At 60.6% G+C, this 114,938-nt stretch carries 102 protein-coding genes, 7 tRNA genes and 8 pseudogenes (1 of these 117 running past the window's edge); 38 read left to right on the plus strand and 79 right to left on the minus strand.

All coding sequences use genetic code 11. From position 1 onward, the window contains the following. The first annotated feature begins 61 nt into the window (after positions 1–61). On the plus strand, positions 62–418 hold the full coding sequence (queD, locus tag D3M70_RS18215; RefSeq protein WP_074755358.1) for a 6-carboxytetrahydropterin synthase QueD: 357 nt from the start codon (positions 62–64) through the stop codon (positions 416–418). A gap of 331 nt (positions 419–749) precedes the next feature. Here queD and pepN read toward each other — a convergent pair whose 3' ends face one another. From pepN to D3M70_RS18245, 6 genes are read right to left on the minus strand one after another with little or no spacing between them, the layout of a single operon-like run. Next, positions 750–3,413, minus strand: a complete 2,664-nt coding sequence (gene pepN / locus D3M70_RS18220) for an aminopeptidase N (protein ID WP_120127101.1) — start codon at positions 3,411–3,413, stop codon at positions 750–752. A gap of 46 nt (positions 3,414–3,459) precedes the next feature. Next, entirely contained in the window at positions 3,460–4,290 is an 831-nt protein-coding gene (locus D3M70_RS18225; protein ID WP_165869839.1) for a DUF2797 domain-containing protein, read from the minus strand. Beyond that, a complete protein-coding gene (locus tag D3M70_RS18230) occupies positions 4,287–4,547 on the minus strand; it encodes a YeaC family protein (RefSeq protein ID WP_120127102.1) in 261 nt (86 codons plus the stop codon). Before D3M70_RS18230 ends, D3M70_RS18225 begins: the two co-directional genes overlap by 4 nt. Before the next feature lie 29 nt (positions 4,548–4,576). Beyond that, on the minus strand, positions 4,577–5,449 hold the full coding sequence (locus tag D3M70_RS18235) for a rhomboid family intramembrane serine protease (RefSeq protein WP_120127103.1): 873 nt from the start codon (positions 5,447–5,449) through the stop codon (positions 4,577–4,579). Further along, positions 5,446–6,420, minus strand: a complete 975-nt coding sequence (locus D3M70_RS18240; protein ID WP_375232999.1) for a metallophosphoesterase — start codon at positions 6,418–6,420, stop codon at positions 5,446–5,448. Before D3M70_RS18240 ends, D3M70_RS18235 begins: the two co-directional genes overlap by 4 nt. Next, positions 6,417–7,307, minus strand: a complete 891-nt coding sequence (locus tag D3M70_RS18245) for an NAD(+) kinase (protein ID WP_120127105.1) — start codon at positions 7,305–7,307, stop codon at positions 6,417–6,419. The genes D3M70_RS18240 and D3M70_RS18245 overlap by 4 nt, the downstream gene beginning before the upstream one ends. 201 nt (positions 7,308–7,508) lie before the next feature. Between D3M70_RS18245 and D3M70_RS18250 the strand changes: the two genes are divergently transcribed. Then, positions 7,509–8,495, plus strand: a complete 987-nt coding sequence (locus D3M70_RS18250; protein WP_120127106.1) for a DUF1853 family protein — start codon at positions 7,509–7,511, stop codon at positions 8,493–8,495. Between the two features lie 73 nt (positions 8,496–8,568). On the opposite strand, the gene D3M70_RS18255 is transcribed toward D3M70_RS18250, so the two are convergent. The 6 genes from D3M70_RS18255 to D3M70_RS18280 all read right to left on the minus strand — a co-directional run bounded on the left by D3M70_RS18255 (position 8,569) and on the right by D3M70_RS18280 (position 16,737). Then, positions 8,569–9,852, minus strand: coding sequence for an arsenic transporter (locus D3M70_RS18255; protein WP_120127107.1), 1,284 nt, complete (start codon positions 9,850–9,852; stop codon positions 8,569–8,571). Next, positions 9,852–11,057 carry an MFS transporter gene (locus D3M70_RS18260; RefSeq protein ID WP_120127108.1) on the minus strand — a complete coding sequence of 402 codons (1,206 nt, stop codon included), beginning with the start codon at positions 11,055–11,057 and terminating at the stop codon, positions 9,852–9,854. The genes D3M70_RS18255 and D3M70_RS18260 overlap by 1 nt, the downstream gene beginning before the upstream one ends. Positions 11,058–11,197: 140 nt before the next feature. Continuing rightward, the gene (locus D3M70_RS18265; RefSeq protein ID WP_120127109.1) at positions 11,198–12,538 is read right to left on the minus strand and encodes an MFS transporter; all 1,341 of its coding nucleotides are present in this window, start codon (positions 12,536–12,538) and stop codon (positions 11,198–11,200) included. 204 nt (positions 12,539–12,742) lie between these two features. Further along, positions 12,743–13,627 (minus strand): 1-aminocyclopropane-1-carboxylate deaminase/D-cysteine desulfhydrase, encoded by an 885-nt coding sequence (locus D3M70_RS18270; protein WP_120127110.1) that lies wholly within the window; start codon positions 13,625–13,627, stop codon positions 12,743–12,745. A gap of 112 nt (positions 13,628–13,739) precedes the next feature. Beyond that, the gene (locus D3M70_RS18275; RefSeq protein ID WP_120127111.1) at positions 13,740–15,779 is read right to left on the minus strand and encodes an NADPH-dependent 2,4-dienoyl-CoA reductase; all 2,040 of its coding nucleotides are present in this window, start codon (positions 15,777–15,779) and stop codon (positions 13,740–13,742) included. A gap of 256 nt (positions 15,780–16,035) precedes the next feature. Then, positions 16,036–16,737 carry a DUF3053 domain-containing protein gene (locus D3M70_RS18280; protein ID WP_120127112.1) on the minus strand — a complete coding sequence of 234 codons (702 nt, stop codon included), beginning with the start codon at positions 16,735–16,737 and terminating at the stop codon, positions 16,036–16,038. A 463-nt stretch (positions 16,738–17,200) separates the two neighbouring features. Between D3M70_RS18280 and D3M70_RS18285 the strand changes: the two genes are divergently transcribed. The 4 genes from D3M70_RS18285 (at position 17,201) to ilvA (ending at position 22,544) form a co-directional block, all read left to right on the plus strand. Continuing rightward, entirely contained in the window at positions 17,201–17,854 is a 654-nt protein-coding gene (locus D3M70_RS18285; protein WP_120127113.1) for a peroxiredoxin, read from the plus strand. 155 nt (positions 17,855–18,009) lie between these two features. Then, positions 18,010–19,161, plus strand: coding sequence for a nitrilase-related carbon-nitrogen hydrolase (locus tag D3M70_RS18290; protein WP_120127114.1), 1,152 nt, complete (start codon positions 18,010–18,012; stop codon positions 19,159–19,161). A 3-nt stretch (positions 19,162–19,164) separates the two neighbouring features. Next, a complete protein-coding gene (locus tag D3M70_RS18295) occupies positions 19,165–20,205 on the plus strand; it encodes an AraC family transcriptional regulator (protein ID WP_120127115.1) in 1,041 nt (346 codons plus the stop codon). 794 nt (positions 20,206–20,999) lie between these two features. Then, positions 21,000–22,544, plus strand: coding sequence for a threonine ammonia-lyase, biosynthetic (ilvA, locus tag D3M70_RS18300; protein WP_120127116.1), 1,545 nt, complete (start codon positions 21,000–21,002; stop codon positions 22,542–22,544). A 113-nt stretch (positions 22,545–22,657) separates the two neighbouring features. On the opposite strand, the pseudogene D3M70_RS33345 reads toward ilvA, so the two are convergent. The 22 genes and pseudogenes from D3M70_RS33345 to D3M70_RS18400 all read right to left on the minus strand — a co-directional run. Continuing rightward, positions 22,658–22,853 (minus strand): annotated as a pseudogene (locus tag D3M70_RS33345) (DUF2242 domain-containing protein); the annotation flags it as partial. Between the two features lies 1 nt (position 22,854). Continuing rightward, positions 22,855–23,507, minus strand: a pseudogene (locus D3M70_RS18305) (DUF2242 domain-containing protein); the annotation flags it as partial. Between the two features lie 267 nt (positions 23,508–23,774). Then, positions 23,775–24,689 (minus strand): annotated as a pseudogene (locus tag D3M70_RS18310) (3-phosphoshikimate 1-carboxyvinyltransferase); the annotation flags it as partial. 1 nt (position 24,690) lies between these two features. Further along, positions 24,691–24,990 (minus strand): annotated as a pseudogene (locus tag D3M70_RS33350) (3-phosphoshikimate 1-carboxyvinyltransferase); the annotation flags it as partial. Positions 24,991–25,101: 111 nt separating this feature from the next. Further along, positions 25,102–26,064 (minus strand): NAD-dependent epimerase/dehydratase family protein, encoded by a 963-nt coding sequence (locus tag D3M70_RS18315; RefSeq protein ID WP_120127117.1) that lies wholly within the window; start codon positions 26,062–26,064, stop codon positions 25,102–25,104. Positions 26,065–26,211: 147 nt separating this feature from the next. Beyond that, a tRNA-Asp gene (locus D3M70_RS18320) sits at positions 26,212–26,288 on the minus strand. Between the two features lie 132 nt (positions 26,289–26,420). Next, positions 26,421–26,497 (minus strand) — tRNA-Asp (locus D3M70_RS18325). Between the two features lie 89 nt (positions 26,498–26,586). Continuing rightward, a tRNA-Val gene (locus D3M70_RS18330) sits at positions 26,587–26,662 on the minus strand. Positions 26,663–26,842: 180 nt separating this feature from the next. Further along, entirely contained in the window at positions 26,843–27,622 is a 780-nt protein-coding gene (locus D3M70_RS18335) for an SDR family oxidoreductase (RefSeq protein ID WP_256659906.1), read from the minus strand. Between the two features lie 9 nt (positions 27,623–27,631). Further along, positions 27,632–28,843: an O-succinylhomoserine sulfhydrylase gene (locus D3M70_RS18340; RefSeq protein ID WP_120127119.1), complete on the minus strand. Its 1,212-nt coding sequence runs from the start codon at positions 28,841–28,843 to the stop codon at positions 27,632–27,634. A gap of 21 nt (positions 28,844–28,864) precedes the next feature. Continuing rightward, complete coding sequence (purF, locus tag D3M70_RS18345) at positions 28,865–30,373, minus strand: amidophosphoribosyltransferase (protein WP_120127120.1); 1,509 nt, start codon at positions 30,371–30,373, stop codon at positions 28,865–28,867. A 12-nt stretch (positions 30,374–30,385) separates the two neighbouring features. Next, positions 30,386–30,973 carry a CvpA family protein gene (locus D3M70_RS18350; protein WP_081567436.1) on the minus strand — a complete coding sequence of 196 codons (588 nt, stop codon included), beginning with the start codon at positions 30,971–30,973 and terminating at the stop codon, positions 30,386–30,388. A gap of 263 nt (positions 30,974–31,236) precedes the next feature. Further along, positions 31,237–31,908, minus strand: a complete 672-nt coding sequence (locus tag D3M70_RS18355) for an SPOR domain-containing protein (protein ID WP_120127121.1) — start codon at positions 31,906–31,908, stop codon at positions 31,237–31,239. Beyond that, positions 31,892–33,198: pseudogene (folC, locus tag D3M70_RS18360) on the minus strand (bifunctional tetrahydrofolate synthase/dihydrofolate synthase). Before folC ends, D3M70_RS18355 begins: the two are co-directional and overlap by 17 nt. Next, positions 33,195–34,115: an acetyl-CoA carboxylase, carboxyltransferase subunit beta gene (gene accD / locus D3M70_RS18365; RefSeq protein ID WP_120127123.1), complete on the minus strand. Its 921-nt coding sequence runs from the start codon at positions 34,113–34,115 to the stop codon at positions 33,195–33,197. The pseudogene folC and the gene accD overlap by 4 nt, the downstream one beginning before the upstream one ends. A 290-nt stretch (positions 34,116–34,405) precedes the next feature. Beyond that, on the minus strand, positions 34,406–35,026 hold the full coding sequence (locus D3M70_RS18370; RefSeq protein ID WP_120127124.1) for a phosphoribosylanthranilate isomerase: 621 nt from the start codon (positions 35,024–35,026) through the stop codon (positions 34,406–34,408). A gap of 59 nt (positions 35,027–35,085) precedes the next feature. Next, positions 35,086–35,910, minus strand: a complete 825-nt coding sequence (gene truA / locus D3M70_RS18375) for a tRNA pseudouridine(38-40) synthase TruA (protein ID WP_120127125.1) — start codon at positions 35,908–35,910, stop codon at positions 35,086–35,088. A gap of 210 nt (positions 35,911–36,120) precedes the next feature. Continuing rightward, positions 36,121–38,925 carry a FimV/HubP family polar landmark protein gene (locus tag D3M70_RS18380; protein ID WP_120127126.1) on the minus strand — a complete coding sequence of 935 codons (2,805 nt, stop codon included), beginning with the start codon at positions 38,923–38,925 and terminating at the stop codon, positions 36,121–36,123. A gap of 116 nt (positions 38,926–39,041) precedes the next feature. Continuing rightward, complete coding sequence (locus D3M70_RS18385) at positions 39,042–40,052, minus strand: aspartate-semialdehyde dehydrogenase (RefSeq protein WP_120127127.1); 1,011 nt, start codon at positions 40,050–40,052, stop codon at positions 39,042–39,044. A 100-nt stretch (positions 40,053–40,152) separates the two neighbouring features. Further along, positions 40,153–40,716: a DUF1285 domain-containing protein gene (locus D3M70_RS18390; RefSeq protein ID WP_120127128.1), complete on the minus strand. Its 564-nt coding sequence runs from the start codon at positions 40,714–40,716 to the stop codon at positions 40,153–40,155. 10 nt (positions 40,717–40,726) lie between these two features. Continuing rightward, positions 40,727–41,332: a DUF4823 domain-containing protein gene (locus D3M70_RS18395; RefSeq protein ID WP_120127129.1), complete on the minus strand. Its 606-nt coding sequence runs from the start codon at positions 41,330–41,332 to the stop codon at positions 40,727–40,729. Positions 41,333–41,462: 130 nt separating this feature from the next. Further along, positions 41,463–42,125, minus strand: coding sequence for a TetR/AcrR family transcriptional regulator (locus D3M70_RS18400; RefSeq protein WP_120127130.1), 663 nt, complete (start codon positions 42,123–42,125; stop codon positions 41,463–41,465). A 76-nt stretch (positions 42,126–42,201) separates the two neighbouring features. Here D3M70_RS18400 and D3M70_RS18405 point away from each other — a divergent pair, with 76 nt between their 5' ends. After that, complete coding sequence (locus tag D3M70_RS18405) at positions 42,202–43,335, plus strand: aminotransferase class V-fold PLP-dependent enzyme (protein ID WP_120127131.1); 1,134 nt, start codon at positions 42,202–42,204, stop codon at positions 43,333–43,335. A 227-nt stretch (positions 43,336–43,562) separates the two neighbouring features. On the opposite strand, the gene D3M70_RS18410 is transcribed toward D3M70_RS18405, so the two are convergent. The 14 genes and pseudogenes from D3M70_RS18410 to D3M70_RS18470 all read right to left on the minus strand — a co-directional run bounded on the left by D3M70_RS18410 (position 43,563) and on the right by D3M70_RS18470 (position 53,746). After that, the gene (locus D3M70_RS18410) at positions 43,563–44,354 is read right to left on the minus strand and encodes a TatD family hydrolase (protein ID WP_120127132.1); all 792 of its coding nucleotides are present in this window, start codon (positions 44,352–44,354) and stop codon (positions 43,563–43,565) included. Between the two features lie 18 nt (positions 44,355–44,372). Next, entirely contained in the window at positions 44,373–44,729 is a 357-nt protein-coding gene (locus D3M70_RS18415; protein WP_037011754.1) for a PilZ domain-containing protein, read from the minus strand. Between the two features lie 43 nt (positions 44,730–44,772). Further along, positions 44,773–45,759: a DNA polymerase III subunit delta' gene (locus D3M70_RS18420; protein WP_120127133.1), complete on the minus strand. Its 987-nt coding sequence runs from the start codon at positions 45,757–45,759 to the stop codon at positions 44,773–44,775. Then, on the minus strand, positions 45,752–46,396 hold the full coding sequence (gene tmk, locus D3M70_RS18425; RefSeq protein WP_120127134.1) for a dTMP kinase: 645 nt from the start codon (positions 46,394–46,396) through the stop codon (positions 45,752–45,754). The genes D3M70_RS18420 and tmk overlap by 8 nt, the downstream gene beginning before the upstream one ends. A 19-nt stretch (positions 46,397–46,415) precedes the next feature. Next, a complete protein-coding gene (gene mltG / locus D3M70_RS18430) occupies positions 46,416–47,645 on the minus strand; it encodes an endolytic transglycosylase MltG (RefSeq protein ID WP_120127135.1) in 1,230 nt (409 codons plus the stop codon). A gap of 3 nt (positions 47,646–47,648) precedes the next feature. Beyond that, positions 47,649–48,097, minus strand: a 449-nt coding sequence (locus tag D3M70_RS33355) for an aminotransferase class IV (RefSeq protein WP_256659910.1), incomplete at its 5' end; no start/stop codon positions are given. A gap of 1 nt (position 48,098) precedes the next feature. Next, positions 48,099–48,415: pseudogene (locus D3M70_RS33360) on the minus strand (aminotransferase class IV); the annotation flags it as partial. Next, complete coding sequence (gene fabF, locus D3M70_RS18440; RefSeq protein ID WP_120127136.1) at positions 48,415–49,659, minus strand: beta-ketoacyl-ACP synthase II; 1,245 nt, start codon at positions 49,657–49,659, stop codon at positions 48,415–48,417. The gene fabF and the pseudogene D3M70_RS33360, both read right to left, overlap by 1 nt. A 109-nt stretch (positions 49,660–49,768) precedes the next feature. Then, positions 49,769–50,005: an acyl carrier protein gene (gene acpP, locus D3M70_RS18445; protein WP_087265500.1), complete on the minus strand. Its 237-nt coding sequence runs from the start codon at positions 50,003–50,005 to the stop codon at positions 49,769–49,771. Positions 50,006–50,190: 185 nt separating this feature from the next. Further along, positions 50,191–50,928, minus strand: coding sequence for a 3-oxoacyl-ACP reductase FabG (fabG, locus tag D3M70_RS18450; protein WP_120127137.1), 738 nt, complete (start codon positions 50,926–50,928; stop codon positions 50,191–50,193). A gap of 14 nt (positions 50,929–50,942) precedes the next feature. Further along, positions 50,943–51,881 carry an ACP S-malonyltransferase gene (fabD, locus tag D3M70_RS18455; RefSeq protein ID WP_120127138.1) on the minus strand — a complete coding sequence of 313 codons (939 nt, stop codon included), beginning with the start codon at positions 51,879–51,881 and terminating at the stop codon, positions 50,943–50,945. A gap of 129 nt (positions 51,882–52,010) precedes the next feature. After that, positions 52,011–53,018, minus strand: coding sequence for a phosphate acyltransferase PlsX (gene plsX, locus D3M70_RS18460; protein WP_120127139.1), 1,008 nt, complete (start codon positions 53,016–53,018; stop codon positions 52,011–52,013). A gap of 4 nt (positions 53,019–53,022) precedes the next feature. Further along, positions 53,023–53,205, minus strand: coding sequence for a 50S ribosomal protein L32 (rpmF, locus tag D3M70_RS18465; protein WP_003179396.1), 183 nt, complete (start codon positions 53,203–53,205; stop codon positions 53,023–53,025). A gap of 13 nt (positions 53,206–53,218) precedes the next feature. Continuing rightward, on the minus strand, positions 53,219–53,746 hold the full coding sequence (locus D3M70_RS18470) for a YceD family protein (protein WP_120127140.1): 528 nt from the start codon (positions 53,744–53,746) through the stop codon (positions 53,219–53,221). A 106-nt stretch (positions 53,747–53,852) separates the two neighbouring features. Here D3M70_RS18470 and D3M70_RS18475 point away from each other — a divergent pair, with 106 nt between their 5' ends. Continuing rightward, entirely contained in the window at positions 53,853–54,431 is a 579-nt protein-coding gene (locus D3M70_RS18475) for a nucleoside triphosphate pyrophosphatase (RefSeq protein ID WP_165869840.1), read from the plus strand. 62 nt (positions 54,432–54,493) lie between these two features. On the opposite strand, the gene sppA is transcribed toward D3M70_RS18475, so the two are convergent. From sppA to rluC, 3 genes are read right to left on the minus strand one after another with little or no spacing between them, the layout of a single operon-like run. Further along, positions 54,494–55,492, minus strand: coding sequence for a signal peptide peptidase SppA (sppA, locus tag D3M70_RS18480; RefSeq protein ID WP_120127142.1), 999 nt, complete (start codon positions 55,490–55,492; stop codon positions 54,494–54,496). Positions 55,493–55,499: 7 nt separating this feature from the next. Continuing rightward, entirely contained in the window at positions 55,500–56,180 is a 681-nt protein-coding gene (locus D3M70_RS18485) for an HAD-IA family hydrolase (RefSeq protein WP_120127143.1), read from the minus strand. After that, complete coding sequence (rluC, locus tag D3M70_RS18490; protein ID WP_120127144.1) at positions 56,170–57,129, minus strand: 23S rRNA pseudouridine(955/2504/2580) synthase RluC; 960 nt, start codon at positions 57,127–57,129, stop codon at positions 56,170–56,172. Before rluC ends, D3M70_RS18485 begins: the two co-directional genes overlap by 11 nt. A 716-nt stretch (positions 57,130–57,845) precedes the next feature. Here rluC and rne point away from each other — a divergent pair. Next, complete coding sequence (gene rne, locus D3M70_RS18495; protein WP_165869841.1) at positions 57,846–61,106, plus strand: ribonuclease E; 3,261 nt, start codon at positions 57,846–57,848, stop codon at positions 61,104–61,106. Positions 61,107–61,202: 96 nt separating this feature from the next. On the opposite strand, the gene D3M70_RS18500 is transcribed toward rne, so the two are convergent. The 8 genes from D3M70_RS18500 to D3M70_RS18535 form a co-directional block, all read right to left on the minus strand. Then, on the minus strand, positions 61,203–61,793 hold the full coding sequence (locus tag D3M70_RS18500) for an NTP transferase domain-containing protein (RefSeq protein WP_120127146.1): 591 nt from the start codon (positions 61,791–61,793) through the stop codon (positions 61,203–61,205). 70 nt (positions 61,794–61,863) lie between these two features. After that, positions 61,864–62,883 (minus strand): UDP-N-acetylmuramate dehydrogenase, encoded by a 1,020-nt coding sequence (gene murB, locus D3M70_RS18505; protein WP_120127147.1) that lies wholly within the window; start codon positions 62,881–62,883, stop codon positions 61,864–61,866. Positions 62,884–62,929: 46 nt separating this feature from the next. Next, positions 62,930–63,694 (minus strand): 3-deoxy-manno-octulosonate cytidylyltransferase, encoded by a 765-nt coding sequence (kdsB, locus tag D3M70_RS18510; RefSeq protein WP_120127148.1) that lies wholly within the window; start codon positions 63,692–63,694, stop codon positions 62,930–62,932. Further along, the gene (locus D3M70_RS18515) at positions 63,691–63,876 is read right to left on the minus strand and encodes a Trm112 family protein (RefSeq protein WP_003174668.1); all 186 of its coding nucleotides are present in this window, start codon (positions 63,874–63,876) and stop codon (positions 63,691–63,693) included. The genes kdsB and D3M70_RS18515 overlap by 4 nt, the downstream gene beginning before the upstream one ends. Positions 63,877–63,893: 17 nt before the next feature. Then, positions 63,894–64,889: a tetraacyldisaccharide 4'-kinase gene (lpxK, locus tag D3M70_RS18520; RefSeq protein ID WP_120127149.1), complete on the minus strand. Its 996-nt coding sequence runs from the start codon at positions 64,887–64,889 to the stop codon at positions 63,894–63,896. Then, a complete protein-coding gene (locus tag D3M70_RS18525; protein WP_120127150.1) occupies positions 64,889–65,320 on the minus strand; it encodes a biopolymer transporter ExbD in 432 nt (143 codons plus the stop codon). The genes lpxK and D3M70_RS18525 overlap by 1 nt, the downstream gene beginning before the upstream one ends. Continuing rightward, a complete protein-coding gene (locus D3M70_RS18530) occupies positions 65,317–65,991 on the minus strand; it encodes a MotA/TolQ/ExbB proton channel family protein (RefSeq protein ID WP_120127151.1) in 675 nt (224 codons plus the stop codon). Before D3M70_RS18530 ends, D3M70_RS18525 begins: the two co-directional genes overlap by 4 nt. An 84-nt stretch (positions 65,992–66,075) precedes the next feature. After that, positions 66,076–68,292, minus strand: coding sequence for a DNA internalization-related competence protein ComEC/Rec2 (locus tag D3M70_RS18535; protein WP_120127152.1), 2,217 nt, complete (start codon positions 68,290–68,292; stop codon positions 66,076–66,078). 154 nt (positions 68,293–68,446) lie between these two features. On the opposite strand from D3M70_RS18535, the gene D3M70_RS18540 reads away from it, so the two are divergent. Continuing rightward, positions 68,447–68,962: a DUF2062 domain-containing protein gene (locus D3M70_RS18540; protein WP_120127153.1), complete on the plus strand. Its 516-nt coding sequence runs from the start codon at positions 68,447–68,449 to the stop codon at positions 68,960–68,962. An 85-nt stretch (positions 68,963–69,047) separates the two neighbouring features. Here the strand turns inward: D3M70_RS18540 and D3M70_RS18545 are convergent, their stop codons facing one another. The 3 genes from D3M70_RS18545 to D3M70_RS33365 form a co-directional block, all read right to left on the minus strand. Next, entirely contained in the window at positions 69,048–69,827 is a 780-nt protein-coding gene (locus D3M70_RS18545; protein WP_120127154.1) for an ABC transporter permease, read from the minus strand. Beyond that, complete coding sequence (locus D3M70_RS18550) at positions 69,824–70,756, minus strand: ABC transporter ATP-binding protein (RefSeq protein ID WP_120127155.1); 933 nt, start codon at positions 70,754–70,756, stop codon at positions 69,824–69,826. Before D3M70_RS18550 ends, D3M70_RS18545 begins: the two co-directional genes overlap by 4 nt. A 231-nt stretch (positions 70,757–70,987) precedes the next feature. Next, a complete protein-coding gene (locus D3M70_RS33365) occupies positions 70,988–71,116 on the minus strand; it encodes a hypothetical protein (RefSeq protein ID WP_256659914.1) in 129 nt (42 codons plus the stop codon). 12 nt (positions 71,117–71,128) lie between these two features. On the opposite strand from D3M70_RS33365, the gene D3M70_RS18555 reads away from it, so the two are divergent. The 4 genes from D3M70_RS18555 (at position 71,129) to D3M70_RS18570 (ending at position 75,803) form a co-directional block, all read left to right on the plus strand. Further along, a complete protein-coding gene (locus D3M70_RS18555; RefSeq protein ID WP_120127156.1) occupies positions 71,129–73,573 on the plus strand; it encodes an acyl-CoA dehydrogenase in 2,445 nt (814 codons plus the stop codon). A gap of 213 nt (positions 73,574–73,786) precedes the next feature. Beyond that, positions 73,787–73,990, plus strand: a complete 204-nt coding sequence (locus D3M70_RS18560) for a hypothetical protein (RefSeq protein ID WP_120127157.1) — start codon at positions 73,787–73,789, stop codon at positions 73,988–73,990. 66 nt (positions 73,991–74,056) lie between these two features. Then, positions 74,057–74,467 carry a PA2817 family protein gene (locus D3M70_RS18565; protein WP_120127158.1) on the plus strand — a complete coding sequence of 137 codons (411 nt, stop codon included), beginning with the start codon at positions 74,057–74,059 and terminating at the stop codon, positions 74,465–74,467. Positions 74,468–74,714: 247 nt separating this feature from the next. Then, on the plus strand, positions 74,715–75,803 hold the full coding sequence (locus tag D3M70_RS18570) for an LLM class flavin-dependent oxidoreductase (protein WP_120127159.1): 1,089 nt from the start codon (positions 74,715–74,717) through the stop codon (positions 75,801–75,803). Positions 75,804–75,904: 101 nt separating this feature from the next. Here D3M70_RS18570 and D3M70_RS18575 read toward each other — a convergent pair whose 3' ends face one another. Next, positions 75,905–76,810, minus strand: a complete 906-nt coding sequence (locus tag D3M70_RS18575; protein WP_120127160.1) for a LysR family transcriptional regulator — start codon at positions 76,808–76,810, stop codon at positions 75,905–75,907. Positions 76,811–77,016: 206 nt separating this feature from the next. Here D3M70_RS18575 and D3M70_RS18580 point away from each other — a divergent pair, with 206 nt between their 5' ends. From D3M70_RS18580 to D3M70_RS33370, 5 genes are all read left to right on the plus strand, one after another. Beyond that, on the plus strand, positions 77,017–77,625 hold the full coding sequence (locus D3M70_RS18580; protein WP_120127381.1) for a cysteine dioxygenase: 609 nt from the start codon (positions 77,017–77,019) through the stop codon (positions 77,623–77,625). Then, complete coding sequence (locus D3M70_RS18585) at positions 77,622–79,202, plus strand: rhodanese-related sulfurtransferase (protein WP_120127161.1); 1,581 nt, start codon at positions 77,622–77,624, stop codon at positions 79,200–79,202. The genes D3M70_RS18580 and D3M70_RS18585 overlap by 4 nt, the downstream gene beginning before the upstream one ends. Positions 79,203–79,363: 161 nt before the next feature. Further along, a complete protein-coding gene (locus D3M70_RS18590) occupies positions 79,364–80,374 on the plus strand; it encodes an ABC transporter substrate-binding protein (RefSeq protein WP_120127162.1) in 1,011 nt (336 codons plus the stop codon). Positions 80,375–80,516: 142 nt separating this feature from the next. Then, positions 80,517–83,927, plus strand: a 3,411-nt coding sequence (locus tag D3M70_RS18595) for a DEAD/DEAH box helicase (RefSeq protein ID WP_256659916.1), incomplete at its 3' end; no start/stop codon positions are given. A 7-nt stretch (positions 83,928–83,934) separates the two neighbouring features. Further along, a complete protein-coding gene (locus D3M70_RS33370; RefSeq protein WP_256659930.1) occupies positions 83,935–84,525 on the plus strand; it encodes a DEAD/DEAH box helicase in 591 nt (196 codons plus the stop codon). 229 nt (positions 84,526–84,754) lie between these two features. Here the strand turns inward: D3M70_RS33370 and D3M70_RS18600 are convergent. The 4 genes from D3M70_RS18600 to D3M70_RS18615 all read right to left on the minus strand — a co-directional run bounded on the left by D3M70_RS18600 (position 84,755) and on the right by D3M70_RS18615 (position 85,179). Continuing rightward, positions 84,755–84,830 (minus strand) — tRNA-Gly (locus tag D3M70_RS18600). Positions 84,831–84,834: 4 nt separating this feature from the next. Continuing rightward, positions 84,835–84,910, minus strand: a tRNA-Glu gene (locus tag D3M70_RS18605). Between the two features lie 113 nt (positions 84,911–85,023). Continuing rightward, positions 85,024–85,099 (minus strand) — tRNA-Gly (locus D3M70_RS18610). Between the two features lie 4 nt (positions 85,100–85,103). Then, positions 85,104–85,179: transfer RNA gene (locus tag D3M70_RS18615), tRNA-Glu, on the minus strand. Positions 85,180–85,417: 238 nt separating this feature from the next. Here D3M70_RS18615 and D3M70_RS18620 point away from each other — a divergent pair. Further along, positions 85,418–86,185 (plus strand): annotated as a pseudogene (locus D3M70_RS18620) (hypothetical protein); the annotation flags it as partial. Positions 86,186–86,352: 167 nt separating this feature from the next. On the opposite strand, the gene D3M70_RS18625 reads toward D3M70_RS18620, so the two are convergent. Next, positions 86,353–86,835 (minus strand): GAF domain-containing protein, encoded by a 483-nt coding sequence (locus D3M70_RS18625; RefSeq protein WP_120127164.1) that lies wholly within the window; start codon positions 86,833–86,835, stop codon positions 86,353–86,355. Continuing rightward, the gene (locus D3M70_RS18630; protein WP_120127165.1) at positions 86,832–87,725 is read right to left on the minus strand and encodes an ATP-binding protein; all 894 of its coding nucleotides are present in this window, start codon (positions 87,723–87,725) and stop codon (positions 86,832–86,834) included. The genes D3M70_RS18625 and D3M70_RS18630 overlap by 4 nt, the downstream gene beginning before the upstream one ends. A gap of 102 nt (positions 87,726–87,827) precedes the next feature. On the opposite strand from D3M70_RS18630, the gene D3M70_RS18635 reads away from it, so the two are divergent. After that, positions 87,828–90,152 carry a response regulator gene (locus D3M70_RS18635; RefSeq protein WP_120127166.1) on the plus strand — a complete coding sequence of 775 codons (2,325 nt, stop codon included), beginning with the start codon at positions 87,828–87,830 and terminating at the stop codon, positions 90,150–90,152. Positions 90,153–90,278: 126 nt separating this feature from the next. Here D3M70_RS18635 and D3M70_RS18640 read toward each other — a convergent pair whose 3' ends face one another. Together D3M70_RS18640 and msrB are read right to left on the minus strand one after the other, a co-directional pair. Beyond that, positions 90,279–90,764 carry a glutathione peroxidase gene (locus D3M70_RS18640; protein WP_120127167.1) on the minus strand — a complete coding sequence of 162 codons (486 nt, stop codon included), beginning with the start codon at positions 90,762–90,764 and terminating at the stop codon, positions 90,279–90,281. Positions 90,765–90,870: 106 nt separating this feature from the next. After that, positions 90,871–91,269 carry a peptide-methionine (R)-S-oxide reductase MsrB gene (msrB, locus tag D3M70_RS18645; protein WP_120127168.1) on the minus strand — a complete coding sequence of 133 codons (399 nt, stop codon included), beginning with the start codon at positions 91,267–91,269 and terminating at the stop codon, positions 90,871–90,873. A 204-nt stretch (positions 91,270–91,473) separates the two neighbouring features. Here msrB and D3M70_RS18650 point away from each other — a divergent pair, with 204 nt between their 5' ends. Further along, the gene (locus D3M70_RS18650) at positions 91,474–92,685 is read left to right on the plus strand and encodes a pyridoxal phosphate-dependent aminotransferase (protein ID WP_120127169.1); all 1,212 of its coding nucleotides are present in this window, start codon (positions 91,474–91,476) and stop codon (positions 92,683–92,685) included. 285 nt (positions 92,686–92,970) lie between these two features. Then, on the plus strand, positions 92,971–93,858 hold the full coding sequence (gene htpX / locus D3M70_RS18655) for a protease HtpX (protein ID WP_120127170.1): 888 nt from the start codon (positions 92,971–92,973) through the stop codon (positions 93,856–93,858). Between the two features lie 81 nt (positions 93,859–93,939). Here htpX and D3M70_RS34260 read toward each other — a convergent pair. Continuing rightward, a pseudogene (locus D3M70_RS34260) lies at positions 93,940–94,531 on the minus strand (thiopurine S-methyltransferase); the annotation flags it as partial. A gap of 105 nt (positions 94,532–94,636) precedes the next feature. On the opposite strand from D3M70_RS34260, the gene D3M70_RS18665 reads away from it, so the two are divergent. Continuing rightward, on the plus strand, positions 94,637–95,404 hold the full coding sequence (locus D3M70_RS18665) for a class III extradiol ring-cleavage dioxygenase (protein WP_120127172.1): 768 nt from the start codon (positions 94,637–94,639) through the stop codon (positions 95,402–95,404). A 248-nt stretch (positions 95,405–95,652) separates the two neighbouring features. On the opposite strand, the gene D3M70_RS18670 is transcribed toward D3M70_RS18665, so the two are convergent. Then, positions 95,653–97,329, minus strand: a complete 1,677-nt coding sequence (locus D3M70_RS18670) for a DEAD/DEAH box helicase (RefSeq protein WP_120127173.1) — start codon at positions 97,327–97,329, stop codon at positions 95,653–95,655. 416 nt (positions 97,330–97,745) lie between these two features. Here D3M70_RS18670 and D3M70_RS18675 point away from each other — a divergent pair, with 416 nt between their 5' ends. Further along, positions 97,746–98,537 (plus strand): crotonase/enoyl-CoA hydratase family protein, encoded by a 792-nt coding sequence (locus D3M70_RS18675; RefSeq protein WP_120127174.1) that lies wholly within the window; start codon positions 97,746–97,748, stop codon positions 98,535–98,537. A 22-nt stretch (positions 98,538–98,559) separates the two neighbouring features. On the opposite strand, the gene D3M70_RS18680 is transcribed toward D3M70_RS18675, so the two are convergent. Continuing rightward, positions 98,560–99,315, minus strand: a complete 756-nt coding sequence (locus D3M70_RS18680; protein WP_120127175.1) for a spermidine synthase — start codon at positions 99,313–99,315, stop codon at positions 98,560–98,562. A 211-nt stretch (positions 99,316–99,526) separates the two neighbouring features. On the opposite strand from D3M70_RS18680, the gene D3M70_RS18685 reads away from it, so the two are divergent. Beyond that, on the plus strand, positions 99,527–100,873 hold the full coding sequence (locus tag D3M70_RS18685) for a class II 3-deoxy-7-phosphoheptulonate synthase (protein ID WP_120127176.1): 1,347 nt from the start codon (positions 99,527–99,529) through the stop codon (positions 100,871–100,873). A 110-nt stretch (positions 100,874–100,983) separates the two neighbouring features. On the opposite strand, the gene D3M70_RS18690 is transcribed toward D3M70_RS18685, so the two are convergent. Next, a complete protein-coding gene (locus D3M70_RS18690; protein ID WP_120127177.1) occupies positions 100,984–102,231 on the minus strand; it encodes a winged helix-turn-helix domain-containing protein in 1,248 nt (415 codons plus the stop codon). 166 nt (positions 102,232–102,397) lie between these two features. Then, positions 102,398–102,631 (minus strand): DUF1127 domain-containing protein, encoded by a 234-nt coding sequence (locus D3M70_RS18695; protein ID WP_120127178.1) that lies wholly within the window; start codon positions 102,629–102,631, stop codon positions 102,398–102,400. Between the two features lie 98 nt (positions 102,632–102,729). Here D3M70_RS18695 and D3M70_RS18700 point away from each other — a divergent pair, with 98 nt between their 5' ends. After that, positions 102,730–103,584, plus strand: coding sequence for a LysR substrate-binding domain-containing protein (locus tag D3M70_RS18700; RefSeq protein ID WP_218568434.1), 855 nt, complete (start codon positions 102,730–102,732; stop codon positions 103,582–103,584). 6 nt (positions 103,585–103,590) lie between these two features. Here the strand turns inward: D3M70_RS18700 and D3M70_RS18705 are convergent, their stop codons facing one another. After that, a complete protein-coding gene (locus D3M70_RS18705) occupies positions 103,591–104,322 on the minus strand; it encodes a sulfite exporter TauE/SafE family protein (protein ID WP_120127382.1) in 732 nt (243 codons plus the stop codon). 264 nt (positions 104,323–104,586) lie between these two features. On the opposite strand from D3M70_RS18705, the gene D3M70_RS18710 reads away from it, so the two are divergent. The 3 genes from D3M70_RS18710 (at position 104,587) to D3M70_RS18720 (ending at position 106,923) form a co-directional block, all read left to right on the plus strand. Next, positions 104,587–105,060, plus strand: a complete 474-nt coding sequence (locus D3M70_RS18710; RefSeq protein WP_120127180.1) for a MarR family winged helix-turn-helix transcriptional regulator — start codon at positions 104,587–104,589, stop codon at positions 105,058–105,060. Positions 105,061–105,457: 397 nt separating this feature from the next. Further along, positions 105,458–105,877: an organic hydroperoxide resistance protein gene (locus D3M70_RS18715; protein ID WP_062380296.1), complete on the plus strand. Its 420-nt coding sequence runs from the start codon at positions 105,458–105,460 to the stop codon at positions 105,875–105,877. A 26-nt stretch (positions 105,878–105,903) separates the two neighbouring features. Next, complete coding sequence (locus D3M70_RS18720) at positions 105,904–106,923, plus strand: alpha/beta hydrolase (RefSeq protein WP_120127181.1); 1,020 nt, start codon at positions 105,904–105,906, stop codon at positions 106,921–106,923. Between the two features lie 243 nt (positions 106,924–107,166). On the opposite strand, the gene efp is transcribed toward D3M70_RS18720, so the two are convergent. After that, entirely contained in the window at positions 107,167–107,736 is a 570-nt protein-coding gene (gene efp, locus D3M70_RS18725; RefSeq protein WP_120127182.1) for an elongation factor P, read from the minus strand. 87 nt (positions 107,737–107,823) lie between these two features. After that, the gene (gene earP, locus D3M70_RS18730; RefSeq protein WP_120127183.1) at positions 107,824–108,972 is read right to left on the minus strand and encodes an elongation factor P maturation arginine rhamnosyltransferase EarP; all 1,149 of its coding nucleotides are present in this window, start codon (positions 108,970–108,972) and stop codon (positions 107,824–107,826) included. 113 nt (positions 108,973–109,085) lie between these two features. Between earP and D3M70_RS18735 the strand changes: the two genes are divergently transcribed. From D3M70_RS18735 to D3M70_RS18770, 8 genes are all read left to right on the plus strand, one after another. After that, on the plus strand, positions 109,086–109,481 hold the full coding sequence (locus D3M70_RS18735) for a hypothetical protein (protein WP_120127184.1): 396 nt from the start codon (positions 109,086–109,088) through the stop codon (positions 109,479–109,481). Between the two features lie 26 nt (positions 109,482–109,507). Next, positions 109,508–109,990, plus strand: a complete 483-nt coding sequence (locus D3M70_RS18740; RefSeq protein ID WP_120127185.1) for a transcription elongation factor GreAB — start codon at positions 109,508–109,510, stop codon at positions 109,988–109,990. Between the two features lie 122 nt (positions 109,991–110,112). Continuing rightward, positions 110,113–110,319, plus strand: a complete 207-nt coding sequence (locus D3M70_RS18745) for a hypothetical protein (RefSeq protein WP_120127186.1) — start codon at positions 110,113–110,115, stop codon at positions 110,317–110,319. 239 nt (positions 110,320–110,558) lie between these two features. Beyond that, positions 110,559–111,119, plus strand: a complete 561-nt coding sequence (locus D3M70_RS18750; RefSeq protein ID WP_120127187.1) for a DUF1003 domain-containing protein — start codon at positions 110,559–110,561, stop codon at positions 111,117–111,119. 164 nt (positions 111,120–111,283) lie between these two features. Next, positions 111,284–111,823, plus strand: coding sequence for a PaaI family thioesterase (locus D3M70_RS18755; protein WP_120127188.1), 540 nt, complete (start codon positions 111,284–111,286; stop codon positions 111,821–111,823). Between the two features lie 238 nt (positions 111,824–112,061). Next, complete coding sequence (gene dkgB / locus D3M70_RS18760; protein WP_120127189.1) at positions 112,062–112,865, plus strand: 2,5-didehydrogluconate reductase DkgB; 804 nt, start codon at positions 112,062–112,064, stop codon at positions 112,863–112,865. 509 nt (positions 112,866–113,374) lie between these two features. After that, on the plus strand, positions 113,375–114,112 hold the full coding sequence (locus D3M70_RS18765; RefSeq protein ID WP_120127190.1) for a FadR/GntR family transcriptional regulator: 738 nt from the start codon (positions 113,375–113,377) through the stop codon (positions 114,110–114,112). Continuing rightward, a protein-coding gene (locus D3M70_RS18770; RefSeq protein WP_120127191.1) for an ABC transporter ATP-binding protein crosses the window boundary here: on the plus strand, positions 114,109–114,938 show its 5' portion. 178 nt of this gene lie beyond the right edge of the window; the window shows 830 of its 1,008 coding nt (coding positions 1–830); it begins with the start codon at positions 114,109–114,111; the stop codon falls past the right edge of the window. The genes D3M70_RS18765 and D3M70_RS18770 overlap by 4 nt, the downstream gene beginning before the upstream one ends.

Genomic DNA, 114,938 nt, shown 5'->3' on the forward strand with positions numbered 1-114,938 from the left:
AGTACACTGAATACGGGGCTTTTTATGTAGGCCCCGGTTTACCAGCCATACAGGTCTTAAATTGGAAATCTTCAAAGAATTTACCTTCGAATCGGCCCATCGCCTTCCTCACGTTCCGGAAGGTCACAAATGCGGCCGTTTGCATGGCCACTCCTTCCGGGTCGCCATTTACCTACAGGGCGAACCAGATCCGCACACCGGCTGGATCCGTGACTTCTCCGAGATCAAGACCATTTTCAAGCCGCTCTACGAGCGTCTGGATCACAACTACCTCAATGACATCCCCGGTCTGGAAAACCCGACCAGTGAAGTGCTGGTCAAGTGGATCTGGAATGAACTGAAGCCGCTGCTGCCTGAGCTGTCGGCGATTCGCATTCACGAGACCTGCACCAGTGGCTGCGTTTATCGCGGTGATTGATGGGTTGCGCGGATGGACAAGAAACCACCTTCGGGTGGTTTTTTTGTGGCTGGGGTTGAGTGCTTATCCGATCTCGGCGTGGGCCTTGAGAATCATCCGGCCTAACGGCCGAACTGTTTCGCCTTCGGCGAGTTACTTGATAACCCCGCTCTTTTTTTCTACCGGCAGCCAAGGGTTTCGGCTCCCTGTCCGGCCGGACTGGTGGAGGGGGAATGGGAATCGCGCAGGAAATGCTGGCTGTTACTGCGAACCGTTTCTGGCCGAAGGCGCGGTAGGGAAAAAAGGGCCATCCGCTCTCACGGACAGCCCTTCACTCAACCGCCTGAGTGATTTACGCCAGGCTTTTGCTCACCACTTCATACACGTCCGGCGACAGCTGGCCGGAGGCGCGGATGCGCTCCAGTTCGCCTTTCATGAGCGCCTGACGCTTGTCGTCGTATTTGCGCCAGCGGGTCAGCGGTGCCAGTTGACGCGAGGCGATCTGCGGGTTGAAGCCATTCAGTTCGATCACCAGATCGGCCAGGAAGCGATAGCCCGAGCCGTCCGCCGCGTGGAAGTTGATCAGGTTCTGCCCGGCGAAGGCACCGATCAAGGCGCGAACCTTGTTCGGGTTTTTCAGGGTGAAGGCCGGATGCTGCATCAGCGCTTTCACACGTTCGAGACCGCCGGGCAAGGTGCTGCCCGCCTGAACGCTGAACCATTGATCCATGACCAGGGCGTTGTCTTTGAAGTTCTCGGCGAACACCGCCAGCGCCTTGGCTTTCTCGTCCTCGAAAGGCGAGTTGACCAACACCGCCAGCGCGGTCAGGCGCTCGGTCATGTTGTCAGCGGCATCGAACTGCTCGATGGCGGCGGCCAGCACTTCCGGCTTCTGGGTAAGCATCAGGTAGGACAATGCGATGTTCTGCAGCGCGCGACGGGCGAAGTGCTCGGACTCGGCCACGTAAGCGGTCTTCTTCGACAGCTCGCGGTTGGTCTGATAACGCTTCCACAGTGCATCGCTCAAGCTGTTCGCCAGTTGCTGACGAGCAAATTCGCGGGCTGCGTGGATGGCGTCGACGTCCGCCACTTCGCTGATCTCGGTGAGGTAAGCCTCGCCCGGCAGGGACAGCATTTCGGCGACCATGGCCTGATCCAGACTTTCGTCGCCCAGCACCGTACCCAGCGCGGTGACCAGACGTTGATCCATGACCAGTTTCTCACCCTTCTGATGCTGAGCGATCAGCTCCTGCAACACCTGAACCGACAGTTGCTGACCGGCATCCCACCGGTTGAAGCCGTCGGTGTCGTGCTGCATCAGGAACATCAGTTGATCGCGGTTGTACGGGAAGCTCAGTTTCACGGGCGCGGAGAAGCCACGCAGCAGCGAGGGCAACGGCTGTTCGGCCACATCGACGAAGGTGAAGCTGTGCGCGGCTTCGGTGACCGAAATCACGCGAGAGGTGCCGATTGCTGCGGATTCGCCTTGCAGGCGCAGAGGAATTTCCTTGCCTTGCTTGTCCAGCAGGCCCAGCGACACCGGGATCACGAACGGCTTTTTCTCTTCGCCCGGCTGACCTGGCGTGGTCGGCGCGGTCTGGCGGAAAGTCAGGGTGTAGGTTTTCGCTGCGGCGTCGTAGGACTCGGTCACCGCCAGACGTGGCGTACCCGCCTGAGAGTACCAGCGCTTGAACTGGGTCAGGTCGACACCGTTGGCATCTTCCATGGCCTTGACGAAGTCGTCGCAGGTCACGGCCTGGCCGTCATGGCGTTCGAAGTACAGGTCACTGCCCTTACGGAAACCGTCTGCGCCCAGCAGGGTGTGGATCATGCCGACGACTTCCGAGCCCTTTTCGTACACGGTGAGGGTGTAGAAGTTGGAAATCTCGATGAAGCTGTCCGGGCGTACGGCATGGGCCATGGGGCCGGCGTCTTCGGCGAACTGGTGAGTGCGCAGGTAGGCGACGTCCTGGATGCGCTTGACCGTGGCCGAGTTCATGTCCGAGGAGAAACCGGCGTCGCGGAAAACGGTGAAGCCTTCCTTGAGCGACAGCTGGAACCAGTCGCGGCAGGTTACGCGGTTGCCCGACCAGTTGTGAAAATACTCATGAGCGACGATGGCTTCAACCCGCTGGTGAGCGGCGTCGGTTGCGGTTTCGGCGCGGGCCAGTACGGCGCTGGAGTTGAAGATGTTGAGGCCCTTGTTCTCCATGGCGCCCATGTTGAAATCGTTGACCGCCACGATCATGAAGATGTCCAGGTCGTATTCGCGGCCGTAGACCTCTTCGTCCCAGCGCATGGATTTCTTCAGGCTGTCCATGGCGTGCTGGCATTTGTCGATGTTTTCCTGCTCGACATAAATGCGCAGCGTCACCTTGCGCTCGGTCATGGTGACGAAGGTGTCTTCGATGCACCACAGGTCACCGGCCACCAGCGCGAACAGGTAGGCAGGCTTCTTGAACGGGTCTTCCCAAGTGATCCAGTGGCGACCGTTTTCAGAAGGACCCGCTTCAATCGGATTGCCGTTGGACAGCAGGATCGGGAAGTCCTGCTTGCTGGCGATCACCGTGGTGGTGAACGTGCTCATCACGTCCGGGCGGTCGAGGTAATAGGTGATCTTGCGGAAGCCTTCGGCCTCGCACTGGGTGCAGAACATGCCGCTGGATTTGTACAGGCCTTCCAGCGCGGTGTTGGTTTCCGGGTGGATCTTCACGCTGGTGTCCAGGGTGAAGGTTTCGGACGTGGGTTGAACAGTGAGGCTGTCCGGGGTCAGCTCGTAATCGCTGGAGGTCAGGTCGACATCCGCCAGCTTGACCGACAACAGCTCCAGCAATTGGCCGTCGAGCACCAGCGGCGGCAATCCCGCACCGCGCGCAGGATTGCGGCGCATCACCAACTGCGCGTGGACCAGCGAGTGGTCGTCGAACAATTCGAATGTCAGGTGCGTCTCGTCGATGAGGTACTCAGGCGCCTGATAATCCTTCAGGTAAATCATTTTCGGCTGTTCGGTGCGCATGATTCTGTCCTTATTCGTTTGCTAATACATAGCTACCAATACACGGCTACTGATGCACGGCGAGCTGATACGCCGTGTATTTGCGGATGTTGATCACGCCGGTGTCGAAGATCAGATACTGACCCTTGATGCCCAACAGCGTGCCTTCGGCGATGGGGTCCTTGTCCAGATTGAAGCTGACGATCTTGGACGGGTACGCCTCGACCGGGTACTGAATCTCGATGGGCGCGACGTCGTTCAGCAACTGGACCGCCTGCAGACCGAAGCGCGCCTGCAGTCCGGCCAGACCTTCGGCGCAGGACTCGAACAATTGCTGACGAATGGCCGCCAGGTCAACCGCTGGCGCATCGCCTTTTAGCAGCGCGCGCCAGTTGGTGCGGTCGGCGACCTGGCTGCGGAACAGGTCTTCGACGAAGCCCGACTGTTGACGCGTAGCGACGCGCACGATGGGCAGCGCCTGGCTCGCACCCTGATCCAGCCAGCGCGTGGGCAACTGAGTGGCGCGTGTGATTCCGACCTTCACGCCTGACGAGTTGGCGAGATAGACAATGTGGTCGGTCATGCAGAACTGCTCGCCCCACGACGGATCGCGGCAGGTGCCGTGTTCGTGATGGCACTTTTCCGGGCTCATGATGCACAGGTCGCACTGGGCCAGCTTCTGCATGCACGGGTAGCAATAGCCCTGGCTGAAACTGGTCTTGGTCCGACGGCCGCAATGGCTGCAATGGATGGCGCCCAGGTACTCCAGGCGCACGGTCTTGCCGATCAGCGGGTTGACCGGAATTTCCGCGTCACCCAGACGAAAAGCGTATTCAACCCGCGTGGCGTCGAGCCGTGCGGACATTTTGTTGACGGAGCCGCGACCAATCTCGATCAATGGATGGCATCCGACTTGAACAGGATGTTCGGCACTGGAGCCGACTTCGAAGCACACTCCTGCGGACCCATGTAGCCAATGCGTTGGTCTTCGGGCACGTTGCGCACTTCCCAGGCGATCAGTGCCTGCAACGACAGCTCGCGTTGCTCCTGCGTCAACTTGCGGCCATCGGACCACTTGCCGATTTCCACGGCCAGTTTCAGGCTGTCGTAGATGTCCGGGGTGATGTTTTCGATCATTTCAACAAATGAGGACATGGGGCTCTCCCAGAATTAAGCGGGCAATTTTAATGTTTACGGCGCGCTAATGCACCGCCCACAAGACCTGTTGCACAACCGATGATCAGTCCGCCGACATGAGCCCCGTTGGCGATTTCGCCAAAGCCCAGCAGGCTGATCAGCCCGGACATGCACAGCACCAGCCAGACCAGCATCATCACCAGTACGCCACGCGGCAGACGATAGATGGGGTTGGGGGCCAGCATTTGAAAGATCCAGCAGTGACCGAGCAAGGCATACAGCACCCCGGACAGCCCCCCGAACAGGCTCGGACCGCTCCAGAAATACTGGCCGTAGTTGGAAAACGCGCTGAACGCCAGCGTCAGGCCCAGCAGTTGCAGGCTGCCCTGGCGCATTTCGATCCGTCGGCCGAGCTCCCAGAACCACAGGGCGTTCATGACCAGATGCAGCACACCGAAGTGAATCAGCATCGGCGAGACCACTCGCCACCACTGCCCCGCCGCCAGCGACGCCTCGACCGGGGTGAACATGACGTAATCGCCGCTGACGCGGAAATCGTTGAAGGTCAGCCAGCTCAGGGCCTCGTAGTTATCACCGAGCAAGGTCACGCCCGCGACGATCAGACACAGCAGCAAAATGATGCTGGTGACCGGACTGCTGCGCACCTGCACCAGCGGACTTGGGCGGGTCAGCGCCACCACTTCGCGGCCGGGCGGCAACTGAGCGGTGGGGTCGCCCTGGGGGTATTGCTGGTAGAGCTGGCGGATGTCGTCGGCCAGTTGCGGCGCATCCGGCACCCAGAGCACTTGCTCGCCGGCCTCTTCGCTGACCCGATGGGGCACGTTCAGGCGACGCAGCAAATCGACGAAGCCGCTCAGATCGGTGTTCAGCGGCAGGCGTAATACGGCAACCGGATTCATTGGGCAGTCTCCGGCCGCGTGACATCGACCCAGACGAACTTGCCGGGGTCTATTCGAGTTTCCTGATCCAGACGGTAGGCCACCAGCTTGCCGTACAACACAGCGCTGTAATCCAGACAGGCGAGGTTCGGGCGAATCGGCGCGGGAACGCCGCTGCGCCAGTAGTGGCCGACAAACAACAACGGCTCGTCGGCGCCATAGCGCAGCAGAGCGCTTTTCTCGCTGTCGGAGAGCGGCCGCTTGGCCACCGGCTCCGGCAATGCGTCGGGCTGGAACACCACGTCGCCGTAGGTCTGCGGGTCGTCTTCCCAGAACTTGGTGCGAAAGGACGCCCGTGTCAGGCCGTCGCCACCGGTCAGGGTCATGCCGTGGGGCAAACGCATGTCGGTGCCGCGCAGGAGACGGTCGAACACCGCGCTGGCGAAACTGCCCGGCACGGCGGAGGCCTGGACGAAATGCTGGTCGATCCGGCCATCGCCATGGGCGCTGCGCAGCGGCTCGATCAGGCTGGTGTCCCAACAGGCATGAACCAGTCGGAAACGTTCGGCGTCGATGAACAGCGGCAGTTCGTAGAACCAGTCGAGGAAGTCTTTCCAGTCGGCGGGATGCTGTTCGAACTGCGCCAGGGTCTCGCCCAGCAGGCGGGCGTGACGCGGCGTGTGTTCGCGCACGAACTGCTTGCCGCTTTCCGGGGGCGCGGGCGTGCTCCAGCCCAGGGCATTGAATTCATGGTTGCCCATGATGCAGAACGCCTGGCCGGCCACGACCATGTCGTGAACGATATGCAGCGCCTCGCGAATGCGCGGGCCGCGGTCGATGATGTCGCCCAGGAACAGAGCGATGCGTTCAGGGTGGCGCCAGACGCCCGCCTGAAAGCGATAACCAAGAGTGTCGAGCAAGTGCTCAAGAGTCTGGGCACATCCATGCACGTCACCGATCAGATCGTAGCTACGCGCGGGATCGAGCATCAGTCGCCCCCGCCGCCAAGCCGACTGCCCCAACCGAGTTTGGTCCGGCAGACTTCGTAGTAGTTGTGATCGAGCGGGTGAATGAGTCGCAGCTTCTGGGGTTTCTTTTTCACGGTCACGGTGTCACCCGGTGCGCAGGTGAAGTGGTTCTGTCCATCGCAGGAGACCTGTGGATAAATCGTCATGTCCTTTGAGACAACGATTTTCAGCTCACTGTTGCCGTCGACGACAATTGGCCGGCCAGACAGCGTGTGCGGGTACATCGGCACGATGACGATGGCGTCCAGTTTCGGGTGCATGATCGGGCCGCCCGCCGACAGCGCGTAGGCGGTGGAACCGGTCGGGGTGGCGACAATCAGGCCGTCGGCCTTCTGGCTACAGACGAACTGGCCGTCGATGTAGATTTCGAATTCGATCATGCGCGTGGACTTGCCGGGGTGCAGCACCACGTCGTTGAGGGCATCGCCCTGGCCGATGGCTTCGCCGTGACGACGGACTTCTGCCTGCAGCAGGAAGCGGTTTTCCACCAGGTAGTGGCCGTCCAGCACCTCGGCGACCTTCACTTCCAGCTCGTCCGGGCGAATGTCGGTCAGAAAGCCCAGGCTGCCGCGGTTGATGCCCAGCACCGGAACGTTGTGCTTGGCCAGTGCACGGGCCGCGCCGAGCAGGCTGCCGTCGCCGCCGACAACGATGACCATGTCGCAGACTTCGCCGAGCATCTTGCGCGAGGAAGTCTGCATGCCGTGACCGGGAAGCACCTCGGCGATGGCGTCTTCGAGGATCACATGCAGGTGCCGCGATACCAGGAATTTCTTGAGTCGGCGGACGGTCTCGAGCACTTGGGAACTGCCCAGGCGACCAATGATGCCGATATTACGAAATTGCTCCATGGGGCTCCCGCAGGGTCGATACGTGTAAAGAAGGCGATTATGGGCGAAGGGGTCGGTAGCGGCAAATGATGCCTTGGCGTGCGGGGGTGTCTGTAGCAGCAAGGCTTGCCGGCGTGGGCGTCCTTGAAAATGCCTGCGCCGGCGAGCCGGACGGTTACTGGGGATTGTGTGATGGGACGGAACTGGCGCTATTCTCCCCGGATGAACCCGTTCCCGACCCTGTCTGACCTGATTCACGACTTGCGCACGCCACACGTGCGCGATCTGGCGTGGGTCATCCTGTCGCCGCCGATGCTGGCGGTCACCAACTGGCCGCAGCGCCATCCGTTGAGTGGCAGCGACTGGGTGGAGCGTCCCGAGGCACTGGCGACTTTCCTGAGAACGCTGGACCAGGATGCGAGCGCCCTGCTCCTCTGGTTGTCGAAAAGCTCGATCCGCCGTCTGGGTCTTTATTACGAGCGCCTCTGGCAGTTCGCGATTGAGCACGCGCCGGGGGTGGAGATGATCGCCGCCAATCTGCCGATCCGCGTCGGCGGCCACACCTTGGGCGAGCTGGACATGCTGCTGCGAGACCGCCAAGGGGTCCATCACGTCGAGCTGGCAATGAAGCTGTATCTGGGACCTCAGGATGCCGATGGGCAGGATCCGTCGAGCTGGCTGGGACCTGGCAGTCACGACCGGCTGGGCTTGAAACTGGCGCATCTCAACCAGCATCAGTTACCGATGTCGGCGCGACAGGAAAGCCGTCAGGCACTGGCCGCTCTGGGCATTGAATCGTTCAGCGCAGCGCTGTGGCTGGGCGGCTACCTGTTCTATCCCTGGCCCGGTGCATCGACACCACCGAAGGGCGCTCATCGTGAACATCTGCGCGGACACTGGCTGCATCAAAAGGATTGGCCCGCGTTCGCCGCGCAACATCCGCAGGCGCGCTGGCAATCACTCCCGCGTCACGCCTGGCTCGCCCCGGCCCGCGATGACGAGGCATGGAGTATCGCGCAATTCAATGACTGGCTCAGCGCACTCGACCCAATGGCTAACGCGCAGCTGGTCGTTCGCCTGAGCGAAACGCCCGGAGGGCACTGGGAAGAAGCCGAGCGGTTGTTTCTCGTCTCGGATGTGTGGCCGGTCTCGTCCGACCCCGACGTGAGGACAGAGGCCAGGCCCTCCGGCACACCCTTACCGTTGTAGCAGTCCGGCTTGCCGGCGGTGACGCCCTCAAGATCGCAACCGCCGGCAACTACCGGGAACGGGTTGTCACGGGTTACACACTCAACCGCAGCACCAGTGCCGCCAGCGTAATCAACAACACCGGCAGGGTCAGCACGATCCCGACCCGGAAGTAATACCCCCAGCCGATACTCACGCCCTTGCGCGCCAGAACATGCAGCCAGAGCAACGTCGCCAGGCTGCCGATGGGGGTGATTTTCGGCCCCAGATCGCTGCCGATGACGTTGGCGTAGATCATCGCCTCTTGAAGCGGGCCGTGTGCCTGACTGGCGTCGATGGACAGCAACCCGATCAGCACGGTCGGCAGGTTGTTCATCACCGAAGACAGCAACGCCGTGAGCACGCCCGTCCCCATCGCCGCGCCCCACACACCGTGCTCGGCAAACCGGTTCAGCCATCCTGCCAGATACGTCGTCAGGCCCTCGTTGCGCAACCCGTAAACCACCAGGTACATGCCCAGCGAGAAAATAACGATCTGCCACGGCGCCTCTTTCATGACCTTGCGCGTGGAAATCCTGTGCCCCCTGGCAGCGATGCCCAACAGGATCGCCGCGCAGACTGCCGAGATCGCGCTGATTGGAATCCCCAGTGGTTCCAGCGCGAAGCAGCCCAGCAGCAGAATGCCCAACACCCACCAGCCAGCGATGAAGGTGGCCCGGTCGTGAATGGCCGATCCTGGCTCGGCCAGTTGCGTGGCATCGAACGTTTTCGGGATGTCACGGCGGAAGAACAGCATCAACACCGCCAGCGTCGCGGCTACGCTCACCAGATTGACCGGCACCATCACCGAGGCATAGCGATTGAAGCCGATGCCGAAATAGTCGGCGGAGACGATGTTGACCAGATTCGACACCACCAGCGGCAGGCTCGCGGTGTCGGCGATGAAGCCTGCGGCCATGACGAACGCCAGGGTGGTCGCAGGCGAGAAGCGCAGCGCCAGCAGCATCGACATGACGATAGGGGTCAGAATCAACGCTGCGCCATCGTTGGCGAACAGCGCCGATACCAGCGCCCCGAGCAGCACGATGAACGCGAACAGCCAGCGCCCCCGGCCCTTGCCCCAACGCGCAACATGCAGCGCGGCCCAGTTGAAGAACCCGGCCTCATCCAGCAACAGGCTGATGATGATCAACGCGATGAACGTGCCCGTGGCGTTCCAGATGATGTGCCACACCTGGGGAATATCGGCCAGATGCACCACGCCGAAAAGCAATGCCAGCACCGCGCCGAACGTTGCACTCCAGCCAACGCCCAGACCTTTCGGTTGCCAGATCACCAGCGTAATAGTGACCACAAATATAAGGGCGGCGGTCAGCATCAGCGGTGAGTTCTCGGGAGCAGGATGGCCAGAATGCCCAGCAAGGGCAGGAAGGAACACAGGGTGTAGACATACACGATGCCGTGAAGGTCCGCGAGGTGCCCCAACAGCGCGGCGCCGATCCCGCCGAAGCCGAACATCAGGCCGAAGAAGATCCCGGCGATCATGCCGACGTTGCCCGGCACCAGTTCTTGCGCATAGACCACGATGGCCGAGAACGCGGACGCCAGAATGAAACCGATGATCACGCTGAGCACGCTGGTCCAGAACAGATCGGCGTAAGGCAGCGCCAGCGTGAACGGTGCGGCACCGAGGATCGAGAACCAGATCACCGCCTTGCGGCCGATCTTGTCGCCGATCGGCCCACCGAAGAAGGTCCCCGCCGCCACAGCCCCGAGGAACAGGAACAGGTGCAGTTGCGAACTCGCCACCGACAGATCGAAGCGCTCGATCAGGTAAAACGTGAAGTAGCTGGTGATGCTGGTCATGTAGAAAAACTTGGAGAACACCAGAAACGCCAGCACGGACAGCGCGACGATCACCCGGGTTTTGGACAGTCCGTGGGTCGCCGCATGGCCCGCCTTGAGCTTGAACAGCGCTAGATGGCCTTTGTACCAACGGCTGATGGCGTACAACAGACCCACCGAAAACAGCGCGAACAGTCCGAACCAGGCGACGTGACCCTGACCGAACGGAATGATGATCGCGGCAGCCAGCAGCGGGCCGAACGCCGATCCGCTGTTGCCGCCCACCTGAAATGTCGATTGTGCGAGCCCGAAGCGACCACCGGAAGCCAGCCGAGCGATACGCGATGCTTCAGGGTGAAAGGTCGAGGAGCCGATGCCGATCAACGCCGACGCCAGCAGAATCATCGGAAAGCTGCCCACGGTCGAGAGCATCAACACGCCGATCAAGGTGCAGATCGAACCCACCGGCAGCACCAACGGATTGGGATGACGGTCGGTGTAATAACCCACCCACGGCTGCAGCAGCGATGCCGTGATCTGGAACGTCAGCGTGATCAGTCCGACTTGAGTGAAGGTCAGGCCGTAGTTGGCTTTGAGCATCGGATAGATCGACGGCAGCACTGACTGGATCAGGTCGTTGATCAGATGCGCCAACGCCACGGCGCCGATGATGCGCATCACCAACGGGCTGGATTGAGGGGGCGCGGCGGTCGCGGTCGAAGGGCTGGTAACGGCCATCGGAGTTCATCCATCGAACGGTTGATGTGCCGCGAGCAAATTCATTGCAAAAAATGTCGGCGGCAACAGGGGTCGCCAATGTGCCATTTTTTGGGGCAGTGGTGCCATGTTTTGTTGCGCAGGCACCACGCCCGTTCACCTCATGCCGCGGGCTGCATCGCCGAACGCCGGGCCAGGGCGCCGTCCACATCATGCAGCGACACCTTGGACGTTTCCGGCAACGCCAGGCCGCCCACCAACCCCAGCACTGCGATCACGATCAGGTAGAACGCCGGCGCCAGGTTGCTGCCGGTAAGACCGATCAGCCAGGTCGCCATCAACGGCGCAGTGCCGCCGAAGATCGTATAGGCCATGTTGTAGGTGATCGCCGAGGCGGTGTAACGGGTCCGCGTGGGAAAGGTTTCCGACAGCAGAGCCGCCGTCACCACGTTGCACAACACCGCGCCGGTGGCCAGCAACATCACGCCGATGATCGAACCTGCGAACGAGCCGGAACTGGCCATCAGGAAGGACGGATACACCATCACCGCCAGCAGGACACAGGCCGTGATCACCGTGGCCCGACGCCCTATTTTGTCCGAAAACGCGCCTGCCACCGGGCACATCGCCGCCGCGAACAGCAGCGCGATCAGCGACACCAGCAGCGCCGTCGCCCGGCTCAAGCCACCGGCCACTTGCAGATAGGTCGCGAAGTAAGTGGTGAACATGTAGAAGGACAGCGCGGTCAGGGAAATGAACGCGCCCAGTGCGCAGATCGCCCCGCCATGATTGCGAAGGGTTTCCTTGAGCGGGGAATGCGCCACCGCGTGCTCTTCGGCCACCGCCTGAAACGCGGGGGTTTCGTCCATCTTCCAGCGCAGGTACAGACCGACCAGCCCCAACGGCGCGGCGACCAGAAACGGCAAACGCCACCCCCAACCGCTCATGGCTTCAGCGGACAACGAGGCCTCCAGCGCGTAAGCGAATATCGCAGCGGCGGCGAAGGCGGCGAACGTCGACACCGGCACGAAACTGCCATACCAGGCGCGCTTGCCACGGGGTGCATGCTCCATCAGATACGCGCAGGCCCCCGCGTATTCGCCCCCGGCCGAAAAGCCTTGGGCGCAGCGGATGATCGTCAGCAGAATCGGCGCCGTCACCCCGATGGCTGCGTAAGTCGGCAACAGGCCAATGATGGTGGTGGCCCCGGCCATGAGCAGAATGGTGAACGCCAGTGTGCGTTTGCGGCCGATCCTGTCGCCCAGCATGCCGAAAAACAGCCCACCCAGAGGACGAAACGCGAAAGCCACCGCGAACACTGCGAAGGTCTTGAGCAGCGCCACACTGGCGTCGCCGCTGGGGAAGAACTGCTGAGCGATAGTGGTGGCGAGAAAGCCATAGACTGCAAAGTCGAACCATTCGACAAAATTGCCGATACCGGCCGCAACGATGACTTTTCTCAAAGTGGCAGGATCGACCTGCTCGATGGCTGGAGTCGTCATAAAAACCTCGGCGCGCGTAATAAAGATCCGATTATCGGTACAGCGCCTGAGCGGCCTCACTCCAGAAGTGTCGCCGACATACTCAGGACCGACCTGTGGAGGTGTCGGATCCGCAGGATTCGTGCCACACAGTGGACAGCGAGGTTCTTGTGAGGTCAGGAGCGCTTTTGCCCGAAGGGCTCCCAAAAGCTGAACGGCACCGGGTTAGCGCCGATTGCCCTGCAACCCGCCGGTGTGGACAAAGATCAGCCGCGATCCTTTGGCAAAGCGCCCGGCCTCGATGGCCTGGCGCAGCGCGAGCAACGCCTTGCCGGTGTACAGCGGCTCGAATGGAACGCCGCTCTGCTCCTCACACTCGGCGATGAACGCCATCAGTGCGGGATCGGTTCTGGCGAAACCACCGCGACTGGCGGCGATCAGTTCGTAGCGCTCGGGGTTCACCGAGCCGAGGATTTGCTGAATATTTTCTGCAACGCCATGCCCTTCAGGCACAGCCATCGCGCCGTACAACCTGCGCGTTTGCGACTCGGCCAACACCAGGCCGGCCAAAGTGGTTCCAGTACCGCAGGCCAGCCACCAGCCGTGGTAATCGTCCCATCCAGCCTTGCCGAGCTGACTGCGCGCCTGACTCACGATCTCGGCACAGCCCAACGCCCCGTCCAGCCCGCCACCGCCCTCGGGAACCGGATACAGCTGTGGATAACGCTCACGCCATGGCGTCCAGAAATCCGCATCGTGCCGCGCCCGATAGCCTGCGTAACCGAGCCAGTGCAGTTCCATCCCGAACGCCTGAAGATCCTTCACCGTCGCTGTTTCGATAGGATGCCCGCGCAACAGGCCGACCGTGGAAAAATGGAATCGCCTGCCCGCCGCCGCGAGGGCATGAAGATGATTGGAGTGCGCGCCGCCAAGGCTGATTACGCCTTCGGCCCCGGCGTGCTCAGCGGCCCTGAGGTGATGTTTGAGCTTGAACCACTTGTTGCCGCTGATCAGCGGATCGATAAGGTCCAGACGCAGGATGGCGACGTCGATGTCGGCTTGCTCAAGCCAGGGAAGATCGAGGCGGTGCAGCGGGGCTGAAGGCAGCATCTGGTGATTCAGAAGACGAGAAAGCGGCGAGTCTACCACTCAGCCAACGGATGAATCGGGCCTGTAGCAGCCCGGCCGGGCTGCTACAGATGAATCATCGTGGTGTCCTGGCCTACAACTCCGCTGCCAGGCGTGAGCCCTGATTGATCGCGCGTTTGGCATCCAGCTCAGCCGCGACATCCGCGCCGCCGATCAGGTGCACGCTCTGCCCCGCCGCCTGCAAACCGTCGTACAGCTCACGCAACGGATCCTGACCGGCGCAGATCACCACGTTGTCCACTGGCAGCAGTTTCTCTTCGCCCTCGGCGCCAATCCGGATATGCAGACCGGCATCGTCGATCTTCAGGTACTCGACGCTGTTGAGCATCTGCACCTGTTTGTTTTTCAACCCCGTGCGGTGAATCCAGCCTGTGGTCTTGCCCAGCCCGTCGCCCACCTTGGAGGTCTTGCGCTGCAACAGGAATACCTGACGCGCCGGCGCATGTGGGTGCGGCTTGATCCCGGCAACACCGCCACGGGCCGACAGCGCGCCATCGATGCCCCACTCTTCCCAGAATGCGTCACGGTCCAGGCTGGTCGCGACGCCTTGATGCACGAGGAATTCGGACACATCAAAACCGATGCCGCCGGCGCCGATAACCGCCACTGATTTACCCACCGGTTTGCGCCCGAGAATCACGTCAAGATAGCTCAGCACCTTGGCATTATCGACGCCCGGAATCGCCGGAGTCCGCGGCGCGATACCGGTCGCCAGAATCACTTCGTCATAACCCTTGCCTACCAGATCGTCGACCGAGACACGGGTGTTCAAACGCACATCGACGCCGGTGGTCTGCAATTTGCGACCGAAATAACGCAGCGTCTCGAAGAACTCTTCCTTGCCCGGAATGCGCTTGGCGATGTTGAACTGCCCACCAATTTCGCTCGCCGAATCGAACAGCGTCACCTCATGCCCGCGCTCTGCAGCGACCGTGGCCGCTGCCAACCCCGCAGGCCCGGCACCGATCACGGCGATCTTCTTGATCTGTTGCACAGGCAAGTAGTTGAGTTCGGTTTCATGACAGGCGCGCGGGTTGACCAGGCAACTGGTGAGCTTGCCGCCGAAGGTGTGGTCCAGGCAGGCCTGGTTGCAGCCGATGCAGGTGTTGATTTCATCGCCACGACCGGCTGCCGCCTTGTTGACGAAATCGGCGTCGGCCAGGAACGGACGCGCCATGGACACCATGTCCGCGTCGCCTTCAGCCAGGACCTGCTCGGCCACTTCCGGCGTGTTGATACGGTTGGTGGTGATCAGCGGGATCGACACCGAACCGCGCATCTTCGCCGTGACCTTGGCGAACGCTGCACGGGGAACCTTGGTGGCGATGGTCGGAATACGCGCTTCGTGCCAGCCGATCCCGGTGTTGATCAGCGTGGCACCCGCCTGTTCGATGGCCTTGGCCAGTTGCACCACTTCTTCCCAGGTGCTGCCGCCCTCGATCAGGTCGAGCATCGACAGGCGATAAATGATGATGAAGTTCGCACCCACGGCCTCGCGCACTCGCCGCACGATTTCCACCGGCAGACGCATGCGATTCTCGTAGCTGCCGCCCCAGCGGTCGGTGCGATGGTTGGTGTGGGCGACGAGGAACTGGTTAATGAAATAGCCTTCCGAGCCCATGATTTCCACGCCGTCGTATTCAGCGGTCTGGGCCAGGGTCGCGCACGTGACGAAGTCCTGAATCTGCTTCTCGATGCCCTCTTCGTCCAGCTCCTTGGGCTTGAACGGATTGATCGGCGCCTGAATCGCACTCGGCGCCACCTGCTTGGGGCTATAGGCATAACGACCGGCGTGAAGGATCTGCATGCAGATCTTGCCGCCCGCTTCGTGAACGGCCTTGGTGACAACGCGATGGTTGTCGGCTTCTTCGGCGGTGGTCAGTTTGGCAGCACCGGAATACACACCGCCTTCGGTATTGGGTGCAATCCCGCCCGTGACCATCAGGCCGACCCCGCCGCGCGCACGCTCGGCGAAATACGCGGCCATGCGTTCGAAGCCACCCGGCTTCTCCTCGAGGCCCGTGTGCATGGAACCCATCAGGGTGCGGTTGCGCAGCGTGGTGAATCCCAAATCCAGCGGGGCCAGCAAATGCGGGTAGTGAGCGGCGGCCATACGAAACTCCATCAAGCATCATCACGGGACGCGAGCACTCTGTGGCGCTCATCGATTTATCAAGGCTGGAACGATAGCCCTGTTCATGACGCAGACATTAAACAGCCCTTCAGTCACGCTCAATGACCGAAAGTGACAAGTTAATGATCATGGTGCTCAGCGGGTGACCGAATGAGAGGGGTGACACGTTGCTTTCGCCGATCAACACGCTGGCCTTGGGGCAAGGCCAGCGTCAACACTCAGCAGTGAGAAGGCATCAACGACCCAGCATCACCGTTTGCAGGCGCGCCTGCGCTTGCTGGACGGTCCGGGCCTGTGCATTCAGGTCCTGTAACAGCGCGTTCAGTTCCGCCTGCACTTTGGGGTCCTGGACCTTGACCACCGGGCCATTGATTTCAATCTGCGCCTTATGCGCGTCGAGGTAATCGGCCACCTTCAAACTGCTGTCCAGGGTGCTATTGATCTGAGGCACCACGCTCAGGAATGTATTGGCGGGGACGCTCACGGTCCGGTCATACGCGCTGTCGTAAACCGCTTTCAGGTCCTCAGGCTGCTTGAGCTGAGCATGGGCGCTGTCGGCCTTGACCTGTTGTGCCTTGAGCTGCGTGGCCATGTCGTTCAAACCGCTTTGCACCGCCTTGAGATCGTCACGGCGCGACACCACATCGCCCAACGAGCGCACGGCGCCCTTCTGGACAAGACTGCCCAAGGGTTTGACGCTGGCATCCATGCCGCTGTTGAAATCGGTGATCACCGCGTAGTGAGTCGCGTACTCGCCAAACGACTTCGATTCATCGGCGGTCAGTTTGGGCACATGAACCCCCGGCTTGTCGACGATGCGGGTCTGCAGGAATTGCTTGAATGCGGCGCGCTGGTCAGGCTCGCTACTTCCGCAAGCGGCCAGTGCGAGGGGAAGCGCGAGCGCGAGCAACCAGTGAGGGCGAAATGAGACGTTCATGTCAGTGAATCTCCAGGCAGTGAATAAGCCCGTGGCGGCCCCATGCTGCACACGAGCGCGGATGAGTGAAGCGGCGCCGTCCGGGTTGGGTTCGCTGCCTGACCGGCGCAGTAGCGTGTGGCCCACGCAGGGGCGAACCTGCTCTGAGCGTGATGCTAGATAGCTTAATGAACATTAAATTCACTCTGGATCCGTTTTTTTTGCCGTTTTGAGGACTGTCCCTCATTCAGCGACGCGAGGGTGGGGAGGTTCGCGAGCGACCGTCTCCATCGTCTTGCTGCTGTGCGGCAGGTCCTCAGCACGCAGGCGTCACACACGCTGCGGGCCGGATCAGAAGCCAGCAACGGCTCCCGAGGGCACTCTCCCCGCTATTGATCTATTCACAATGGTTATAAGACGCGCGCCGCCGATTCCAGCTAGGCTGTTGCCCACTTAACACGCACCCCAACAAGAGGACACTGTCATGGCTCTGCGCATCAACGATCTCGTTCCTGATTTCAACGCTGAAACCGATCAGGGCGCTATCTCATTTCATGACTGGATTGGATCAGACTGGGCGATTCTGTTTTCGCACCCTAAGGACTTCACCCCGGTGTGCACCACCGAATTCGGTGCCGTCGCGCAACTGGCGGCTGAATGGAAAAAGCGCGGTACCAAGGTAATCGGCGTGTCGGTCGATGGGGTCGAAGCCCACCAGAAATGGAAAGGCGACATCGAAAAGTTTTCCGGTGCCAAGGCCGGCTTCCCGATCATTGCAGACGAAAAACTGGACGTCTCCAAAGCGTTCGACATGCTGCCCGCCGAAGCTTACCTGCCGGACGGCCGCACCCCCAACGATACCGCGACCGTGCGCTCGGTCTTCATCATCGGACCAGACAAAAAGCTCAAGCTGTCCATGACCTACCCTATGTCGGTGGGTCGCAACTTCGCAGAAGTGCTGCGCGCACTCGATGCGCTGCAACTGACCTACAACGTTCCGCTCGCCACCCCCGCCAACTGGGCCGCTGGCCAGGACGTGATCGTCGCCCTGAGCCTCAACGATGAACAGGCACGTGAGAAGTACGGCGCAATCGACGTCAAACTGCCTTACCTGCGTACCGCCAAAGCGCCGAAGTAACCCATGTGTAAAACGCCTGCCCCGCCGATTCGGCCGCAGGCGTTTTTCATGCCCAGTGCCATGCTGCCGAATTATCGTTAAACCCTTGTTTTGTCGTATCCTGCCCGCCTCTTGATTCCGCATCCGCTTTTTCATCAGGCAATCATCCGTCCCCCATGCGCAAAGTTCTTGGCACGTTCATAACAGTGGTACTGGCGATCCTTCTCGTCAGTTATGCGCTGTGGACGAGCAAGCGACATGCCGGCCATTACCTCACGGACCTGCGCATTCAACTGGTGATCAACGATGGTCAACCCGGCGAGCGCGGCAACCTGCTGGGCATTCAACCCGAACTGTTTCCTTCGGATTATTCGAGCCTCAAGCGCCTGCACCGCAAACTCGCGGCGTATCTGGACCAGGCTCGGGAGCGCGGTCTGCTCAACGACAAAACCATCGTCGTACTGCCCGAACACATCGGCACCTGGCTCTTGGCAGTCGATGAAAAATCGCAGTTCTATCAGGCCACGACCATCGAAGAGGCCATGAACTGGCTGTCGTTCAGCAACCCGTTGCTGTTCCTCGATGCGCTGTTTCATACCCGTGGTGAGAGCTGGCTGGATGACGTGCACTTGCGCATGAAGTCGCGCAGCATGGCGCGCGATTATCAGACGGTCTTCGGAGGGCTGGCCAAGGAGTTCGGCGTGACACTGGTGGCCGGCTCCATCGTGTTGCCCAACCCGAAGGTGCAGGACGGGCAGTTGTTGATCGGCACAGGCGCGCTGTACAACAGCAGTCTGGTGTTCGGACGTGACGGCTTGCCGATGGGGCAGCCACAACGGCAACTGTTTCCCAACTGGTATCAGCGCGGCTACATCCGCGCCGGTAAAAAGGCGCCGCTGCACGTCGTCGAAACGCCAGCCGGCCGCCTCGCCACACTGATCGGCAGTGACAGTTGGTATCAGGATAATTACACGCGCCTGAACGAGAGCGGGGCCGAGCTGATCGCCGTCCCGGCTTTCGTTGCAGGGACTGGCAGTTGGTCGCAACCGTGGCGGGACGATAAACACGAGGCGCTCGCCGCTCATCTGCAACTCGGCGCGCAGCCCTTGAGCGAAGGCGACGCCTGGCGACGCCTGACCCTTGCTCCCATGACCCGCGCCAAAGCCGGCATCAGCGTCTTCATGCGGGGACAGTTCTGGGATCAAGGCAGTGCCGGTCACAGTTTCGCCAGTCGCGGCGGCCAGAGCATCGCCGAACAGTCCGTCAGCGCCGCGCCCAAAGGCGCCAAACCCGGTCACGGGGCGCGCCTGATCAATCTGTGGTTGTGACCGGTGAACACGCCCCGGGTCCGCCTCGGTGATCTGTCGGTCGGCTTCGTTCACAGTCTGGCCGATGCGGTTCGCAGTCATGGGCACGACCCCTTTTCCCTCCTCGAGCAATACGGCCTGGACCCTGCGCGGCTGGCCGAGGCCGGGGCGCGCTTGTCGATCCCGCGCTACATGCGTTTGGGGCACGGGGCGATTCAACTAACGGGTTCGCCTGCCCTTGGCCTGCGCATGGGGCAACTGAGCCGATTGAGTCAGGCGGGGCTGGCGGGTGTGACAGCCGCCCAGGCCCCCACCGTACGCGAAGCGGCACGTACGCTGATCCGCTTCGAGCCGTTATACGGTGCCAACTATCGCGGGCAGTCAAGCTTTCACGAAGACAGCAGCGGCGCCTGGTTGCGCTTCTATTCCATCAGCCCCTACAACGACTACAACCGTTTCGTAGTGGATTCGATTCTCGCGGGTTGGCTGCATCAACTGTCGACGCTGGCGGGGACGACGGTGTGCGCCGAGCGGGTCGAGATCGAGTTCGACGCCCCCGCGTACGCGTCTGAATACAGTGATTTGAGCGAGCATCCGGTGAGTTTTGCGGCGGGCGTCAATCAGTTGCGCCTGAGCCAGCACAGCCTCGGGCTGCGCAATCCCGGTCATGTGCCGAGCACCTGGCGCCACCTGTTGCAGTTGTGCGAGCGGGAACTGGAGCAACTCACCCGCACCCGCAGCCTGCGTGAACGCATCACTCAGTTACTGGGGCCGTTGCTCAATGGGGGGCGGGAGCCGGATCTGGAGGAAGTGGCAGCACGACTGAAGCTGCCGACCTGGACCCTGCGCCGCAGACTTGCGGAGGAAGGCACGCGCTTTCGCACGGTTCTCAATGATACGCGTCGGGATCTGGCGATGACCTATATCCGCGATACGGAACTGGCCTTTGGCGAGATCGCCTATTTACTAGGGTTCGCTTCGGCCGAGGCCTTTCAACGCGCCTTCAAACGCTGGAACGGTGAGACTCCGGGGGAGTTTCGTCGCAGCCAACGTCGTTCGGTGTGACGTGATACCGGGCGGTGTCTACAGTTCGGTAGCGTCGTCCGCAGGTTCCAGCGGATCGAGTTCGTAAGCCTGATATTCCAGTAGTTCTTCTTGGTAGTCGTCCATTACTCATGCCCTCGTGGCTGGTTTCTTTCGCATCGGTAGTCTTTTTCTGTCGTTTCAGCGACTGATTCACTGACCACGACCTTCACCCTAAAGTGCCCTCATGAACAAAACATGAAGGCTTCTTGAACAGTTGACGAGGTGAATTCCGAAAAATTTACCGGCACATCCCTGTCGAGGCTCTGGGGCGGGATCCGTAGCCAGCTGTCAGAATATTTAGCTCAAGAAAAAATATCGCGCAAGCGGTCAGGAAAATTCCTGGGGCAGCCTATCCGCGGCACGACACACAGAACCATCGCTGTAGCAGCACGGCTTCCCGGCGCTAGCGATGTCAAGAACGCGACCGCCGGCAAGCCGGACTGCTACAGGACGGTGTCGAATCGGGATTGCTGCGACACCCCCTTGACGCCACTGGCCTGCGCGCAATAGTCTTCAGGCCATGAACGTCACCCAGCATTTCTTCGGCCAGATAATTATTACCGCCATTCCAGTCATGGCGGGTTAGCCGACGTTTGCACCGAACCCGCCCTAGAGGCGGGTTTTTTCTCTCTGTCTCCCGGGCCCCGAACCTCGAACCAGGAGTCAGACATGATCATCATTCGCCCGTCCCACGCTATCCAGCCGTCCCTCGCCCCCCGTTCGCCACGACTGATCGTCGTCACCCCCAAGGCGAGGCCGACACGATGAACCAGATGCTCGAACGTGCCTCGGTCAATGGTGACCTGCTGAACCACTACGCCAAGAAAATCCTCACCTCACGCGTCTACGACGTCGCCGTGGAAACACCGCTGCAAGGCGCCCGCCAACTGTCCGAGCGGCTCGGCAACCAGGTCCTGCTCAAGCGCGAAGACCTGCAACCGGTGTTTTCCTTCAAGATCCGCGGTGCCTACAACAAGCTGGCGCAGCTGAGCGCCGAAGAACTGGCCCGTGGCGTGGTCACGGCCTCAGCGGGCAACCACGCCCAAGGGCTGGCGCTGGCGGCGAAGAAACTGGGGATCAAGGCGACCATCGTCATGCCCAAGACGACACCCGAGATCAAGGTTGAAGGTGTGCGTTCGCGGGGCGGAAAAGTGGTGCTGCACGGCGACTCGTTCCCCGAAGCGCTGGCGTATTCGCTGAAGCTGGTCGAGGAAAAAGGCTACGTCTACATTCACCCTTACGACGATCCAGACACCATTGCCGGGCAAGGCACGGTGGCCATGGAAATCCTCCGTCAGCACCCGGGCAAACTGGATGCGATCTTCGTCCCGGTGGGCGGCGGCGGGCTGATCGCGGGCATTGCGGCGTATGTGAAATACCTGCGGCCGGACATCAAGATCATCGGCGTCGAGCCGGACGACTCCAATTGTCTGCAACAGGCCATGGCTTACGGCGAGCGCGTCGTTCTGCAGCAGGTCGGGCTGTTCGCCGACGGCGTGGCGGTGGCGCAGATCGGCCAGCACACGTTCGACATCTGCAAGGATTACGTCGATGAGGTGATCACCGTCAACACCGACGAAATCTGCGCGGCGATCAAGGACATCTACGACGACACCCGCTCGATCACCGAGCCTGCGGGCGCCTTGGGTGCGGCGGGCATCAAGAAGTACGTCGAGCAGTACGAGGTCAAGGGCCAGACGTTCGTGGCCATTGAATCGGGCGCCAACGTCAACTTCGACCGCCTGCGCCATGTCGCCGAGCGCGCCGAACTGGGCGAAGGCCGCGAAGCGATCATTGCCGTGACCATTCCCGAACAGCCCGGCAGTTTCAAAGCGTTCTGCGAAGCCGTGGGCAAACGACAGATCACCGAATTCAACTACCGCTACCACACCGACCGCGAGGCGCACATCTTCGTCGGCGTGCAGACCCATCCCGAGAACGACCCGCGCAAGGCCCTGATCGCCAGCCTTACCGCGCAGGGCTTTCCGGTGCTGGACCTGACCGACAATGAACTGGCCAAGCTGCACCTGCGGCACATGGTCGGTGGGCATTCGGAACGTGTCAGCGATGAAGTGGTGTTCCGCTTCGAATTCCCCGAACGGCCGGGCGCGTTGTTCAACTTCCTCAACAAGCTGGGCGGCAAGTGGAACATTTCGATGTTCCACTACCGCAACCATGGCGCGGCGGACGGTCGAGTGGTCGCGGGGCTGGTGGTGCCCGAGGACGAACGGCATCTGGTGCCCCAGGCGTTGGCGGAGATTGGCTATCCGTATTGGGATGAGACGAATAACCCGGCGTACAAGCTGTTCCTGGGCTGAATCAGAGCTCTGGGGTTCCCCTGTAGCAGCACGGCTTGCCGGCGGTGGCGATTTTGAAAGCGCTACCGCCGGCAAGCGGAGCGCCGCCCGGCCGTACTGCTACAGATTCAAGCTTACTGAGCCGCTGGCGTCGTCTCGGAAGCGGGTGCCGGCTCTACCGCGGGAGCACTCACTTCGGGAGTCGCTGTTGGTGCAGGGCTCGGTGCCACCTCTGCAGGCACCGCAGTCTCGGCTTTCAACGGCTCAGGCTCGGCAGGCGCTGGCATCGGTTCGCTGCTTTGCTCGGCCGGCGCAGCGGGTTCGGTGGTCNGGAGCGACCGCAGGGGTCGTGGCGGGCTTCTGCTCGGACAATGCAGCAGGCTTGGCCGCCGCAACAGGTTCCGGCATGCCCATGTCAGTCTTGGGTTTCTCTTCGATGTGCGCCGCTTTCTTCACTTCAGGCGGCAGGAAGTTTTCCACGAGCGCGAAAAAACGATCATAAAACTTGGCGGACGCCACCGTTTCACTGGCGACCTTGACCATCGAGTCGTCGGTGGAGCCAATCGGCATCGACACAGAACCCAGGACACCCACCCCCAGACTCGCCGAGTTGTTCACTTTCTTCAGCGCATAACGATCCTGCAGTGCGTTGGCGAACATGGTGGCCTTGGTGTCCGAACCGCTATCCGCCGCGCAGACCACGTTGAAGCTGATCTCCATGTGGGTCTCGCCGGTCTGCTGGAAGCTCTTGTGGCCGCTGATGATCTTTGGATCGCTGCTGGTGATGATGTAACCCTGGCTCAGCAGCGCACGCCGGCCGGCTTCGCAACTGGCGGCATCGGAGACCGGATAGCTACGCGAGAACGTTCCGGCATCGTCGAAGTTTTCGTGTTCGTAGATCGCCTGCTTCTTCGACGAGCAGCCTGCTCCAGCCAGCAGGGCCAATACCCAGCATGCGGTACGAAAGCTCAGTAATTTAGACATCAAACATCCCGGGGAAAAGGTCGACAGAACAGTGGACCGAAGAAAACGCCGGTAAGTCTGCAACAAGGCTCACGCGGGATCAACGCAGAGTTTGCAAGGATGTCGATACATCGTCGATTTTCCAGGGACTTGCACCCCCGCCAGCCCCGCTGCGCGGCGGTATCGGGGCAACCGCCGCGCGCAATGGCGCTGTGGGTGAAAGTCGCTCAAAGGCCTCAGCAATCGACTGACGGTCGTGCTCTGTGCCTCAGGCAGCCGGCTGGGCGTTCAAACCTCACCGTGTTCCAGACGCACACCGAGGAATTCCAGCGCACGCCAGTAGCCCGGGTAGGTCTTGCCGACGCAATCGGGGTCCTGAATGCGGATGCCGGACACCTTCAGTCCCGCCAGAGCGAAGCACATGGCGATCCGGTGGTCGGAGTGGGTGTCGATCAGCCCGGTGCTGCTGGTACCCGCCAGACCCGGATCGGAAGCCACCAACAGATCATCGCCTTCCACCGTCGCCAGTCCCGAACGCACCTGATTCAGACCGTCGTGCAGCGCCTGTACGCGGTCACATTCCTTGACGCGAAGGTTCGCCAGATCGACGAAGCGCACTGGCGTTTCATTGAAAGCGGCCAGCACCGCCAGGGTCGGAACGGCATCCTGCATCTGCGAGCCGTTGATCACTGCGGGCATATTCGGGAATTGCGCGATCACGTCCATGGCCTTGGCGTCCGGCTGAGTGAAGGCTTCAGCGGCCACGCCCAGATCGATCTTGCCGGCGGTCAACGCTTGGGCAGCCCACAGGTAAGTGGCAGCGGACGCATCGGGTTCGATCTGGTAATCGCACGCGGTGTAGCCGGTCGGCGATACACGCCACAGCGCGTCATCCACCACTTCAACATCCGCCCCGAACGCGCGCATGCAGGCGATCGTCAGGTCGATGTAGCCGCGGGCACCGATTTCCTTGCCCGTCAGCGCCACTTCAATTGGCGCATCGCCACAGGCAGCAACCATCAGCAGTGCCGACACATACTGGCTGGACAGACCGCCGTCGATTTCAAAGCGAGTAGCCTTGATCGAGCCGGTGCCGTGAATGATCACTGGCGGGCAACCGGTGGCGCTTTCGGCGTTCAGACCGCCCTTGCACAGGGATTCGAGCAGCGGGCCGATGGGGCGCTTCTGCATGTAGTGGTCGCCNGACGGCGGTCCCGGCGTTGCCGAGAAACAGCGGGCCGTCGGGGACGTTCAGGCTGCCACTGCTGGTGACCACGAAACTGGTGTCGTCCGGCTCGTCGATGGTCACACCCATCTGCCGCAGGGCGTTGGACATATGACGGGTGTCGTCGCTTTTCAGCGCGCCGCGCAGGTGGCTGGTGCCTTTGGCCAATGCCGCCAGCAACAGCGCCCGATTGGTGATCGACTTCGAGCCAGGTGGTGCGACATGCCCCGTCAACGGTACGCCCGGCGGGATCACAGTGATGGTTTGGTTCATGCCCATGGTCCAGCTCTCCAAATTCGCAATCAGCGCTGCTTCAACAAGCCGGCAATCATGGCATTTATCGTGGCGGACTGCAGCAATCGCTTGCCACGCGGTCAACTTGCCACGCGGTCAATCTGCTCCAGGTCGGTTCCCGTGATTGAGGCGGTACTGGCGCCCTACCTCCATCAATGAACGCAAGGTGTCAGTGTCGGGTTGATAACCCAGCATCTGCCGGGCCTTTGAACAGTCAACCGCCAGCGAGCCGCATAGCTGGGTATACATGTCGCCCTTGCCCATCAGCTTGAGCGACGTCCGCAACAACGCCTGGGGTACCGGTAGCGACCATTGCCGGCGCTGCATGCCTTGAGCCAAAGCGCCGAGTATTTGATGGGTAGACACTTCGCTGCCCTCGGCCGCCAGAAACAACTGCCCGGCGGCATCAGGGTGTTGCGCTGCCAGGGAGATCAGGCTGGCGAGGTTGTCCACCGAGACGATGCTTCTGACGTTGCGCACTCCGCCGAACGGGTTGGGAATGCCCTTGTCGACCACCTTCAACAAGGTTCTGAAGTTGCCCGGCGCATCCGCTCCGTAAACCAGTGGCGGACGAACGATCACCCACTCCATGTCGGCTGTCTGGAGAAGCTCTCGCAGGCCGACCTCGGCTTCGAGCTTGGAGCGGGCATAGTCGGCATGAGGGTTGGCGGGCGAAGTTTCGGTGAAAGGGTGCCCGAAGGTCTCGTTGCCGTTGACCCCGATCGAGCTGATGAAGACCAAACGCTTCACCCCCGCGTCCATCGCCATCCGCGCCAATTGCAGGGTCGCATCGCGGTTCACGCTGCGGTACAGATCGACAGAGTCGCTCTGCTTGTTCAACACATGCGCCCTGCCCGCCAGATGCACGATGCAATCGATGCCCTCGAGGCTCCCTCTGGTCGACACCGGATCCGCGAAGTCGGCGACACGGTAGTCGACGCCCTCCACGGCGCCTGCGCCGCCTCTGGACACCCCCCTGACGGCATGCCCTTGCGTGACCAGCAATTGGCAAAGTCGAGTACCGATAAAACCGGTGGCTCCGGTGACAAGTATCCGCATGGTCCGAGACTCGATATCCGTAAAGTGTCCGAATGATAAACGCAGAAGCGTCGACATCACGCCCGGCTTTTCGCAGGCACAAAAAAAGCGACCCTAAGGTCGCTTTCTTTGTCGCTTCAAGGAGTTCAAGGGCCTTGAAGCTATGTATGGCGCAGCGGACGGGACTCGAACCCGCGACCCCCGGCGTGACAGGCCGGTATTCTAACCGACTGAACTACCGCTGCGTGTCGCACAGACTTTCATCTGTTTAACTCTGTTGAAACCGGCATCGAGTGCCTGCTTCGTGAAACGCTGATTGATCGCCTTGGCTTTCAATCTCAAACCGGATTCAAACGACAAATCCGATCTGGAAAATATGGCGCAGCGGACGGGACTCGAACCCGCGACCCCCGGCGTGACAGGCCGGTATTCTAACCGACTGAACTACCGCTGCGCAGTGGTGGACTTGCGTCCTGCTGAATCTCAGTAACCTTCAGCGTGTATTCCAAAACTTCGTAGTGTTAACTACTCAGCTCTCAACGATGGTGGGTGATGACGGGATCGAACCGCCGACATTCTGCTTGTAAGGCAGACGCTCTCCCGGCTGAGCTAATCACCCTTTGCTTCGCTGAGGCCGCGAAATTTACGCAGGTACCTAACCTAAGTCAATACCCTGCTTGAAGTTTTTTTCAAAAGCTTCAAAAACGTGACATTGCCGGTCCCGCGCAGAAAACGAAAAAGCGAGCCGTCAGGCTCGCTCTCATACGCAGTGATCAGGTGTGGCAGACCGACTGTGCATTCATTCGACGTAAATCATTTTCTTGCTCATGCCGCCGTCGACCACGAACTCCTGCCCGGTCACGAACCCGGCATTCTTCGACAACAGCCACGCCACGGTTGCCGCGACATCTTCCACCGTCCCTACCCTGCCCGCCGGATGCTGCGCATGATCGGCGTCGGACAAGGGTTCGGCACGGCGTCGGGAAGGGTCACGGGCATCGATCCAGCCCGGACTTACGGCATTGACCCGTATCTGCGGGCCAAGGCTCATCGCCAGAGCATGGGTCAACGCCAGCAGGCCGCCCTTGCTCGCCGCATACGCCTCAGTGTCGGGCTCCGACTGGCGGGCACGGGTCGAACTCAGATTGACGATACTGCCGCCATGCGCGCGCAGGTAAGGCGCGCAGTGTTTTGCCAGCAACATCGGCCCGGTGAGATTGACTGCCAGCAAACGATTCCAGTGCGCCAGGTCCAGGCTTTCCAGAACGGTATTACGCGGATCGGCAATCGCAGCGTTGCAGACCAGTGCATCGAGACGACCGAACCTGCCGAGCACCTCGGCGACCCCCTTGGCCACCTGCTCCTCGCTGGAAACATCCATTGCGATGAACGAGGCGTTGTCACCCAACACACCGGCGACGGCGTCGCCGCGCTGCCGGTCGACATCGGTCAACACGACCTGCCAGCCCTCGGTGATCAGCCAGGCAGCGATGCCCAGGCCGATGCCCCGGGCCGCACCCGTCACCAGTGCCACTCGACCGTTGTGCACACCGGCCGCTTCAACCACTAACTCATTCACAGGCATGACTCACAGTGCCGCCAGCCCACGCGCCAGATCGGCCTTGAGGTCTGCGACGTCTTCCAGGCCCACGGCAACCCGGATCAGGCTGTCGCGAATCCCCGCCGCTTCACGCTCCGCTGGCGACAGACGCCCGTGTGAGGTGGTGCTCGGGTGAGTGATCGTGGTCTTGGTGTCCCCCAGATTCGCAGTGATCGAAATCAGTCTGGTCGCATCGATGAAGCGCCAGGCGCCGTCTTTGCCACCTTTGACTTCGAAGCTGACCACAGCACCGAAGGCTTTTTGCTGACGCTTGGCCAGGTCGTGCTGCGGGTGACTTTCGAGACCGGCGTAATGCACTTTCTCGATACCATCCTGCTGCTCCAGCCACTGCGCCAGCTCAAGCGCGCTCTGGCAATGGGCACGCATGCGGATGTTCAGTGTTTCGAGGCCCTTGAGGAACAACCACGCGTTGAAAGGACTCAGACTTGGCCCGGCCGTGCGCAGGAAACCGACGACTTCCTTCATCTGTTCGCTGCGACCCACGACCACGCCGCCCATGGCACGGCCCTGACCGTCGATGAACTTGGTCGCCGAATGCACGACAACATCGGCGCCCATGCGCAACGGCTGTTGCAGTGCCGGGGTGCAGAAGCAGTTGTCGACCACGAGCATCGCGCCCTTGGCGTGAGCGATTTCAGCCAGTGCGGCGATATCGACCAACTCGGCGAGCGGGTTGGACGGCGACTCGACGAACAACAGCCTGGTGTTGGGCTTGATCGCCGCGTCCCAACCGGACAGTTCAGCCAGCGGAACGTAATCGACCTGTACGCCAAAGCGCTTGAAGTACTTCTCGAACAGGCTGATGGTCGAGCCGAAAACGCTCTTGGATACCAGCACATGATCGCCGGCACTGCACAGGCTCATCACGGTTGCCAGAATCGCCGACATGCCGGTAGACGTCGCCACGGCCTGCTCGCCACCTTCCAGCGCGGCGATGCGCTCCTCGAAGGAATGCACCGTCGGGTTGGTGTAGCGCGAATAGACGTTGCCCGGCATATCACCGGCAAACGTGGCGGCTGCATCGGCTGCCGTGCGGAACACGTAGCTGGATGTGAAGAACAATGGATCGCTGTGTTCGCTCTCCGGCGTGCGGTGCTGACCAGCGCGTACGGCGAGGGTATCGAAACCCACGCCTTCCAGATCGCTGTCCAGTCGACCGGCATCCCATTGCTGAGTCATGCCGCCTACTCCTTGTCTGAATTAATTGTTGTACAGATCGATGATCGCACTGACGGCCTGAGTCTTGACCTTGGACGCGTCGTTACGCGCCTGCTCGATCTTGTTCAGGTAATGCTCGTCGATGTCACCGGTCACGTACTTGCCGTCGAAGACCGAGCAGTCAAAGTTGTCGATCTTGATCTTCTTGCTGCCGCTCACCGCTTCGATCAGGTCGCTCAGCTCCTGATAGACCAGCCAGTCGGCACCGATGAGGTCGGCCACGTCCTGGGTGGAACGGTTGTGAGCGATCAGCTCGTGAGCACTCGGCATGTCGATGCCGTAGACGTTGGGAAAGCGCACAGCCGGTGCCGCAGAACAGAAATACACGTTCTTGGCGCCCGCTTCGCGAGCCATCTGGATGATCTGTTTGCAGGTGGTGCCGCGCACGATGGAGTCATCGACCAGCATCACGTTCTTGCCGCGGAACTCGAGTTCGATCGCGTTGAGCTTCTGGCGCACGGACTTCTTGCGTGCAGCCTGGCCCGGCATGATGAAGGTACGGCCGATGTAACGGTTCTTGACGAAGCCTTCGCGGAACTTGACGCCTAGGTGGTTCGCCAGCTCCAGCGCGGCGGTACGGCTGGTGTCGGGAATCGGGATGACCACGTCGATGTCGTGCTCAGGGCGCTCGCGCAGGATTTTGTCCGCCAGCTTCTCGCCCATGCGCAGACGCGCCTTGTACACCGAGATACCGTCGATGATCGAATCCGGACGCGCCAGATAGACGTGTTCGAAGATGCACGGAGCGTATTTCGGATTGGTCGCGCACTGGCGGGTGTGCAGCTTGCCGTCTTCGGTGATGTACACCGCTTCGCCCGGCGCCAAGTCACGGATCAGCGTGAAACCCAGTACGTCGAGCGCCACGCTTTCCGAGGCGATCATGTACTCGACGCCTTCGTCGGTGTGACGCTGGCCGAATACGATCGGGCGAATGGCGTCCGGGTCGCGGAAACCAACGATGCCGTAGCCGGTGATCATCGCCACGACGGCGTAGCCACCACGGCAGCGGTTATGCACGTCGGTCACGGCGGCGAAGATGTCTTCTTCGGTCGGCTGCAGCTTGCCGCGCACCGCCAGCTCATGGGCGAAGACGTTGAGCAGGACTTCAGAGTCGGAGTTGGTGTTGACGTGGCGCAGGTCGGATTCGTAAATCTCCTTGGCCAGTTGCTCGACGTTGGTCAGGTTGCCGTTGTGCGCCAGCGTGATGCCATACGGCGAGTTGACGTAGAACGGCTGGGCTTCGGCCGAAGTCGAGCTGCCCGCTGTTGGATAGCGTACGTGACCAATGCCCATGTGGCCGACCAGACGCTGCATATGGCGTTGGTGAAACACATCACGGACCAGACCGTTGTCCTTGCGCAGGAACAACCGGCCATCATGGCTGGTCACGATACCGGCAGCGTCCTGGCCGCGGTGCTGGAGGACGGTGAGCGCGTCATACAGCGCCTGATTGACGTTCGACTTGCCGACGATACCGACGATGCCACACATGCGACACAACCCCTACTTAGTGGAACTGGATTTACCGATCACATCCTGCGGCGTTATAGGCGGCAGGAGGTGATCCTTGAACGGAATATCAACGGGTACGCTGACTCCGCTGGCTAGCCACTTGCTGGACATCCCGAGAATCAGGTTTTTCGACCAGTCAGCGACCATGACAAATTGCGGGAGCAGTCTGGACTGCTGCCACCATTGATCCTGTTGTACCGGGCCCAGGCTCAACAGCCCTACCGCTACCACGACCAGCAGGCCCCCGCGCGCCGCGCCGAAGACCATGCCCAGAAAACGATCGGTCCCGGACAGGCCGGTGACGCGTATCAGTTCCCCGATGAGAAAATTGACCATGGCGCCGACCAGCAGGGTGGCGACAAAAAGAATGGTGCAGCCTGCAATCACGCGGGCCGAAGGTGTTTCGATGTAGTTGACCAGATACTGGGCCAGCGAACCGCCAAACATCCAGGCAACCGCACCTGCGATGATCCAGGTCAGCAAGGACAGCGCTTCTTTGACGAAGCCGCGCTTGAGACTGATCAAAGCGGAGATGGCGACAATCGCAATGATCGCCCAGTCAACCGGAGTAAATGACACGTTGCAGCCTACAGACTGATGAGGCGGCGCATTTTAGCAGAGCGCTCGCCCGGCGGTAAGCAGGGATTGTAGGTGGTTGCCAATTAAGGCGAACTATTGGACTTAGGCGTTGCCGCAAGGACGTTTTCGGCAGATACCTTTCTCGCCGAAGGCCGTGGGTCGCTGCCTGTCGGCGAAAGCGGCGTTTCAGCCACGCAAATGTGAGCATGACACCGCTTTCGCCAGCAAGCCGGCTCTCCCGAGGTTGGCGTTGAGGCCGGGCCCTACTTACGCTCGGGCACGAAACGCACGACGATGCCTTTGAGCTTCTGTTGCTTGTCCAGCTGGTCGCGCAGACGGTCAGCTTCGGCACGCTCGATCAAAGGACCGACGAATACCCGGTTCACGCCATCCGAAGTACGGATATAAGCGTTGTAGCCTTGGGTGCGCAGGGTTTTCTGCAGGTTGTCGGCGTTGGCGCGATTGGACAGGCTGGCCACTTGCACGGCCCAGGTGACCGACAGCCCGTTGGCATCGACTCGGCTCTGCTCGGCTGCCGGTGCGGCAGGTGCTGGCGCAGCGGGGGCCGGTTTTGCTGGTGCCGGAGCCGGCGCGGGCTTGGCCGCCGGCGCCGTGGCCGCAGGTTTTGCGGGTGCCGGCGCAGGCGCTATCGGCATCGACGGCGGCTGCTGACTGACCGTGGGCTGGCTGGGTTGCGCCAACTCTTCGTCGGTAGGCACGGGTTCCTGCGGCAGTGGCTGCTGCTCGGGAACCGCTACCGGCTCGACCTTGACCTGCGGAGCTACCGGCGCTTGCGGAGCGGCAGGCGCATCCACCTGCACATGGCGTGCTTCATCCTGTCGTGAGAACAACATCGGCAGGAAAATCACCGCAATCGCGATCAGCACCAGAGCGCCAACCATGCGTTGCTTGTACGCCTTATCCAGCAAAGCCATGTGTCACTTCCTCCGTGACGTGCCAGCAAGCCATTCCAGGGCCTCGGCCACGCAATAAAAAGACCCGAACAGAACGATTTCGTCGTCTGCAGTTGCGTGCGCACATTGTGCTTCAAGCGCCATCGCGACACTGGGGTAGGACGCCACCTGAGCGCCAAGGTTCTGTAGCACCTGGGCAATTTCCTGCCCGGACCGGCTGCGCGGTGTCGGCAGCGGCGCCACGGCCCAACTGCTGAAGCAGCCAGTCAGCGCCCTCAGCACGCCGTCCAGGTCCTTGTCATTGAGCAGACCGAATACCGCCAGACGCTGGCCTGTAACCGGCCGCTGACTCAGACGCTGTGCCAGAAACACTGCGGCATGGGGGTTGTGTCCCACGTCCAGCAGCAAGTGCAACGGCTTGCCCTGCCACTCGAACGAGCGGCGATCCAGACGCCCCGTTACACGGGTATCGAGCAAGGCCGCACGCACCGATGCTTCCTGCCACGGCAGATCCATCAACAGATAGGCTTGCAATGCCAGTGCCGCGTTCTGCATGGGCAGGTCGAGCAATGGCAGGTCGAGCAATTCGATGCGCTGGCCGTTGAGGTCGGTGCCAAACCAGCTCCAGCTTGCTGGGCCAACCGACAGATCGAAATCGACGCCACGCAGCGAAAGCGGGCAATTCAACGACCGGGCCTGATCGAGCATAGGCTGCGGTGGATCGATATCCCCACACAGCGCAGGACGACCTTCACGAAAAATACCGGCCTTCTCGAACGCCACCGATTCACGGGTATTTCCCAGCCATTCAGCGTGGTCGACACCAATGCTGGTGACCAGCGCCAGGTCGGCGTCGATCAGGTTCACCGCGTCCAGACGCCCGCCCAGACCGACTTCAAGCACCACAGCGTCCAGCGCCGCTTGTTCGAACAGCCAGAACGCCGCCAGCGTGCCCATTTCGAAGTAGGTCAGGGAAATCTCGCCGCGCGCCTTCTCGATGACCTCGAAGGCTTCGCAGAGCTGCTCATCGGTTGCCTCGACGCCCTGCACCTGAACGCGCTCGTTGTAGCGGACCAGATGCGGTGAGCTGTACACGCCGACTTCCAGACCTTGCGCCTGCAACAACGAGGCGACAAAGGCGCAGGTCGAGCCCTTGCCGTTGGTCCCCGTGACGGTGATCACGCGCGGCGCAGGGCGACCCAAACCGATCTGTTGCGCTACCTGTCGCGAACGTTCCAGCCCCATGTCGATGGCCGAAGGATGCAATTGCTCCAGGTAGCTGAGCCACTCGCCCAGAGAGCGTGCGGTCATACGTTCGCCGGAGCAGGCGGAACCACGATCGGCTCGAGTTTCGGCGCGACGAATTTAGGTGTCGGCAGACCCATCATCTGAGCCAGCAGGTTGCCCAGACGCTGACGCAGCTCCTGACGGTGGATGATCATGTCGATGGCGCCGTGATCCAGCAGGAACTCACTGCGCTGGAAGCCTTCGGGCAGCTTTTCACGAACGGTCTGCTCGATGACGCGAGGACCGGCGAAACCGATCAGGGCTTTTGGCTCGCCGACGATCACGTCACCCAGCATCGCCAGACTTGCGGAAACACCGCCGTAAACCGGGTCGGTCAGGACGGAGATGAACGGCAGGCCTTCTTCGCGCAGACGCGCCAGCACAGCGGAAGTCTTCGCCATCTGCATCAGGGAAATCAGCGCTTCCTGCATACGCGCACCACCCGAGGCGGCGAAGCAGACCATCGGGCAGCGGTTTTCCAGTGCGTAGTTGGCCGCCTGAACGAAGCGCTCGCCAACGATGGCGCCCATCGAACCACCCATGAAGGAGAATTCAAAGGCGCTGCACACGACCGGCATGCCCAGCAGGGTGCCGCTCATGGAGATCAGGGCGTCTTTTTCGCCGGTCTGCTTCTGGGCAGCGGTGAGGCGATCCTTGTACTTCTTGCTGTCGCGGAATTTCAGGCGATCGACCGGTTCAAGATCAGCACCGATTTCCTGACGGCCTTCAGCGTCGAGAAAAATGTTCAGACGCGCACGGGCACCAATACGCATGTGGTGGTTGCACTTTGGACAAACGTCCAGGGTTTTTTCCAGCTCTGGACGATACAGCACCGCCTCGCAGGACGGGCATTTATGCCAGAGGCCTTCTGGTACCGAGCTTTTCTTGACCTCGGAACGCATGATCGAAGGGATCAGTTTGTCTACCAACCAGTTGCTCATGCTTTCTATCTCCAGTACCGGTGGCGAGAACGCAATGGCGATAAGTGCCACGCGCATGCCCTTAAACTAATTACATGTGCAGCGCCACGAACTGTCGTACAACGATCGGCGCAAGGCCTGACCTGCTGAACCGACAACTCGTCGATCACCACCCTCAACTTCTTTTAGCGAGACGCCGGGACGTCTTCGCCTGTTCAATTTTGGCAACCCGCAAACCGGGGCCGCAGGCTAGTGGACGGCAACCACCGATCTGTCGTCACATCGACGCGCAATGCCGCCCGAAAAAACACTCATGCCCCGTGTACTGCACTCATGAACGCGCGGATCTTGTCGTGATCCTTCAGCCCCCTGGACTTCTCTACCCCGCCGCTGACATCCACCGCATAAGGGTGTACCTGCGCAATGGCTTGAGAAACGTTAGCCGAAGTGAGGCCGCCCGCCAGAATGATCGGCTTGCTCAGATGTTTTGGAATCAGGGCCCAATCGAAAGTTTCGCCGGTGCCGCCCGGTATGCCGGCGACATAGGTATCGAGCAGGATACCGCTGGCTTTTTCATACAGTGCACAGCGGGCGGCGATATCATCGCCGGCCTGCACACGCAACGCCTTGATGTACGGGCGCTGGTAGCCTTCGCACTGCTCGGGGGTTTCGTCGCCGTGAAACTGGATCATGTCCAGCGGCACGACCTCCAGCAAGGCCTTCAGCGCATCGCGCTCGGCATTGACGAACAGTCCGACCGTACTCACGAATGGCGGGAGCTGGGCAATGATCGCCTGCGCCTGCTCGATGGTCACGGCCCGCGGGCTCTTGGGGTAGAACACTAAGCCAATGGCGTCGGCACCCGCCTCGACAGCGGCCAACGCATCCTCTATGCAGGTAATCCCGCAGATCTTGCTGCGAACGGCTGACATGTAGTGAAAACCTCAAGCCTTGCGAAAGTCCCGGATGGTAGCAAATGCCGTTACGGGCGTCAGCCGCCAAGTTCCGTGAAGCCCGTGAGAAAGTGCGGACCGACGTAACGCTCCGGCAACGGAAACTCGTCGCGGTATTCGACCTGCACCAGGTACAGGCCAAACGGATGCGCGGTGACACCGCCGGTACGACGCACGCGACTCTCAAGTACCTCACTGGCCCACTCGACAGGTCGCTCCCCCGCCCCGATGGTCATCAACACACCGGCAATGTTGCGCACCATGTGATGCAGAAAGGCATTGGCCCGTATATCGATGACGATCATCTTGCCGTGGCGGGTGACGCGCAGGTGATGGATCTGTTTGATGGGCGATTTGGCCTGGCACTGACCGGCACGAAACGCGCTGAAATCATGAGTTCCGACCAGATACTCCGCCGCCAGCGCCATACGCTCGACGTCGAGCGGGCGATGGTTCCAGGTGATTTCCTGCCCCAGATGGGCCGGCCGGATCTGATCGTTGTAGATCACGTAGCGATAGCGACGGGCAATGGCCTTGAAGCGCGCGTGGAAATGCGCCGGCATCTCCTTGGCCCAGGTCACACTGATGTCATGGGGCAGATTGATATTGGCTCCCATGGTCCAGGCCTTCATGGTCCTGACGGCCCGAGTATCGAAATGCACCACCTGTCCGCAGGCATGCACGCCTGCATCGGTACGCCCGGCGCACATCAACGAAACCGGCGAATCGGCGACTCTGGACAAGGCGTTTTCCAGTGTTTCCTGAACCGTCAGCACGCCGGTGGACTGGCGCTGCCAGCCGCTGTAGCGGGAGCCTTTGTATTCCACGCCCAGTGCGATTCTGGAAAAACCTTCGGCAGCCATTTCAGCCGCAGCTGTTTCTGCCTCTGTATCTGTAGTTGCCAAGAGCTTGAAGCCTGTCGATATGCGCAAGGGCGGCCATTATACGGATGCCGGAAAAAGACGCCATTGGCAATAGACGCGCCGAGTGGTGCGGGCTGTAGCAGATCTTAGTTGGGAGCCAAAACGAAAACGACCGCCGAGGCGGTCGTTTCTGCTAATGCGTAACCCGGTTCAGACCAACCGTGACAACATCTCACGCGCTTCGCTCTTCTGCCCGTCATCACCTTCGACCACGACCTCATCGAGGATGTCGCGCGCACCGTCCGCGTCGCCCATCTCGATATAGGCCCGAGCGAGATCCAGCTTGGTCGCCGCTTCATCCGTGCCCGAGAGAAAATCGAACTCCGGCTCGTCGTCGGCCAACAACGCGTCGTCCTCGTTGAAGGTCGGTGCGCCGTCGAAGGGCTTGGCAATCGGTGGCTGCTCAAGACTCTGGGACAGACGCTCGAGCTCAGCGTTGACATCGTCGATTTCGGAGGCGAACGCGTCAGACGTCTTGTCCGTTTCCATCTCGTCGGCCAGGGACAGATCGAAGTCGGCTGGCAACTCAAGATCATCATCCGAGGCAGGCTTGCTCGCGCCCGGATCGGCAGTTTCGTCGTGAGCCGGCAAGTCGCGCAGCTCGTCTCCCATACCCAACAGGTAATCGTCTTCGGCCTTCAGGCCTGGCTGATCCTCTGCCAGGTTCAGGTCAAAGTCCGAGAGATCGGTCGGCTCGCTGCGGTTGGCTTCGGTCTGTTCGCGCAGGATCGAATCGAAATCCAGATCATCGGCAGTCGAACCGCCGAACGGTGCGTCCAGGTCCAGATCATCGAGATCCGGATCGGCAACCGGCGTGCTGTGGTCTTTCACCTCTGCCGGCGATGCAGCTTCCAGATCGTCAAGGCTGAGATCGAAAGCGGTGTCGAAGTCATCGGGTTCCTGCGCAACAGGCTCAGCGACAGGCTCCGGCTCGACCGCAGGCTCAGGCGCCGATGCGCTGTGATCCTTATCGTTCAGCAGGTCTTCCACATACCGGGCGTCCATTTCCGCCGCCAAGGCTGCAGCTGCTGCGACACCCGCAGCCGCCGCAGCGGCTGCCGCCATGGCCGGGTAACGGGATTTCAGTTGCTCGACTTCAGCGTGGTTTTTTCCCGTGGCCACCAACTGCCGCTCCTGAGCGACGAAGCCGGCCTGGTTGTCCTGCTGGGCGTAGATGTCCATAAGCTTGAGGCGCAGATCGCTACGCTGAGGCTCTTCCTTGATCGCCTCTTCCAGCAGTGCGGCGGCCTGATTGATGCGGCCATAAGCGATATGGATTTCAGCCTGAACGAGTACATCGGTGGGGCGCTCGCGGGTCGGCTCAATGATGACGGCCGCCAGCGGTGCCGGCTTTACATTGGGCGGAGGAACCTCCAGACCCTCGAAACTGCTTTCCGGCATGTCCATGTCAGCGGCGAAATCGGACTCTTCCGACAGCGCCCGTGCCATCTGCCGATGTCTTTCGGCTTCGAGGATCGCATTGCGGCGGCGCACCAACAGCAGCACCAGCAACAGCAGAACCAGCAAGGCACCGCCACCGATCAGCCCCATGAGCATCGGGCTGGCGAGGATCTTGTCCAGCGTGCTCTGATTGTCGGCGTCGCTTGCAGCTTCGGGTGGCGGCGTGACCGCCAACGGCTGGTCAGGCGTGGCCCCGGTCACTTTGGCACCATCGACCGGAAGCGCATCCTCGGGAGCGATCTCGTTCGGTGGCTTGCCCGCTGCATCGGGAGCAGCAGGTGGCGGCACGATCTCGGCAGGCATCGCCGGGTTCGCTGCATTGTTGGGATTGGTGACGCTGTTGGGGCTGACCGTGCTGTTCGGGTCCGCAGCGGGCGGCGGCACGACGGCACCGGCAGCCTGCATTTTCGCCAACTGGTCGTTTTTCAGCTGAATGAGGCGGTTGAGCTTGTCGACCTGGCTTTGCAGGTCGCCCATCCGGCTTTTTAGCTCTTCGTTATCACGACGGGTACTGTCCAGGCTTTCCTGAGCCACCGCGAGCTTGTTGTTGAGCTCTGCGTTATCACCCGCTGCCCCTTTGGCACCCGGTTTGGCGTTGGCCGCCACCAGGCTGAGGTTGTCCTTGGCGTCAATCTGCGCAGGCGCGGCGCCGGCGCGGTCACGGCGAGTCGCATCGACCTGGCGAGCGCCGGTCGGCATACGACGGCCTTCACGCCAGGCACGATTCTGTTCGGCGACTTCAGCAACGGCACGAGGTTGCGGTGTAGCACTGACTTCCTGCGGCGAAGGCAGGCGCAGCACCTGACCCTTTTTCAACAGGTTGATATTGCCACCAATGAAGGCGTCCGGATTGAGCGCCTGGATCGCCAGCATGGTTTGCTGAACCGTACCGCCATTGCGCACACGCTGGGCGATTTCCCACAAGGTGTCGTTGTTGGCAGTGGTGTATTGGGTGTATTTGGGTTCGGCGGGCGCGGCGGGTGCAGGCGGCGGTGCATCGGCTGCGGGCGGCTGTGCTGCGGGTGCCTGGGCGGGCGCCGTACCCGGCGCAGTGGAAGGTAGCTGTGCGGCTGCGGCGGCTGCCTGGGGCGAAAACTTCGGCGGATCGAGCAACAGGCTGTATTCGCGCAGTACGCGACCGTTGGGCCAGAGTACCTGCACAAGGAATTTCACGTAGGGATCGCGAATCGGCTTGGTCGATGTGATGCGCAAGACGCTCTTGCCGCCGGGGTTGACCACCGGGGTAAACGTCAGGTCTTCGAGAATGGCCATGCGCCCGACGCCGGCCTGGGCGAACTCGGCAGACGTGGCCAGGCTCGGCACCACCTGCGCAGAATTGAGGTCCTGCACCTGGGTGAGTTCGATTTCAGCCAGCAGCGGTTGATTCAGGGTCGACTTCACGGTCAATCCGCCGAGGCCGAGCGCCTGGGCCATCCCGGATGTCAGCGCCGAAGCCGCAGCGATTGCTAATACCAGTTTACGAACCTGAACCATAGCCCATCCCTTGTTTAAAATTTCCCCGGCGACCGAGAAGATAAAGCCTGCTAGGGCGTAGGGCGTTTCGACACGCCGCAGCTAGAATGATTCTTTGAATTGTGGGCAAGTATCTTTTACGAAACATCTTTTATCAACAATTCAGCCACCTGCACAGCGTTCAGCGCCGCGCCTTTGCGCACATTATCCGACGTCACCCAAAAATTGAGTTCACAGACATCATCTATTCCTGCGCGCAAACGTCCTACGTAGACAGCGTCCTGTCCTACAGCATCACCTACCGGTGTCGGGTAGTCCCCAGCCTCGACCAGATCGATCCCATCCGCCGCATCCAGCGCCGCGTTGACCGCAGCCAGGTCGACCGGCGCTGCTGTCTGCACCGACACACTCAGGCTATCGCCGAAGAAAACCGGGACTTGAAGGCAGGTCACGCCGACCTTGATTAAAGGCAGCGACAGCAACTCGCGCAACTCGGCGACCAAACGTTTTTCCAGCGGCACGTGGCCGTTTTCGTCAGGCGCCCCTACCTGTGCGAGCACGTTGAAGGCCATCTGCCGGTCAAATACGCGGGGCTCCAGTGGACGGACATTGAGCAACTCGGCGGTCTGACGGGCCAGCTCGGTGACACCTTCGCGCCCCTGACTGGAAACGGCCAGGCACGCCGTGACACTCACGCGCTGCACATTCAGTAGTGCCCGCAGAGGCCCCAGCACCATCGCCAACGCCGCGGCCGCCGGGCTTGGGCACGCCACTTGAACAGGCGCGGACAGTCCCGAAAGCAGCTCGCCATTGACCTCGGGAATCACATTCGGCGCCTGCTCCACCGGCAAGCCGCCAGACAGATCGATCACCGCGCAACCCGCTGCCGTCGCACGCATGGCATAACTGCGCGTGACCGCCGGGCCTGCCGCAAAGAACGCGATTTTCACCTTGCCGAAATCGAACGCATCGACTTCACGCACGCGCACGTTCTTGCCGCGATACGGCACCGAGCTGCCAGCGGATTCGGCACTGGCCAGCAAATGTAGCTCGCCGACCGGAAAATCGCGCTCTTCAAGAATCTGGACGATGGTTTCGCCGACAGTACCGGTGGCGCCGATCACGGCGATATCAAAGGACTGGCTCATGCAAAAACCTCAGAAAAATCGGGGGGCGGCACTTTAACCGCGAGAGGAGGACCAGGCAATTGGCCTGGCAAATCAAACGAACGCACGACCGCAGCCCCGATCAGGGTTCCAGGCCTATGGGAAAGAACTCGCCAGCGCTCCAGACACCCAGCCAACGCTCCCCATCGATTTCACGGCTCACCGCCAGGTCGACCAGCTGGTAGAACACGTTGCGATGAATCAGCGCTTCGAGGTTGGTGCGCACATGAACGTAGGGCGCAGGCTCTTGTGTCTGCGGGTCGATGGTTACGCGCAGCGGGTGTTCGGCTCCCGCCTCCACGACATCATCCACCAGAGTGGTGAAGCGCAGGACCTGAGTCTCACCCTCCCCCAGCACCTCAAGCAACACCGCCACGAAGGGCGCGTCGTCCACCTTGATGCCGACTTTTTCGACGGGAGTGATCAGGAAGTAATCGTCGCCGTCACGGCGGATGATGGTGGAAAACAGACGCACCATCGGCTTGCGCCCGATTGGCGTGCCCAGATAGAACCACGTGCCGTCGCGGGCGATACGCATATCGATATCGCCGCAGAAATCCGGATTCCACAAATGAACAGGCGGCAACTCCTTGCCGGTCTTGGGTATCTGTGCCAACAGATCATTGGCTTTGCCAGGACCACTCATACGCTACTCCTCAGCGGGCTTCGACGCCCAACAGACTGCGAGCGTAATCCTCCATTGGCGGACCTAGCAAATCCTCGGGCCGGGTATCGTGCAAGGTCAGCAAGCCGCCACGGCTGTGAATGCGTGCCGAATCGATGAGATAGCGGGTGCTGGTCTCGATCAGCATCAGTTGAATGACACCGCTGTCGATCCCGAGACGGTCCACAGCCTCTTGGTCCGACCACTCGTCGAAGTTGCCGATGCGATCGTCTGCTTTGGCAAAACGGGTGTAGAGCAAGTAATGCGCGCCGGCAGCACGGGCTTCGTTCATCGCCTCATCCAGGCCTTCCGGGGCGCGAGCACGGCGAACCATCGGGAAGTATTCGATAAAACCGTTGAAGGCTTCTTCGGCCACCACGTTCGGACGCGGATAAGCGCCACCGGGCGGAGCAAAGGCGCCTTGGGCGATATAGATGAAGGAATCCGGTTGCAGGCGGAAATTATTGATTCGACGCGTCGAACTGTGGTCCAGCAGACCGGCGTCGCTCAGCTCGTCATGAGCCCCCTGCGCCAGTTCGCTGACGTGCATGCAGCCACTCAGTGCCAAGAACGCCAGCAGTAAAACCAGGCTACGCATTATTTCCTCCAAAGTCCGGCGACGGAAAACCGGCGAATGGCCGGTTAATGCAGCTTTTGCGCCAGCTTGGGAGAAATGCTCTGGACGCGGCACGTCGCCAGGCAATGCCTGCCCCGAGCGACGCCGGAAATCAGGATCCCGGGACTTCCGGCTTGAGGTCGTGGCCGGTATCGGAGTCGCGCTTGCGCTTGTTACCCATGCGCACGCCAATGTCCATCAGGAACTGAAAGAAGCCTTCCTGATCTTCCAGCACATTGCTCCAGAACGGCGAGTGATACAGCGCCACCGCGCCGTGCACCAGCGCCCAGGCCGCGCAGTAATGGAAGTACGGCGGCACGTCTTCGAGCTTGCCTTCAGAGATGCGGCCTTTGATCAGCAGCGTCAGGTGTTCGAAGTTCGAGGCACGGATCTTGTGCAACTGCTCGACCATCTCCGGGACCTGATTGCCCTTGACCACCTTCTCTTCGAGCCGGTCGAACAGGCGATAACGCTGCGGATCACGCATGCGGAATTCGAAATAGGCGCGCGAAAGCGCTTCCTTGTCCTTGTCGACATCGGCAGAGTGCAACAGCTCGTTCAAATCACGCTCGTAGTCGAGCATCAGGCGCAGATAGATCTCCGCCTTCGACTTGAAGTGTTTGTAGATGGTGCCTTTGCCAATACCCACGGCATCAGCAATCATCTCGACGGTGACGCTGTCTTCACCCTGTTCGAGAAACAGCTTTAACGCGGTATCGAGAATTTCCTGCTCACGGCGCCGAAACTCACGGACCTTACGAGGTTCTTTCTGCATAGGAGGGGGCTGTGGGTTCAAAATCGAAGCCGCACATTATGCCTAACTTGCGGCAAATTGCACGGATCATCCGACCATGTCTACGTTTCTTGACGAATTCGCTCAAGCCCCGGATTTGCGTTATCTCAACCATGCAGCGGTAGGCCCCTGGCCAAAACGCACCGCCGTCGCGGTGCGCAAATTCGCTGAAGAGAACGTTTTACTGGGGGCGCGGGACTATCCGGACTGGATGAAGGTCGAGCAACGCCTTCGTGAACGACTTGCGCGACTGCTGAACGCACCGTCCATCGACGATATCGCACTGGTCAAAAACACCTCGGAAGCCCTGTCATTTGTCGCTTTTGGCCTCGACTGGAAAGCGGGCGACAACGTGGTCATCAGCGATGAAGAATTCCCGTCCAATCGGATCGTCTGGGAGGCGCTGAAACCACAAGGCGTAGATGTCATTCAGGTCAGCCTCAAAGGCACGGACCCGGAGGGCGCGTTGCTGGCGGCGTGCGGACCCCGAACCCGTCTGCTGTCCATCAGTTCGGTGCAGTTCGCCACCGGCACCCGCCTGGACATCGACCGCCTGGGGCACGGGTTGAGGCAGCGCAACGTATTGTTCTGTATCGACGCCATTCAACACATCGGTGCCCTGCCCTTCGACGTTCAGGCCAGCCAGTGCGATTTCGCCATGGCGGACGGCCACAAATGGATGTGCAGCCCTGAAGGCCTCGGGGTGTTTTACTGCCGCGCTGAACTGCGTCCACAGTTGAAACTGCATGAATTCGGCTGGCACATGCTGGAACACTCTGGCGACTATGGCCGTGATGAATGGCGACCGGCGTCAAGCGCCCAGCGTTTCGAATGCGGCAGCCCTAACACCCTCGGCGCCATGGCGCTGGATGCAAGCCTGTCGCTGTTGGAAGAAGTGGGCATGAAGGAAGTGGGCAGGTCAGTGCTCGAACGCGTGGGATGGCTGGAGCAGGGTCTGAGCGCCATCGGCGGAGTGACAGTGCATTCATCCCTCGAAATCCGGCGACGCTCCGGCATCCTGACGTTCAGCATCGACGACAAGCCGACACCACAGGTCTGGCAGTCACTGATGCAGAATCAGGTGGTGTGCTTGCCACGTGGGCCAGGAATAAGATTTTCGCCGCATTTCTATACAGAACCCCGCGTGATCGAGGAAACACTGTCCATAGTGCAGCGCATTGCGACGCATTGAGGTAGCAGCAGCGGTCTGATATTCCAAAACTGTTTAAAAAACGTACAGCCGGGCGCTGGACGCCTGCGGATTATGACCAATACTTAAATTCGCTGATGCGGCATCTCCCCCAAGTGCCGGCATCGGTAAAGACACCAATGGATAGCGTGTCTTTGTTTTACTCCTAATGGTCTTAACCCGGATTCACCCCCCAGAACCCGGGTTTTTTTTGCCTGAGATTCGAGCGATCAGGCGGCATCCCTGACTCGGGCCAACGGAAACAGCCGCTTGAAGTTCTCAGTGGTCTGCTCGGCGAAGCGCTCGTAGGACTCGCCCCGCAGCATCGCCAGAAACTCCGCCACTTCGCGTACGTACTGCGGCAGGTTGGGCTTGCCCCGGTAGGGTATCGGCGCCAGATACGGTGAGTCGGTCTCGACCAGCAAGCGATCGGCGGGCACTTTGCTTGCCACATCGCGCAGTGCATCGGCATTGCGGAAGGTCACGATGCCGGATAACGAGATGTAGAAGCCCAGATCCAGCGCGGCCTTGGCCATGTCCCAGTCTTCGGTGAAGCAATGGAGGACCCCGGCCTGGGGCAATGCCGCTTCGCGCAACAGCTCCAGCGTGTCGGCACGCGCGCAACGGGTGTGAACGATCACCGGTTTGCCGGTCGCGTTGGCGGCCTGCAGGTGCAAACGGAACGACGCCTGCTGCAATTCGGCCGCTTCCGGCTCGTAGTGATAATCCAGCCCGGTTTCGCCAATGGCGACGACGCGAGGGTGATTCAACTCGTTGAGCAACCAGTCCAGGGCAGGCGCTTCGCCCGGCTTGAGGTCCAACGGGTGAATGCCGACCGAGCAATCGACATCGTCGTAGCGCTCAGCCAGGGCTTTGACCGCACCCGCGTTATCGGCACTGACGCCGATACACAGGAAATGTCCAACGCCGCGCCCGCGAGCCGCTTGCAGGGCGTTGTCGAGGGAGCCCGCGTGTTCGGCGAGGTCGAGACGGTCAAGGTGGCAATGGGAATCTACAAGCATGGGAATCGCGGCAACTCATTACATCGTATGGGTAGGACGGTCGGACTTAAGCGCTCCGGCCAGATAGTTTTCGATCATGTTTCGCGCGGTATTGTCGCCGTCGTTGAACTGCACACCGACGCCCGCTGCGCGGTTGCCCTGAGCGCCCTTGGGCGTGATCCAGGTTACCTTGCCGGCGACGGGGATCTTCTCCGGCTCGTCCATCAGATTGAGCAGCATGAACACTTCATCGCCCAGCTTGTAGCTCTTGCTGGTAGGGATGAACAGCCCGCCATTCTTGATGAACGGCATGTAGGCAGCATACAGGACGGACTTGTCCTTGATGGTCAGGGACAGGATGCCGTTACGTGGACCTGGGCTCAGTGGCACGCTCATCTCAACCTCCTCGGGCAATACTGACGTCATGCAGATGGCCAGTCTAACCCTGTCCGGTCAAGGATGCCCACTGCACCAATAACGCTTCGAGCAATAAAACGCGGTTCAGGTTCGCCTTGGACAGCACTTTCTGACGCTGCAGCAGGACCCAGTCCTGCATCGCGAGCACTTTGGTCTGGGAGGATTTCTGCGCAAGGTATTGCAGTACCTTGCGCATGTCCGCCAGGCCAAGGCCGTTTTCATCGTCGGTCAACTGGTAGCGCAAAATCAGGTTCGACCAGTCGCAGAACCAGTCGAAGAGCAGCAACAGCGGGATATCTTTCCAGCCTTCCGCCAGCTGCGTCGGCGATTGCTGGCCCTTGAGCAGCTTCTTGACGCCATCCACGACCAAGGCGCGCTGTTCACGAACGCCCTGCGCCTGAAGCTTGACCGCGGCGAGCGGCGAGCCTGCCGCCAGGGTCAGCAGTTCGACACGCTCCTCTTCCGAGCATTCAGGCAAGGCGTCGGCCAGCCAGGCGACACTCATCGCCTCGCTTGGCAGCGGACAGGCCTGTTGCACGCAGCGACTCTTGATCGTCGGCAACAGGCGACTTGGCTGATGGCTGACCAACAGCAGCACGGTATCACCAGAGGGCTCTTCCAGGCTTTTCAGCAAAGCGTTGGCGGCGTTGATGTTCATCGACTCGACCGGCTCGATGAGCACGACCTTGCGCCCGCCCATCTGCGCGGTCTGGACCACGAAACTGACCAGTTCGCGGACCTGGTCGACCTTGATCGCCTTGTCCGCTTCCTCCGGCTCCAGCACATAGTTGTCGGGGTGACTGCCTGCCCCCAGTAGGGAACAGGATTTGCAGTGACCACACGCCTCGAGACCCTGCGGTTGCTGACACAGCAACAGGTACATCAAGCGCTCGGCCAGCGCCCGCTTGCCGATGCCCGCCGGCCCATGCAGCAAGTAGGCATGAGCGTGCTGCCGGCGGCCGGCCAGTTGCTGCCAGAGCGCCTGTTGCCAGGGATAGGCGTCAGCCATTCTGACGTTCTGCCAGCAGGCTCAACAGGTCCGGCAGCAACCCATCGAGAGACGCTTGCACCTGATCCAGCGGCAACGCGGCCTCGACCAGCCGATATCGCTCGGGGGCGGCGGCCGCGCGTGCGAGGTAGGTACTGCGCACCGCGTCGAAGAACGCACGGCCTTCCTGCTCGAAGCGGTCCAGGCGACCACGCGCGGTGGCACGGGCCAGACCGATTTCCACCGGCAAATCGAATACCAGAGTCAGATCTGGGCGCAGGTCGCCCTGCACGAAGTTTTCCAGGGCTGCGATGCGTTCGACCGACAGCCCGCGACCGCCACCTTGATACGCGTACGTCGCATCCGTGAACCGATCACAAAGGACCACCGCGCCACGTGCCAGCGCGGGACGAATCACCGCCGCCAGGTGCTGAGCACGCGCTGCGAACACCAGCAGCAGCTCGGTATCGGCATCCATCGCCTCATCGCTGGGTGCCAGCAACAGCTCACGGATACGCTCGGCCAACGGGGTCCCGCCGGGTTCGCGGGTCAGAACCACGTCGATGCCTTGGGCGCGCAGGCGCTCGGCGAGGTATTCGCGGTTAGTGCTCTTGCCCGCGCCTTCAGGTCCTTCCAGGGTAATAAACAAACCAGTCACAGGCCGTCCTTAATCAGATTCATTGCGGGCGCTGCTCGCCCTTCTTTTGCGCGTCGTCTTTGGCGTCGTGCGGCACATCCGCCGGCTCGGCGGGCGCCTCCTCCTGAGCCGGCGCCGCTTGTGGCGCCGCCGATTCGGGCGCAGGGGTCGGCTCGGGTTCAACCGCCGGTTTTTCTGCGGTCAGCACAGGATCGACACCAGGCGTTGGCACCACAATCGGCGCCGGGCTGGAACGGTAATCGGCGCGGCGCTTGAGCTGGAACTCTTTCACCGCTGCGTTGTGGGCGTCCAGATCGGCCGAGAACACATGACTGCCATCGCCCCGCGCCACGAAATACAGACTGTTGCCCGCCACGGGGTTCATCGCCGCGTGAATGGCTTCGCGACCCACCATGGAGATGGGCGTGGGTGGCAAACCGGAGATCACGTACGTGTTGTACGGCGTGGCTTCTTTCAGGAACGCGCGAGTGATCTTGCCGTTGTAACGCTCGCCAAGACCATAGATGACGGTCGGATCGGTCTGCAATAACATGCCCTGCTGCAGACGACGCACGAAGACTCCCGCGATCTGCCCACGCTCTTGCGGCACGCCGGTCTCCTTCTCCACCAGCGAGGCCATGATCAACGCCTGGTAAGGATCGACGTAGGGCACATCCGCCGCACGCTTGTCCCACTCGTCCTGAAGCACCTCGTCCAGACGGTTGTAAGCCTGTTTGAGCAGCTCGACATCGGTCATGCCGCGCACATAGCGATACGTATCGGGAAAGAAGCGACCCTCCGGGAAGACATCGGGATGCCCCAGTTTCGCCATCACTTCGCTGTCGCTCAGGTTCGTCAGGGTTTGCTCGAGCTTGGCCTGCTTACCCAGCGCGGCACGAACCTGACGAAAGGTCCAGCCCTCGACCAGCGTCAGGCTGTACTGCACGACATCGCCCTTTTCCCACAATGTCAGCAGAGACCGGGCATTCATGCCCGGCGTCATGCGGTACTCACCGCTGTGCAGCGACTGGCTGGACAGGTTGAAGCGCCAGTACAGGCGCAACAGAAAGGCGTCCTTGATCACCCCGTCCGCCTGCAGGCGATTGAGCACGCCGGTAGGCGACGAGCCTGACGGCACGTCGAGCAGTTGCTCCTGAGACAGATTGAGGGGTTGTTGCAACGCGTTGTTCTGTTGCCAGAAGGCCAGACCCAGTAACAGCCCTGCCAGAACCACACCTGCTTCCAGCAAGACGAATAATTTTCGGATCACGAATCAGATATCCAGAAGCCCGCGAACAAGACTTTGCAGTTTACGGGTGACAGGCCCAACCGGCCAGTTCAGTCGCTCGAATGCGCGCACGGGCCAGATGCCATAGACGCTGTTGCAGAGGAACACTTCGTCCGCCTTCTGCAGATCGGACATCTGCAGGTCCAGCGCGCGAGCGGGCATGTTCGCCTGCTCGGCGACAGACAGCAGTTCGGCGCGCATGACGCCTGCCACGCCGCATCGCGTCAGGTCCGGCGTCAGCAACACACCGCCCTTGACCATGAACAGGTTGCTGTAGACCCCTTCTACGACTCGACCCGAAGTGTCACGCATCAATCCCTCGGCATGCTCGGCATCCTGCCACTCTCCGCGCGCGATGACCTGTTCGAGACGATTGAGGTGCTTGAGACCAGCCAGAAGCGGCTGCTCGGCAAGACGGGTCTTGCAGGGAAAGANCCTTGCAGAAAACGCCGAGGCGTCGTACCCGTCGCCGGCGCATAACCGCGCAAGCCATCGCCGCGAGTGACGATCAGCTTCATCACCCCTTCAGTCATCTGCAGTGCAAACGACCGACATTCGCTTTCGATCAGCTGCAGGTCCAGCGCGATCGCCAAGCGCCGGCCACCCAGCGCGAGGCGCTGAATATGACGCTCGAACAGCAATGGCCGGCCCGCCTTGACCAGGATGGTTTCAAACAGACCATCGCCGTAGGCCAGCCCCCGATCCTTTACAGACAGAGAGTCAGCCGGCGCACCGTCGATCCAGCTCAGGATCATTCGGCGAACCGACGGAATACCAGCGAGCCGTTGGTTCCGCCGAAACCGAAGGAGTTGGACACCACGACGTCGATCGGCATGTTGCGAGGCTCATGTGGAACGAAGTCCAGATCGCAGCCTTCGCCCGGCTCATCGAGGTTGATGGTCGGCGGCGCCACCTGGCCGTTGATCGCCAGAACGCTGAAGATGGCTTCGATCGCACCTGCCGCACCCAGCAAATGGCCGGTCATGGACTTGGTGGAACTGACGGCCAGCTTGTAGGCGTGCTCGCCGAAGACCGACTTGATCGCGTTGACTTCAGCCAGATCGCCCGCCGGTGTCGAGGTGCCGTGGGCATTGATGTACTGCACTTGATCCGGGGTGATTTTCGCATCGCGCAGCGCGTTGGTGATGCAGCGTGCCGCGCCTGCGCCGTCATCCGGTGGAGAGGTCATATGGAACGCGTCGCCGCTCATGCCGAAGCCGATGAGCTCGGCATAGATAGTCGCGCCGCGAGCCCTGGCGTGTTCCAGTTCTTCGAGGACCAGTGCGCCAGCGCCGTCGGACAGCACGAAACCATCACGACCCTTGTCCCAAGGACGGCTGGCCCGGGTCGGCTCGTCGTTGCGGGTCGACAATGCACGAGAAGCGCCAAAGCCGCCCATGCCCAGACCACAGGCCGCCATCTCAGCGCCACCGGCGATCATGACATCAGCTTCGTCGTAAGCGATGTTGCGAGCCGCCATGCCGATGCAATGCGTACTCGTGGTACATGCGGTAGCGATGGCGTAGTTCGGCCCCTGTGCGCCCAGATGGATCGACAGGAAACCGGAAATCATGTTGATGATCGAACCCGGTACGAAGAACGGGGAGATCTTGCCTGGCCCCTGCTCATGCAGGAGACGGCTGGTATTCTCGATATTGGTCAGACCGCCGATACCGGAACCCATGGCCACGCCGATGCGCTCGCGATTGGCGTCGGTGATTTCAATGCCGGCATTGCGTACAGCCTGAAAGCTGGCCGCCAGACCGTACTGAATGAAGAGATCGAGACGGCGTGCCTCTTTGGGCGACAGGTAGTCTTCGACCTTGAATCCCTTGACTGAACCGCCAAAGCGGGTCGAGTAAGTCGAAAGGTCCGTGTGCTCGATAAGGCCAATGCCACTCTGGCCAGCCAGAATGCCTTGCCAGGTACTGGGCACATCGTTGCCCAATGGCGTCAGCATACCCATACCGGTGACCACGACGCGTCTACGCGACACAGGACTCTCCTTTTTCTTCTAGTGACGAAACGCTGCCCTGTTTAAAGAAAAAACCGCACGCCTGAGGCAGTGCGGTTTTTCCAGGACAGCGAGCAACGATTACAAAATCTTACGCCTGGTGGGCAGTAACGTAATCGATAGCAGCTTGAACAGTGGTGATCTTCTCGGCTTCTTCGTCAGGGATTTCGGTCTCGAATTCCTCTTCCAGAGCCATCACCAGCTCAACGGTGTCAAGGGAGTCGGCACCCAGGTCTTCAACGAAAGAAGCGGTGTTGACCACTTCCTCAGATTTGACGCCAAGTTGTTCAGCAACGATTTTCTTGACGCGCTCTTCGATGGTGCTCATACCGTGTTTTAACTCCTAGTGGACAAATTCAGGCAGCTGGCCGATGGGTAAGTGTATAGAAGAGGTTTTGCGCTTTTCAAGCTAAACGCAATTCCCGCTACGCCCATCGCCCTCGACCCATTAATAGATTTCAGCTTTATAACGGATTTTAGACAGCCCGTATGACATTTTTTCGATACGGGAAGTCACATGTACATGCCGCCGTTAACGGGGATTGTAGCCCCGGTAACGTAGCCTGCACCTTCCGAGGCAAGAAAAGCGACCACATGCGCAATCTCTTCAGCCTGCCCCAGTCGGCCCAGAGGAATCTGGGCCGTCAGGGAATCACGTTGTGCCTCTGGCAACTCGCGGGTCATATCGGTATCGATAAACCCTGGAGTGACCGAATTCACGGTCACTGCCCGCGAGCCGACTTCACGCGCCAGCGCGCGACTGAAACCTTCCAGACCCGCTTTCGCGGCGGCGTAGTTTACTTGACCTGCGTTGCCCATGGCACCCACCACGGAGCCGATGCTGATGATGCGCCCCCAACGGGCCTTGGTCATGCCGCGCAAAACGCCCTTGGACAGGCGATACAGACTGTTCAGGTTGGTATTGATGACGTCATGCCATTCGTCATCCTTCATGCGCATCATCAGATTGTCACGGGTGATACCGGCGTTGTTGACCAGAATCAACGGCGCGCCAACACGCTCCTGGATCTGAGCCAGCACGGCACTGACCGACTCGTCACTGCCGACGTCCAGTGCAATACCGAAGCCTTCGACGCCGTTTTCCTTGAAATAGGCGGTGATCTTTTCGGCACCGGATTCTGTCGTTGCGGTGCCCACCACAGTGGCGCCGTTACGACCCAATTCCAGGGCGATCGCCCGACCAATGCCACGGCTCGCACCGGTGACCAGTGCAACTTTACCCTGACTCATGCAGGTTCTCCTTATCAGGCCAGCGCCGCGAGAGTGGCGGCGAAGGCATCCGGGGTATTGAGGTTGTGGGTGTTCACGCCATCGGCGCAACGTTTGTTCAGACCCGCCAGTACTTTGCCTGGACCGCACTCGACCAGTTGCAGCGCGCCATTGGCGGCCAGCGCCTGGATCGACTCGACCCAGCGGACCGGCTTGTACAGCTGTTGAAGCAGATCGGTTTTCAGCGTGTCCAGATCCGAAACCACACTGGCGCTGACGTTCTGCACCAGCGGGATCTGCGGTGCCTGCCAGTCGATGGCGGCAATGGACTCGGCGAAACGCTCGGCGGCAGGACGCATCAGCTCACAGTGGGACGGCACGCTGACCGGCAGCGGCAGGGCGCGCTTTGCACCCTTGGCCTTGCAGACCTCCATGGCACGTTCGACAGCGGCCTTGGCACCGGCGATCACGACCTGGCCCGGCGAGTTGAAATTCACGGCGCTGACGACCTCACCCTGAGCGGCTTCTGCACAGGCGGCGATGACGTCGGCATCGTCCAGCCCGAGAATCGCAGCCATGCCGCCCTGCCCTGCTGGCACGGCCTCTTGCATGAGCTGACCGCGACGTTCGACCAGCTTGACCGCGTCGGCAAGGGACAGACTGCCAGCGGCGACCAGCGCGCTGTATTCACCCAGGCTATGACCGGCGACGAAGGCCGGACGCACACCACCTTCGGCCAGCCACAGACGCCACAAGGCGATCGACGCGGCCAGAATCGCAGGTTGGGTTTTGTCGGTCTGGTTGAGGTTTTCTTCAGGACCTTGCTGGATCAGAGCCCAGAGGTCATAGCCCAGAGCATCTGAGGCTTCTTTGAACGTGTCCAGGATCAGTGGGTACTGCGCGCCCAGCTCGGCCAGCATGCCGAGGGACTGCGAGCCTTGACCCGGAAAGACGAATGCGACGGAAGCAGACATTGACAAGCCCCTGATTATTGTCGTCGAAAAAACGTCCGGCTATGCCGAACGCGATGAAATTCAAAGTGTTGCAACTGGTGATTGGGATGACCAAGCAGTCACGAGGGTCACATTCTAGCTCAAGACACCTCAGAGCAGCTCTTCCAGACGGCCGTGAAGGCGCTCTGGCAGATTCTCCTGTATTTCGATCAGCGCACGCTGGATCGCGCTCTGAAAGCCTTGCGCACCCGCGGAGCCATGGCTCTTTACCACAATGCCCTGCAAACCGAGAAAGCTTGCGCCGTTGTGGCGCGCAGGCGCCAGGTCGGCCTTGAGACGCTTGAGCAGCGGCATCGCCACGGCACCAACGGCTCTGGACAGCACATTTTGACGAAACAATGTTTCGATTCGCTCGCCGATCATCGTTGCAAGACCTTCACTGGACTTGAGCAGGATGTTCCCGACAAATCCGTCGCAGACCACCACATCCGCCTCGCCACGATACAGGCCGTCACCTTCGACGAAACCAATGTAGTTAAGCCCAGGTGCGGCTTGCAGCAAACTGGACGCCAGTTTGACCTGCTGATTGCCCTTGATGTCTTCAGTGCCGACATTGAGCAGCGCGACTTTTGGTCGCGTCACGCCCAGCGCTTCGGCAGCTACCGACCCCATCACCGCGAACTGATAGAGGTTTTGCGCACTGCAATCGACGTTCGCCCCCAGATCCAGCAACTGACAATAGCCGCGCTGAGTGGGAATCGCTGCCACCATCGCCGGACGATCAATGCCGGGCAATGTCTTGAGCACGAATCGCGAGAGCGCCATCAGCGCGCCGGTATTACCGGCACTCACGCATGCTTGCGCAGCGCCATCCGCAACGAGCCGCAATGCCACGCGCATCGACGAATCCGGCTTGCCCCGCAAGGCAAGGGAGGGACGGTCATCCATGGTGATGACTTCACTGGCATTGGCGACGAGCAGGCGTGAACGATCGACACCAGAGTGGCGTGCGATGAGCTCTTCAAGAAGGGAGGCTTGACCGACAAGGGTCAGATGGAGCGAGGGAGTAGCAAGCAGGCAGGCGATGCTGGCCTGAACAATGCTGCGGGGACCGAAGTCCCCGCCCATTGCGTCGATCGCGATGACCGGAGCGGACAAGAAATTACTCGTCAGCGCCCTTGTCGATCACTTTACGGCCACGGTATACGCCTTCTGGCGATACGTGGTGACGCAGGTGAACTTCACCTGTGGTTTTTTCTACAGACAGAGTGCTAGCCTCGAGAGCGTCGTGCGAACGGCGCATGTCACGGGCAGAGCGGGATTTTTTGTTCTGCTGAACAGCCATAATTGATTAACTCCTAAACGTTTGGGTCACGCTTTAACTGCGCCAATACACTGAACGGGTTGGACCGCGTTACCTCGTCCACGCTCGGCTCGGGCTCATCGAGGCCCGCCGGCTGCTGGCATTCTTTCGGATCATGAGTTGGCACAATGGGCAAGGCGAGCAGAAGCTCATCCTCGATCAACGCCAGCAGATCCAATGGATCTTCGCCGAGTTCCAGCACGTCATAGCCTTTCGGCAACGACTGGGTGTTTGCACCCTCTTTCACCACGGCGTAACTGCATTCGCTGTGGATCGGCAGGGTGACCAGCTCAAGACAACGCTGGCAAACCATTTTGACTTCGACGTCGATTTCGCTGTGGATAACCACGGCGCGTTGCTCGTCTCGTTCAAAAACGAATTTCGCCTGCACTGTACCGAGATTGTCAGCAAGCGGGTCGCAGAGTCTCTCCAAATCAGCCAGCAGCATCTCTCCCTGAAGAGTAGTGCCACGATCAGCTAATTTGCGCGGGTCAACGTGAGGTGGAATCGGGTCATTCAACATAGGCGCAGCATTCTAGGGACGAGGTTCCCGACTGTCAAAGGAAATTCAGGACTGTTCGCAACCTGACCCTCTGATTACACTCGACTTTCATGTTTTGGAGAACCCCATGCTGCCTCTGCTCCTTGCTTCCAGCTCGCCTTATCGTCGGGAATTGCTCGAACGCCTGCGTCTGCCGTTCGTCTGCGCGTCACCGGACATCGACGAAAGCCATCGTCCCGGCGAATCAGCCACCGCACTTGTGAAACGGCTGGCGCAAGAAAAAGCCATTGCGCTGGCGACTCGCTTTCCTGACCATCTGATCATCGGCTCGGATCAGGTTGCCGTTCTGGGCGAACAGATTCTCGGCAAGCCTCACACGTTCGAACGCGCAATGGAGCAACTGGGCGCCAGCAGTGGCAAGAGCGTCAGTTTCCTCACCGGGCTTGCCCTGTACAACAGCCGAACAGGGCAATGCCAGGTCGACTGCGTTCCTTTCACGGTGCACATGCGCGCTTTGGACGATGAGCGTATCAGTCGCTACCTTCGCGCCGAACAACCCTACGACTGCGCAGGCAGCTTCAAGGCCGAGGGATTGGGGGTCAGCCTCTTTCGGTCGACTGAAGGCCCGGACGCCACCAGCCTGATCGGCCTGCCTTTAATAAGGCTTGTGGACATGCTCACGACGGAAGGCGTTCAAATCCCCTGACCTTTGCCCCATCCTATAAAAAACCCGACCAATGGCCGGGTTCTCTTTGACTCAGCGAGCCTTTAACGCAACGACGGGCCTTTGAAACCTGCCCACATGGCGATCTGCTCTGCGACGCTGGAGCCCAGCTTCTTGGAGAAACGATCGAACGGCGACTCCTGAACGGTGTAGTCGACCATTTCCTTCTCGCCGATCACATCACGCGCAACGTAGCTGGCACTGCCCAGACCATCCACCAAACCCAGAGCCACTGCCTGCTCGCCGGTCCAGACAAGACCAGAGAACAGCTCCGGATGATCCTTGTCTTTCAGGCGGTCACCGCGCCCGGCCTTCACGCTGGCGATGAACTGCTTGTGGGTCGTATCCAGCACCCCCTGCCAGAATGCGGTCTCATCCGGCTTTGGCGGCTGGAACGGGTCGAGAAATGCCTTGTGCTCACCCGAGGTGTACGTGCGGCGATCCACGCCCAGCTTCTCCATGGTGCCAACAAAGCCGAAACCGGCCGCAGTCACACCAATGGAGCCCACCAGGCTCGCCTTGTCGGCATAGATCTCATCTGCAGCACTGGCAATGTAATACGCGCCGGAAGCACCCAGATCAGTGATCACGGCGTACACCTTGATATCCGGCTTCTGCGCGCGCAGACGACGAATTTCGTCATAGATGTAACCCGACTGCACTGGACTGCCGCCCGGACTGTTGATGTGCAGAATGACGCCCTTGGTCTTCTCATCCTCGAACGCGGCACGCAGGCTGCCAACAATATTGTCAGCGCTCGCGGCCTCGGTATCGGCAATCATGCCTTTTACCTCGATCAGCGCCGTGTGGCTCGATTTGCGAGAAGCGCCCTTCTCGAAATCCATCAACGGCGAGAAGATCGCCAACGCCACGAACAGGTAAATAAACGTCAGGGATTTGAAGAAGATTCCCCAACGGCGGGAGCGACGCTGCTCCTGCACGCTCGCCAGCAGGGTCTTTTCCAGCAGCTTCCAGCTTTTTGCATCGGCCTTGCTATCGCCGTCTTCACGCTGCGAAGACGGTGCTTTCCATTCGTCCGACATAGATCAATTACCCCAACAACGAAGATTCGGCAGTCCGCGTACCCAGCCAGGTACGCAATTCGGAAAAATGATTGATCGCCAGCCGCGGTTCGAACTGAAGCAGGGAATCCAGCGCCTGTGCGCCGTAGCCGACCGCTACGGAGTCCATGCCGGCGTTGCGCGCCATCTGCAGATCGAATGACGCATCCCCCACCATCAGCGCCTTCTCTGGCTGCACGCCACAATGTTCCAGGATTTCGTTGAGCATCAGCGGATCCGGCTTGCTCGCCGTTTCGTCCGCTGCGCGGGTGGCATCGAAGTATTCGAGCCAGCCATGAGCCTTGAGCACCCGATCCAGGCCTCGCCGTGCCTTGCCGGTGGCGACCGCCATCCGATAGCCCTCGGCACGAAACGCCTCCAGCGACTCGCGAACGCCATCGAAGAGCCTCGATGGTTCGACATCCATCGCCATATAGCTATCAGCGTAATGTTGACGAAAATCGATGAGGTCGTTGGCGGTAATGTCGGGATACAGCGTCCGGATCGCCTCCGGCAAGCCCAGGCCGATGATGCCCTTGATTGCGAGCTCGTCGCGCACCGGCCGGCCCGCAAGGCCTGCTGCGGTGCGCATCGCTTCGACGATACGACCAATGGAGTCGGACAGCGTGCCATCCCAATCGAAAATCAGCAGTTCGTAATCACGGCGCACTCAGCAATCGCTCCACGGTCTTGGCCCACATCTCATCGACAGGCGCCTCAAGCTTCAGCTCGCCGCCATCGGGCAGCGGCACGGTCAGGGCATAAGCATGCAGGAACAGACGCTTGCCGCCCAGATCGCGAATCTCGCGGGTGAAGTCTTCGTCACCGTACTTGCTGTCACCGGCGATGCAGTGCCCGGCATGCAAAGCGTGCACGCGGATCTGGTGAGTACGACCGGTAATCGGCCTGGCCTCGACCATCGTTGCGAAATCACCGAAGCGGCGCAGCACCTTGAACAGGGTCAGCGCCTCCTTGCCTTCATCGTTCACTTCGACCATGCGCTCGCCGGAGCGCAGGTTGCTTTTGAGCAACGGAGCACGGACCTGCTTCTGCGATGTCGCCCAGTGGCCACGAACCAGCGCCATATAGCGCTTGTCGACGCCGTCGCCGCGCAACTGCTCATGCAGGTGGCGCAACATGCTGCGTTTCTTCGCGATCATCAGCAGGCCGGAAGTGTCCCGATCCAGACGGTGAACCAGTTCGAGCTCCTTGGCGTCGGGACGCAACTGACGAAAGGCTTCGATGACACCGAAACTCAGGCCGCTGCCGCCATGAACCGCGATGCCGGCCGGCTTGTTGAGGACAATCAGCCCTTTGTCTTCATGGACAATGGCCGCTTCCAGGCGCTGCAACAATCCCTGTGCAACCGGCACGGGTTCGTCACGTTCAGGCACCCGAACGGGCGGAACGCGCACGATGTCGCCCGCCTGAAGCTTGTACTCCGGCTTGATCCGCCCCTTGTTCACTCGCACTTCGCCTTTGCGCAAAATGCGGTAAATCAAGGTCTTGGGAACGCCCTTGAGGTACGTGATCAGAAAATTATCGATGCGTTGACCGGCAAGTTCCGGCGCAACCTCTACCAGCTGAACGCCGGGGGTTGGGGGGGTGATATTCGTCATGGCGCAAATCATAACAATTTTTTATGGATTTGAAGCACTTAATGATTGCTGCTATAGTCGCGAACGCCGCCAAAAGCGGCCTGGACAGCGGACAAACGGTATGACAGCCGGCCCTGCCCAACGCAATTCACGAGGGCGCGAGGCCGTCCTACGGGGCTTTCGGTGACAACGGAAGGTCAGCAAGCGTAACGAGCGCAGGTGACATGAGGCCTGAAACAAGCCCGATCGCAGAGTGAGTCACTCGCCTTCGAGGCCCATTTTCACGGCCAGTTCACAAAGTGCAGTCGCTGGCAGACGTTTCGGGCGAATGCTTCGGAAACCACGCCTTAATTTGAGCCATGACGCGTGAACTTCCCATCGAAGATCGCGTAAATGCAAACCCGCTGCGGATTCAGCGCGCGGCAGCACCCGAATTATCAGGGATACGTGTGGGGTGGAGACGCACAACCGTCGGACTGTGTAGCACAAGGCTTTATTCAAGACGCTTCATATCGTCCGCTACCGATGGTTGATTCCTCCTCCTGACCAAGCTTTTGCTGACAGGGTGTCATTTGTCACCACAGCAAGCAGGAAACGTCGTCGCGACTACGGCCCCGCTGGCCGGATATCGCTAGACACTGGAGTGTCCAAGCACTCCTGACGCGCCCTGACACCGACCGTGAGAAGTCGTGTGTGCCGAACGCCGTTTCCGGCAGCCCGGAAACCGACGGTACTACATGAAAAGAATGCTGATTAACGCAACTCAACCCGAAGAGTTGCGTGTTGCGCTGGTAGACGGCCAGCGCCTATACGACCTGGACATCGAATCCGGGGCCCGCGAACAGAAGAAGGCCAACATCTACAAAGGCCGGATCACGCGTATCGAGCCGAGTCTGGAAGCGGCATTCGTCGACTTCGGCTCCGAGCGTCACGGCTTCCTGCCGCTGAAAGAAATCTCCCGCGAATACTTCAAGAAGTCGCCTGAAGGCCGCGTCAATATCAAGGACGTCCTGAGCGAAGGCCAGGAAGTCATCGTTCAGGTCGAGAAAGAAGAACGTGGCAACAAGGGCGCTGCCCTGACCACCTTCATCAGTCTGGCCGGTCGTTACCTGGTGCTGATGCCTAACAACCCGCGTGCGGGCGGTATTTCCCGTCGCATCGAAGGCGAAGAGCGCAACGAACTGCGCGAAGCGCTGAACGGCCTGATCGCCCCGGCCGACATGGGCCTGATCGTGCGCACTGCCGGCCTTGGCCGCAGCAGCGAAGAAATGCAGTGGGACCTCGACTACCTGCTGCAACTGTGGACCGCCATCAAGGAAGCGTCCCTGGATCGCGCCGCACCGTTCCTGATCTATCAGGAAAGCAACGTCATCATCCGCGCCATCCGCGACTACCTGCGCCAGGACATCGGTGAAGTCCTGATCGACAGCGTCGAAGCCCAGGAAGAAGCACTGACCTTCATCCGTCAGGTGATGCCGCAGTACGCCAGCAAGATCAAGCTCTACGAAGACAGCGTTCCGCTGTTCAACCGTTTCCAGATCGAAAGCCAGATCGAAACCGCCTTCCAGCGCGTCGTCGAACTGCCTTCCGGCGGCTCCATCGTCATCGACCCGACTGAAGCCCTGGTGTCCATCGACATCAATTCGGCGCGCGCCACCAAAGGCAGCGACATCGAAGAAACCGCCCTGCAGACCAACCTTGAAGCGGCTGAGGAAATCGCCCGTCAACTGCGTCTGCGCGACATTGGCGGTCTGATCGTCATCGACTTCATCGACATGACGCCGGCCAAGAACCAGCGCGCCGTGGAAGAGAAAGTCCGCGAGAGCCTCGAAGCTGACCGCGCCCGCGTCCAGGTCGGTCGCATCTCGCGCTTCGGCCTGCTGGAAATGTCCCGTCAGCGCCTGCGCCCATCGCTGGGCGAAAGCAGCGGCATCGTCTGCCCTCGCTGCAACGGCACCGGGATCATCCGTGACGTCGAATCGCTGTCCCTGGCAATCCTGCGCCTGATCGAAGAAGAAGCCCTGAAAGACCGCACTGCCGAAGTTCGCGCTCAGGTGCCGATCCCGGTCGCCGCGTTCCTGCTCAACGAAAAACGCAATTCGATCACCAAGATCGAACTGCGCACGCGTGCCCGCATCATCATTCTGCCGAACGATCACCTCGAAACGCCGCACTTCGAAGTTCAGCGTCTGCGCGATGACAGTCCGGAAGCCCACAGCCTGCAGTCCAGCTATGAAATCGCCGCTGCCGCTGCCGAAGTGGAAGAAGTACAGCCCGCTGCCGCGACCCGCACCCTCGTTCGCCAGGAAGCAGCGGTCAAGACCGCGCCCGCCCGCGCCAACGCGCCGGTCCCGACCGAAGCCGCAGCACCGGTCGCTCCAGCGCCAGTCGCTCATGAGCCAAGCCTGTTCAAAGGCCTGGTGAAGTCGCTGGTCAGCCTGTTCGCCACCAAGGAAGAGCCTGTTGCGCCGGCCGCCGTGGTCGAGAAGCCGGTTGCCGAGCGCCCTGCACGCAACGAAGAGCGCCGCAACGGTCGCCAGCAAAGCCGCAGCCGTAACGGTCGCCGCGATGAAGAGCGCAAGCCGCGTGAAGAACGCGCCCCTCGTGCCGAGCGTGAAGAACGCGCGCCACGCGAAGAACGTGCGCCCCGTGAAGAACGTGCACCTCGTGAAGAGCGCACACCGCGCGAACCACGTGAAGCCCGTGAAGACAGCGCGCCACGTGAAGAACGCGCGCCACGCGCTCCGCGTGAGGAGCGTACTCCACGCGCCCCGCGTGAAGACCGCAAGCCGCGTGAAGAGCGCGTGCGTGAACTGCGCGAACCGCTGGACGCCGCTCCTGCCGTCAACGTGCCACGTGAAGAACGCCCTGAGCGCGCACCGCGTGAAGAGCGTGCCCCACGTCCACCGCGTGAAGAGCGTCAGCCACGTGCCGAGCAGGCCCCCGCTGCAGCCGAAGACGAAACACTGCTGAACAGCACTGAAGAGCAGCAGGATGACAACCAGGAACACGCCGAAGGCGATCGTCCTCGTCGTCGCTCCCGCGGCCAGCGTCGTCGCAGCAATCGTCGTGAGCGTCAGCGTGATGCCAATGGCGATTTGATCGAAGGCTCGGAAGGCAGCGAAGACGCTTCGGAACAGGCTGAAGCCGGTCACGAAGGCGTTCGCAAGGAAGGCAACACTGCCGATATCGCTGCAGGTCTGGCGGTCACAGCAGCCGTCGCCGAAAGCGCGATCAGCGCCCCCGCCGAAGCCGACGCCCATCGCCAGGCTGAACGCGCCACCGCAGCTGTCGAAGCGCCAGCGGTGCACGCGGCACCGGTCGAGAAGACCGAAGCAGCCGCTGTGGAAGCACCGGTTGTAGAAACCGCCGCTGCCCCGGTCAAGCGCTCGGTCATGCCGGAAGTCGAAGTCGCACAGTTCGATGCCAGCCTGAGCCCGTTCGAGCGTCAGGTGAAGGCCGCCGCTGAGGCTGATCAATCCGAAGCACCTGCCGTGGTTCAAGCACCCGTCGTTGAGACTCCGGCGCCATCGCCAGCGGTCGAAGCGCCGGTTGCCGCCCCTGTCGAAGCGCCGAAAGCCGCTGACCCAGTGGTCGAGAAGCCGGTTGTTGCCGAGCCTGTAGTGGCAGCGCCAGCCGAACTGGCCGCACCGGAAATCGTCGCAGCCCCGGCTGCCGCTGCCGCTGAACCTGCTCCAGCACCAGCACCAGCACCAGCACCAGTTGCTGCCGAGAAACCAGCACTGCCGATGGCCAGCACAGGCCGCGCACCGAACGATCCTCGTGAAGTTCGCCGTCGTCGTCTGGAAGCCGAGCGCCTGCAGAAACAGGCTGAAAGTGCCTCACCACAGGCCAACGCTGTCGCTGAACAGGCGCCCGCAGCGCAAGCCGCCACCACCCCGGCACCGGCCACTGACGACCACGTCAAACCGGTCAAGGAAGTCGTGACCGCGCACGGCGAAGAACTGGAAGAAAGCAAAGAGCACAAGCCTTCGTAATCTTCCGTGAATGAAAAAGCCCCACCTGTGTGAGCAGGTGGGGCTTTTTTATGGACGCTTTTTAGGATGCTGGGTTAGACGAGAGCCAATAGCGCTCTATTTGAAAACCAACGCCGAAGGCACGTCCACATCCCACAGCACGCCCGCATCATCGACGGCCAGCTCCTTGACCGCAGCCCCCTGAAACAACCGCTTTGCCCCCTTCTCCCCCGCCAACGTCATCAGCGACGGACCGAACCCACGCCCGAAACCCACCGGATGGCCATACCGGCCTTGGTGCACAGGTACGCTGATCGCATCAGATGCAATCGAGTCAGCTACGCATTTGAGGGTGTCCGAATGAATGAAAGGCATATCGCCGAGAACGACCAGCCAGCCGCGATGATCGGGTTCTGCCGACACTGCTGCCGCGATGCTGTCCCCCATCCCCGGGGAGTCCAGCACCACCACCTCGCAACCGAAACGCAAACCGAGCTCTGCGACACTGGAGTACTCGGGACGGGTGAGCAACACGATCTTGTCGACAACCGCGCTCACGCTGACCAACACATGCTCAAGCACAGCGCGTTCGACGCCATCACGCCCTGCGCATTGCGCCAGGAGCTTGTTGCGGTGAGCGCCGGCGATGTGCCTATAGCGACTCCCTTGCCCGGCAGCAAGGACGATGGCGCACAGGGTCTCAGTCATGCTCGTCCTCTGATCTGGAATATGTCTGACGCCGTAAATGCAAAGGCCAAGCCAGAAGGCTTGCCCGACCTCAGTAGAGATTAGGCTCCATTTCCAGCGAGACGCCGAAGCGTTGGAGAATATCGCCCTGAATCCGCCGCGCCAGATTCACAAGTTCGACCCCGCTGGCCGAGCCGTAGTTGACCAGCACCAATGACTGCAAAGCATGAACGCCAGCGTCGCCTTCACGAAATCCCTTCCAGCCGGCCTGCTCGATGAGCCAGCCTGCTGCGAGTTTCATCTGGCCGTCAGGTTGCGGATAAGCCACCAGTCCCGGATGCGTCTGCTTGATCCGTTCGGCGAGAGCAGCCGACACGACGGGATTCTTGAAGAAGCTCCCCGCGTTGCCCAGGACGGCAGGATCCGGCAGTTTTTCGCTGCGAATCGCACAGATAGCGCGGCTGACATTCAGCGGCGTGGGCGATTTGATCCCCTGCTCTTCCAGCTTCTGTCGAACCGGGCCGTACTCCAGATGCAGCGTCGCCGCGAAGCTCAGGTTGAAACGTACCCGCAGGATCAACCAGCGCCCGGTTTCGTGCTTGAACACACTGTCCCGGTAACCGAATGCGCACTCTTCGAGCGAAAACGCTCGCAACTCGCCGGTGTGCCGATCAAGGGCCACCAGGCTGTTGAAGATATCCTTGAGCTCGACGCCATAGGCCCCGATGTTCTGCATCGGCGCGGCGCCTACAGTGCCAGGAATCAGGCTGAGGTTCTCAAGCCCCGACAAGCCCCTTGCCAGCATTTCTTGCACGAACGGATGCCAGGGCTCGCCCGCCTCCGCCTCGACCACCGCAGCGCCGCAGTCTTCGTGAATAATACGAATCCCGCGACTGGCCATGCGCAAGACCAGCGCATGGATATCCCCGGTCAGCAGCAGGTTACTGCCGCCCCCGACCACCAGCAGCTCAAGCTTGTGCTCTGCCGCATAGGCCAATGCCTCGCGGACCTCCTGGTCTGTGTGCGCTTGCGCGAAGAACCGGGCGCGAACGTCGACACCAAAGGTGTTGTACGGCTTGAGCGACACATTGGATTGAATCTGCAGGCTCATGATTGAACCTGCCGCAACGGCGTCTGTACGCAGCGACCCATGTTTCTCACTTCTCCAGCAAGCGCCGGACGCGCTCCAGGTCTTCGGCGGTGTCGACGCCGGCTGGCGGTGCTTCCAGCGCATCGGCGACGTGAATCCGCACGCCATGCCACAGGGCACGCAACTGCTCGAGGTTTTCGGTGTTTTCCAGCCAGCACGGACCCCAACTGACGAAGTCATGCAGGAAACCGGCGCGGTAGGCGTAAATCCCGATATGGCGGCGGTATGGCACACCTTCAGGCAACTCGTCGCGAGTCTTCGCCAACGCGTCTCGCGCCCAGGGCAGCGGTGCGCGGCTGAAGGTCAGCGCCAGACCGTTGATATCCGAGCAGACCTTGACCACGTTCGGGTTGAACAGCGCGGTCACGTCATCGATAGGCTCGGCGAGGGTCGACATGCGCGCCTCGGGATGCGCCGCGAGGTTGTCCGCCACCTGGTCGATCACGGCTGGAGGAATCATCGGCTCATCGCCCTGCACGTTGACCACGATGGCGTCGTTGGCCAGTCCCAGCAGCGATGCCACTTGCGCCAGGCGGTCGGTGCCGGAGTTGTGATCGGCGCGGGTCATCAGCACCTCGGCGCCGAACGCCTGACAGGCTTCGACGATCCGCTGATCGTCCGTGGCGACGACCACACGCTCGGCGCTGCTTTTACGCGCCTGTTCCCAGACGTGCTGGATCATGGGTTTGCCGGCGATGGTTTTCAGTGGCTTGCCGGGAAAACGGCTGGAACCGAAACGCGCCGGAATGACAACGGTAAACGCTGCGGTCATTTGTCCAGACGCTCGTCAGTGGTCAAGGTGCGCGCTTCGCTTTCCAGCATCACCGGGATGCCATCGCGGATCGGGTAGGCAAGGCCTGCACCTTTGCTGATCAGCTCGGTTTTGTCGGCGCTGAGCTTGAGCGGTCCCTTGCAGATCGGGCAAGCGAGGATGTCGAGCAATTTGGTGTCCATAAGAAATCCTGAGCGAGTCATGGCAAAAGCCGGGTTAACTGCGAATCGAACCAACTGACGAAGGCCGCCGAAGGCACAGCTTCGACGGCCAGATACCACCAGTCGGGGGCCGCGAAGGGAGTGCATTTCACGGCGTCTTTTTCGGTCATGACCAACGGCAGCCGTGGCGTGAACGCCAAAGCCTCTGCGCTGAACACGGCATGATCGGCGAACGCATGTGGAACAGGCCGCCAGTGTAGTCCTTCGAGGGTGTTGAAGAAACGTTGCGGGTTACCGATGCCGGCCACCGCATGCAGCGCCTGGCCGGCCGGGAAGTAATCCACAGGCTGGCGCTCTGCACTCAGCAGATTGACCAGCGCGCTGGGCTGCAAGGTGAAGGCGTAGCCGTCGTCGCGCTCTTCGCTGGCGCCGTTGTACAGCAAGGCATCGACGCTCTGCAGGCGCTCCACGGGTTCGCGCAGGGGGCCGGCGGGCAGGCAACGGCGATTGCCCAGACCACGAACGGCGTCAATCAACACCAGCTCCAGGTCTCGGGCGAGTCGATAGTGCTGCAGGCCGTCGTCGGAAAGGATCAGGTCGAGCGGCTCTTGCGCCAGCAAGGCGCGCACCGCTTGCGAGCGATCCGGGTCGATCATCAGTGGCACGCCGGTGCGCTTGACGATCAACAGCGGTTCGTCCCCTGCCAGATCGGCGCTCTGCTGCGACGTCACGCGCCAAGGCAGGCTTGGGGGTTTGGCGCCATAGCCGCGACTGACCACGCCCACCTTCAGACCGCGACGGCGGCAGTGGTCGATCATCCACAGGATCAAGGGGGTTTTGCCAGTGCCGCCGACCGTAATGTTACCCACCACGATAACCGGCACCGGGGCTTTGTAGATGTCGCCCTGCCCGGCCACGAAACGCGCGCGCTTGCCATTGACCACGCGGCGGTACAAGGCTTCCAGCGGGCGCAACAGCGTCAGTGCCGGATGGCCCTTGTACCAGGCGTCGAGCAGGCGATCGGTCAGTGCCATCAGTTAGCGGATCCGGCCTCGACGGTGGTCATGCGCAGGTGAGCGAAGCCCAGTTTTCCCGCTGCATCCATGGCCGTGATCACAGCCTGATGCGGGGTCTTGCCATCGGCACTGATGGACAGCGGCAGGCTGGTATCACCGCCCGATTCCTTTTGCAGGGCATCGATCAGCGTGTCCAGCTTGCTGTCGGCCAGCAGCGTGTTGTTCACCGAATACACGCCATCGGCGTTGATGGTGATGTCGACGTGCTTCTTGTCCACATCATCGGCCGAAGCACCGGTCACGGCCTGGGGCAGGTCCACGCGCAGCTGGGTTTCACGGGTGAAGGTGGTGGTCACGACGAAGAACAGCAGCAGAATGAACACCACGTCGATCAGCGACACCAGATTGATGTCGATGGTCTCCCGGGGTTTGCGGCGACGGAACTTCACTTCTTGCGACCCTCGCCACGGGCGGCGGCCTTGAGGTCAGGCTTGGCATCAGTCAGATCGACGTCACGGTCGCCCTGCACCACTTCCACGAGTTTGATGGCTTCTTGTTCCATGCCGACCACCAGCTCGTCGACGCGGTTCTGCAGATAGCGGTGGAAGAAGATGGCCGGGATCGCGACCGTCAGGCCCGAGGCGGTACAGATCAGCGCCTTGGCAATACCGCCCGCCAGCATGCCGGCGTTACCGGTCATGCCGGTGCTGGTGAAGGAACTGAAGATGTCGATCATGCCCAGCACGGTCCCGAGCAGGCCCAGCAGCGGAGCCATGGCGGCGATGGTCCCGAGGGTGGCCAGATAGCGTTCGAGTTCATGGATGACGCGGGCGGCGGCTTCTTCGATGCATTCTTTCATGATCTCGCGACCATGGCGGGAGTTGGCCAGACCGGCTGCGAGGATTTCACCCAGCGGCGAGTCGGCGCGCAGTTCCTTGAGCTTGTCGCTGCTCAGTTGTTTGTCCTGAATCCAGCGCCACACCTGACCGAGCAGATGCGGTGGCGTGATACGGCTGGCGCGCAAGGTCCACAGGCGCTCGATGATGATCCCGACGGCGGCGATGGAACTCAAAATGATCGGTAGCATCATCCAGCCACCAGATTTGACCAGCTCCCACACAGCGACCACCCCCTGAAAAAAAGTGGCGCCACTCTAACATAGGGTCGCAGCCTCGCCGAACCCGGCGATGAATAACCGCCCATTTCACTCACGCCAGAAGCGTCGAATCCTGCGCTCGGCCGCTACGCCGGTAAACGTTCCTAATTGCAGGGTGATGGCACCGGACTCGGCGCTGTCATGAATTTCATAGCCCAGCCAGCGGTAGCGCGACATCACCAGCGGATGCGGATGGCCGAATGCATTGTTGCGCCCGCGCGATACAAGCACCCCTCGTGGCGACACGGCACGTAGAAACAACGATGAGGAAGAGCTTCGACTGCCGTGATGAGGCGCTTGCAGCCAATCGGCGCGCACATCGAACCCCTGGGCCAGCATGGCTCGCTCGGCAGGTACGTCGATGTCACCGGTCAGCAGCAAGCGTTCGCCATTCGCTTCGACCGCCAGCACGCAAGATGCCTGATTTCCCTCGGCAGCTTGTTCCCAGATCCAGGTGGAAAACTTCACCTCATCCCACCTCCATGTTTCACCATTCACGCAGGACTCTACGGACAACTCGGCAGGCATGCGTCCGACGTCGCCTCCCAGCAGCCTGCTGACCGGCAGCGCTCGATGAATGGCCGGCGCGCCACCGGCATGATCGGCGTCGGCGTGACTGAGCAGCATCAGGTCCAGATGCCTGACGCCTGCTCGACGCAGCGCTGGCAGAACCACGCGCTCGCCGATGTCAAACTCGCCAAAGCGGGGCCCAGCGTCATACAGCAGGGCGTGCTCACGGGTGCGCAGGAGGATCGCCAGCCCCTGGCCGACATCCAGTTGCATGACTTCGACCTGTCCTGCAGGAATACTTTTCTGGGCGGGGAAGACACACAGCAACAACAGCGGCCAGCCCAACGGGCGCAGGGGAATGCCGTTGGGCAGCAATAACAGCAGCGCGCCGAGCAGGCTCACCGGCCAGACCCACAGGGGTACGGCAGGCCCCGTCCATGCCGGCGCGGTCTCGGCCATCAGCGCAAGGAAGCGAAACAGCCAGTCCATGGAGCCACCTGCCAGCCACAGCAGGCTTTCGCCGATGGTCGGGATCACCAGAAACACCGTGCCGCATAACGCCAACGGCAGGATGAAAACGCTGACCCAGGGCACCGCAACGAGGTTGACCAGCGGACCGCTGAGGCTGACCGGCAGGTTCAGCGCCAGCAATACCGGCAACAGCCCGAGTGCGATCAGCCACTGGGCGCGTGACCAGCTTTGCAGCCAGCTCCAGGCGCCCAGACGCCCGCCGAAAATCAGAATCAGGATCGCCACCGCCGCGAACGACAACCAGAACCCCGGACGCAGCGTAATCAGAGGTTCGGCGAGCAATACCAGGTTCAGGGCGATCAACAGCGCCCACGTCATCCCCAAATGGCGGAAGCGCAGCCGCCAAAGCAGCACCAGCCCCAACATCACACAAGCGCGCTGCACCGGGACTTCGAACCCCGCAAGAAACCCGTAGGCCAGTGCTCCCGTGAATGCGAGCCCACAGGCCGAAGGCAACCAGGGCAGCCAGCGCGGCCAGATCCCCAGGCGGGCCAACCCGGCCACGGCGCCATAGAGCAACCCTGCCAACAAACCGATGTGAGTGCCTGAAATCACCAGCAGATGCACGGTTCCAGTGTCTTGCAGCACTTGCCAGTCAGCCGGGCTCAAGCCCGAATCATCGCCGAGCACAAAAGCCGCCAGCCCGCCCTGCCTGCCTTGCGCGTCCACGGCCAACAATCGCTCACGAATCTCCTCGCGCCAGGGAGAGACAGACGGCCTGAGCAACTGGCCGTCCACCACGGTCCCCGTCGCGCCGAGGCGTTGAGCCAGCAACCAGGCTTGATAGTCGAAGGCCCCTGGGTTGGCCAAGCCACCGGGACGCTTGAGTTTCACCGCCAACCGCCAGTGCTCGCCGCTCCGAACGTCAGGGCCGCCATACCAGGCGATGCGGATCCGCTCAGGCAACTGCGTGCGCCGCGACAGCGGCTTTTCGATCTGAAAACGCACGACGCCGTCGACCCTGTTCGGCAGCCCCGCCACCTTGCCTTCCAGCCATAGCGTCTGGCCATCGAGGCGTTCCGGCAGGCGGTCGTCGAGCGCCGATTTGGCCGAAACGCACGCCCAGGTCAACCCGAACAGGAAAAACGCGATGGGGAAAGTACGAAATGGCAGCAGCATCAGTGCCACCGCCGGCATGACCGCCATCAACCAGACCGGCGGCAGAGCCGGTAAAAAACGCAGGACGAGCAGTCCCAGTGCAAGCGCCAGCATCCCTGTGCGCATAAGGCTTTCCCTGTCGGTGGATGAAACTCACCCTCATGACTTAGCGCACTGCCCACGGCCTGCATTTATTAATTGTCACAATGTCTGAATTTCCATCCTTCAGTATCCATGCATACTTGCCCGAATTTCCCCGCCAACCCCCCGGATTCCCTGAATGCCACGCCACCTGATCAAGCGGTACATGCCCGATCCGAAGAGCATCCGGGAACACAAATCCTTACGCTTTCTCGGGACGTTGCTGCATGACCCGAACCTTTGGCATCTGAATCGCCACTCGGTGGCGCGTGCGATGGGTATCGGTTTGTTCGCGGCACTGATGCCCATGCCGTTGCAGATGTTGCTGGCGGCTGTGCTGGCGGTCTGGGTGCGAGCGAACATGCCCATTGCCGTTAGCCTGTGCTGGCTGACCAATCCGCTGACCATGCCGCCGGTGTTCTACTGCACCTACAAGATCGGCGCGCTCTTGATGGGCTTGCCGCCACGCAGTTTTCCGCATGAGTTGAGTTGGGACTGGATAAGCGGGCAGCTGTCGACGCTGTGGCAACCGTTTTTGCTGGGTTCGCTGGTGGCGGGGGTGGTGCTGGGCGTTCTGGGGTATTTCGGGACGATGGCGTACTGGCGGTGGTGGGTGGGGCGGCAGTGGCGGCGGCGTAAGGCGAAGCGGGGATAACGGACTCTTGTAGCAGTCCGGCTTGCCGGCGGTAGCGATTTCAATGGCGCCACCGCCGGCAAGCCGTGCTGCTACAAGGGCAGCATTACTGCCGCATGCCGCGCCCGCTCACCAGCAACCGCGCACAGCCCAGGTACAGGACGATGGTCGCCACGACCATGAACGCCAGGGCGATGCTGATCTTGATGTCCGACACGCCGAGAATCCCGAAGCGGAAGGCGTTGACCATGTGCAGCACCGGGTTGGCCAGAGACACCGTCTGCCAGAACGGCGGCAGCAGGTTGATCGAGTAGAACACCCCGCCCAGATACGTCAACGGCGTCAGCACGAAGGTCGGGATGATCGAGATGTCATCGAAGTTGCGCGCAAACACCGCGTTGATGAAGCCCAACAGCGAGAAGATCGTCGCGGTCAGCAGCACCACGACAATGGTCACGCCCAGGTGGTGCACTTGCAGGTCGGTGAAAAACATCGACAGGATCGTGACGATGACACCCACCGCCAGACCGCGCAGTACGCCGCCGATGGTGTAGCCGATCAGGATGGTGTGCGGTGAAACCGGCGACACCATCAACTCTTCCACCGACCGCTGGAACTTGGCACCAAAAAAGCTGGAGACCACGTTGCCATACGAGTTGGTGATCACCGACATCATGATCAGCCCCGGCACGATGTACTGCATGTAGGTGAAGCCACCCATGTCGCCGATCTGGCGGCCGATCAGGTTACCGAAGATCACGAAATACAGAACCATGGTGATCGCCGGTGGCAGCAGCGTCTGCGGCCAGATGCGCATGAAACGGCGTACTTCACGGTAAACGATGGTGTTCAGGGCAATCAGGTTGGGACGCAGCTCCGAACTCATACCGCCACCTTCGACAGATTTTTTTCTACCAGACCCACGAACAGCTCCTCGAGGCGATTGGTTTTATTGCGCAGGCTCAGGACCTGAACGTTCTGCAAGGCCAGTTGACCGAACAGCGAGGTGATGCCGATGGTCTTGTCGACCTGCACTTCCAGCGTGTGGTTATCCACCAGCCGTGTCGGATAGCCCGTCAGTTGCGGCGCGACCTGCATCGGGTCTTTGAGGTCGAGCAGGAAGGTCTCGACGTGCAGGGTGTTCAGCAGCGTCTTCATCCCGGTGTTTTCGATGATCGTGCCGTGGTCGATGATGCCGATGTTGCGGCACAGCTGTTCAGCCTCTTCCAGATAATGGGTGGTGAGGATGATGGTGATGCCTTTCTCGTTCAGCTCGGTGAGGAACGTCCACATCGAACGACGCAGTTCGATATCCACGCCCGCCGTCGGTTCGTCGAGGATCAGCAGGCGCGGTTCGTGAATCAGCGCGCGGGCGATCATCAGACGACGCTTCATGCCGCCGGAAAGCGAACGCGAAGGCACGCTGCGCTTGTCCCACAACCCCAACTGGGTCAGGTACTGCTCGGCGCGCTCCTTGGCGACTTTCAGCGGAATGCCGTAGTAACCGGCCTGGGTCACGACGATGTCGAAGGTCTTTTCGAACTGGTTGAAGTTGAATTCCTGCGGCACCACGCCGATCGAGCGCTTGAGCTGCGCCGGATTGCGATCCAGGTCGTGGCCGAAGATGTTCACCGTCCCGCTGGTCTTGTTGACCAGGGTCGAGATAATCCCGATGGTGGTGGATTTGCCGGCACCGTTGGGGCCGAGCAATGCGAAGAAATCGCCCTCGGCGACGTCCAGATCGATACCCTTGAGGGCCTGGAAACCGTTGCCGTAGGTCTTGGTTAGCTGCCGGATGGACAGAGCTGAACTCATGACTGAAAACACACCAATAAAAGGAAAGGGAAAGATTCGAAGAATACAAAAAAAATGCGCGCCCCCCGAATATTCGGCAGTCAGGAAAACGCTATCGCCGACACAATCGGTTGCAATCCCGACGCGACGACCAATGTTGCTTGGCCCGGCCGCGCAAGTACAGCGAAGTCTATCGATAGTACTTATTAATCTGACACTGTGAGCGCCGAGATGCTACCGGAGCATAAGCGGCTATTCGAGCCACAACTTCACGCGCATCGGCCAGCGCTCGAACTCCCATGACGGTGTGGGGTCACTATCGATGCGCGGGCCAGAGCCGTTGCCCGCGCGCTCGATGGCGCACACTTTCGCCATCCTCATGGAGGGCTTCTTATGCTGTTGTTGTGGATTCTGGTTCTGGTGATCGGCGTGGCCTGGCTGGCCCATCGACGCGTCGCCCCCTTCCCTGCCCTGGGAATCGTGGCGATTTACCTGCTAGTGATGGGGGCATTCAGTCATGCCCATGGCTGGATGATCATCCCCTGGGTGTTGTGGCTGGCCGTGGCACTGCCGCTCGCGCTGCCCGACCTGCGTCGCAAATACTTCAGTGCGCCGATGTTCGCCTGGTTTCAGAAAGTGTTGCCGCCGATGTCGGAAACCGAACGCGATGCCATCGACGCCGGCACGGTCTGGTGGGACGGAGAGCTGTTCAGCGGGCGCCCGGACTGGAATACCTTGCTCAGCTATCCGAAAAGCCGGTTGACCGAAGAAGAACAAGCCTTCATCGATGGCCCCACCAATGAACTCTGCGCCATGGTCAGCGACTGGGAAATCGGTCAGGCGATGGATCTGCCGCCCGAAGCCTGGGCGCACATCAAGGAACACGGGTTCTTCGCCCTGATCATCCCCAAAGAGTATGGCGGCAAAGGCTTCTCGGCGTATGCCCACTCGCAGGTGGCGATGAAACTGGCGACCCGCAGCGGCGACCTGGCCTCGACGGTGATGGTCCCTAACTCGCTGGGCCCGGCTGAACTGCTGCTGCACTACGGCACCGACGAACAGCGCAATCACTATCTGCCACGCCTGGCCCGTGGCGACGACATTCCTTGCTTTGCCTTGACCGGCCCGCTGGCAGGTTCTGACGCCGGCGCGATGCCCGACACCGGCATCATCTGCAAGGGCCAGTGGCAAGGCGAGGAAGTCATCGGCCTGCGCCTGAACTGGGAAAAACGCTACATCACCCTCGGCCCCGTCGCGACGTTACTGGGTCTGGCGTTCAAGGCCTACGACCCCGAGCATCTCTTGGGCGAGGAAGAGGATCTGGGGATCAGTCTGGCGTTGATTCCTACCGACACGCCGGGCGTTGAAATCGGCCGTCGCCATCTGCCATTGGGCGCCGCCTTCATGAACGGCCCCAACGCGGGCAAAGACGTGTTCATCCCGCTCGAGTACCTGATTGGCGGTCAGGACATGCTCGGCAAAGGCTGGATGATGCTGATGAATTGTCTGTCGGTGGGACGCTCGATTTCGCTGCCGGCGGTAGGCACTGGCGCTGCCAAATACACCAGTCTGGTCACCGGTCAGTACACGCAGATTCGCGAGCAGTTCAATGTGCCTCTGGCCGCCTTCGAAGGCATTCAGGAATCACTGGCGCGCATTGGCGGCAACGCGTGGCTGATGGACAGTGCGCGTATGTTGACGGCCAACGCGGTGGACCTTGGGGAAAAGCCGTCCGTGCTGTCGGCCATTCTCAAGTATCACCTGACCGAACGCGGCCGCGAGTGCATCACCCACGCCATGGATGTGCATGGCGGCAAGGGCATCATCATGGGCCCGAACAATTATCTGGGCCGCTCGTGGCAAGGCGCGCCGATTTTCATCACCGTGGAAGGCGCGAACATTCTCTCGCGCAACCTGATGATCTTCGGCCAGGGCGCCATTCGTTGCCACCCATTCGTGCTCAAGGAAATGGCCCTCGCCGGACGCGAAGACCATGACCGCGCGGTGGTCGAGTTCGACGATCTGCTGCTGCAACACATCGGTTTTGCCGTGCGTAACACCGCGAGCACGCTGGTGCTCAATCTGGGCTTCGGTCATTTCGAACGCATGCCGGGTGATCGCCTGAGTCAGGGTTATTTCCGCGCCCTCAATCGTCAGGCTGCAGCCTTCGCCATGCTCGCCGACCTGAGCATGATGCTGCTGGGCGGGGAACTGAAACGACGCGAACGCCTGTCGGCGCGACTCGGCGACGTGTTGAGCCATATGTACCTGGCCTCCGCGGCGATCAAGCGTTTTCATGATCTTGATTATCCCGAGGCGCTGGCGCCGCTGTTCCGCTGGTCGATGGAAGAGGCGCTGGGCGAATCGGAACGGGCGCTGGACGAGCTGCTCAGCAACTTCCCGAACCGGATTCTCGGCGGGCTGTTGCGGGTGATCGTGTTTCCGCTGGGTCGCCGTCACAAAGGGCCGTCGGATGCGCTGGATGCCGAAGTCGCCGAGATCATCGGTCGCAGCAAAGGCGACCCGGCGCTCGAATCCGTGCTCGCGGGCTGCTATCGCCCGACATCGGAATCTGACCCGGTGGGCGCACTGCAACATGCGGCAGACCTGCTGAGCGGCGCGAAAACCCTGCATGGCAAACTCCATCACGGGCTCAAGAGCGGCCAAGTCAAAGCGGCGGGTGGCGAGCACGTGATCGATGCCGCGTTGAATGCGGGCGTGTTGCAACCCGCTGAAGCCGAGAAGCTGCGGGCGGCGCAAGCAGCACGACGCAAGGTCATCGATGTGGATGATTTCGATAAGGAAGAGCTGAAGGCGGCTGAAGGAAAAGTCCGCTAAGCCAGGGAGTGAATGGCGATGCGACATCCTCTCTAGCAGCACGGCTTGCCGGCGTTAGCGATCTCAAAGACCTCACCGCCGGCAAGCCGTGTGGCTACAGAATGTGTAGGTTTGGGCAACGCTCACATAAGAAATACCCCTCTAGCCTGCACATCTGCAAAGATTGTCCTACACTCGCCTATAACAACAAGAAAACACCAAAGGGGACGCATCATGATCGATCACCGCATGACCCATCGCTGCCTGCTCGCTGATATCGCCTCGGGGGAGGACCTTCAGAGCGGCAAACCCTCACAGACCCTGCAAACCCTTCTGCTCATCGGCTTCGTCACGCGCCAGCCGAACCCCCACCGCACCTTCTACCATTTGGCACTCACCGAAGCCGGCCATCGTTATCTGGCGGGTTTGTGGCATTGAGATAGCGGCTGGCTCGTCAGGGATCTATACTCCCGCGCCTGTTTTTTGTCTCTGAGGACCTTCATCATGGCCGACGCCAATCTCGACCGCACTCTCAACCTGCTGGCGCACCTGCGCAGCATTCTGGTCGCGCTCGGTGAAGCCGAACAGGTTCCCGAAGAAAGTCATGCGTTGTTTCTGGAGCGTTATGACGAGCTGATGTTGCTGCTGCCGGTCGAACCGATCGAAAGCCAGTACCTGGGCCAGGACCTGCTTTGCCAGGTGATCCAGCGTTACCCGCAGATCGCTCACCTGGTACCGCGCGACCTGCTCTGGTACTTCGGCGGTGACTGCCTGCACTTCATGCCAGACGAAGAAATCGACATGTACACGGCGCTGGAAGAGCGTCGCTTCGAAGCCGAGGAAAACGAAGAACCGTTCGACTGGGATCAAGAGAAGCAATTGCTGGCGATGTCGCAGGACGGCCCGAAACACTAAGCCTGCTCGTTTAAGCGGCCCTCGCAGCAACACGGTTTGCCGGCAGTGGCGCACCTGGAATCGCCACCGCCGGCAAGCGGGACCGCTACAGCTGTTTCATATCTAACCAAACGCTACATGCATTATTTTTATAATTAGCTTAGCGCCAAATCGAATTTCACACGCTCGCCACATCCCCCTATGTTGCTGACTTGCGCCAGCGCGAATGTCCCGCGCCCAGTCGTCATCACAACACAAGGAATGGTCCATGAGCGTCGAATTCATCGGTTACATCGCCACCCAACCCGGCTCGGAAATTCATCCACGCAGTGGCCCGACGATACAGCCCGATTACGTCGAGAAAGTCGCACGCGCCCATGAAGCAGCAGGGTTCGATCGCGCACTGGTGGCCTACCATTCCAACAGCCCGGACAGCGCCTTTGTCGCCGCTTACGCCGCCAGCGTGACCCGCACTCTGAAATTCCTGATCGCCCATCGCCCCGGATTCATCTCCCCCACCGTGGCCGCGCGGCAGTTCGCAACGCTGGATGTGTTTACCGGTGGCCGCACGGCGGTGCATATCATTACCGGTGGCGATGACCTGGAGTTACGCGCCGATGGCAGCTTCATCGGCAAGGACGAACGCTATGCGCGCACCGATGAATACCTGAGCGTGGTACGTCAGGAATGGACCGCAGAAAAGCCCTTCGATCATCAGGGCAGTTATTACCAGTTCGAAGGCGCGCATTCGCTGGTCAAGTCCCCACAGCAACCACACATTCCGCTGTACTTCGGCGGTGCGTCACAAGTGGCCCTCGAGGTTGCGGGCAAACACGCCGATGTCTATGCGTTGTGGGGCGAGACCTACGAGCAAGTCAGCGACATCGTCAGACAGGTGCGGGCAGAGGCCGCCAAACACGGGCGGACGGTCCGTTTCAGCCTGTCGCTGCGACCGATCCTGGCCGACACCGAAGAACTGGCCTGGACGCGTGCCGACAGCATTCTTGAACGCGCCAAAGCCTTGGCCCAGGCCTCGGGTTTCGAACGACGCGAGCCGGCGAACGAAGGTTCCCGGCGCTTGCTGGAAGCCGCGGCCAAGGGCTCGCGGCTGGACAAGCGGCTGTGGACCGGCATCGCCGGATTGCTCGGTGCCAAGGGCAATTCCACCGCGCTGGTGGGCACCCCCGAACAGGTGGCCGAGGCGTTACTCGATTACTACGACCTGGGAATCACCACCTTCCTGATTCGCGGTTTCGACCCGCTGGAGGACGCCATTGATTACGGCAAGAAGCTGATTCCACTGACCCGCGAACGGGTAGCCAAACGCGAGCAGGCGAAGCGCGAACAGGTTGCCTGAAAACATCCGGAGACGTTCGGCCCGGCGGCGTTCCTTGTGCCGACGGCACTGATTTCAGACCCGGCCGCCGGCAAGCCGTGCTGCTACCGATAGAAGTGGACTTACGCGGCGGCCCGCGACTGCTTGAGCGCATCGGCGACACGCTGGCCGAACGCATCCACCGGGCCCTGGAGATTGCCCAGAAAACGCGGATAGATCAGCCAAAGGTCCATGATTGGTTTGAAATCCTTCAGGGGCATCACCGCCAGTCGATCCCGATGCGCGCTGCGCTCGAACAATGGCCGTGGCACCAGCCCCAGACCGATGCCGTCGGCCACCAGCCCCAGTTGCAGCTCGGTGCCGAAAGTTTCCAGATTGACCTTGAGGCTCAACCCCTGATCAGCCAACGTACGCTGCAATCCCGCACGGAAGCCACAGCCGTCCGGGTTCAGCACGAACCCCTGGTCGTAACAGTCCGCCAGCTTGAGCGGCTTTTTCGGCAAGCGATCGCTGGCGCAGACCACCACCAGTTCCATCTTGCCGATGGACTCCCCGGTGATGCCCTCCGGGAAAATCTTGCCTGCCGGGAACAGCGCAGCGGCTGCATCCAGTTCGCCGTTCTCGATTTTGCCGACCAGATGACTGCCCCAGCCGGTGACCACCTGAGCGCTCAGTTCCGGGAACTGCCCGCGCAAATGCCTGAGCGCATCGAGCAGCACCACGTCGCCGATGGTTTGCGGCACACCCAGCCGCAGAAGTCCGCTCGGCGGGGTATCGCTGGCGACCAGCTCCCGCAGCGAATCCATCTCGCGCAGGATCGCCAGACACTTCTGATAGACCTGCATCCCCATGGCTGTCGGTTTCAGCGGTTTGGTATTGCGGTCGAACAGCTCGACGCCCAGCGCCTGCTCGAAGTTCTGCACCCGGCGGGTAATCGCCGGTTGCGTCAACTCCAGCGACTCGGCCGCATGGCTGATCGACTGGCAGCGAATCACCGCCACGAAGGCGTCGATATCATCTATTTTCATTCGCAAGGCACATGGAAGAAGGGACACAAGATAGGCAAAAAGCATAATTGCAAACGCGCCCGCAGGATACCCCGGCAACGAGCGCGGCGCTTATCAAATACTTTTTCGCTATAACCTAATCATCAATAAATAGCATATTAACGGTAAATATTATGCTTATATTGACCACCCCAATCCACCACGGATCTGACATGCGTGAAACTGCCTTGAGTGAGTCTCGACACCCGGAACGACTGCGAAACTTCATCGCAGCGCTGGCCGAACTGATCGACAGCAACCCCGGTGAAGACGATCTCCTGCACCACGGTGGGAAGCTTCTGGGGCAACTGGTGCGACACGATGACTGGTTGCCCGACGAATACGCGCTAGCCGACCCGACTCGCTACCAGCAATTCCTGTTGCACGCCGATTCACGTCAGCGCTTCTCGGTTGTCAGTTTCGTCTGGGGACCGGGTCAGAGCACGCCGATTCACGACCATCGGGTCTGGGGCCTGATCGGCATGTTGCGTGGCGCCGAATACTCGCAGGGATTCGCTCGGGGCTCCGAGGGTCAACTGCAGAAGGCAGGCACGCCCATTCGCCTGGAACCCGGTCAGGTCGAAGCCCTGTCCCCAAGCAGCAACGACATCCATCAGGTCAGTAACGCTTTCAGCGATCAAGTGTCGATCAGCATCCATGTCTACGGCGCCAACATCGGCGCGGTCAAGCGGGCCGTCTACCAGATCGACGGCAGCGAGAAACTGTTCATCTCCGGCTATTCCAACGCCTGGCTCCCGAACATCTGGGACCTGTCCAAAGAGAATCAAGTCCAATGACTCAACGCACACGTTCATTTGCCGATGTTCGCAAAGCCCTGCTGGAACATCAGGAAGTCGCCTTGGTGGATGTGCGCGAAGAAGCGCCGTTCGCCGAATCCCATCCGCTGTTCGCGGCCAATATTCCACTGTCCAAACTGGAGCTGGAAGTATTCTCGCGCATCCCGCGCCGTGACACTGCCATCACGCTATACGACAACGGCGAGGGGCTTGCGCAGTTGGCGAGCGAGCGTTTGTCTGCTCTGGGCTACAGCAACGTGGGATTGCTCGAAGGTGGGTTACAGGGCTGGCGTGACGCCGGGGGCGAACTGTTCATCGATGTCAACGTGCCGAGCAAAGCGTTCGGCGAACTGGTCGAGCATCAGCGTCATACCCCGTCGCTGGCCGCCCAAGAAGTACAACAATTGCTGGACACCAAAGCGGATGTGGTGGTGCTGGACGCTCGTCGTTTCGATGAGTACCAGACCATGAGCATTCCCACCGGCGTCAGTGTGCCGGGTGCCGAACTGGTGCTGCGTGCGCGGGAGCTGGCGCCCGATCCAAAGACACGGATCATCGTCAACTGCGCCGGGCGCACGCGCAGCATCATCGGCACTCAATCGCTGGTCAACGCCGGTCTGCCCAACCCGATTTCAGCGCTGCGCAACGGCACCATCGGCTGGCTGCTGGCGGGCCAGACGCTGGATCACGGCCAGGCCCGACGCTTTCCCGAGATCAGCGATAAAACCCTCGAAGCCGCACGCGCCGATGCCCGTCGCGTGGCCGACAGCGCCGGAGTGAAGCGCGGCACACTTACAGATCTGCACGCGTGGCGCAACGAGGCTGCACGTACGACGTATCTGTTCGATGTCCGCACCCCTGAGGAATACGAAGCCGGTCACCTGCCCGGCGCACGCTCGACACCCGGTGGCCAACTGGTACAGGAAACCGATCACTACGCCAGCGTGCGCGGGGCGCGAATTGCGCTGGCGGACGACGACGGGGTACGCGCCAATATGTCAGCGTCCTGGCTGGCGCAGCTGGGGTGGGAGGTGTTCGTGCTCGACAACCTGACACCAAGGGCATTCAGCGAAACCGGTGCCTGGAACCCGCCGATCCCGACGCCGTGGCAGGTCGAGGAGATCAGTGCCCAAACCCTGCATCAATGGCAGCAGCATGGGGGTGTCGCGGTGCTGGATTTCACCGCCAGCGCCAACTATGTGAAACAGCATATTCCCGGTGCCTGGTGGACGTTGCGCGCTGACCTTTCCAACGCGCTGAGAAAAATCCCCGCAGCCGAGCGCTATGTACTGACCTGTGGCAGCAGCAAACTGGCGCGTCTGGCGGTGCCCGAAGTCGAAGCACTGACCGGCAAACCCGTGTTCCTGCTCAGGGACGGCACGGCGAGCTGGATCGCCGCGGGGCTTGCACTGGAAGCGGGTGAAACGCACCTTGCGTCCCCGCGCATCGACCGCTATCGCCGCCCGTACGAGGGCACTGATGCACCGCGCGAAGCGATGCAGGCGTATCTGGATTGGGAGTTCGGATTGGTGGAGCAACTGGGCCGTGACGGGACCCACGGGTTTTACGTGATCTGAATGAAACACCCGGTAGCAGCAAGGCTTGCCGGAGAGAGATCTTAAGGACGCCACCGCCGGCAAGCCGAACGCTACAGCTTGAGACACCCCTGCCATTGATTGCCGACCCCTTCTCCAGGCGGAGGCCGCAGCCTTTTTTTCTTTAGCCTGGAGACACCCGCATGTCGCTACTCTCGACACACCTGACCCACACCAGACGCCTGCTGTTCGGCGCATTGATAGCCCTTTCGCTCGACCAATACAGTCATGCCGACGAACCGCTGCAACCCCTGCTCGTCGCCAATCAGAAATCCGCATTGAAGGTGCTGCTGCAAGTTTCCGGCGAACTGAAGGACGTACCCTACGAAATCAAATTCTCCGAATTCCCCTCTGCGTCGCCTTTGGGCGAGGCGTTGAATGCCGGCGCAGTGGATGTCGGCGCACTGGGCGATGCACCTTATGTATTCGCCCTCGGTGCCGGCGCCTCGCTGAAAGTCATCAGCATTACCCACGTCAACGGCCGCTACACCACGGCATTGATCGTGCGCAATGATTCGCCGATCAAATCGGTGGCGGACCTCAAAGGCAAACGCATCGTCACCGGGCGCGGTTCGATCGGACATTACCTTGCCATTCGCGCCCTGGATGAAGCGGGGCTGAAAACCAGCGATGTCAGTTTCGTCTATCTGTTGCCAAGCGAATCGCGGTTGATCCTCGATAACGGCGACGCCGACGCCTGGGCCACATGGGCGCCCTACACCACCGTCGCCACCCAGAGCGGCGCGCGGATTCTGCCCAATGGCCCCGATCTGCTGACCAACCATTCCTACCTGGCCGCCACCAGCAAGGCCATCGCCGAAAAACGCGCTCAACTGGATGACTTCGTCGTACGGCTGGACCGAGCGTATCGCTGGGTCAATGCCCATCCCAAGGAATACGCCGCCGCCCAGACCAAAGTCACCGGCCTGCCACTGGACGTGCATCTGGCGATCAACAAGGACACCACGATGGAGCGCGTCAGCATCGATGACGGCGTGGTCAAAGGCCTGCAGAACACCGCCGACATCTATGAGCGCGAAGGCATTCTCAACAAGCATGTCGATGTTTCCAATGGATTCGACCCGGCGTTCAACGCCATCCGACTGACCGCCGAACAATCCGCCGAACGCAGCGATGCACAGGCCACACGTTAAGCCGGACGCTCCAAGAGGGGTATGCGCAGACAACAAAGCGGGGGGAAGGTCGACAAGCCAGGCAGTCTCGTGAAAAATGCGGCCTTCGCCGTTGAGATGGGATTCGCTCGTCTTGAGCGAGTGACGTCCAACGAGGTACCGAATGCCCAGCCTGTCCCCCATTTCAGACGACCTTCCAGACTACCGAATGGAGGTCATGTATGGATTGGTGACGTCGTTTTCTGGCAAGGGCAAGACGTCACTGCTAAAGCTTCTGCGATCAATGGATGTCAAGGATCCCCACGGCAACCTGCTGGACGTTGCGACGCTCTATGAAATTCTGGAAGAGCTGCAGCGTGAGGAGTGGGTCGTGCTGGAGAAGCGTCCTGAAGCGCAACTCCTCTGCGTCGCCCCGCCACGGCGAAATCGCGTATTGCTGAGCCTGCTGCAATCAAAGAACTGCGATGACTGGCTAGACGAGATCAAGACAGGCCTGCCCTTGCTCAGCGCGTGGCAAACGCCGGGGCGCCCCCGGATATTGCAGGACCTCTGGCTGAATCTGCTCAGCGACGATACCGGTGCGCTGGCGAACTCGCTGCAACAGGCGTCGTACCTTTTTGTCCATTCTGACGCCCCCGTCCCGCACCCCATGCAGCTGCTGCAAGCCGACCCCCAGGGTCTGGAGGTATTTGCCAGACTCAACGACGACACGCGCGCCTTGCTGTTGGGCGATCACCTGAACCTGCTCAATAACGTGCTGGGGCCCGCGGGTCTCAGTTACGACCTGGCCCTGGAAGAAATTGAGGCTCGGCCGAACCGTGAGCTGGCGCTGGAGTTGTCGCTTCAAGCAGTGTGGCGCGGTGATTGGGTCACCCTGCAATACCTCGCCTCGGATGAGCTTGAACTGCTTCAGCAAACCATCCAGCTGATACTGCGCGGCCAGGTGAGCGAAACGCTGCTGTTACTGCGCGGCTGGCTCACCGAAATGCGCAGGCTGACCAAGAAACGCAAGATAGACCTGCCGCCCGTGCTCAACCTGTTTTACTGCCTGGCGCTGGTGGCGGAGAACGACCCGAAACAGCGTGCGCAATTGAAGCAGGCAATCACGCTGGGTGATAAGGAACGTTACGGCCCCGCTTACCACGTGCTGTTGAATCTCTTCGAACAATTGCAGGGCGAGAAGCCATCCCTGTCCTCCACCTACCTGCCGCACAGGACCAATGGACTGGACGGTTTGGTGGGCGCACTGGCCCTGTACTGGCTGGATGCACCCCAGGCGCGCAAGGATAACTGGCGTCTCAAGCTCGAAGAATACCGCGACCAGCTCGATCGAGAGGGCTATGCCTGGCTGGCGGCAGAGTTCGACGCACTGATCGCCGCGCAATATCTCGTGCCTCGGCAATTGGCCGATGTGCACCTGAGCGCCGACCTGCAACCGCTGGTCTCGCTTTGTCACCGCCAGGAAGCCTGGGAGCATGCGCTCAATGCGCTGACGCAACTACGGCCTGGCAAGGCGGCGGCCACCCCCGTTGCAGACGAGAACAACACGCGGCTGGCGTGGCTGATTTCCATCGGCACGTATTCGAGAAAGGTCGAACCGCGCGAACAGAAACGCAACTCCAAGGGCCAGTGGAGCAAAGGCCGGGTGGTGGCACTCAAACGTCTTCTCGACGACAGCGCCCTCATGGACTTTCTCTGCGAGCAGGACCGCCAGGCCATCAGCGCAATCGTGGTCAGCCATCATCACTACAGCAGCGTCGATTACGAACTGCCCTTCGGCCTGGCCATGCCCCGACTGGTCGGACACCCTGCGCTGTACTGGGACGACGCGCCCGACGTGCGCATCGATCTGCAAGCGGGCCAGGCGTCGCTGAACCTTCAGTCCTCGGCCGGGCAGATCCGCCTGCAGCTGGAACCGGAAGGCATTCGAAGCGCCGATGAAGTTTTTGTGCACAAAGAGACCCCGACGCGCCTTATGGTTTATCCGATGAGCCGCGAACTGCGCAAAATCGCCGACATCGTCGGCAAGGGCCTGAGCGTCCCGACGTCGGCCAAGGGGCAATTGATCGAAGCGGTGAGCGCCATCGCCCCGCTCCTGCCCATCCACTCGGACATTCCCGAACTCACCGGGCATCTCGACAAGGAGCCCGCCGACACCCGTCTCTATGCGCACTTGCTGCCACTGGCCGAGGGCGTTCGCCTGCAACTGCTGGTGCGTCCGCTGACGGAAGGCAGTTGGTTCCGCCCGGGTCATGGCTCGAAAAATCTATTGGGCGAACGCGACGGCAAACCCTTGCAGGTGAGCCGCGATCTGGCGGGCGAAAAAAAGGCGCTACAGGTTGTACTGGAATGCTGCCCAGGGCTCGCTTACGCCGAAAGCGACGGCCAGGAATGGCAACTGGATCAGCCCCAGCATGCCCTGCAGTTACTCAGCGAATTGCATGCACTGGACGGCGAGCAGCTTCATTGCATCTGGCCGGAAGGCGAGCGCATGCGGATCAAGGGCCGGTCCGGGCTCAGCCAGCTCAACCTGGGGCTTCGTCAGCAGGGTGACTGGTTCCTGCTGCAAGGGAATATCACCCTGGACGACGGCAAAGTGCTGGAACTGCGTCAACTCCTCGAACTGCTCAAATCCAGTCCCGGACGCTTTCTGAAGCTCAACGAACGCGACTGGCTGGCCCTCGACGACAGTTTGCGCAAGCGGCTCGACGAATTGGCTCATTTGGCCGACCGCATCAACGATGACGGTCTGCGCCTCAGTCCGCTCACCGCCCCGCTGCTCGCAAGCCTTGCCCAGGAAGCCGGTCAGTTCCAGGCGGATGCGGGCTGGCAGGAGCACCTGAAGAAACTGGAATCGTTGCGCGACTATCAACCGCAAGTGCCTACCACGCTGCACGCCGAACTGCGGGACTACCAGCACGATGGTTTTGTCTGGCTGGGGCGCCTTGCGCAATGGGGGGTCGGCGCCTGCCTGGCGGACGACATGGGTCTGGGCAAGACCGTGCAGACCCTCGCGCTGCTGTTGCAACGTGCCGCCATGGGGCCACAACTGGTGGTCGCGCCGACGTCGGTCACACTCAACTGGCAATCGGAAAGCGCACGCTTCGCGCCCGGCCTCACTGTTCGGCTCTATCAGCAACAGCGCAGCCTGAATGACCTTGGCCCCGGCGACCTGGTCATCGTCAGCTACGGCCTGCTGCAACTGGACACAGAAGCCTTCACCGCTCAGCACTGGAGCAGCGTGGTACTGGATGAAGCTCAGGCCATCAAGAATGCCCAGACCAAACGCTCGCAGACGGTCATGGCGCTGGACGCGGATTTCCGCATGGTCGCAACCGGCACGCCGCTGGAAAACCACCTCGGCGAACTGTGGAACCTGTTCCGGTTCATCAATCCCGGTCTACTGGGCAGTCAGGACAGCTTCGCTGCCCGCTTCGCCACGCCTATCGAACAAGGGGATGTGGCGGCGCGACGCGCACTCAAGGCATTGATCCAGCCGTTCATCCTCCGTCGCCTGAAAAACCAGGTCCTCGAAGAGCTTCCGGCCCGCACCGAGACCACTTACAAGGTGCCGNAAAGCCATGCAAGTGCTGACGGAAATCACCCGCCTGCGGCGCTTCTGCTGCCATCCCTCCCTCGTCCTGCCCGGCTCGACGCTGCAGGGCAGCAAGTTGCAGGCGTTCACCAAGATCACCGGCGAGTTGCTGGAGAACCGCCACAAGGCGCTGGTATTCAGCCAGTTCGTCGACCACTTGAGCATCGTGCGCGGCTGGCTCGACGAGCAAGGCATCAGCTATCAATACATCGACGGCTCAACCCCCGCCAGAGAACGTCAGAAACGCGTCGAAGCCTTCCAGGCCGGCGTCGGCGATATCTTCCTGATCAGCCTCAAAGCCGGTGGCAGCGGTCTTAACCTGACCGCCGCCGACTACGTCATCCATCTGGACCCTTGGTGGAACCCGGCAGTGGAAGATCAAGCCAGCGACCGCGCCCACCGCATGGGCCAGCAAAAACCAGTGACGATCTATCGACTGGTGACCGAGAACAGCATCGAAGAACAGATCGTTGCACTGCACGGGCGCAAGCGGGACCTGGCTGACAGCCTGCTGGACGGCGGAGAGATCAGCGCGAAACTGGATGCTGATGCGCTGTTGAAGCTGCTCAAGGGATAGAGGTGGGCAAGCCGTGCGGTAAAGGGGGTCCTTTGTGTGACAGAACCATGTTGCGACGCCGACCTCTGTAGCAGTCCGGCTTGCCGGCGGTGACGTTATGAAGATCGCCGCCGCCGGCAAGCCGTGCTGCTACAGGGCCCTCTGGGATTCGTACCGCTTGATTGCTCCCAGAACCAATAAACGCGCACAAACAAAAACGCCGCTCTGTTGAGCGGCGTTTTTGAGAATTTGGAGCGGGAAACGAGACTCGAACTCGCGACCCCGACCTTGGCAAGGTCGTGCTCTACCAACTGAGCTATTCCCGCAATATGGCGTCCCCTAGGGGACTCGAACCCCTGTTACCGCCGTGAAAGGGCGGTGTCCTAGGCCACTAGACGAAGGGGACACTGCCTGAAACACCATGGTGTTGTGTTTCAGTTCCAGAAACACACCCGAAGATGCTTCCTGGTTTCACTCAGCTTCACTCCGGGCAAACCCTGAAGCAAAACTGCTTAAAATTGGAGCGGGAAACGAGACTCGAACTCGCGACCCCGACCTTGGCAAGGTCGTGCTCTACCAACTGAGCTATTCCCGCAATATGGCGTCCCCTAGGGGACTCGAACCCCTGTTACCGCCGTGAAAGGGCGGTGTCCTAGGCCACTAGACGAAGGGGACACGCTACAACATTCACTCCCTGCCGCGCTTCGCTGTGTGCTTTACGCTGCAAGTGGCGCGCATTCTATGGATGGTTGGAGAGGTCGTCAACCCCCCCAATGAAAATTTATTCAAATCAATGACTTCGCCCTCTAATTCGTTAATGGCTGGCCGATACAGGGGAGTCGGTAGCCATGACTACAATAGAGCTATTAATAAGCAGGGCGACCACAACCCTTCCCGTGCGAGTGCATAGCCNCCACTCATAATCACCCTGATGGTCGTAACAGGCATCGTACTGCTGATTGCTGTTGGCTATTTGAACCACGTAGCCGAAAGCAAGAAGGTAGAGCGCGCTCGCACGCTGGTGGAACTCAACGACCGCCTGCGTCGCTGCAGCGAATTGTCGGAGACCTTCCCCGGCCAGTTGATGAGCCCGGCACTCAAACTGCTTCTGGTGCGCCTGGAACTGAACGTGATCAAACGCCTGATCGCGCTGGAGAGAAGAAACAATCCCGGCATCCAGGAGCGTGAAACCGAACTGGAAGCGCTGATCGCTCAGGGCGACAACATCAAGGTCAGCAACCCGGCCAGCCCGATCCAGACCGAAGCCAAGGCCAAGGATGTGCGTTTTCTTCTGGAGGCCATGCATGGCCAAGTCACCCGCGCCGCTCACGACGGCGCGCTACAGACCGCCGAAGCCAAGCACTGGATCCGCGAGATTCGCAACATGCTGGTGCTGTTGCACATCGAGTTCTTCAATAATCTGGGGCAGCAGGCCTTGAACCAGGATCAGCCCGGTCAGGCGCGCCTTGCCTTCGAGCGCGGCGTCCAGTACTTGAAGAATCAGGCAGAACCTGCACCGTGGAAAACCCACCTGCAGGCGATGGAGCGGCAACTGGCGCGCGCCAATGCCATGGTGCTCGACACCATCGCGCCGACCGAAGACGATCACAACGAGCTGACTGAAGGCCTGAAGGCCGACGACGTCGATGCCGAATGGAAAAAGAAAGCCATCTACGACTGATGGCTTGACCGATCGACCTGTGAATGGCGCTGACGAATAGCCCTGCGTAGCCCTCCGGCCGGGAGTCGTTCCTTTTGCCAGCGGTAGCGGTCCAGATGACGCCACCGCCGGCAAACGGAACGCCGCCCGGCCGTGCTGCTACAGGTATTACTTCTCAGCCGCTCGACTCAGCAGTCAGTGGCCTTGAGGAAGATCGCCGCCAGTTGCTCGATCCCCGCCTGATCCGCTTCGCTGAAACGCGCCAGACTTGGACTGTCCAGGTCCAGCACGCCAATCAAACGCCCCTCCTTGACCAACGGCACCACCAACTCGCTGTTGGAGGCGCTGTCGCAGGCGATATGCCCCGGAAATTCGTGCACATCGCGCACCCGCTGCGTCTCGCGGCTCTGTGCCGCCGCGCCGCAGACGCCCTTGCCGAACGGAATCCGCACACAGGCAATCTGGCCTTGAAACGGGCCAAGCACCAGTTCTTCGTTGCGGTTGAGGTAAAAGCCCGCCCAGTTCAAATCGTCGAGCTGGCTATAAAGGAAGGCGGAGAACTGCGCGGCGTTGGCGATGAAGTCGCGCTCGTCCGCCAACAGGGATTCCAGCTGTGCGGCCAACAGGCGATAGCCGTCGAGGCCCTCACCCGCTGCATTCAAATCGATCATGGGTGTTGCTCCAGCATTTTCAAACCAACCCAGTAACGGGCGAACTGATAGGCACAGCGGCCATTGCGGTTGCCGCGCCCGGTGGCCCAGCGCACTGCAAGAATGTCGAGTTCGTGATCGCGCTGCCATTGCAGACCGGCCTTGGCCGCCAGCTCACCGATCCAGTGCTCCACCACGTCCAGGAAATGCTCCTGCGTGAATGGATAGAACGACAGCCACAAGCCGAAGCGGTCAGACAACGCGATCTTGTCTTCCACCGCTTCGCTGGGGTGAATCTCGCCATCGTCGCCGCGCTGCCAGTGGGCATTGTCGCTCTCTTTCTCCGGCACCAGATGGCGGCGGTTGGAAGTGGCGTACAACAGAACGTTGTCCGGCGCCTGTTCGAGGGAGCCATCGAGCACGCTCTTGAGCACGCGGTAGTCGCCCTCACCGGATTCGAACGACAGGTCGTCGCAGAACAGCACGAATCGCTGTGGCAGTTTCTGCAGTTGTTCGACCACGCGGGGCAGATCCCCCAGATGATCGCGCTCGATCTCGATCAGACGAAGACCGGCCTTGGCGTGCTCGGCCAGCAAGGCGCGAACCAGCGAAGACTTGCCGGTGCCACGCGAGCCCCAGAGCAAGGCGTGGTTGGCAGGCAGGCCATCGATGAACTGCTGCGTATTGCGGCCCAATTGAGCACGCTGCTGATCGACGCCGATCAGGTCGGACAGGCGCATGTCCAGGGTGACGTCCAGTGGCATCAGGTAACCGACGCGCCCTTCGCGCACCCAGCGCGCCGCCAGCGACGTGTTCCAGTCCATCGGCTCGCGCACTGCGGGCAGAAGGGGCTCGAGTCGCGCCAGAACCGATTCGGCGCGCTCCAGAAATGCGTTCAACCGAGAATCCACAATGTCTCCTTGATTTAACTGGTTAAAGCTCAGGTACGATCAGCTATGCTTTGCCCGCGACGGACACGAGAAGTGCAAGTGCCTCACGGATCAAGCGCCCTTATGGATATACCAATCACTCACCGACTGTCGTTCAAACAGGCCCGTTTGACCGTTCTGATCGGCTTCCTTTTGGGAACCCTGCTCAGCCTGTTTCAAATTGCGATCGATTATGCCAGCGAAGACGCATCCATCGATCGTGAAATTCGCTCTTTACTGCAAATCAGTCACAACCCTGCCTCCCGAATTGCCTACAACATCGACGCCGAACTGGCCCAGGAACTGACATCGGGGCTTCTGCATTCGCCCGCCGTGATCGGCGCACGCCTGACCGACAACAACAATGTCCTGCTGGCCGCCGTGTCCCGCCCGCCCACGCAAACCCCGTACCGGATGCTCAGCGACTCGCTGTTCGGTAAAAGCCGGCAGTTCGAAGACATCCTGCATCTGGACCACATGCCCAACGAGGCCATCGGCACGCTGCACCTGGACGTCGACACGTTTGCATTCGGCAGTCATTTCCTGCAGCGCGCGGAAATCACGCTGCTCAATGGATTCGTTCGCAGCCTGGTGCTGGCCGGCATCCTCATGGCGTTGTTTTACCTGACACTCACCAAGCCTTTGACCGGCGTCATTCGGGCCTTGGCCAACCGCGACTCGAGCAGCCCCAAACAGACCCCACTGCCCTGCCCGCCCGGGCATGAGAACGATGAGATCGGCGTGCTGGTGCAGGTCGCCAATCAGCAATTCGAGAACGTCGCGTGCGAATTCGTGCGCCGGCGCGACGCCGAAAACCGACTGACCGATCACTTGAATGAGCTGGAAGACATTGTTTCGGCACGGACCATAGAACTCAAGTCGACTAACGCCAGCCTCAGCCGATCCAACGAAGAATTGCAGATCGCGCGCAGCACGGCACTGGACATGGCTCATGCCCGGTCGGCATTTCTCGCCCACATGAGCCACGAAATCCGCACGCCGCTCAATGGCCTGTTGGGGATGCTGGCATTGTCCCTCGACGGCCCGCTGAGCGCAGAGCAACGCCAGCAACTGTCGATTGCCCACGACTCGGGCAAAGTGCTGGTCGAACTGCTCAACGACATTCTCGACCTGTCGAAATTCGACGCCGGCCAGCTTGAGCTCGAACGCATTCCCTTCGACCTGGCCACGCTGATCGAAGACACCGCAAATCTGCTTTCGCAGAACGCAGCGCCCAGTGTCGAGCTTACGTGCCTGATCGATCCTCGGTTCCCCGCCCTGGTCATGGGCGACCCGACGCGGGTTCGGCAGATCGTCAGTAACTTGCTGTCCAACGCGCTCAAGTTCACCCGCGTCGGACGCGTCGACATTCGCCTGAGCCAGCATCAGGACACTGTGCGCATCGAGGTCTGCGACACGGGTATCGGTATCGCCCAGGACGCCCAGGCGAAAATCTTCCAGCCCTTCACTCAGGCCGAAGCGGCGATTACCCGCCAATACGGCGGCACGGGGTTGGGCCTGAGCCTGACCCACAACCTGTGCAAAGCCATGAATGGCCAGTTGAGCATCGAGTCTACCGCTGGCGTGGGCAGCCGCTTCTGCGCAGACCTGCCGCTGCCCGCCCATACACCTGAGCCCGCATGGCCGGCGCTCAAAGGGCGCGTGGCGGTGGTCAGTGCAGCCGGCAGCGGACTGTTGGAGATGTTGAGCGTTTTGTTGCCTGACTGGGGCATCGACTATCGGCACTTGCGCGCCAGTGACCCACAGCCGGAGGTCCAGCCCGACCTGTTGATCACCGATTGCCCCGAATGCCTGATCGGCATCCGCCCCGCGACGCAGATTCCCATTCTGCTGGTGACGGCCTACGGCAACTTCATGCCGGGCCAGCAAGTCGTGGCACTAGCGCCTTTGCAGCAACAGGCACGGCCGCTGTCACGCACCGTTCTGCATCAGGCGCTCAGCCAGATTCTGCACAGCGAAGGGCGAACGTCAGGCGCTCGTTTGACCATCGGCGAGCCCGTGACCCATCGCGCACGGATCCTGCTGGTTGAAGACAATCCGGTGAACCAGTTGGTGGCCAAAGGCATGCTGGGCAAACTGGGCTGTGAGGTGGTCGTCAGCAGCCATGGCGCCGAGGCGTTGCAGCAGCTTGAGCGCGGACAATTCGACCTGGTACTGATGGACTGCAACATGCCGGTGATGGATGGCTATGAAGCCACCCGACTGATACGTCAGAGCGGCAAATGGCCCGGTCTGCCGATCATTGCGCTGACCGCCAATGCGATGCCGGAAGAACGCGAACATTGCAAGAACGCGGGCATGAACGACTACCTGGCCAAGCCTTTTCATCGGGAGGAACTGATCCATCTGCTGGATCAGTGGATCGCGGTGGTGCAGGTCAATGACTGATGTCCTTGTGGCAGTCCGGCTGGTCAGCGGTAACGGTTTTGATAACGTCACCGCCGGCAAGCCGCGCTGCTACAGGGGGTCATGTGTGTGACAAAACGATGTTGCGACAGCCGAACTCTGTAGGGGTTATTTCAGCAACGCTTCGATATCGGACTTGAGCTCTTCGGGTTTGGTGAGCGGCGCATAGCGTTTGACCAGCGTGCCATCCTTGCCGATGAGGAACTTAGTGAAGTTCCACTTGATGCCCTCGGAGCCCAGTAGCCCTGGCGCGCGTTTCTTTAATTGCACGAACAGCGGATGGGCATCGCTGCCGTTGACATCGATCTTCTTGAACAGCGGAAAACTCACCCCGTAGTTCAGCTCGCAGAATTCGGAAATCGCGCCTTCATTGCCCGGTTCCTGCTTGCCGAACTGATTGCACGGGAATCCAAGGACCACCAGACCGCGGTCCTTGTAGCTCTGCCACAGCTGTTCGAGGCCTTTGTACTGAGGCGTGAACCCGCACTTGCTTGCGGTGTTCACCACCAGCACCGCCTTGCCCGCGTAATCAGCGAGGGTTTTCTGCTCGCCTGTGATGGTCTGCACCGGGATGTTCAGCAAACTGTCGCTCATGGCGATGCCTCGAAAAAGGGTCAAGCGAGCAAATTAGCGCCCCATTGGTTGGCGCGCCATCAAATTATCCGCCGTGATACCGCCGCATACATCCAGCGTCAGCCCGTCAGGCCTCGCGGGGCACCAGATCCAGGCAGACCGAGTTGATGCAATAACGCAGCCCCGTCGGCGGCGGACCGTCCGGAAACACATGGCCCAGGTGAGCATCGCATTTGGAGCAGACCACTTCGGTACGAATCATGCCGTGGCTCACATCGCGCACCTCCACCACCGCACTGCCCTCAATCGGCGCGTAGAAACTCGGCCAGCCGCAACCTGAGTCGAATTTGGTAGTGGAGTCGAACAGCGCTTCGTTGCAGCACACACAGTGGTAGACGCCATCCGTCTTGGTGCTGTTGTACTTGCCAGTGAAAGGACGCTCGGTGGCTTTCAGACGGCAAACGTTGTACTGCTCCGGATCAAGCATCTGCTTCCATTCTTCGAGGGTTTTTTCCAGCTTTTCCACGGGTACACCTCCACAACTGAAAAAGCCCGATCTGTGTCTTTTCCACGGATCGGGTGGCACGTATGATTGCGCCTTCGTTAGACGCCAGTCTGTCACCGGCCTTCCAGGCATACAAACCCATTTTGATGGCGTTGTGCTCAGCGGCTCGCCTTTTCAGGACCTACACGTCATGCAGCGGACCGTCCATTTTCGGGATCAATCACCATGCAGTTCAGCAAATCGAACAAGCTCGCCAACGTCTGCTACGACATTCGCGGGCCAGTGCTCAAGCACGCCAAGCGCCTGGAAGAGGAAGGCCATCGCATCCTCAAGCTGAACATCGGCAACCCGGCGCCGTTTGGTTTCGAGGCGCCGGACGAAATCCTGCAGGACGTGATCCGCAATCTGCCGACCGCTCAAGGCTACAGCGACTCCAAAGGCCTGTTCAGCGCTCGCAAGGCGGTGATGCAGTATTACCAGCAGAAGCAGGTCGAAGGTGTCGGTATCGAGGACATCTACCTGGGTAACGGCGTTTCCGAGCTGATCGTGATGTCGATGCAGGCGCTGCTCAACAACGGCGACGAAGTGCTGGTCCCGGCGCCGGATTACCCTCTATGGACCGCTGCCGTGGCGCTGTCCGGTGGCAACCCGGTGCATTACCTGTGTGACGAGCAGGCCAACTGGTGGCCGGATCTGGACGATATCAAGGCCAAGATCACGCCGAACACCAAGGCGATGGTGATCATCAACCCGAACAACCCGACCGGCGCTGTCTACTCCAGGGAAGTGCTGCTGGGCATGCTGGAGATCGCTCGCCAGCACAACCTGGTGGTGTTCTCTGACGAAATCTACGACAAGATCCTGTATGACGACGCCGTGCACATCTGCACCGCTTCGCTGGCGCCGGACCTGCTGTGCCTGACGTTCAACGGCCTGTCCAAGTCGTACCGCGTGGCGGGCTTCCGTTCGGGCTGGATCGCCATCTCCGGCCCGAAACACAACGCCCAGAGCTACATCGAAGGCATCGACATCCTCGCCAACATGCGTCTGTGCGCCAACGTGCCAAGTCAGCACGCGATCCAGACCGCGCTGGGTGGCTACCAGAGCATCAACGACCTGATCCTGCCGCCAGGGCGCCTGCTGGAACAGCGCAACCGCACCTGGGAATTGCTCAACGACATTCCGGGCGTCAGTTGCGTGAAGCCGATGGGCGCATTGTACGCATTCCCGCGGATCGACCCGAAAATCTGCCCGATCCACAATGACGAGAAGTTCGCGCTGGATCTGCTGCTCTCGGAAAAGCTGCTGATCGTGCAGGGCACAGCGTTCAACTGGCCCTGGCCGGATCACTTCCGCGTGGTGACGCTGCCACGGGTGGACGATCTGGAGCAGGCGATCGGGCGTATCGGGAATTTCCTGAAGACTTATAAGCAGTAATCCTGCTTCCTGTAGGAGCGCGCTTGCCCGCGATAGCGGTTTGTCTGTGAAGTATTGATCGCCTGACACAGCGCAATCGCAGGCAAGCGCGCTCCTACAATCCATGTCGTCACCGTCGCTCGCGCAACAATCGCTCTACCCCCGCCCTTTCGCCAATGGTCCATAATTGCCTTGGCGACGCGAAAAGACACAGTTTGAAATAGTCGCCCGGTTGAATACCCACCGACATCACCTTATATACCCCGCAACACGTTACACATTCTTCACGAGGAGAAATTCCAGATCATGATGCGCATCTTGCTGTTTTTGGCCACTAACCTTGCGGTCGTGCTGATTGCCAGCATTACCCTGAGCCTTTTTGGCTTCAATGGGTTCATGGCGGCCAACGGGGTTGATCTCAACCTCAATCAGCTGCTGATCTTCTGCGCCGTCTTTGGTTTCGCCGGCTCGCTGTTCTCGCTGTTCATCTCCAAATGGATGGCGAAGATGAGCACCGGGACCCAAATCATCACCCAACCCCGCACCCGTCACGAACAGTGGCTGCTGCAGACCGTGGAACAACTGTCTCGGGACGCTGGCATCAAGATGCCCGAGGTCGGGATCTTCCCGGCATACGAGGCCAACGCCTTCGCCACCGGCTGGAACAAGAACGACGCGCTGGTCGCGGTCAGCCAGGGCTTGCTGGAGCGCTTTTCACCCGATGAGGTAAAAGCGGTTCTGGCTCACGAAATCGGCCACGTCTCCAACGGCGACATGGTCACGCTGGCGCTGGTTCAGGGCGTGGTGAACACCTTTGTCATGTTCTTTGCCCGGATCATCGGCAACTTCGTCGACAAGGTGATCTTCAAGAATGAGGAAGGCCGGGGCATCGCGTTCTACATCGCGACCATCGTCGCGGAGCTCGTGCTGGGCTTTCTGGCCAGCGCGATCGTCATGTGGTTCTCGCGCAAACGTGAATACCGTGCCGACGACGCCGGTGCTCGCCTGGCCGGTACCGGCGCCATGATCAGCGCCTTGCAGCGCTTGCGTTCGGAACAGGGCGTTCCGGTGCAGATGCCGGACAGCCTCACCGCGTTCGGTATCAACGGTGGCCTGAAGCACGGTCTGGCGGGCTTGTTCATGAGCCACCCGGCACTGGAAGACCGCATCGAGGCTTTGCGCCGCCGCGGTTGATCTGGCAGCACTAATCAAGAAGGGCGACTGAGTCGCCCTTTTTTTTCGATTGGATTAACGCCGAAACATCCGATATGCCGNGGCTCTTGTGCAACACGTCCTCATCGACAATCAGCTTCACGCGCCACTCAGGTGAAAACAGTTGCATGACCTCCTCCTCAGGCACCGAAAATGGCGGCCCGGCGATTTCCGACTGTTCGTAATCCAGTGAAATCAGTAGCCCCCGGCAGTCGGCCGGGAGGATTCGGTTGAGGCACTCGACATAACGCCAGCGCATCTCGGCCGGCAATGCGATCAGCGCCGCGCGGTCGTAAAGAGCTGAGCAATTGCCGATGTCCCTGGCTTTGAGCGCGAAGAAGTCGCCACACCAGATCTCGCACGCCTCAACGCTGTAGACCTTGAACTGACCCCGCACTTCGACCCTGGGCTCCATGCCTCCCTCGCTAAAGAAGTCTTGGACGGCTTTTTCCGACAGCTCGACGCCGACCACATGCAAGCCCTGCTGGATGAGCCAGCGCATGTCAATGGTTTTGCCGCAAAGTGGCACCAGCACTCTCTCGCCTGGCTTGAGGTTCAGCTCAGGCCAGAACTTCTGCAGGTAGGGATTCACTTCTGACTGATTAAAGCCAATCTGATTGATCGCCCAGCGCTCATGCCAAAACTGCGGCTCCATAATTGCTCCTGATAATTCGATCAAACGGCACTAAAACTTATATTAGATTTAGATCAATGATCTGCTTGATCATGCTGCTCATCTTATACGCTCAGGACACTCGATATGTTCCCAAGCCTGTTCATTTCTCACGGCTCCCCCATGCTCGCGCTGGAACCCGGCGAGAGCGGTCCGGCGTTGAAGCGTCTGGCCGCCGAACTGCCTCGACCCAAGGCGATCGTCATCGTCTCTGCACACTGGGAAAGCAACGAACTGTTGGTCAACGGTAACCCGCAACCGGAAACCTGGCATGACTTCGGAGGCTTTCCCGCCGCGCTCTTCGCGGTGCAGTACCCGGCGCCCGGACTTCCGGAAATGACGGCACACGTCATGGAGCTATTGGTTGCCGCCAGTCTCCCCGCGCGAATTGACAGCCGTCGTCCGTTCGATCATGGGGTCTGGGTGCCGCTGTCGCTGATGTATCCACAAGCCGATATCCCGATTGTGCAGGTCTCGCTGCCTTCACGCATGGGCCCCGCCATGCAGACCCGCGTCGGTCAGGCGTTAAGCCGCCTGCGTGAGGAAGACGTGCTGGTGATCGGCTCCGGCAGCATCACCCACAATCTGCGCGAACTGGACTGGCACGCAGGCCCTGAAAGCGTGGAGCCTTGGGCATTGGCGTTCCGGGACTGGATGGTTGAAAAGCTGGCGGCGAACGATGAAGAAGCGCTGCACGACTACCGCCGTCAGGCACCGAACGCCGTGCGTAACCACCCCTCCGACGAGCATTTGCTACCGTTGTACTTCGCCCGCGGTGCCGGAGGTGAATTCAGCATCGCCCACCAGGGTTTCACCATGGGCGCGCTGGGGATGGATATTTACAGGTTTGGTTGAAGGCGCGAGATTCGCGTAATGACGCATTAACCCTGCGCCAACTCTCATCTGGATCGGCGCTACCTCTCATATCCGACTCATTGACTGGATCTGTAGCAGCACGGCTTGCCGGCGGTAACGAATTCAGCAACGCCTCCGCCGGCAAGCCGGACTGCTACAGGATCTGCGCCACCCCATTAAACCCAAGGCAAAAAAAATCCCCGAACCAGTCGGGGATTTTTTTGTTCAGACGATCAGCTCAACGCCAATCAGTCTTCGCGATAGCGACGCAGCTTCAACTGCTTGCCGGCAACGCGGGTGTCTTTCAGCTTGGCCAGCAGGCGCTCGAGACCATCTTCTGGCAGCTCGACGAGGCTGAAGCTGTCACGCACCTGAATGCGACCGATCGCTTCACGAGCCAGACCACCTTCGTTGAGGATGGCGCCCAGCAGGTTCTTGGCAGCGATACCGTCACGCGCGCCCAGCGCGGTACGGCAACGGGCACGGCCTTCAGCCAATGGCATCGGAGCACGACGCTCGCGGTCACCACGATCAGGACGATCACCCGACGAACGATCTGGACGATCGCCACGCGGCGCACTGTTCGGAACCAGTGGACGCTCCTTCTCGATGGCAGCCAGCGTCAGGGCCTGACCGTTGGTAGCCTTGCGCAGCAGAGCAGCAGCCAGTGCACGTGGAGTGCAACCGATGTCGGCAGTCAGACGGTCCAGCAGATCGCCGTGGCTGGCTTCAGCATCGGCAACCAGTGGCGCCAGGCTGTTGGTCAGTTTCTTGATGCGGGCATCGAGAACGGCTTGCGAGTCCGGCAGGCGAACTTCAGCGACCTTCTGACCGGTCACACGCTCGATCACTTGCAGCATGCGGCGCTCACGTGGAGTGACCAGCAGCAGCGCACGACCTTCGCGACCGGCGCGGCCGGTACGACCGATACGGTGAACGTAGGACTCTGGGTCGTACGGCATATCAACGTTGAACACGTGAGTGATGCGCGGAACGTCCAGACCACGGGCAGCGACGTCGGTGGCGACAACGATGTCCAGACGGCCGTCTTTGAGCGAGTCGATGACGCGCTCACGCTGGTTCTGGGCGATGTCGCCGTTCAGCGCAGCGGCCTTGTAGCCTTTGGCTTCCAGAGCGCTTGCCAGGTCCAGGGTGGCCTGTTTGGTACGTACGAACATGATCAGGGCGTCGAAGTCTTCGACTTCCAGCAGGCTCAGAACGGCAGAGGTCTTCTGGTCAGCGTGAACCAACAGGTGAGCCTGTTCGATCGCGGTAACGGTCTGAGTCTTGGTCTGGATCTTCACGTGCTGCGGATCACGCAGGTGACGTTCGGCAATGGCACGGATCGACTGCGGCAGGGTGGCCGAGAACAATACGGTCTGACGGGTTGCAGGCATGGCCTTGAAGATGACTTCCAGGTCATCCATGAAGCCCAGCTTGAGCATTTCGTCAGCTTCGTCGAGAACCAGGTGGTTCACGGTCGCCAGGACTTTCTCGTCGCGACGCAGGTGGTCGCACAGACGGCCCGGGGTCGCCACAACGATTTGTGCGCCATTACGGATGGCTTTCAGCTGTGGGCCCATCGGTGCACCGCCGTAGACGGCCACAACGGTGACGCCAGGCATTTGCTTGGAGTAGGTTTCGAAAGCGGTTGCTACTTGCAGCGCCAACTCACGGGTTGGCGCCAGGATCAGGGCTTGCGGCTCGCGCTTGGCAGGATCGATGCGATGCAGGATAGGCAGGGCGAACGCGGCGGTTTTGCCGGTACCGGTCTGCGCCTGGCCAATCATGTCGTGGCCGGCCATGATGATCGGGATCGATTGCTGCTGAATAGCCGAAGGCTCTTCGTAGCCGGTAGCGATAATGGCTGCGAGAATATTCGGATTGAGATTAAAAGCGGCGAAGCCGCCGGTTTCCTGGGTCATGGGTCTGCCTCTGAGTGCATCCGCAAAGACCCATGCTTCAAAGCTGCGCGTGCCGTGTAAGACCCTAGAGTCACCCTGGCTGCTTTGTCGGCGGGGATTTGCGAAAACGTATTGATGAATGGATCGTCAAGGATAGTTCGTAACCGAACCGGTTTGAGAAGAAGGCTTCACAAACCCATACCGTGACGAGGGCCCTATGAAAGGCCGGCGCGCACTATACCGGAATTGCCAAAGTAAGTGAGGATTTTTTTCAGCGCGACAACGCCTTGCGTCCAACTGTCACAGGCTTTGCGCAAACCTGTGTCAGTGTCTATTTTTCTAAAGCCCGGTAGTACTGGCGGCGGGGGCTTAAACGATTCACCTCATCAGTCAGGCAGCCCACCCTCCACTCCTCCTCAGCACGCAGGAATATCGACATGACCTCTTCGATCACAGGCCACGTCAGCCGGGAACAGCGCGGCCCCATCATGCTCATCGGGCTGGATCGCGTGGCCAAGCGCAACGCCTTCGACATGGAAATGCTCAACCAGCTCAGCCTGGCCTATGGCGAGTTCGAGCGCAACGACCAGGCCAGGGTCGCCGTGGTGTTCGCCCATGGCGAGCATTTCACGGGAGGACTGGACCTGGCCGAAACCGGTTCGACACTGGTCAACGGCTGGCAACTTCCGCAAGGCGGCTACGATCCGTGGGGCGTTTTCGCAGGCCCCAGGGTCAGCAAACCTGTCATCGTCGCAGCGCAGGGCTACTGCCTGACGCTGGGTATCGAGCTGATGCTCGCCGCCGACATCAATCTGTGCGCCAGCAACGCGCGCTTTTCGCAGATCGAAGTGCAGCGAGGTCTGTTCGCCTTCGGCGGCGCGACACTGCGCATGCATCAGATCGCCGGATGGGGCAATGCCATGCGCTGGCTGCTGACCGGCGACGAGTTCGACGCTCATGAAGCACTGCGCATGGGGCTGGTGCAGGAAGTCATGGCCCATGAAGATCTGCTGCCGAACGCGTTGCACCTGGCCGGACGCATCGCCGATCGCGCCCCGCTCGGGGTCAGGGCTACGCTGGCTTCGGCGCGTCAGGCGGTGCGTGATGGTGAGGAGGTTGCCGCAGGACAACTCGCCGCGCAGGTGCGGCAGGTGATGTCCAGCGACGATGCCAAAGAGGGGCTGCTGGCGTTGATCGAACGCAGGCCGGGGCATTTTACCGGTCATTGAGAATGACGGGCGTTGATCAGGCTCAGGTCGCCGACCGTACAGTCTTGATCAGGGACAGCAGCGAGTAGCCCAACTGCGGCGCCAGCGCTTCGGCGCGCGCAGTCAGGGCGTCCATGTCCAGCGTCTGGTCAAGATCGTAAGGCACGATCAAAATCACGTTGCCTTCCTTGACCGGCAATTCCCAGTAATGACGATGATAGAGCCCGCGCAACAAGGCCGCGCCGAGCGGTTTGCCGTCGTCCGAGGCCCACTGGTTGATGATCAGCCAGCCGCCGGGGTTCAGGCGTTGCTGGCATTTTTCCAGAAAGCCCCAGGCCAGGTGCCCCACCGCCGGGCCAGTGTCAGTGTAGAGGTCGACGAAGATCAGGTCGGCGTTTTCCGCAGTCGGGAGTAACTCCAGCGCGTCGCCGATTCGGATATACAGCCGTGGATCGTCTTCCAGCCCCATGTATTCCATCGCCAGGCGCGGTACGTCCGGGCGCAGTTCGATGGCTTCGACGTCGTCGAGCGGCAGAAACTTCAGACAGGCCTGCGTCAGCGTCCCCGCGCCAAGCCCCATGAACAACGCGCTTTCCGGTGCTTCATGACACAGCGCGCCGATCAGCATGGCACGGGTGTAGTCGTATTCCAGCCACGCGGGATCGGCCGTGAACGTGCAGCTCTGCTCGATGGCGTCGCCGAACTCCAGGAAGCGGTAATCCTCCACTTCCAGCACGCGGATCATGCCGAAATCATCGTGGACTTCAGCCAGCACGCGCTCTACACGCTCCTCGGTCATCGTTGCTCTCTTGCCAATAGTTATCTGGGGCGCTTGGTCTGGACGACAGCGATGGCGAAAACGCTACCGCCGACTGGCCGGACTGCGACAGAGACTGAGTCATCAGCCTTCGCAAGCGCGGATTGTCGGCCAAGCAGCCCCGGGAGGTCACGCAAATTATCGGGACGAACTGCTAACATGGCCGTCCGATCGCTTTGATTTCGAGTAGAAGATGAGCCAACCCTGGAGCCCCGACAGCTGGCGGACCCTGCCTATCCAGCAACAACCCCAGTATCCCGATGCCGCCCATGTGCTGCGTGTCGAGCAGACGCTGGCCAGTTATCCACCGCTGGTCTTCGCGGGTGAAGCGCGGGAGTTGCGCCGTCAGTTCGCCGAGGTCACCGAGGGTCGCGCCTTCCTGTTGCAGGGAGGCGATTGCGCTGAAAGCTTTTTCGAGTTCTCCGCCGCGAAAATCCGGGACACCTTCAAGGTGCTCCTGCAAATGGCCATCGTCATGACTTTCGCCGCGGGCTGCCCGGTGGTCAAGGTCGGGCGCATGGCCGGTCAGTTCGCCAAACCGCGCTCTTCGAATGATGAAACCATCGAAGGTGTGACCTTGCCGGCCTACCGCGGCGATATCGTCAACGGCATCGGCTTCGACGAGAAGAGCCGCGTACCGGACCCCGACCGTCTGCTGCAGGCCTATCACCAGTCCACCGCAACCCTGAACCTGCTGCGCGCCTTCGCTCAGGGCGGTTTTGCCGATCTGCATCAGGTGCATCAGTGGAACCTGGATTTCATTGCCAATTCGGCGCTGTCGGACAAGTACAGCCAGCTGGCCAACCGCATCGACGAAACCCTGGCCTTCATGCGCGCCTGCGGCATGGACACTTCGCCTCAACTGCGAGAGACGAGTTTCTTCACCGCCCACGAAGCGCTGCTGTTGAATTACGAAGAGGCGTTCGTGCGTCGCGACAGCCTGACCAACGACTTCTACGATTGCTCGGCGCACATGCTGTGGATCGGCGACCGCACGCGCCAGCTGGACGGCGCGCATGTCGAGTTTCTGCGCGGGGTGAACAACCCGATTGGGGTCAAAGTTGGACCGAGCATGAACACTGACGACCTGATTCGCCTGATCGACATCCTCAACCCCGACAACGACCCCGGACGCCTGAACCTGATCGCGCGGATGGGGGCCAACAAGGTCGGCGATCATCTGCCAGGGTTGATCCGTGCCGTGGAGCGCGAAGGCAAGAACGTGCTGTGGAGTTCGGACCCGATGCATGGCAACACCATCAAGGCCAGCAGCGGCTACAAGACCCGGGACTTCGCGCAGATTCTTGGCGAGGTGAAGCAGTTCTTCCAAGTGCATCAGGCAGAAGGCACGTACGCGGGCGGTATTCACATCGAGATGACCGGACAGAACGTCACCGAATGCATCGGCGGCGCACGTCCGATTACCGAAGACGGCCTGTCAGACCGTTACCACACTCACTGTGATCCACGGATGAACGCCGATCAGTCCCTGGAACTGGCGTTTTTGATTGCCGAGACGTTGAAGGAGGTTCGGCGGTAAATCCCCCGGCGTTGTGGGAGCGCGCTTGCCGGCGATGGCGGTGGGTCTGTCACGAAGCGGTTGATTGACCCAGCGCCATCGCGGGCAAGCGCGCTCCTACAGGTTACCCTTTAGAGGTGCAGTAACCGCTGACGGGTAAAAGCTGCTCGCAATCGCGCCGCACTGGCGCGTTTGCAATTGATCTGGACCTCCGGCAATCCCAACCAGTCCGCCAGCTGTCGCAGATTCGCCGCCAACGCGTGCATCCCCTCCTCGTCAAGCCCCGGCTCTTCCTCGTGCACGGCATGCACCGCCAGTCTTCCCGCTGCCCGTTCGGCCCGCAGGTCGATGCGCGCCGCGATGCGTTCGTGGTGGAGAAACGGCAACACGTAGTAGCCGTAGACCCGCTTGTGCGCCGGGGTGTAGATCTCCAGGCGGTAATGGAAATCGAAGAGCCTTTCGGTGCGCGCCCGCTCCCAGATCAGTGAATCGAAGGGCGATAGCAGCGCGCTGGCAGTGACCTTGCGCGGCGCTTTGAATCCGGGCAGGGCATACGCCGGTTGTTTCCAGCCTTGTACGCGAACCGCCTCGATTGCGCCCTCCTCGAGCAACTCGGCGATGCCCGCCCTGGCCGGTGCCGGGTCCTGGCGAAAATAGTCGCGGATGTCTTTTTCAGTGCCCACGCCCAACGCCTTCACCGCCTGCAACAGCAAACCCCGCTGTGCGTCCGACTCGGTCAGTTCGGGATGATGGATGATCGACGAAGGTAAAACGCGCTCAGGCAAATCATACAGCCGCTCAAAGCCTCGACGACCAGCGACCGTGACTTCACCTGCCGCGAACAACCATTCCAACGCATGCTTTTCGGCGCTCCAGTCCCACCACGGACCAGCCCTCTCCTGGCGGGTGCTGAGACTTCCCGCACCTAATGCGCCCTGATCGCGAACCGCTTGCAGCACACGGGCGATGGTCGGTTGTTGCTCGCGTCCGAATCGGGACAACTGCTGATAGATCCCCTCACCTTGCGCCGCCCGGTGCATGCGCCAGCGCATGAGCGGATAAAGCTCGACCGGCAAAAGCGAGGCTTCGTGGCCCCAGTATTCGAAGAGTTTGCGCTGTCGGCCCTGACTCCAGGCCGCCTGGTCCAGCAGCTTTTGCGGGTAGTTGCCCAGCCGCGAATAAAGCGGCAGGTAATGGGAACGCACCAAGGCGTTGACCGAGTCGATCTGTAGCACACCGAGGCGCTCGATCAGTTGTGTGACATGGCTGGCCTTGAAAGCGGCAGGCGGCTGGCGGCCATTGAAACCCTGGGCCGCCAACGCCAGACGACGGGCTTGTTTGATGGACAGCTGTTGCTGATTCGGCAGTTCTGCAGGCATTCAGGACCTCCTGATCGATTCGCAAAACTACCTGATCCCGTCCTGGGTTGCACATCACCTGTAGCGCCACGGCTTGCCGGCGGTGGCGTTCTCATGATCGCGACCGCCGGCAAGCCGTGCTGCTACCTGGATCGAGTCGTTCATCACTGCGTTACCGACTCGCTCATCAATGCTTCATGGGATCGTCCCAGAACGGACGTTCGGCTTCCTGGTAGACATCTGCGCGACTCAAGCCGACATCCTTAAGGGCATCATCGCTCAAGCTGGCCAGCTCAATACGCTCGCGATGCAGTTTGCGCCAGCGGGCGATCTGCGCGGTGGCTGCGTGCCAGGCACGTTCTACAGCCGAATCATGGGACAGGGTTTTCAGAACCAGTACATAACCTTTTTGACCTTTCATTTTCTCGCCCTCCGAGTGGGGATAGCCAGATCATCCCTCCAGGCTTAAGATCAATCCAACAAATGTTTATGATGCACTGCATCTGGGAGATTGATGTAATGGCCACCTATCCGAGCATCGACAGCGAACTGCTGCGCACCTTCGTCGCCATTGCCGATCAGGGCGGGTTCACCAAGGCTGGCGAGGTGGTCAATCGCACGCAGTCTGCGGTCAGCATGCAGATGAAACGGCTGGAAGATGACGTGGTGCAGCGGCCGTTATTCCAGAAAGACGGTCGGGTGCTGAACCTGACTGCTGAAGGCCAGGTGTTGCTGGGTTATGCCCGGCGGATCCTCAAGTTGCACAGCGAGGTGTTCAACACCCTGCGCGAGCCGCACATGGTCGGGACGGTGAAGATCGGTACGCCGGACGATTACGTGATGCGCTTTCTGCCGGGAATCCTCTCCCGCTTCGCCCAGGCGTACCCGCTGATTCAGGTCGAAGTGCACTGCGAGTCATCGGCGCAGTTGCTGCAACGCCAGGATCTGGACCTGAGTATCGTCACCCGCGAGCCGGGCAAGGAAATCGGACAGATTCTGCGTCAGGAGCGGTTCGTCTGGGCTGAAGCCGCAGGTTTCTGCCCCCATGAGCAAACGCCGATGCCGCTGGCGATGTTCAACAGTGACTGCTTCTGCAGGCTTTGGGCGACTCATGCGCTGGATGCGACAGGCCGTGGATACCGCGTGGCGTATACCAGCGCGAGCCTGTCGGCGATCATGGCGGTGGTGAGCGCGGGACTGGCGGTGACGGCCCAGTTGCAAAGCCTGATCACCTCGGATCTGCGGGTGTTGGGGGAAGAGCAAGGATTGCCGCAGTTGCCGTCGGCGAGCATCGTGCTGCTGCGCAACCCCAACAATCCTTCGCCGATCACTGAATGCCTGGCCGATCACATCGCCGAAGGCTTCAGGCTTTAGGCTCAGTCAGACTCTGAAGCACAGCATGATGGCGCAGATCACCAGAAACACGCAGAACAGCGAGCGCAGCAAACGCTCCGGCAGGCTGTGAGCCAGTGCTACGCCCCAACTGATGCTGGCCAGCCCCCCGATGGCCAACGGAATGCCCATCAGCCAGTCCACATGACCGTGCAGCGCATAAGTGGTCAGGGTGATCGTGGTGCTCGGTGCTGCCAGCGCCAATGCCAGACCTTGAGCGGCGACCTGTGTCGCGCCGAAGAAGCCGGTCAGAATCGGCGTGGCGATCACACCGCCACCGACGCCGAACAACCCCGCCGTGACACCCGACCCCAGCCCCAGCACCCAGAGCCATTTTCCATGACGCAGTTCGGCGCCCGCGTTACCCTTGCGCCAGTACATCTGGATCAGGTTGAACAGCGTCAGCACGATCAGAAAGGCAACGAAGCCGATGCGCATGCTCTGTGGATCGATCCGCACAGCCCATAACGAGGTCAGCCACGAAACCGTGAAGCTCGGCACGATCAACATCATCGCGTTGCGCACGGAAATCCGGTTACGCTGGTTGTAGCGCCAGAGCGCCAGCAGCACGTTGGGCAGCACCATCAGCAGCGCAGTGCCTTGGGCCAGTTGCTGATCCAGCCCGAACAACACGCCCAACGCCGGAATGGTCACCAGACCGCCACCAATTCCGAACAGGCCGCCGAGCGTGCCCATCGCGGCGCCCAGAAACAGATACATCATTACATCGACAATCACACTCGGTCCTCTACATGATCCTGCGCGCATCCTACGCAGTCAGCGGGGCCTGGGAAATCCACAGTTACAGTTAACCGTCAACGAAGCGTGATCAGCCGGTCCACGCATCGTGTTTCTTCGAGAGTGAAGCGTCTACGCCCTCTGGTGATAGAAAACGGCTGCACCACCCATTACCTAAATTATCTGGCGCATTAAAGATCGCGGCACTAAATTAGCGCTCACCACCGATCATTCGAGGACATTTCAATGAACGCCGACGATAGCTCGACTCTGGCTGGCGCTGGCAGTTGTGAAAACCTTCTGCTGGATAACCAGCTGTGTTTTGCCCTGTACTCCACATCGCTGATGATGACCAAGGTGTACAAGCCACTGCTTCAGGAATTGAATCTCACCTATCCGCAGTACCTGGCAATGCTGGTGTTGTGGGAACGCGATGGCCTTACCGTAGGAGAAGTCAGCACGCGTTTGCTGACCGACCCAGGGTCACTGACTCCCCTGCTCAAGCGCCTGGAGGCGGAAGGCTTGATCAGCCGCACGCGCAGCAAGGAAGACGAGCGCGTGGTGCTGCTGACCCTGACCGAACAGGGCAAGGCGCTGCACAAGAAGGCCCAAAGCATTCCGCAATGCATCCTCGCTGCCAGCGGGATCAGCGTGGAGCAGCTCAAGGCATTGCAACACGACCTGCTGGGCCTGCGCGGGAACCTGCACGACAACATCTGAGCCCCACCGCTTCCATCGTTTACTTCATAGGCCAGCCATTCGTGCTGGCCTTTTTGTTTCCGCTGCGATGAGCACAATCCGGCTGGCCCTGGGGTGATTCGCCCGTACCCATACGGCTTGCCAGCGGTGGCTATTTGGAAGGCACCGCTGGCAAACCGAACTGCTCCGGATTGAGATAACCCGTAAGAACCTGTGCTTTTCATATTTTTATTTTTCATATAAATCAAATGGTTAAACAGGTAACTGGCCGCTTTGCAAAAAGATTTTTAGATTTCTCAAAAATTTACCTTGCGCGCTAAACATTAGCGAAGTACATTTCATCTCACTTGCTTAGCGCACAAACTTTTAGCGCTAATCACAAACGGCTCAAGCCAACATCATCAAGTGAGGACATATCATGCAAGCACTCTATACCGCAGTCGCAACCGCAACCGGTGGCCGTGATGGCCGTGCTGTTTCCAGCGACAAGATCCTGGACGTGAAACTGGCGACCCCGAAAGAACTGGGCGGCGCTGGCGGTGAAGCCACCAACCCCGAGCAACTGTTCGCGGCCGGTTACTCGGCTTGCTTCATCGGCGCACTGAAATTCGTCGCTGGTCAGAGCAAGCGCAGCATCCCGGCCGACGCCTCGATCACTGCACATGTCGGCATCGGCCAGATCCCTGGCGGTTTCGGTCTGGACATCGACCTGAACATCAACTTGCCAGGTCTGGAACAGGCCGATGCTCAAGCGCTGGTCGATGCGGCCCACCAGGTCTGCCCTTACTCCAACGCCACTCGCGGCAACGTTGACGTACGTCTGCACGTCACCGTCTGATCCACCCGACCACGAAGGAGATGAACATGAACACGTTCGGCAAGATTCTGGCTGGCTCCCTCCTCGCGCTGTCGATCGGCAACGCTTTCGCGGCGACCGACACCGGCGTTGAGCACAACACCCAGGCGTTCCTCGATGCGCTCAACGCCGGTGGTGGCAAGCCCATCGAGCAGCTTTCGCCCAAGGATGCCCGCGCCGTTCTGACCGGCGCACAGGCGGGGGTCAAACTAACCCTGCCCAAGGCCGACGTGAGCCAGAAGACCATTTCGGTCGACGGCCAGAACATCAGCCTGACCATCGTGCGTCCGGCGGGCGTCAAAGGCACCTTGCCAGTGTTCATGTACTTCCACGGCGGCGGCTGGGTATTGGGCGACTACCCGACCCACGAACGTCTGGTTCGGGACCTGGTGGAGGGTTCGGGTGCGGTGGCAGTGTTCGTCAACTACACACCTTCACCTGAAGCGCACTACCCGACGGCGATCAACCAGGCCTACGCCGCTACCAAATGGGTGGCGGAGCACGGCAAGGAAATCAACGTCGATGGCAAGCGTCTGGCGGTTGCGGGGAACAGTGTCGGCGGCAACATGGCGGCAGTCGTCAGCCTGATGGCCAAAGACAAAGGCACCCCGGCAATCAAATACCAGGTGCTGCTGTGGCCGGTGACCGACGCCAACTTCGATACCGGCTCTTACGAGCAGTTCGCCGAGGGGCACTTCCTGACCCGCAACATGATGAAGTGGTTCTGGGACAACTACACCACCGATCCGAAGCAACGCGCAGAGATCTATGCCTCACCGCTGCGCGCCACAGTGGATCAGTTGAAGGGTCTGCCACCTGCGCTGGTGCAGACCGCCGGTGCCGACGTGTTGCGTGACGAAGGCGAAGCCTACGCTCGCAAGCTGGACCAAGCCGGTGTGCCGGTGACGGCAGTGCGCTACAACGGCATGATCCACGACTACGGGTTGCTCAACGTAGTCAGCCAGGTGCCGGAAGTTCGCTCTGCGATGTTGCAGGCTTCTCAGGAGTTGAAGGTTCATCTGAAGTAAGAGGAAGCACGTCGGATGGATATTCAGCGATTCATCTGACGCCATCGCGGGCAAGCGCGCTCCTACAAGGTATCGAGTCGTCTGTAGGAGCGCGCTTGCCCGCGATGGCATCACTGGGTTCGACAAGCAATCCTGCGAGTGGAGACATGCGAGATGAACTGGTAACCGAACAAACCCATCGCTCACAAAAAAGCCCGACTCATTGGTCGGGCTTTTTCGTATCCAGCGTTACAAGAGCGATGCTTATTTAGCACGGCCTTTGTAAGAACCGCCTTCACGGGTGTCGATCTCGATCTTGTCACCGATTTCGATGAAGTCGGCAACTTGCAGCTCGGTACCGTTGGCCAGCTTGGCAGGCTTCATGACCTTGCCCGAAGTGTCGCCGCGAGCGGAACCTTCGGTGTAGTCAACGACGCGCACGATGGTGGTCGGCAGCTCTACGGAAACCAGACGGCCTTCGAAGAATACGGCTTCGCAGACGTCAGTCATGCCTTCTTCGATGAATGGCAGAACGGCTTCGATGTCTTCGGCGTTCAGTTCGTACATGGTGTAGTCAGTGGTGTCCATGAACGTGTAGGAATCACCGCTGATGAAAGACAGGGTGGCTTCTTTACGGTCCAGGATCACGTCTTCCAGCTTGTCGTCGGCGCTGTAGACGGTTTCAGTCTTGTAGCCGGTCAGCAGGTTCTTCAGCTTGGTCTTCATGATCGCGCTGTTACGACCCGACTTGGTGAATTCAGCTTTCTGAACCAGCCAAGGATCGTTATCAATCTTGATCACGGTGCCGGGTTTAAGCTCTTTACCAGTTTTCATTGCGAGTATCCGAATTTGGATTGAAGTACTTTCTAAGCCCTGTACGAAAAGCCACTTTTCGTACAGGGCTTAATACAAGGCCGCGTATCATATCCAATTTCGGTAAAACTGTACCAGCGCAGTCGTCAGATCGTCCTGCAAGGCCTGTTCCAGACACCACCGCTCGGCATGGGCGGCCAGCTCGCCGCGGTACGTTTCCAGGGTTTTCCAGCTTTGTGCCATGTCCTGGCCCGCATTCCAGTTGCGCCAGACTTCGGTCAGCGCCGCCCCCGCCTCAACCGACAACTCTTTCAGATACAGCTCGAGGAAAGCATCCAGCTTGGCCCAGTGCGCGTCGTCGTCCTGCTCGTAGATGTGCCAGATAAGCGGCTTGCCCGCCCACTGTGCGCGGACGAAAGAGTCTTCGCCGCGCACCACGTTGAAATCGCAGCACCACAGCAACCGGTCGTAATCTTCCTGGCGCACGAAGGGCAGGACCTGGACGGTCAGATTGTCGCGCACCTGCACGGCGCCAGCTTCGAGCCCTTCGACGCCCAGCCAGCGTTGCACATCGCCGATGACACGGCCCTCCGGAACCAGCAGGTGGGTGGGCCGAGAATCCGCGGCCAGACAATCCAGCCACGAACCAAGACCGGCATGCTCATACGCGAACAGCGAGATCAGCCGCGCATGTCCTTGAGAAGCGCCTGCCTGTGGATAAATCCCCAGATCGGCCAGAAACGCCTGTTGGGCGGCCGGATTCAGCTCAAAGGCGTGCCGACGCTCGATCAGACCTGTTTCGCGCAGCAGTCCGCCGGTGGTGGTTCTGAAACCGGGAAAGAAGAAGAACTTTTGTATGCCGCTCGATTGCAGCGACGGCAAGCCGTGGCACCCGGTGACCCATTCCTCGGCGCTGAGGTATTCCAGGTTCAGCCATAACGGACGCGGATTGCGCGCCTTCATGGCTTCTATATAAGCGGCGGGCAGATGGCAGGCGAATGCCTCGATGACCACATCGGCGGGCTCGGCGGCCTGCCAGTCCTTCGCCCAGAAACACACGTTCACACCGTCATGCCACTGCTGCTCGGCGGTCGCGTCGGCGCCGGGGCACAGGCGCGCAAACGCCGCCAGATCATCGACCCACAGGCGCACGTGCATCCCATGTTCGGCGACCAACTGTCGGGCCAGACGAAACGTCACGCCAACATCGCCAAAGTTATCCACAACGGTACAGAAAATATCCCAAGAGGCTTTCATCCGGGCTCCCTGAGGATGTTCAAAAAAGCGGATTGTCCGTCATAACGACGCACAACCTCCAGTCCCGGTCGTGCGACAATCGCGGCCAACGTCATACAAACAAGGAGTCTGCTATGTACGTCAACCATCGCCAATTGTCCGTCACGCTCCAACCACTGAAGCTCATTGTGTCCATTGCTGCCGGAATCTGGTTGGGTTTTCTGGCCGTCGTGCTCACCGGTTGGCTGATCTACAAAGCCTTGCCTGCCGAGCAGAGCCAGGCGTTAAGCAACGCAGCAGCCCAGTTGACGCCTGCTCCTGCGGCCAAAGCGAAGCCTGAAAGTGACAATCCGATGTTCGAGCAATACCAACGCAACCTTGGCGACAGCGAGGCCCGCCAGGCCCAGCAAGCCGAACAGGCCGATCGTCAGCGCGACTTCAACGGTCCGAAATGCCAGTTCTGGATACAACAGAACCAGACCGCGCCGAGCCCGAAAAGTCAGGCCGCCGTTTATCAGTTCTGCGGTTGACCCATTCCACGAGATAAACAGCATTCATGAACAAGCAACAGGTCCTGCAACGGATCATCGAAAAACTCGAAGTCGATCTGGACGTCGCGGTTCGTGCCGCGCAAACCGCCTACGAAACCGCGACCCACGAAGAGAACATCGCCGAGAACAAGTACGACACGCTGGGCCTGGAGGCATCCTATCTGGCAGCCGGTCAAGCGCGTCGGGTCGAAGAGATTCGCCAGTCGCTGGCGTTGTATCAGAGCCTGGTGCTCAAGGCTTTCGATGAGGTCCGTGGCATTCAGTCAGGCGATCTGATCGTTCTGGAGTCAGCCAGCGGCGCGCAGCAGCACCTGTTTCTGGGGCCGGATGCGGCGGGCCTGAAAATCAGCGTCGGTGACATATCGATCACTGTGATCACTGGCAAAGCGCCGCTGGGGCAGAATCTGCTGGGCAAGTTCGATGGCGATGAGGTGGACATCAGCGTCAACGGCAGCCGGCAATCGTTCGAGATCACGCGCGTACTGTGATCCGTTGATCATTTGCAGGGTTGAAGGGTCTGACTTTTTGTGGGTAAGGTGCGCAGTCGCACGACAAACGGTGAACCCGGAAGACGGAGCCGGGCACACGGATTTAACCAAGGAGATATTTCATGACGAACGTCATCACTTTCCCTGACGCCCATGAACGTGATCGCCTCAAGTCCAGTGACCACCAAGGGTTGAGATACCTGAACAAGAAAGAGCGACAACTGATCGACCGCCTGCGCATGACCAGCCATGCAGGCCGCCAGTATGTGTACGACTACGCCAACATCATGTCGCGGTCCAAGCCTCTTTATCCCGAGCCTGTGGATTGACCATCTACTCATGTAGACGATTTGCGCATGTGGATGATTTGCGCACGTAGATGATTGCGCATGTAGACGATTTGCTCATGTAGCAGCACGGCTTGCCGGCGGTGGCGTCCGTGAGATCCACACCGCCGGCAAGCCGTGCTGCTACAGACAGGTCATGAAGCGTTCAGCCCAGGTTCAGTACTAACCCTCAGGACAGGGGCCTATAGTGGGCAAATGTTTATTGCCTTCAGGTACCTGTCATGCCGGTTGCACCGCCCGAATCCATCACGCCTGACACCCCTCCTTCAGCCCAGCCCGAGAAAGTCGACCACCTGCGTTTTCATAAAGGCCATGCGCACCTGGCTCCGACCTTCGGCAACGACGCCTTTGCCTTGAAGGCCGAAGCGTTCGCGCGGTTTTTCGGCACACCCACGTTCCTCGGGGCGCAAACCCTGATCGTGCTGTTGTGGGTCGGCGCCAACCTGACGGGGCTGGTGAAGTTCGACGTCTATCCGTTCATCCTGCTCAATCTGGCATTCAGTCTGCAATCGGCCTACGCCGCGCCTCTGATCCTGCTGGCCCAGACCCGTCAGGCCGCCCGTGACAAGGCCAGTTCCGATGCCGACGCACAACATCGCGAAGCGCTCGCCGTCGCCAACGAAGAACGGATGTCACGCGCAGCCCAGAACACCGCGCAGATGCTCGAACTACTGGAACAGAACACGCGACTGACAGAAATGACCAAGGTGCTGACCGAACGCGTTGAAGCATTGACCGCAGACATGCACAAACATTTTGTGAAGAAGGATGGGCATGTCTGAGGCAATCGCAATGAGATTCTGCCTCTGCGGCCAGGCTTGATCTGACCTACCGAACAATTTGGGCACTGTCTGGACATTTATGGTATTGCGGTCGTCATGGAAGGGCGGGATTATGACCGTAATTTTCCGACACACCGTCGGACCTCTCCCGGAGCGACTGCCCCATGCAAAGCACCTCACGCGAAGAAACCCTGGCTCTCTGGCAAGCTCAGGAACAAGAAATGCGCGCTCGACTGGGCAAGGCTGGCAGCATGAATCTGATGGACGTCGCGCAGCTGACGCCGCAGGCGTTTTTCGACGGTATAGGTAATGGCCTCTATCCACACCCACCGATTGGCGAATTGATGGATTTCGTCCCCATTGAGTGGACGCCCGGACGCTTCATCTTTCAAGGCACACCCGGCCCACAGCATTACAACCCGCTGGGGACGGTGCACGGCGGCTACGCCGCAACGCTGCTGGACTCATGCATGGGTTGCTCGATTCATACCCAACTGCAAAAAGGCCAGGGCTACACCACCCTTGATCTGCGCATCAGTTACATCCGCGCCCTGAGCAACAAGACCGGCCCGATTCGCGCCGAGGGCACGGTGGTGCATGTCGGGCGCTCCACGGCATTGGCCGAGGGCAGGATCTACGACGCCGATGGCCGTCTTTACGCGACGGGAACCACGACCTGCATGATTCTGGACATGAATCGCTGATTTGAGAGCATATGACGCACCGCTTCGCGAGCAAGCCCACGCCTACAGAGGCGCGCAATTATCTGTAGGCGTGAGCTTGCTCGCGATAGCCGGCCCAAGTACGCCACCGATGCTGTGGCCCTGACACCCCATTCGTGATCTCCAATCAAAACTCCCTTTCCGATTGCCCGGTTTTTCCACAGTGAACGAAACCGGATACTGGGCCTCAGACTTTCTCACTGTCCAACGGAGTATCCCCATGACTGTTCCTGCATTTGGCCTGGGCACCTTTCGCCTGAAAGATCAGACCGTCATCGATTCGGTCAGCAACGGCCTTGAACTGGGCTACCGCGTCATCGACACCGCGCAGATCTACGGCAACGAAGCCGAGGTCGGCCAAGCCATCGCGCACAGCGGTGTGCCCCGTGACGAGTTGTTCATCACCACCAAAATCTGGACCGACAACTACGCCGCCGACAAGCTGATCCCCAGCCTCAAGGAAAGCCTGTCGAAACTCAAAACCGACTACGTCGACCTGACCCTGATCCACTGGCCGTCGCCGCAGGGCAAGGTGCCCGTCGCCGAATTCATGGGCGCCTTGCTGGAAGCCAGACAACAGGGTCTGACCCGCGAGATCGGCGTGTCCAACTTCACCGTGGCGCTGATGAAAGAAGCCATCGAGGCGGTGGGGGCAGAGAACATCGCCACCAATCAGATCGAACTGCACCCGTACCTGCAAAACCGCACCGTGGCTGACTTCGCCCAACAGCAGGGCATCAAGATCACGTCGTACATGACGCTGGCTTACGGTGAAGTGCTGAAGGATCCGGTGATCCAGCAGATCGCCGAGCGCCACAACGCAACGCCGGCGCAGGCGACCCTGGCCTGGGCAATGCAACTGGGCTACGCGGTGATTCCTTCGTCGACCAAGCGCGAGAACCTGGAAAGCAATCTCAAGGCGGTCGACCTCAAGCTCAGCAACGAAGACATGGCGCAGATCGCCCGACTGGATCGCGGCCATCGCCTGACCAGTCCGGCGAGCCTGGCGCCGCAGTGGGATTGATCGCCTCGATTCAACAGCTGATCAAATTCCTGTAGCAATCCGGCTTGCCGGTGGTCGCGACTTCAAGAACGCTACCGCCGGCAAGCCGTGCTGCTACAGAGGCGCACGTTGTGAAAGGACGGTCGCGACCTGAAGAACGCCACCGCCGGCAAGCCGTGCTGCTACAGAGGTTCGCTGGTGTTCATCACCCAGGGAACAGACCTTGGAGCGACTCGATCCACGCCCCGTAACAATGCACCCGAACCATAATCAGGCATCTACGTAACATCCCCGAATAATTGGTTCACCTATCCCCCGAACCAATCACACCTCTTCCTGCGAACCAAGCTTGTGAACCTTTGGCGATTGGCCCAAAGGGCCTGAACCGCTGGCTTGAGCGTATCTACAACACACCTTTATCCCTTGAACCAATTTCCATTGGCATCGCTATTGCACTCTCGGTTGCATCGTCGCCAGCAGCTCAACCCTGTCAGCGGCACCTGTTTTTCATCCCGTCACGAGAGACCAAGATGGAAAAGTTCGAGACCGACGCACCTCACGACAACTCGTCGAAAATGGCGTTGGATGCCCTGCGCCAGATGGTGGCGCAACAGGCGGCGTTTCCCCAGCGGGCGTTGCCTACCGAGCGTGAACTGGCGGTGGATTTTGGTGTAAGTCGCCGAGCCATCCGCCGCGCGCTCGCCGTGCTCGAAGCCGAAGGCCAGATCTGGCGCCGACAAGGCAAAGGCACGTTCGTGGGCCCGACCCCACCCAGCGCGGCGATGAGTTTCGCCAAGTTGTCGAGCCGGACCAATTTCAGCGAAGTCATGGAAGCACGGCTGTACCTGGAACCGGCCCTCGCCTCACTGGCCGCACTGCGCGCCAACGGCGAACAGATGGCGATCCTGCGCCGCCTCGCCGAGCGCACCGAGCGCCAGCAGCACGCGACCGAGATCGACGCCGAAGGCATCGAGCTCTGGGACAGCGCGCTGCATCGCGGTATCGCCGAAGCCGCAGGCAACCGCTTGATGCTGGATATCTTCGAAATGCTCGACGCGATTCGACTCGACCCCGCCTGGCGAGACCTGCGCCAACGCGCCCGCAACGCCGACAGGCTGGACACCTACAGCCACGACCACGACGACATCGTCAGCGCCATCGAAACCCGTGACCCGGTCAAGGCCGCCACTGCCATGCGCGGTCACCTGCGCGCCTTGCAGCAAGCCCTCGATCACGTCATTCAACAAGACCTTGAGGCCAGCGTATGAGCGACACCCCTCGCGATCAGCAACGCGCAGTACTGAGCGTCAGCGACCTCACCGTGCGCTTCAAGGATGCGCCGGCCAATGTGGTCGACGGCGTGTCCTTTTCCATTGAGGCGGGCAAGACCCTGGCCATCGTCGGCGAGTCCGGTTGCGGCAAGAGCGTGACGTCCATGGCCATGATGGGCCTGCTGCCCGACACCGCCAAAGTCCAGGCCAGCGCTTCAAGCCTGCTCGACGAACCGCTGTTGGGGATGTCCGATGAGCGTCTGCTGGACGTGCGCGGCAATCGCATGGCGATGATCTTTCAGGAGCCGATGACCTCGCTCAACCCGGTGTTCACCATCGGCGAGCAGATCGCCGAAAGCGTGATGCGCCATCAGGGCGTGTCTGCCAACGCTGCCCGAAAACGCGCTCTGGAAATGCTGGAAAAGGTCCGCGTGCCCGATGCGCTTCAGCGTCTGGACGCCTATCCCCACGAACTTTCCGGTGGCATGCGCCAGCGCGCAATGATCGCCATGGCCCTGGCCAACGACCCGGCATTGATCATCGCCGACGAGCCGACCACCGCGCTGGACGTGACGATTCAGGCGCAGATCCTGTCGCTGGTCGCCAGCCTTCAGGCCGAGACCGGCACCTCGATGATTCTCATCACCCATGACCTCGGCGTGGTGGCGGAAGTCGCCGACGAGGTCATGGTGATGTACGCCGGACGCGTCGTCGAAAGCGGTTCGGTGAAGACGCTGTTTGACGATCCGCAGCATCCCTACACCATCGGCCTGATGGGGTCGATGCCCTCGGTGGGGCCACGCGAAGGGCGTCTGGCGACGAT

The organism is Pseudomonas sp. LS-2 (assembly GCF_003605735.1).
Classification (GTDB): Bacteria; Pseudomonadota; Gammaproteobacteria; order Pseudomonadales; family Pseudomonadaceae; genus Aquipseudomonas.

Excerpts from the sequence above, each read along its gene's own strand:
- pepN (WP_120127101.1), bottom strand. The coding sequence starts at position 3,413 with ATGCGCACCGAACAGCCGAAAATGATTTACCTGAAGGATTATCAGGCG.
- D3M70_RS18230 (WP_120127102.1), bottom strand. The coding sequence starts at position 4,547 with ATGTCCTCATTTGTTGAAATGATCGAAAACATCACCCCGGACATCTAC.
- D3M70_RS18235 (WP_120127103.1), bottom strand. The coding sequence starts at position 5,449 with ATGAATCCGGTTGCCGTATTACGCCTGCCGCTGAACACCGATCTGAGC.
- D3M70_RS18245 (WP_120127105.1), bottom strand. The coding sequence starts at position 7,307 with ATGGAGCAATTTCGTAATATCGGCATCATTGGTCGCCTGGGCAGTTCC.
- D3M70_RS18250 (WP_120127106.1), top strand. The coding sequence starts at position 7,509 with ATGAACCCGTTCCCGACCCTGTCTGACCTGATTCACGACTTGCGCACG.
- D3M70_RS18255 (WP_120127107.1), bottom strand. The coding sequence starts at position 9,852 with ATGCTGACCGCCGCCCTTATATTTGTGGTCACTATTACGCTGGTGATC.
- D3M70_RS18260 (WP_120127108.1), bottom strand. The coding sequence starts at position 11,057 with ATGGCCGTTACCAGCCCTTCGACCGCGACCGCCGCGCCCCCTCAATCC.
- D3M70_RS18265 (WP_120127109.1), bottom strand. The coding sequence starts at position 12,538 with ATGACGACTCCAGCCATCGAGCAGGTCGATCCTGCCACTTTGAGAAAA.
- D3M70_RS18270 (WP_120127110.1), bottom strand. The coding sequence starts at position 13,627 with ATGCTGCCTTCAGCCCCGCTGCACCGCCTCGATCTTCCCTGGCTTGAG.
- D3M70_RS18275 (WP_120127111.1), bottom strand. The coding sequence starts at position 15,779 with ATGGCCGCCGCTCACTACCCGCATTTGCTGGCCCCGCTGGATTTGGGA.
- D3M70_RS18280 (WP_120127112.1), bottom strand. The coding sequence starts at position 16,737 with ATGAACGTCTCATTTCGCCCTCACTGGTTGCTCGCGCTCGCGCTTCCC.
- D3M70_RS18285 (WP_120127113.1), top strand. The coding sequence starts at position 17,201 with ATGGCTCTGCGCATCAACGATCTCGTTCCTGATTTCAACGCTGAAACC.
- D3M70_RS18290 (WP_120127114.1), top strand. The coding sequence starts at position 18,010 with ATGCGCAAAGTTCTTGGCACGTTCATAACAGTGGTACTGGCGATCCTT.
- ilvA (WP_120127116.1), top strand. The coding sequence starts at position 21,000 with ATGCTCGAACGTGCCTCGGTCAATGGTGACCTGCTGAACCACTACGCC.
- D3M70_RS18315 (WP_120127117.1), bottom strand. The coding sequence starts at position 26,064 with ATGCGGATACTTGTCACCGGAGCCACCGGTTTTATCGGTACTCGACTT.
- D3M70_RS18340 (WP_120127119.1), bottom strand. The coding sequence starts at position 28,843 with ATGACTCAGCAATGGGATGCCGGTCGACTGGACAGCGATCTGGAAGGC.
- purF (WP_120127120.1), bottom strand. The coding sequence starts at position 30,373 with ATGTGTGGCATCGTCGGTATCGTCGGCAAGTCGAACGTCAATCAGGCG.
- D3M70_RS18355 (WP_120127121.1), bottom strand. The coding sequence starts at position 31,908 with ATGGCTTTGCTGGATAAGGCGTACAAGCAACGCATGGTTGGCGCTCTG.
- accD (WP_120127123.1), bottom strand. The coding sequence starts at position 34,115 with ATGAGCAACTGGTTGGTAGACAAACTGATCCCTTCGATCATGCGTTCC.
- D3M70_RS18370 (WP_120127124.1), bottom strand. The coding sequence starts at position 35,026 with ATGTCAGCCGTTCGCAGCAAGATCTGCGGGATTACCTGCATAGAGGAT.
- truA (WP_120127125.1), bottom strand. The coding sequence starts at position 35,910 with ATGGCTGCCGAAGGTTTTTCCAGAATCGCACTGGGCGTGGAATACAAA.
- D3M70_RS18380 (WP_120127126.1), bottom strand. The coding sequence starts at position 38,925 with ATGGTTCAGGTTCGTAAACTGGTATTAGCAATCGCTGCGGCTTCGGCG.
- D3M70_RS18385 (WP_120127127.1), bottom strand. The coding sequence starts at position 40,052 with ATGAGCCAGTCCTTTGATATCGCCGTGATCGGCGCCACCGGTACTGTC.
- D3M70_RS18390 (WP_120127128.1), bottom strand. The coding sequence starts at position 40,716 with ATGAGTGGTCCTGGCAAAGCCAATGATCTGTTGGCACAGATACCCAAG.
- D3M70_RS18395 (WP_120127129.1), bottom strand. The coding sequence starts at position 41,332 with ATGCGTAGCCTGGTTTTACTGCTGGCGTTCTTGGCACTGAGTGGCTGC.
- D3M70_RS18400 (WP_120127130.1), bottom strand. The coding sequence starts at position 42,125 with ATGCAGAAAGAACCTCGTAAGGTCCGTGAGTTTCGGCGCCGTGAGCAG.
- D3M70_RS18405 (WP_120127131.1), top strand. The coding sequence starts at position 42,202 with ATGTCTACGTTTCTTGACGAATTCGCTCAAGCCCCGGATTTGCGTTAT.
- D3M70_RS18410 (WP_120127132.1), bottom strand. The coding sequence starts at position 44,354 with ATGCTTGTAGATTCCCATTGCCACCTTGACCGTCTCGACCTCGCCGAA.
- D3M70_RS18415 (WP_037011754.1), bottom strand. The coding sequence starts at position 44,729 with ATGAGCGTGCCACTGAGCCCAGGTCCACGTAACGGCATCCTGTCCCTG.
- D3M70_RS18420 (WP_120127133.1), bottom strand. The coding sequence starts at position 45,759 with ATGGCTGACGCCTATCCCTGGCAACAGGCGCTCTGGCAGCAACTGGCC.
- acpP (WP_087265500.1), bottom strand. The coding sequence starts at position 50,005 with ATGAGCACCATCGAAGAGCGCGTCAAGAAAATCGTTGCTGAACAACTT.
- fabG (WP_120127137.1), bottom strand. The coding sequence starts at position 50,928 with ATGAGTCAGGGTAAAGTTGCACTGGTCACCGGTGCGAGCCGTGGCATT.
- fabD (WP_120127138.1), bottom strand. The coding sequence starts at position 51,881 with ATGTCTGCTTCCGTCGCATTCGTCTTTCCGGGTCAAGGCTCGCAGTCC.
- rpmF (WP_003179396.1), bottom strand. The coding sequence starts at position 53,205 with ATGGCTGTTCAGCAGAACAAAAAATCCCGCTCTGCCCGTGACATGCGC.
- D3M70_RS18470 (WP_120127140.1), bottom strand. The coding sequence starts at position 53,746 with ATGTTGAATGACCCGATTCCACCTCACGTTGACCCGCGCAAATTAGCT.
- D3M70_RS18475 (WP_165869840.1), top strand. The coding sequence starts at position 53,853 with ATGCTGCCTCTGCTCCTTGCTTCCAGCTCGCCTTATCGTCGGGAATTG.
- sppA (WP_120127142.1), bottom strand. The coding sequence starts at position 55,492 with ATGTCGGACGAATGGAAAGCACCGTCTTCGCAGCGTGAAGACGGCGAT.
- rluC (WP_120127144.1), bottom strand. The coding sequence starts at position 57,129 with ATGACGAATATCACCCCCCCAACCCCCGGCGTTCAGCTGGTAGAGGTT.
- rne (WP_165869841.1), top strand. The coding sequence starts at position 57,846 with ATGAAAAGAATGCTGATTAACGCAACTCAACCCGAAGAGTTGCGTGTT.
- D3M70_RS18500 (WP_120127146.1), bottom strand. The coding sequence starts at position 61,793 with ATGACTGAGACCCTGTGCGCCATCGTCCTTGCTGCCGGGCAAGGGAGT.
- murB (WP_120127147.1), bottom strand. The coding sequence starts at position 62,883 with ATGAGCCTGCAGATTCAATCCAATGTGTCGCTCAAGCCGTACAACACC.
- kdsB (WP_120127148.1), bottom strand. The coding sequence starts at position 63,694 with ATGACCGCAGCGTTTACCGTTGTCATTCCGGCGCGTTTCGGTTCCAGC.
- D3M70_RS18515 (WP_003174668.1), bottom strand. The coding sequence starts at position 63,876 with ATGGACACCAAATTGCTCGACATCCTCGCTTGCCCGATCTGCAAGGGA.
- lpxK (WP_120127149.1), bottom strand. The coding sequence starts at position 64,889 with ATGGCACTGACCGATCGCCTGCTCGACGCCTGGTACAAGGGCCATCCG.
- D3M70_RS18535 (WP_120127152.1), bottom strand. The coding sequence starts at position 68,292 with ATGCGCACAGGGATGCTGGCGCTTGCACTGGGACTGCTCGTCCTGCGT.
- D3M70_RS18540 (WP_120127153.1), top strand. The coding sequence starts at position 68,447 with ATGCCACGCCACCTGATCAAGCGGTACATGCCCGATCCGAAGAGCATC.
- D3M70_RS18545 (WP_120127154.1), bottom strand. The coding sequence starts at position 69,827 with ATGAGTTCGGAGCTGCGTCCCAACCTGATTGCCCTGAACACCATCGTT.
- D3M70_RS18550 (WP_120127155.1), bottom strand. The coding sequence starts at position 70,756 with ATGAGTTCAGCTCTGTCCATCCGGCAGCTAACCAAGACCTACGGCAAC.
- D3M70_RS33365 (WP_256659914.1), bottom strand. The coding sequence starts at position 71,116 with ATGAGGATGGCGAAAGTGTGCGCCATCGAGCGCGCGGGCAACGGCTCT.
- D3M70_RS18555 (WP_120127156.1), top strand. The coding sequence starts at position 71,129 with ATGCTGTTGTTGTGGATTCTGGTTCTGGTGATCGGCGTGGCCTGGCTG.
- D3M70_RS18560 (WP_120127157.1), top strand. The coding sequence starts at position 73,787 with ATGATCGATCACCGCATGACCCATCGCTGCCTGCTCGCTGATATCGCC.
- D3M70_RS18565 (WP_120127158.1), top strand. The coding sequence starts at position 74,057 with ATGGCCGACGCCAATCTCGACCGCACTCTCAACCTGCTGGCGCACCTG.
- D3M70_RS18570 (WP_120127159.1), top strand. The coding sequence starts at position 74,715 with ATGAGCGTCGAATTCATCGGTTACATCGCCACCCAACCCGGCTCGGAA.
- D3M70_RS18575 (WP_120127160.1), bottom strand. The coding sequence starts at position 76,810 with ATGAAAATAGATGATATCGACGCCTTCGTGGCGGTGATTCGCTGCCAG.
- D3M70_RS18585 (WP_120127161.1), top strand. The coding sequence starts at position 77,622 with ATGACTCAACGCACACGTTCATTTGCCGATGTTCGCAAAGCCCTGCTG.
- D3M70_RS18590 (WP_120127162.1), top strand. The coding sequence starts at position 79,364 with ATGTCGCTACTCTCGACACACCTGACCCACACCAGACGCCTGCTGTTC.
- D3M70_RS33370 (WP_256659930.1), top strand. The coding sequence starts at position 83,935 with ATGCAAGTGCTGACGGAAATCACCCGCCTGCGGCGCTTCTGCTGCCAT.
- D3M70_RS18625 (WP_120127164.1), bottom strand. The coding sequence starts at position 86,835 with ATGATCGATTTGAATGCAGCGGGTGAGGGCCTCGACGGCTATCGCCTG.
- D3M70_RS18635 (WP_120127166.1), top strand. The coding sequence starts at position 87,828 with ATGGATATACCAATCACTCACCGACTGTCGTTCAAACAGGCCCGTTTG.
- D3M70_RS18640 (WP_120127167.1), bottom strand. The coding sequence starts at position 90,764 with ATGAGCGACAGTTTGCTGAACATCCCGGTGCAGACCATCACAGGCGAG.
- D3M70_RS18650 (WP_120127169.1), top strand. The coding sequence starts at position 91,474 with ATGCAGTTCAGCAAATCGAACAAGCTCGCCAACGTCTGCTACGACATT.
- htpX (WP_120127170.1), top strand. The coding sequence starts at position 92,971 with ATGATGCGCATCTTGCTGTTTTTGGCCACTAACCTTGCGGTCGTGCTG.
- D3M70_RS18665 (WP_120127172.1), top strand. The coding sequence starts at position 94,637 with ATGTTCCCAAGCCTGTTCATTTCTCACGGCTCCCCCATGCTCGCGCTG.
- D3M70_RS18670 (WP_120127173.1), bottom strand. The coding sequence starts at position 97,329 with ATGACCCAGGAAACCGGCGGCTTCGCCGCTTTTAATCTCAATCCGAAT.
- D3M70_RS18675 (WP_120127174.1), top strand. The coding sequence starts at position 97,746 with ATGACCTCTTCGATCACAGGCCACGTCAGCCGGGAACAGCGCGGCCCC.
- D3M70_RS18680 (WP_120127175.1), bottom strand. The coding sequence starts at position 99,315 with ATGACCGAGGAGCGTGTAGAGCGCGTGCTGGCTGAAGTCCACGATGAT.
- D3M70_RS18685 (WP_120127176.1), top strand. The coding sequence starts at position 99,527 with ATGAGCCAACCCTGGAGCCCCGACAGCTGGCGGACCCTGCCTATCCAG.
- D3M70_RS18690 (WP_120127177.1), bottom strand. The coding sequence starts at position 102,231 with ATGCCTGCAGAACTGCCGAATCAGCAACAGCTGTCCATCAAACAAGCC.
- D3M70_RS18695 (WP_120127178.1), bottom strand. The coding sequence starts at position 102,631 with ATGAAAGGTCAAAAAGGTTATGTACTGGTTCTGAAAACCCTGTCCCAT.
- D3M70_RS18700 (WP_218568434.1), top strand. The coding sequence starts at position 102,730 with ATGGCCACCTATCCGAGCATCGACAGCGAACTGCTGCGCACCTTCGTC.
- D3M70_RS18705 (WP_120127382.1), bottom strand. The coding sequence starts at position 104,322 with ATGTATCTGTTTCTGGGCGCCGCGATGGGCACGCTCGGCGGCCTGTTC.
- D3M70_RS18710 (WP_120127180.1), top strand. The coding sequence starts at position 104,587 with ATGAACGCCGACGATAGCTCGACTCTGGCTGGCGCTGGCAGTTGTGAA.
- D3M70_RS18715 (WP_062380296.1), top strand. The coding sequence starts at position 105,458 with ATGCAAGCACTCTATACCGCAGTCGCAACCGCAACCGGTGGCCGTGAT.
- D3M70_RS18720 (WP_120127181.1), top strand. The coding sequence starts at position 105,904 with ATGAACACGTTCGGCAAGATTCTGGCTGGCTCCCTCCTCGCGCTGTCG.
- efp (WP_120127182.1), bottom strand. The coding sequence starts at position 107,736 with ATGAAAACTGGTAAAGAGCTTAAACCCGGCACCGTGATCAAGATTGAT.
- earP (WP_120127183.1), bottom strand. The coding sequence starts at position 108,972 with ATGAAAGCCTCTTGGGATATTTTCTGTACCGTTGTGGATAACTTTGGC.
- D3M70_RS18735 (WP_120127184.1), top strand. The coding sequence starts at position 109,086 with ATGTACGTCAACCATCGCCAATTGTCCGTCACGCTCCAACCACTGAAG.
- D3M70_RS18740 (WP_120127185.1), top strand. The coding sequence starts at position 109,508 with ATGAACAAGCAACAGGTCCTGCAACGGATCATCGAAAAACTCGAAGTC.
- D3M70_RS18745 (WP_120127186.1), top strand. The coding sequence starts at position 110,113 with ATGACGAACGTCATCACTTTCCCTGACGCCCATGAACGTGATCGCCTC.
- D3M70_RS18750 (WP_120127187.1), top strand. The coding sequence starts at position 110,559 with ATGCCGGTTGCACCGCCCGAATCCATCACGCCTGACACCCCTCCTTCA.
- D3M70_RS18755 (WP_120127188.1), top strand. The coding sequence starts at position 111,284 with ATGCAAAGCACCTCACGCGAAGAAACCCTGGCTCTCTGGCAAGCTCAG.
- dkgB (WP_120127189.1), top strand. The coding sequence starts at position 112,062 with ATGACTGTTCCTGCATTTGGCCTGGGCACCTTTCGCCTGAAAGATCAG.
- D3M70_RS18765 (WP_120127190.1), top strand. The coding sequence starts at position 113,375 with ATGGAAAAGTTCGAGACCGACGCACCTCACGACAACTCGTCGAAAATG.